Genomic DNA, 112,485 nt, shown 5'->3' on the forward strand with positions numbered 1-112,485 from the left:
CAGTCGGTTTTCTGGCCGCTCTTGGCGTGGCACTTGGCGCGGTATTCCTGCGCAAGTGGCTGGGCGGTGCCGAAGCTGCGGAAGACCATATGGCTGACGACAACGTCCTGCCGGCCATCCCCTCTTTCCATCAGGATGGCGACATCTCGCTTCAGCCTTTGCCGGCTATCGCGGTCGAGCCGGCGACGGCTGGCTCCGAAATTGGGAGTCGGCTCGACATTGCGGATGAGTGGGTCCGCATTCAACGGGAGCTTGCGTCCCTGCGTGCCAAGGTCGAAATCTACGCGGTGCGCAGGCATCAGGACCGCGGCTGACCGCCCCATCGTTTTCCCTTGCAATTACCGCTTTCAGACACCATAGGGCGTTAGCAGGCAATTATGCCGGGCCGATGGTCTGTAGATTGCCACCGAATTCATGATCGGGAGACGAGCGTGACGACAGTGATCGACGGGAGACAAGCGGCGGCTTCGGTGATCGAGGCTGTGAAGGCTGCGGCGGCGGGACTTGAAGCTGAGGCCGGCGTGAAGACCGGACTTGCGGTCGTCATCGTCGGCGACGATCCGGCCAGCCACGCCTATGTCGGCGCCAAGGGCCGCATGGCCAAGGAATGCGGCTTCAACTCCGTCCAGCACACGCTTCCGGCCGAGACGACGCAGGAGGCGCTCGCAGGCCTGGTCGCCTCGCTGAACGACGATCCCTCCATCCACGGCATTCTCGTGCAGCTGCCGCTGCCGAAGCATCTCAATTCCGATGCGATCATTCAGTCGATCCGGCCGGATAAGGATGTCGACGGCCTGCATGTCGTCAATGCCGGCAAGCTGGCAACCGGCGATCTCGAAACCGGGCTGATCTCCTGCACGCCGGCCGGCGCCATGCTTCTGGTGCGGCGCATCCATGGCGAGGACTTGTCGGGACTGAACGCCGTGGTCATCGGCCGCTCCAACCTGTTCGGCAAGCCGATGGCGCAATTGCTGCTCAATGCCAATGCGACGGTGACGACGGCGCATTCGAGGACGAAGGATCTCGCCTCCGTCGCACGCGGCGCCGATATTCTGGTGGCGGCCGTCGGCCGTCCGGAGATGGTCAAGGCCGACTGGGTGAAGCCGGGCGCGACGGTCATCGATGTCGGCATCAACCGGATCGCGGCCCCTGAGCGCGGCGCGGGCAAGAGCCGGCTGGTGGGCGATGTCGCCTATGCCGAAGCCTTGGATGTCGCCGGTGCGATCACGCCGGTTCCGGGCGGTGTCGGTCCGATGACGATCGCCATGCTGATGGCCAATACCGTCATCGCAGCCCATCGCGCCGCCGGTAAAAAGCCGCCGAAGTTCTGAAGCATTGTCGCGCAAAAGTGTGCAGCGGTTTTGCGATAACGACGCGCTTTAAGCCAAGTGTCAGTCGGCCGGCGCAACGCCGGTCGAGGCGCGAACGATCAATTCGGCCTTCCACAATTCCTGGGTCGGAAACGTCTCGGTATGCTTGATTTCGCCGATCAGCCGCTCGGCGATGCGCACGCCGGCCGCACGCAGCGACGAGCGGGTCGTCGTCAGCGGCACGGTGAAGCTTTCCGGTTTCAAAAGCGTCAGCACGTCGTCATGGGCGATGAGCGAGATATCCTCTCCCAATCTAAGCTTGGCCTGGTTGATGGCGCGAACGGCGCCGAGCGCCAGCACGGTACTGGAACAGAGTACCGCGGTCGGACGCTTCTCCTTCTCCATCTGCAGGATGCGCTCCATGACGAGCAGGCCCTGCTCGTCGGTCATCGGCGTATGGCTGGTGCAGGCCTCGTCGAGCGCAAGGCCGCGCTCAGCAAGGGCGGCTTCCATGCCGTTCTTCCGGCGAATGGCAAAATCAAGATAGATCGGGCCGTTCAAAAGGGCGAAGCGCCGGTGTCCGAGCTGCAGCAGCAGCTTCGTGGCGTCGTAGAAGGCGGCTTCATTATCGAGGTCGAGAAAGGGATAGTCCGGCTCGGAGCCGATCGAGCGCCCATGCACGAGGAAAGGCATGGACAGGGTCTTCAGCATGGCCAGGCGCGGATCGTGGCCACGCATATAGTTGACGAAGAGCGCGTCGACATTGCCGCTGGCCGCCAGGCGTTTTAACGCGCCGACTTCATCGTTCGGATCCGCAGGCGTCAGCACGAAATGGAAATCGTGCCGCAGCGCTTCTTCTCCCAGCCCCGTCAGGAATTCGCTGAAATGCACGTCCGAGGAATTGCCGGGTGATGTCGGCATGACCAACCCGATCGAGCCGGCCTTGCCGGTCGCGAGCCTTTGCGCCGCCTTATTGGGACGATAGCCGGTTTCCCGAACCGCTTTGAGAACGCGCTCGCGGGTCTCGCGATTAACCTCGGGATATCCGTTCAATGCCCGGCTGACTGTCGTCTGCGACAGCCCGAGCATTTGCGATAGCTGTTTCAGGTTCACGAATTTCGGCTCCTCCAATTCCCGACTGCTCTGGTGCCAGCACACCTCCCGAATATCGCTGACATCCAAAGCGCTTTTAATATGTAGCAGGCGATGCGCCCGAGACAAGACAAATAGCAAAATATCGCCGCCTATTTTATGCTGCAACGCGAGATATTCTATGAATATTAGCCAGAATTTGAAAAGCGCTTGACTTTTCCCCGCTCGCAATGGATGAGAGAGGTAGCCAAAGCGCTTTGAGGAATGGGGCGCACTGCACAGCACAAAACTGTGTTTGGGCTCATGGGTTTCGTTATTTGGGAGGACAACCGCATGAAAAAGATGTTTTTGATGACCGTCGCTGCCGCCGCCTTGGTGGCCGGTACGGCGATGGCGGCCGATCTGAAGTTCCAGCCCGGTCAGGACTCCAAGTTCAACTGGAAAAGCTACGATGACTTCAAGTCGGCGCATGCCGACCTGAAGGGCGAGACGCTGACCATCTTCGGCCCCTGGCGCGGCGAGGACGAAGCGCTCTTCACTAGCGTCCTCAAGTACTTCACCGAAGCGACCGGCGTGAACGCCAAATATTCATCCTCGGAAAACTACGAGCAGCAGATCGTCATCGACACGCAGGCCGGTTCGCCGCCGAACGTCGCCATCCTCCCGCAGCCGGGCCTTTTCGCCAATCTTGCCAGCAAGGGTTATCTGACGCCGCTCGGTGACGATCTCGCGAGCTGGGTCAAGACGAACTACGGCGCCGGCGACAGCTGGGTCGGCTACGGCACCTACAAGGGCAAGGACGGCAAGGATGCCTTCTATGCCTTCCCTTACAAGGCCGACTTGAAGTCGCTGGTCTGGTATGTGCCCGAGAATTTCGAGGAAGCGGGCTACAAGGTTCCGACAACGATGGAGGACCTGCTCAAGCTTTCAGACCAGATCGTCAAGGACGGCGGTACGCCCTGGTGCATCGGTCTCGGGTCTGGCGGTGCGACCGGCTGGCCGGCGACCGACTGGGTCGAAGATTTGATGCTGCGCATGAACGCACCGCAGGACTATGATCATTGGGTCGACAACACGTTGAAGTTCAACGATCCGAAGGTCGTCTCGGTTATCGAGGAATTCGGCAAGTTCTCCAAGAACGCGAAATATGTCGCCGGCGGTGTCGCCGCCGTTGCCTCGACGGACTTCCGCGACAGCCCTAAGGGCCTCTTCACGGTCCCGCCGAAGTGCTACATGCACAAGCAGGCATCCTTCATCCCGTCCTTCTTCCCGGAAGGCACCAAGCTCGGCCAGGATGCGGATTTCTTCTACTTCCCGCCCTCTGCCGCGCATCCTGAACTCGGCAAGCCGGTTCTCGGCGCCGGCACGCTGGCGGCCATCACCAAGGACTCGAAGGCTGCCCGCGCCTTCATCCAGTTCCTGCAGACGCCGATCGCCCAGGAAGTCTGGATGGCCCAGTCCGGCTTCCTGACGCCGTACAAGGCCGTCAATACCGCGGCTTATGCCAACGACACGCTGCGCAAGGAAGGCGAGACCCTGACCTCGGCGACCACCTTCCGTTTTGACGGCTCCGACCTGATGCCGGGCAAGATCGGCGCGGGCGCGTTCTGGACAGGCATGGTGGACTTCGTCGGCGGCAAGTCCGCTCAGGATGTTGCCGACGGGGTCCAGAAGTCCTGGGATGCCATCAAGTAAGACATCATAGTCCAGCGCCGCCGGTCAAAGCCGGCGGCGCTAAATAACATATAACGGCGCGCCCCTATGCGCGGCCGATGCCGGACTGATGGACTCAAGCAGGTAAATTCGGGGAGGGAATGGATGTTTTCGCAGATCGTATCGGCGATTGGCGCCATGATATTCGGCGTTGCCATTTGCGCCGCTTATTTCTGGTTCTCCAACAAGCTCTTGGACTTGATCTTCCCGGCAAGGGAGGGGGACGAGGTCCATCGGGCGGCCGTCAACCTTCGACGCCGCGGTCTCATCCGCCCCTGGCTGTTCCTGGGGCCGGCGCTGTTCCTGCTGGCCGTTTATCTCGTCTATCCCGTCGTCGCGACGTTCATCCTGTCCTTCTACGGGCCGGACGGCAATAAATTCGTCGGTGGCGCCAACTACCTCTGGGCGCTCAACGACACCGAATTCCGCCAGTCGATCTTCAACAACATCCTCTGGCTTGCCGTCGTGCCGGCGGCCTGCACCTTCTTCGGCCTCGTCATCGCCGTCATGACCGACCGCATCTGGTGGGGCAATATCGCCAAGGCGGTCATCTTCATGCCGATGGCGATCTCCTTCGTCGGCGCTTCGGTCATTTGGAAGTTCATCTACGAATATCGTGGCGGCACCGACACGCAGATCGGCCTCCTGAACGCGGTCGTCCAGCTTTTCGGCGGTACGCCGGAGGTCTGGATCACCATTCCGTTCTGGAACAATTTCTTCCTGATGGTGATGCTGATCTGGATTCAGACCGGCTTTGCCATGGTCATCCTCTCGGCTGCATTGCGCGGCATTCCGGAAGAAACCATCGAAGCCGCCGTCATCGACGGCGCCAATGGCTGGCAGATTTTCTGGAAGATCATGGTGCCGCAGGTCTGGGGCACGATTGCCACGGTCTGGACCACCATCACCATCCTCGTCCTAAAGGTTTTCGACATCGTTCTCACAATGACCAACGGCCAGTGGAACACGATGGTTCTCGCCAACCTGATGTTCAACTGGATGTTTAGAGGCGGTGGCGACAGCGGCAGAAGCGCCGTCATCGCGCTCGTCATCATGGTCGCGGTCACACCGATCATGATCTGGAACATCCGTCGTGCAAACGCAGAAACGAAGGGGCGCTGACATGATTGGAAATCTCGGCCGTATCGGTCCCGCCCGTATCTTCGTTCATGCCGCGGTGCTGCTCATCGTCCTTCTTTGGCTGCTGCCGACGCTCGGCATCTTCGTCACCGCGCTGCGCGACAGGGATCAGATCGTCGCTTCCGGTTGGTGGACGGCCTTTGCCGGTTCCTCCCGCACGACGGCCGCCCGTCTCGACGGGCCGGACAAGGCAAAGCCGGACGGCGCGAATTTCGTGATATCAGGCGCGCTCACCGTTGAAGGCGACGGCAAGATCCAGTCTTTCGGTCTGCGCGTGCAGGAGCCGGCAGCCTACAAGGCTGGCTCGCCTGCGCAACTCGAGAACGGCGAGACGCTGACCATCAATGCCGACGGCAGCTATCGCTATCAGAAGAACGGCCCGTTCGAGGCCGATGCGCGTGCCAAGCGTGTCTATTTGACCGTCGCCACGCCGCCGCAATTCACGATCGACAACTATCGCAACGTGCTGGGTGGCGAAGGTATCGGCCAATCCTTCATCAACTCGCTGACGGTGACGATCCCGGCAACCATCATTCCGATCCTGATTGCCGCCTTTGCCGCCTATGCGCTGGCCTGGATGGAGTTTCCCGGCCGCGCGATCCTGATCGCGCTCGTCGTTGGCCTCATCGTCGTGCCGCTGCAGATGTCGCTAATCCCGCTCCTGCGCATCTACAACGAGATCGGCCAGATCTTCGGCGTGCCGTCGAAGACCTATCCGGGCATCTGGATGGCGCATACGGCCTTCGGCCTGCCGCTCGCCATCTATCTGCTGCGCAACTACATTGCCGGCCTGCCGAAGGAGATCATCGAATCCGCTCGCGTCGACGGCGCCAGCGATTTCGATATCTTCGTCAAGATCATCCTGCCGCTGTCCTTCCCGGCGCTGGCCTCCTTCGCGATCTTTCAGTTCCTTTGGGTATGGAACGACCTCCTGATCGCGATGGTGTTCCTCGGCACCGACAAGGACCATCTGGTCCTGACGGCCGCTCTCAACGCGCTGCTCGGCTCGCGCGGCGGCAATTGGGAAATCCTGACGGCATCGGCCTTTGTCACCATCCTTATTCCGCTCCTCGTCTTCTTCGGTCTGCAGCGCTATCTCGTGCGCGGTCTGCTTGCCGGGTCGGTGAAGGGGGGCTGATCCAAAAACACATACTCACATAGGACCCATTCAGCATGAGCATTGCTCTTCAATCGGCTTCGGAAGTTGACAAGGACTGGTGGCGCGGCGCCGTGATCTATCAGATCTATCCGCGCTCCTATCAGGACTCCAACGGCGACGGCATCGGCGATCTCAAGGGCATTGCCGTCCGTTTGCCGCATGTCGCGGCTCTCGGTGTCGATGCGATCTGGATTTCGCCGTTCTTCACCTCGCCGATGCGCGATTTCGGCTATGACGTTTCCAACTACGAGGACGTCGACCCGATCTTCGGTTCGCTGGCCGATTTCGATGCGATGGTGACGGAAGCCCATCGTCTCGGCATCAAGGTGATGATCGATCTGGTGCTGTCGCATAGCTCGGATCGTCATCCCTGGTTCGTCGAAAGCCGTTCGAGCAAGAGCAATCCCAAGGCCGATTGGTATGTCTGGGCCGACGCCAAGCCGGATGGCACGCCGCCCAGCAACTGGCTGTCGATCTTCGGCGGCTCTGCCTGGGCGTGGGATCCGACCCGCATGCAATATTACCTGCACAACTTCCTGACCTCGCAGCCGGATATGAACCTGCATAATCCCGAAGTGCAGGAGCGCTTGCTTGACGTCGTGCGCTTCTGGCTCGACCGTGGCGTCGATGGTTTCCGCCTCGATACGATCAATTTCTACTTCCATGACAAGGAGCTGCGCGACAACCCGGCGCTGGAGCCTGCGCGCCGCAACGCGTCCACCGCGCCGGCCGTCAATCCCTATAATTTTCAGGAGCATCTCTACGACAAGAACCGTCCCGAGAACCTGGAATTCCTGAAGCGCTTTCGTGCCGTCCTCGACGAATATCCGGCCATTGCCGCCGTCGGCGAAGTCGGCGACAGCCAACGTGGCCTTGAGATCGTCGGCGAATATACCTCCGGCGGCGACAAGATGCATATGTGCTACGCCTTCGAATTCCTGTCGCCGGACGCGCTGTCGCCGGACCGCGTCGAGGAAGTCATGAAGGATTTTGCCGCCGCGGCTCCGGAGGGCTGGGCCTGCTGGGCGTTCTCCAATCATGACGTCGTGCGCCATGTCAGCCGCTGGGGCAATCTGGTCGCCGATCGCGATGCTTTCGCCAAGCTTTACGCGGCGCTGCTGCTGACGCTACGCGGCTCCGTCTGCCTCTATCAGGGCGAGGAACTGGCGTTGACGGAAGCAGATCTCGCCTATCAGGACCTGCAGGATCCTTACGGCATCCAGTTCTGGCCGGAGTTCAAGGGACGCGACGGCTGCCGCACGCCCATGGTCTGGGACAGCCAGGTTACGCAGGGCGGCTTTTCCACCGTCAAGCCCTGGCTGCCGGTGCCGGTCGAGCACATCCTGCGCGCCGTCAGCGTCCAGCAGGGCGATGAAAATTCCGTGTTGGAGCAGTATCGCCGTTTCCTCGCCTTCCGTAAGCAGCATCCGGCCTTCGCCAAGGGCGAGATCGCCTTCTGGGAGCCACAGGGCGACGTGCTCGTCTACAGCCGCGCTTACGCCGACGAGACCATTCTCTGCGCCTTCAACATGAGCCCCGTCGAAGCAATGGCGATGCTGCCGGAAGGCAATTGGCAGGCGTTGACGGGGCACGGGTTCACCAGCAACAACTACGGCAACAAGATCGATATTCCGGCCTGGGGCGCTTATTTCGCGCGTCTTGCCTGACCTTTGGGAGGAGGGAGCATAATGACGGGACTTGTTCTGAAGGATATCAAGAAATCCTACGGCAGCGTGCATGTGCTGCACGGCATCGATCTGGAGATCAACGAGGGCGAATTCATCGTCTTCGTCGGCCCGTCCGGCTGCGGCAAGTCCACCTTGCTGCGCATGATCGCCGGGCTCGAAAGCATCACCTCAGGCGATATGATGATTGCCGGGCAGAAAGTGAACGAGGTGCCGCCCTCCCGGCGCGGCATCGCCATGGTCTTCCAGTCCTACGCGCTCTATCCGCATATGACCGTCTACGACAACATGGCCTTCGGCATGCGCATCGCCGGCGAGAGCAAGCAGGAGATCGACCGCCGCGTGCGCGAGGCGGCGGCAAGCCTGCAGCTCACCCAATATCTGGAACGCCTGCCGAAGGCGCTTTCGGGTGGCCAGCGCCAGCGCGTCGCCATCGGCCGCGCCATCTGCCGCAATCCCAAGGTCTTCCTGTTCGACGAGCCGCTGTCGAACCTCGACGCCGCCCTGCGCGTCGCGACCCGAATCGAGATCGCCAAACTTAGCGACTCCATGCCCGAGACGACGATGATCTACGTCACGCACGACCAGGTGGAAGCCATGACGCTTGCCGACCGTATCGTCGTATTGTCGGCCGGCCGCGTCGAGCAGGTCGGCGCGCCCCTCGAACTCTATGAGCGCCCGGCCAACCTCTTCGTCGCCAAGTTCATCGGCTCACCGGCCATGAACATCATTACAGCCACGGTGACCGAAACCGGCGCGACGACGACCGTGACGCTGACCGGCGGCAAGTCGGTGACGCTCGACATGCCGACGGCAGCTTCCGAGAAGGGCAAGACGGCGAGCTTCGGCGTGCGTCCCGAAGACCTGCGTATCGCGGCCGGTGACGACTATCTCTTCGAAGGTGAGGTTTCCATCGTCGAGGCGCTCGGCGAAGTGACGCAGCTCTATATCGAAGGCCTGGTCGATGGCGAGCCGATCATCGTCAAGATCCCCGGTATCGCCGATATCCACCGTGGCCAGAAGATGCGGTTTGCTGCCGACCGGCAGAAGTTGCATCTCTTCGATGCCGAGGGACATTCCTATCGCAAGTAGGCGCTCATGGCACGACGCCGGCTCAAGCTGGAGCGTGATGCCGAAAAGTGTAGGCGGTTTTCGGACGACATCACGCTCTACTTATTTGATTCTAGAGCGGATTCAGACTTTAGGTCGAGCAGACCTAAAATCATCCGGCTCTAAGATGAACAAACAAAATTCAACTTGGGCTGGCGCGTTCAAACCTTCTGTTAAATACCCGCTGATAGTCTCCTCTTTGTAATATACCCTAGGGATTTACCAAGATGGCCGCTTTCGGCAGAGCTAATTCAGGTCAGCATTTCCTCAACAAAGAAGAATCCTTCATGTATGACCGCGAAGTGCGGTTCCGCATGGAAGATACGATGAACGCGGCGCGGCTCGAATACACCGAAAAGGGTGTGATGAACCTTGCGTCTCGCCGGTGCGATATTATCCGCATCTCGCAGAGCAGCGCAGTGCTTGCGATCCTGACCCAGTATAATCTGCCGAAGCAATTCTATCTGGATATTCCCGACGCCCGCATCACCAAGATCGGCTGCGTTCTGATGAAGGTATTCCCCAACAATACGGTGGAAGTCCGTTTCCTGCGGCTCCTCACGGAGAAGGAAATGAACAAGATCTTCGTCTACAGCACGCATCCGGCCCACAAAAACCGCGTGCTCGATATCAAGGGCTGATCAAGTCTCGCCGCCAGGAATAGTTGCTGGCAACAATCCATGCGGCCGGCGGATCAGATTTCCGTTCGCCATTTCCGAAGCGCATCCTCAAGATACTCAATCAGCGGCAGCCTGCCATTTTCCTGCAGCCATTTGTCGACCGACAGGCGAAGCGGGCTCACTGCGATCATCGAAACCAGCCGTAGACCGTCCTGATCCCTCGTCGGAAACAATTCGCACAGGGCTTGATAGGCGATTTGCTCGAGCTGCAAAGAGTTACCTCGCGAGCGGGCGTGCAGGGTTTCGCTTTGACGTAAAAGCCTGGCCGTCTCAAGAAGCTGCGGTGCTTTCGCCTCGAGGCGAGCCACAAGTCCCAGGGTGGCTTGATGAACGACCTCGATCGGTCGCCCGGCTGATGCATTCTCCATGATGCTCATCCGAAGCGCGTCCATGTATCCGCGCTGGTGCGCCAGAAGAATCTGGTCCTTGCTTTTGAAGTAATAGAAGAAAGTCCGGCGGGAAATACCGGCGGCCGCCGCAATCTCGTCGATCGTCGTCTCCTCATATCCCTTCGCAAGAAAGGATTTCAGTCCGGCTTCCGCTATGCGTTGAAATGTAAGGCGCCGCTTGCGCTCGCGCAGGCCTTCCGGCTTTGAGGTTGCATTATGCATCCGGCCATTCTGGCATGAGTCGCAGCGCCACTCAAATCATGGGCATGCTCTCGGGCTCCTTTCTCAGAGATCGCAATTCCCGGTAAAATAATTCTTTCGCCTCGCCTCCCGATTGCCGCAAAGTAGCCAACATTAATTTTTACACCAAGTGCGATATTTAATGTTGATGCTGAATGTTCATAACCGGGTGCAGGAGCACAAACATCAATGCCAGCCAATGCAATCCCAAATCACGATGGAAATAAGACCTCTGGTCCAAATGCCGCTGAAAGCCGTCTGAGGCGCGATATTTACTCGATGGCTGTTCTACTGAGCCTGTTGGGGGGCTGCGCCGCCGCGCCGCTGGATCGTGCGGGATCCTTGCGGTCCTACGACGGCCTGACCCGATCGGACGGGCTGGTCGCGCATTCACTTCTTCGGGTGAGCAGGGATGATGTTCTGACGGCGAAGACCGTGAAGATCGTTCCGGCAGCTTTTTCGATGCGGGCTGAAAGCGCCGCCTTCACACCCGAGCAACGCAACCTCGTCACCAATGCCGTCGATAGAGCGCTTTGCTCCGGATTGAGCGAGCGCTTCGTCGTTGTCGGCCTGTCCGAGTCGGCGGATCTGACCATCCGCGCCGTGGTGACACAGGTCAAGGCAACCAATGCTACGGCTGTCGGCGTTTCGAAAGTCGCATCCGTGGGCAAGAGCATATTGCTGCCGGGTGTACCCGTGCCCGTTCCCCGCATTCCGATCGGCATGGGCAGCCTCTCCCTCGAGGCGGAGGCTCTCGATCCCCAGGGCGTGCAGAAGGCGGTCATGATCTGGGGACGCGGCGCAAACGCACTTCTTGATTCGGGAACGGTTGCCAGGGAAGGGGATGCCTATAGCCTTGCCGCCAAATTCGGCGGTGATTTCAGCAAGATGCTGGTCAAGGGAAAAACGCCGTTCGGAGCGACGCCCTCTTTCCCATCCAGAGCAAAACTGGCGTCACTCGTCGGCAGGGCACCCAAGTATGAGGCCTGCAAGGTATTCGGGAAGTCCCCAGGCGTGAAAGGCTTCGTGGGAGCCCGCCTTGGCCTTCCGCCCGCGTGGACGGATAAGGCTCCGGCGGATGCGGAAAAAACGGCGTCGAAGGCTCTTTAAGCAGCCGTCGACGTCGTCTTACGGAATTCCGGCGGAAAACCTTAATGGTGGAACAGGACGCTCGCGCCCTGATCCGCCGGCCCTGCGGCGTGGCGGAAAGGGGCGAAGAGCTCGCGGCCCATGCCGTATTCGTTTTCCGAGAGATCGGCGGTAACAGGCTCGCGCTCGGCCATGTCGGCGGCATCGACCAGCACCTCAAGCGTGCCGGCGATCGCGTCGACGCGGATGATGTCGCCTTCCCGGATGCGGGAGATCGGGCCGCCGTCGATGGCTTCCGGCGTCACGTGGATGGCGGCGGGTACTTTGCCCGATGCGCCGGACATGCGTCCGTCGGTCAAAAGCGCCACGCGAAAACCGCGATCCTGCAGCACGCCGAGCGCCGGCGTCAGCTTGTGCAGCTCCGGCATGCCGTTTGCCTTCGGTCCCTGGAAGCGGACGACAGCGACGAAATCGCGGTTCAGCTTGCCGTCCTTGAAGGCTTGCTGCATCTCCAGCTGATCGTGGAAGATCACGGCCGGCGCTTCGACGATGTGGCGCTCCGGCTTGACCGCGGAAATCTTGATAACCGCCTTGCCGATATTGCCGCGCAGCATCTTCAGGCCGCCACTGGTCTGGAACGGAGTTTCGATGCTTGCCAGCACCTTCGGATCGGCGCTCTTTTCCGGTGCCGGCTCGCGCAGGACGTTGCCGTCGGCGCCGAGCTTGACGTCGATGGAGTAGCCGCTGAGGCCTTGGCCGTAGACGGTGCGCACGTCGTCATGCAGCAGCCCCTTCTTCAGGAGTTCCTTGATGAGGAAGCCCATGCCGCCGGCGGCATGGAAATGGTTCACGTCGGCAAGCCCGTTCGGATAGACGCGGGCAAGCAGCGGGATGATGTCGGACAGCTCGGAAATGTCCTGCCAGGTGAGCACGATGCCGGCCGCGCGCGCCATGGCGACGATGTGCATCGTGTGGTTCGTCGAGCCGCCGGTCGCATGCAGGCCGACAACGCCATTGACGATCGAGCGCTCGTCGATCATCTCGCCGGCTGGCGTGAACTCGTTGCCCATGGCGGTGATGGCGAGCGCGCGCTTGGTCGCCTCGCGCGTCAGGGCTTCGCGCAGCGGCGTGCCGGGATTGACGAAGGAGGCGCCCGGCATATGGAAGCCCATGATTTCCATCAGCATCTGGTTGGAATTGGCCGTGCCGTAGAAGGTGCAGGTGCCGGGGCCGTGATAGGACTTCGACTCCGCTTCCAACAGTTCGGCGCGGCCGACCTTGCCCTCGGCATAGAGTTGACGTACGCGCGACTTTTCGTCGTTCGCCAGGCCAGACGTCATCGGCCCGGCCGGAATGAAGACGGCGGGCAGATGGCCGAAGGAAAGGGCTGCGATGACGAGGCCCGGCACGATCTTGTCGCAGACGCCGAGGAAGACGGCCGCATCGAACATATTGTGCGACAGGCCGACGGCCGCCGACATGGCGATCAGATCGCGCGAGAAGAGCGAGAGCTCCATGCCCGGTTGTCCTTGCGTGACGCCGTCGCACATGGCGGGCACGCCGCCGGCAACCTGCGCGATGCCGCCGGCTTCTGCGGCTGCCTGGCGGATGATCGCCGGATAGGTCTCGAAGGGCTGATGCGCCGAGAGCATGTCGTTGTAGGAGGTGATGATCCCGAGATTGGGCACCTGTTCTCCCGCCAGTGCCTCTTTCTCGGAGGGGGAACAGATGGCGAAGCCATGCGCAAGATTGGCGCAGCCGAGCACGGAGCGTTGCGCTCCCTTCGTTGCGGCATTGCGCAGGCGGTCCAGATAGCGCTCGCGCGTCGGCTTCGAGCGCTCGACGATACGTGCGGTAATCGCTGAAATGCGGGCGTCAGCGGCCATGGTCGATCTGCCTCCGTCTGTTCTGCGCTGTGCCCGTAAGATCTGCTTCGATCTATCGTGGTAGAGGGCCTGGCGCGGGGTTTATAAGTCAATGCACTGCCGGCGCACCCTTGCGGGCGCATGGCGCAGCACATGTTGCTGTGTCTTCAGGGTTCGATGACGAAGCCTGCCGGCCGTATCACGGAGCCCAATAAATCTCGACCGGAGAAGCGGCCCGGCGCAGCATGGCGCGGATCGGCATCTCGGTTTCCTCGCCTGCTGCCTCCGCCTTGGCGAGGACATCCTTCTTGCCTTCTCCTTCGACATGGAGCACCAACAATCGGGCATCCTGAAGACTGGAGAAGGTAAATGTCAGGCGCGGCTCGCCGGCACCTTCCGCTTCCATCGTGATGATGCCGCGCGGAGTGTTCGGATCAAGTGCGGTTGCGAGATTGCTGCCGCCCGGAAAGAAGGAAGCCGTGTGGCCGTCATTGCCCATGCCGAGAATGGCGACATCGAAAGGACGGCCGACAGCCTTGGTCTTTTCGGTGGCGATGGCGGCGGCCTCTTCGACGGAAGCCGCAGCCTGGTAGAGTGGAAGGAAGTTGGCGGCTGCCGCCTTATCCTTCAGCAGGTTTTCCTGAACGAGCAGGTGGTTCGAGCGCGGATTGTCCGCCGGCACGAACCGTTCGTCGACCAGGGTGATCGTCACCTTGCCCCAGTCGATCGAGCGCGACGACAGCGTCTGGAAAAAGGCCTTCGGCGTCGAGCCGCCGGAGACCGCTATGCTTGCGGAGCCGCGCGCGTCGATGGCAGCCGAGAGGGTCTCGGCCACCTTGTCCGCGAGCTTGCCGGCGAGTTCGGCGCCATTGGCGAAAGCATGCATATTTGCTGTCATCGTTATCGTCCCGGATTAGATATCGTCGTGCCAAGTGCGGCCGTCACGCTCGATGAGCGCGATAGCCTGGCTCGGACCCCAGGTACCGGCGGTATAGCCCTGCACCTGCTGGCCTGCTTCTTCCCAACCCTTGAGGATCGGATCGACCCACTCCCACGCCGCCTCGACTTCGTCGCGGCGCATGAAGAGCGTCTGGTTGGAGCGGATGACGTCCATCAGCAGGCGCTCGTAGGCGTCCGGATTGCGGACGTTGAAGGCCGATGCGAAGCTCATGTCGAGCGAGACATTGCGCAGGCGCATGCCGCCCGGACCCGGATCCTTGATCATCAGCGACTGCTTGACGCCTTCGTCCGGCTGTAAGCGGATGATCAGCTGGTTGGCAACGGTGCGGCCGGCGGCCTGATCGAAGATATTGTGCGGGATCGGCTTGAAGGTGATGACGATCTCCGACATGCGTCCGGCAAGACGCTTGCCGGTGCGGATGTAAAAGGGAACGCCAGCCCAGCGCCAGTTGCCGATCTCGGCTTTGATGGCGACGAAGGTTTCCGTGTTGGAAACGCCGCCTTCGAGTTCATCAAGGTAGCCCTTGACCGGGCCGCCCGAGGATGCGCCGGCGCGATACTGGCCGCGAACCGTCGCCTGCTCGACGTTGGATGCATTGATCGGCTTCAGCGCGCGCAGCACTTTCAACTTCTCGTCGCGGACAGCTTCGGAATCCATCGAGGAGGGGATTTCCATCGCGGTCAGGCAAAGCAGCTGCAGGATATGGTTCTGCACCATGTCGCGCAGGGCGCCGGCTGTGTCGTAGTAGCCGGCGCGGCCTTCGAGACCGACCGATTCCGCAACCGTGATCTGTACGTGGTCGATGTGATTGGCATTCCACAGCGGCTCGTAGAGAGCGTTGGCGAAGCGCAGCGCCATCAGGTTCTGCACCGTCTCCTTGCCAAGGTAATGGTCGATGCGGAAGATCTGCTCTTCCTTGAAGACCTTGCCGATCGTGTCGTTCAGCTGCAGGGCCGATGCGAGGTCGCGGCCGATCGGCTTCTCGACGACGATGCGCGTCTGCTTGGTGATCAGCTTGTGATCATGGATCTTCTGCGAGATGTCGCCGAAGATGCCCGGAGCGACCGCGAGATAGAAGGCGCGCACGCGCTCCTTGCCTTCATCCAGGATCTTCTTCAGCTGATCCCAGCCGGCGTCGCTGCGTGCGTCGACGGGCACGTAGAACAAGCGAGCCAGGAACTTCTTGACCTCGGCGTCGTCATATTCGCCCTTCTTCAGGTGTTCCTTGAGGGCGGCGTCGGCGAATTTGCGATATTCTTCATTGGAAAGCGCGCTGCGCGATGCGCCGATGATGCGGGTCGGTTCGGAAAATTGGCCTTCGATCTGACGATGATAAAGAGCGGGCAGGAGCTTGCGCTCGGCAAGGTCGCCGCTGCCGCCGAAAACGACATAATCAAATGGTTCAACGGGAATGATTTGGCTGCTCATGAGCTATCTCTCAATCGGTCTTGGTTGAGGCCTCTTTTAATCTAATCGATTTAAAAAGGCCAGTGTGCATCGCAAAATTCAGGTCGGCTTTTTAGAGCGGATTGCCGGCGGAAGGAATCATCTTCCGGTTTTCAAAACCTGTCGCGCAACGCAAACCACGAGAGCGCCAGGAACAGCAGAGGCGCCCGCATGCGCGCACCGCCGGGGAAGGGCGGGATATTCAGCTCCCTGAAGAGGTGAAGTTCATCCGCATTCCCGAGTACCGTTTTCGCATAGAGTTTACCGCAATAATTTGACAGCATCACCCCATGGCCGGAATAGCCGCCGATCGAGGTGACGCCGGGCATGACTTCGCGCACGAAGGGCTGCCTCGGCATGGTGATGCCGACCGAGCCGCCCCAGGCATAGTCGATCTTGATATCGCCGAGCGCCGGATAGATTTCAGCGATCTGCCGGCGGATGTGCTGCGTTATGTCGCGGGGATTGTCCGATGTATAGGCTTCGCGCCCGCCGAACAGCAGGCGCCCATCCTTGGATTTGCGGAAATAGCGGACGACGAACCGCGAATCGGCCACCGCCTCATTGCCGGGCAGAACGCTCGGAAACTTATCGAGCGGCTCCGTGGCGCCGATGAAGGAGCGGATCGGCATGACATGGCTCGATGTCACGGGCTCGAGATTGCCGATATAGCCGTTGCAGGCAATCAGCACGCGGTCGGCGGTTATTTCGCCGCCATCCGTTTCGATTATGGTCTTGCCGCCCGATTGCCGGAAGCTCTTCGCCTTGGTCATTTCGAAAAGGGCTGCACCGGCTTCCGCCGCGACCCGGGCAAGGCCGATGAGCAGCTTCAGCGGATGGATATGGCCTGTGCCCATGTCCCGGACGCCGTAGAGATAGAATTGCGAACCCAGCCGCTCCTGGGTTTCGGCCTGATCCATGAACGTGATGTGCGGATAGCCGTAGCGCGTCGCCGCGATTTCCGCATTGTCCATGTAGTCGCGCTTGTAGCTGCGCTTGTGGGTGACATTCATCTGGCCGGGCAGGAAGTCGATGTCGATGCCCTGCTCGGATACGAAATCGAGCAGATGGCGCTTGGCATCCTCGGCAAGGTCGAAGAGCGCTTTTGAGCGCTCGTAGCCGATTTTCTCCTCCATCTCCTCCGGCCACCAGCGCTGGCCGGTGCCGAGCTGGCCGCCATTGCGGCCGGAGGCACCGTCGCCGAAGCGGTTGGCATCGATCAGGACGACGCCGGCGCCGCCCTTGGCGAGATTATAGGCGGCCTGGAGGCCGGTATAGCCGCCGCCGACGATCGCGACGTCGGTCCGGCGCGAGCCGTCGAGCCGCGGATAGCTCGCACGCGGGCCGACGGTCGCCTGGTAGAAGGAAAGGCCCGGCGCAATCGGGCTCTGCCATGTTTCCTGCAATGCCATGGACGGTCCCTCCTCACACGTTGAGCAGAAGGAATTCCCGCTCCCACGGGCTGATCACCTGCATGAAGGTTTCGAATTCGCCCCGCTTCACGCCGGCATAGATGTCGATGAAGTCCTTGCCGAGGACCTCTTCGAAGGCCGGCTCGTCCTCAAGCAGCGCAATGGCTTCCAGAAGGCCGCGCGGCAGGTCGATCGAGCCTTCATTGGCCGAATCCTCGGTGGGCGCCGTCGGCTCCACCTTTTTCATGATGCCGAGCAAGCCGGAGGCGAGTGAGGCGGCGAGTGCGAGATAGGGATTGGCGTCGGAGCTCGGCAGCCGGTTCTCGACGCGGCGGGCCTGCGGATCGGAAACGGGAACGCGGAACGCGGTGGTGCGGTTGTCGTAGCCCCAGGCATTGTTGACCGGGCACGACATGTTCGGCGCCAGCCGTCGATAGGAATTCACATAGGGCGCAAGCATGGCGAGCGCATTCGGCACGTAGCGCTGCATGCCGCCAATGAAATGGAAGAATTCCTGCGACGGACTGCCGTCCGGATTGGTGAAAACATTCTTGCCGGTCTCGATGTTCACGACCGACTGATGGATATGCATCGCCGAGCCGGCCTGGCTCTGCATCGGCTTCGCCATGAAGGTGGCGTAGATGCCGTGCTTCAGCGCCGCCTCGCGAATGGTGCGCTTGAACATGAACACCTGGTCGGCAAGCTCGATCGGGTCGCCGTGGCGCAGGTTGATTTCGAGCTGCGCCGGACCTTCTTCATGGATCAGCGTGTCGATCTCGAGACCCTGCTTCTCCGAGAAATGGTAGATGTCGTCGATCAGTTCGTCGAACTCGTTGATGCCGGCGATCGAATAACCCTGTCCGCCGAGGATCGAGCGGCCGGAGCGGCCCTTCGGCGGATGCAGCGGATAATCCGGATCGTCATTCTTGGCGACGAGGTAGAATTCGATCTCGGGTGCGACCACCGGCTTCCAGCCGCGATCGCGATAGAGCCCCATGATGCGCTTCAGCAGGTTGCGTGGCGTATAGGACACCGCATGCCCTTCGGAATTGACGATATCGCAGATGACCTGCGCCGTCGGATCGCTCTCCCAGGGCACGACCGAAAGCGTCGAAAGATCGGGCACCAGCTTCAAGTCGCTGTCTCGCGGCTCGTAACGGAAACTTTCGGTCTCCTCCGGATATTCGCCGGAAATCGTATGGCGATAGATCGCGGAGGGCAGTGCCAGCGAGGTGTTCGAGGTGAATTTCGAGGTCGGCATCATCTTGCCGCGCGGCACGCCGGCAAGGTCCGGCGTAATGCATTCTATGTCCTCGATCCCGCGTGCCCGCAGCCATTGGGCTGCCTCTTTCCAGTTTGCCACGCCGCGTGCCGATCTCAGGCTGGGAGGAACCGTTGGGATTTTTGAGACCGGCACGGAAGCTTTCAGCGGGGTCTTTCTCGCGGGCATAAAACACCGTATTTGCGTTGATCGGAGATTGCATCATAACCGCAGTTTGCCAATTGGCGAGGGGGAAACCGCTCGGACTTTCGCCGTATGATGGAAAAGGAAACGAGAGAGCGCGGCGAAGAATGAAGGGCTGAAGCGTGGTTGACAGATATGATGTAATCGTCCTCGGCGCGGGCGCGGCAGGCATGATGTGCGCCATCCGCGCCGGCCAGCGCGGCCGCTCCGTCGTCGTGCTCGATCAGGCCGCGGCGCCAGGCGAAAAGATCCGCATTTCGGGCGGCGGCCGCTGTAATTTCACCAATATCAATGCCGGTCCGAGGAACTTCCTGTCCGCCAATCCGCATTTCGCCAAATCGGCGCTGGCGCGCTTCACGCCCAGGGATTTCCTGGCCATGGTCGAGCGCCACGGCATTGCCTGGCACGAAAAGACGCTCGGCCAGCTCTTCTGCGATAACAGCGCCAAGGACATCATCCGCATGCTGACCGACGAAATGCGCGCTGCGGATGCGCAACTTCGGTTGCGAACGGAGATCAGCGGCATCGAGCAAGGTGCTGGCGGCTATCGCATCAGCACGTCCGAAGGCGTTTTCGAAGCATCTTCGCTGGTCGTCGCGACGGGCGGCAAGTCGATCCCCAAGATGGGAGCCACCGGCTTTGCCTACCGCATCGCCGAGCAATTCGGATTGCCTGTTGTCGAGACCCGGCCGGGCCTCGTGCCGATGACGCTCGATCCGCAATTGCTCCAGCGCCTCGCACCTCTGTCGGGCATTGCCGCGCCCGCCGAAATCCGCCACGGCAAGACGGCATTCCGCGAGGCCCTTCTCTTCACCCATCGCGGCCTCAGCGGTCCGGCCATTCTGCAGATTTCCTCTTACTGGCGGGAAGGTGAGGACATTACCGTCGCGATCGAACCCGATATCGACATGTTTGAGCTTCTCAAGAAGGCCAAGCAGATGAATGGCCGGCAATCCGCGCAGACGGCCCTTGCCGAGATCCTGCCGAAACGGCTGGCGCAGCATTTCGTCGAGAACGAAGGCATATCGGGCAATATGGCCGATCAGTCCGACAAGCGCCTGCAGCAGCTCGCATCAGCCATCCAATCCTGGTCGGTCAAGCCGTCGGGGTCCGAAGGCTATCGCACGGCGGAGGTGACGCTGGGCGGCATCGACACGGACTGTCTCGATTCGCGGACGATGCAGGTGAAAACCGTCCCTGGCCTCTTCTTCATCGGTGAGTGCGTCGATGTGACGGGTTGGCTGGGCGGTTATAATTTCCAATGGGCCTGGGCCTCCGGCCATGTCGCCGGCGAGGCCGCCTGAATTGACCTTGCCAACAGGCCGCGAAACGGGCAAAGAGCACCTCCAACGCGAAGATATTCGATGGAGACAATCATGACGTTCAAGGCCTTGATATTCCGCGGCGTAGTTCTTTCAGGCATCGTTACGGCCCTGACGATATCGCTTGGCATGCTTGCCGTCACGGCATCGGATGCCAGCGCTGCTTCCGCGCAATGCAAGAAGCTGGATCCGAACGGCCAGGATGCGGGCGGCGATACGAATTTCGCCCTTGCGATCCGCGACAAGAAGGGCGATGTCGTCAAGAAGATGCTGGCCTGCGGCGCCAAGCTGGACATGAAGACGACGGAGGGCTGGTATCCGCTGCACACCGCCGCCTATTACGGCCCCGCCACCATGATCGATCTTCTGGTTTCCAAGGGCGCCGACGTCAACGCGCGCGGCAATTACGATGGCTGGACGCCGTTGCACATGGCGACCCAGCAGGATGATCCGGCTCTCGTCCAGGCGTTGTTGAAGGATGGCGCCGACAAGACCATCAAGTCCGCCTCCGGCAAGACTGCCGCCGAAATGGCAACCAATCCCGCAATTGCGGCCTTGCTGAAGTAGCGCGCGCTCCGGTCGCGCGACCTCGGGCTGGTAACCGATGCGCGCGGCACCCGATGCTAACCTCTGGTTTTAGGGTTTTCTTTTCCTATATCTATATTGCCTGTTGCGGGAACGGCATTTTGCCGGTTATCGTGTCAGTGCGAAAATGGGAATATACTCATGAACAGAACAAAGCGTCGCGCTCGCGCCATTGCAATCGCTCAGACCCAAGACAATGCCAAGCTCTTGGCGGCAAGAATTTTGATGTTGGCGACCGGCGTGACAGCCGCCTGCATCGCTTACCTCGCGGTACGCGGCTTCTGATCTTTTAGCCGCTTCATTATTCTTGGCCGCCGCCGGAACGACGGCCTTTGCTCGCGCACGGATATAGGCTTTGCCATCCGCTTTTCAGCGTTTGATTGTACGTCGCGAGCTCACACAACGCCCTTATCTGAAAATTAATTAATCAGACCGACAATTCCCGACGATTTCATGGGGCGCTCTACTGCATGATAGAGCCGAAGCAATGATTGCTTCCCGACATTATACTCGGAAGCCCTGCCTGCGGATATTTCAAGAACGATGGTTATACATCCGGTCAGCGCCGAGGCGGCGTCGACGGGGGAGCGGCATGTGAGAGGTCTGAGCCACTATGTTCATTGATAAGATATTGTCGCGTTTCAAGATCAAGACGAAGGTCCTCATATTTGTCCTGCCGTTCGTCATCAGTATTTCCGCCGTTGGCCTTACGGGGCTTTATGCGTCGGGACTGCTCCAGGGCCGCATGGAGATCTCCAACAGCGTCTTGCAGTCGCTGACCGGCTTCAAGAACCTTTACGGCTCCATGGACGACTTCCTGCGCATCACCAATGCGCAGCAGCGCGACAAGCTCTACGAGGATATCAAGTCTCAGCAGGGCGTGCTGAATGCGACCCTTGGCCAGCTCGGTGTTGATGCGGATGGCCGTGACAATCTGACTGACGCCACCGCCAAGACCGCGGACATGGCAAATCTCGTCGGCCGGCTATGGACGCTGCACGAGCAGGAGGTCTCGCTCCGCAAGACAATCGACGACGCGCAGAGGGCGTTGATCAGTGCCCGCTTCAACGTCAATTTCAACAGCCAGCAGCTGGAAGACCGGATGCGCCAGGACCAGGCGGACGCGACCTCCACGCTGCGTTCCGCCGATCGCCTGCTGAAGGGCGGCGATATGCTGGCCTCTGTCGCCGAAGACTTCAACAAGGCGGCGACGCCGGCCGACAAGGTCAAGCTCCTGAAGGACCGGCTGCCGGACCTGAACAAGGCACAGCGTTCGATCGATCTTGCATTGCCGCAGAACCAGAAGAGCGTCGTTCAGTCGCTGGTGGGCACGATCAAGGATCTTGCCGCCTTCACGGAAAGCACCGATGTTCCGACCGACGATACTGTCGCCAATATCAGCCGGCTGCTCTCGCGCTTCCGTCAGACCTCGACCTATACACAGCTGGCGGCAACGCAGATGATGCGCCAGGCAACCACGACCTTCGTATCGCTCGATGCCCGCGTCGCGCAGACCAATTCGGTCCTGCAGGACACGCGCCGCCTTGAGGACTCGGTCTATTCGCTGCAGCTCGTTCTCGCGGATTTCAACGCCAACACGAACAAGGACAATCTCGTCCGCCTGCGACAGGAAATCTCCAAGCTCGGCGGCGATATCGATACGCTGAACCAGAGCGCCAAGAGCATGGATTTCGCCAGCGACATCGATGCTGCCATTCGCCCGGCGATCAAGTCGATGGACGAGGCCAGCGGCAAGCTGGTCGACACCATCACACGGCGCATCGGCGAATATGCGAGCGCCCGCCAGCAGCTTGATCAGGTCTGGGGCCAGCTTACCGCCTTCGCCGAAACACAGAAGCAGAGCGCGGGCACCGAGCGCAACCAGGCGAATTACATCTCCATCCTGGCAACCGCCCTTGGCATCATCCTCTCTGTTGCCGGCGGCATCGCGCTCGTGCTGACGCTGCAACGCCCGATCGGCCAGATCACCGCCGCCATGCGCCGCATCGCCGACGGCATGCTGGAGACCGCGATTTCCGGCGAGCAGCGCCGTGACGAAATCGGCGACATGGCTCGCGCCCTCGGAATCTTCAAGGACAACGCCATCTCGAAGATCCGCATCGAGGAGCAGAGCGACGAGGAGCGCGCCGCCGCGGAACACGAGCGTCAGCGCAACGATGCCGAAAAGCGCGAACTCGACCGCCAGATCGACTATGCCGTCAGCGAGCTCGCCGCCGGCCTCGAGCGCCTGGCTCAGGGCGATATTTCCGCGACCATCGAGACGCCTTTCATCGGCCGTCTCGAGCAGCTCCGTCAGGACTTCAACAGCTCGCTCTCGCGCCTGCAGCAGACGCTGAGCCAGGTCCGCAGCAATGTCGTGATGATCCAGAGCAACGGCAGCCAGATGGCCGCCTCCGCCGAGGACCTGTCGAAGCGCACCGAACAGCAGGCGGCATCGCTGGAACAGACCGCCGCCGCGGTCGACGAGATCACCGTCACCGTTCGTTCTTCCGCTGAGCGCGCCAAGGATGCGGATGCGATCGTACGCGAGGCCAAGCGCAGCGCCGATGACAGTTCCGTCGTCGTCGGCAACGCCATCGACGCGATGACGCGCATCGAGGATGCTTCGCGCAAGATCGAGCAGATCATCGGCGTGATCGACGAGATCGCCTTCCAGACCAACCTTCTGGCGCTCAATGCCGGTATCGAGGCTGCCCGCGCCGGCGACGCCGGCAAAGGTTTCGCGGTCGTCGCCATGGAGGTGCGAGAGCTCGCGCAGCGCTCCGCTGCCGCCGCAAAGGAAATCAAGGGGCTGATCAACAAGTCGACCGAGGAGGTCGCCTCCGGTTCGCAGTTCGTGCAGGAGGCCGGCTCGGTGCTCGCGCAGATCAGCAGCCAGATCGTGACGATCAGCCAGCATGTGGAAATGATCGCCCGCGCCAGCCACGATCAGGCAAGCGCGCTGCAGGAGGTCAACGCCTCGGTCAATCACATGGACCAGATGACACAGCAGAATGCCGGCATGGTGGAGGAAACCACGGCAGCAAGCCGCGAGTTGGCCTCCGAAGCCGACGCCTTGTTGCACCTGATCCAGCAGTTCAAGATCGAGGCCGGATACAGCGCGGGCTATATTCGCGAGCAAGCAGCCTGACCGCTGCAATTATTGCCATCATGGGCGGATCGGCCAATTTCAAGCCGGTCCGCCTTTTTCATTGGTTTGCGACGGGCGCTTAAAGCGGCGATCATCCGCCCGCTCCACAGGAAGAGGGGCGGTGTTTCATACCCGTAGTCAAGGTAGAAGAGATCCTCCTTCTGGCGCCATTGCTCTTCGCGCGCCCGGCTTTGTATTTCGATGGCTTTGGCCAACGCGATGCTGTCCATCATGAGATGTCTCCATGGTTTGAAGCATCCCTTTAACTACACATGAGAATTTGCTTTATAAACAGCCGTTTTCGCCTTATGTTTTTCAATTATGAAAAATACGACATGGGATTCCTACCAGCTTTTTCTCGATGTCGCCCGTGGTGGTGGACTGACCGGGGCGGTCGCTTCAAGCGGCCTGAGCCCGGCAACGATCGGCCGGCGGATGCTGGAACTGGAGGGGCGGATCGGCCGCTCGCTCTTCGAGCGCAGCCAGTCCGGTTACACGCTGACCGGCGATGGCCGGGCGCTGTTCGATCAGCTGCTGGAGATGGAAGCTGCCTCCCGCAAGGTTGACATCTGGCAGCGTGATGCCCAGGGCATGTCCGTCGTCCGCATCGCTGCCGGCACATGGCTCGGCTGGCTGCTTAGCCAAAACATGCCGACGATCTGTTCGGAGCGGGACGGATTCCGCATCGATCTTCATCTCGGCGAGCGTCGCGCCAGCCTTGCCCATCGCGAGAGCGACATAGGCATCCGTGCCTTCGAGCCGGAGGAGACCAATCTCGCGGCCATCAAGATCGGTGATGTCGCCTATGCCGCCTATCAGGCCCGCAATATGCGCTTTGCCGGTCCGCAGCGCTGGATCGCCGTGGCGGAGGAGGAGGCGGTGTCGGCCTATCTGCGTTGGCCCTATCAAAACAGGCAGGAGGAGATCGCCTTCACGGTCAGCCGCCCGCGCTCGCTTCATGATCTCGTACTTGCGGGTTCGGGCATTGCGGTTCTGCCATGCTTTGTCGGCGATCAGGAGCCGAGGCTGGAACGGGTCGGCGAGGAAATCCCGTCTCTCCGTCACCGGCAATGGATCGTCATGAATAATGCCGACCGCCATCGCATGGAAATCCGCACCGTGGTCGACCGCATGGCCAAGCTGTTGAAAAGCCATTCCGAGCTGTTTGCGGGCAAGCGCCCGACCTATGCGTGACGTATTGCCTGGAAGTCTGCTTTCTTGTGCGCGGATGTAGCTTGCGGACGATGGACGGCAAAATGCGAAAGAGTGCGACCCCACGCTTTTCCGCTTGTCGCCTTCTGATTTCCTTTCTAGTCTAACGGGAAAAACAGAGGGTTGGGTGTCGCCTGGATGCCCTTGAACAAAACAGGAGAGACTATGAAGTCCATGTTCGCACGGCTTGCAGCAACGGCTTTCGCGGTCGTTTCGCTGGCAACGGTCGCTCAGGCGGAAGACAAAGTCGTCAATATCTACAACTGGTCGGATTATATCGATAATTCGATCCTGTCGGATTTCACCAAGGAAACCGGCATCAAGGTCGTCTACGACACGTTCGATCAGAACGAGACCTTGGAAACCAAGCTGCTTGCGGGAAAGACTGGCTATGATGTCGTCGTCCCGACGGCGTACTTCCTGCAGCGCCAGATCAAGGCAGGCGTCTTCCAGAAGCTCGACAAGTCCAAGCTGCCGAACATCTCCAACATGTGGGATGCGGTTCAGCAGCGCATCGCCACATATGATCCCGGTAACAAGTACGCCATCGACTACATGTGGGGCACGAGCGGCGTCGGCTACAATGTTGACAAGGTGAAGCAGATTCTCGGCACCGACGACGCGCCTGATATTGACGTGATCTTCGATCCCAAGCTTGCCGCCAAGTTCAAGGATTGCGGCATCTACGTGCTGGATTCGCCGACCGACGTTATTCCGGCGGCCTTGCGCTATCTGGGTCTTGATCCGAATTCGACCAAGCAGGAAGACTTTAAGAAGGCCGAAGAGCTTTTGACGTCGATCCGGCCGTTCGTGCGCAAGTTCCACTCCTCCGAATACATCAACGCGCTCGCCAATGGCGATATCTGCCTCGCCTTCGGCTATTCCGGCGATGTGCTGCAGGCCCGCAACCGTGCGACCGAGGCCAAGAACGGTGTGAACATCAGCTATTCGATCCCCAAAAAGGGCGCGCAGATGTGGTTCGACGTCATGGCGATCCCCGCCGATGCGCCGCATGTCGAAGAAGCGCATATCTTCCTCAACTACATCATGAAGCCGGAAGTCATCGCCAAGGCCAGCAACTTTACCGCCTACGCCAACGGCAACAAGGCTTCGCAGCAGTTCGTGAGCAAGGACGTGCTGGAAGATCCAGCCGTCTATCCGACCGATGCGGTCCGCGAGAAGCTGTTTACCCTCACTCCATGGGACGCGAAAACGCAGCGCGTGGCGACGCGCTTGTGGACAAAGGTCACGACAGGCCAATAATTCGAAACGGCCCGGACGGCAACGTCCGGGCCTTTCCTTATAAGGCAAAAATCGCGAGCGTGCCGGGTGGGGAAGAGCCGGCTCGACGAAAGCCCGCCCGGCATTCATTTGGGGATAAATATGAAGTCACTCGGTAATATCCGGCGTTCCTTTGCTCCATGGACCGATCCTTCGGCAAAGCCATATATTTCCTTCAAGAACGTGACGAAGAAGTTCGGTGATTTCATCGCCGTCGATAATCTCTCCCTGAATATCTACAACCGCGAATTCTTTGCTCTTCTGGGCGCATCGGGCTGCGGCAAGTCCACGCTTCTGCGCATGCTCGCCGGCTTCGAGCAGCCGACGACCGGCGAGATCGTGCTCGATGGTCAGGACCTTGCCGGCACGCCGCCCTATCGCCGTCCCGTCAACATGATGTTCCAGTCATATGCGCTGTTTCCGCATATGTCGGTGGAGAAGAACATAGCCTTCGGCCTGCGGCAGGACGGCATGCCGAAGGCAGAGATCGACGATCGCGTCGCGCAGATGCTGAAGCTCGTCAAGCTGGAGCAATTCGCCAAACGCAAGCCCAACCAGCTTTCCGGCGGCCAGCGCCAGCGCGTGGCGCTGGCGCGCTCTTTGGCAAAGCGCCCAAAGGTACTGCTGCTCGACGAACCGCTCGGCGCCCTCGACAAGAAGCTGCGTGAGGAGACCCAGTTCGAGCTCATGGATCTGCAGCAAAGCCTGGGGCTGACCTTCGTTGTCGTCACCCACGATCAGGAGGAAGCGATGACCATGGCCGATCGCATCGCGGTCATGAGCCACGGCAAGGTGGTGCAGGTGGCAACTCCGGCTGAAATCTACGAGGCGCCCAATTGCCGCTTCGTCGCCGATTTCATCGGTGATGTGAACATTCTCGACGGCAACGTCACCTCGGCGCAATCGGGCATCGTCGAAATATCGGTCGATTCGGGCTTCGCGGTGCGCACCGCCACCGGCGATACGCCGTCGACGGGAAGCCGAGCCAGCCTCGCCATCCGCCCGGAAAAGCTGCGGGTGTCGCCGCGCCCGCCCGCCAATGCGTCCCTCAATGCCGCCGAAGGCGAGATATGGGACATCGCCTATCTCGGCGACATGACCGTTTTCCATGTGAAGCTGAAGAGCGGACAGGTGGTCAAGGCCTCGTCGCTGAACGCGGTCCGAGCCGTGGAGGAGCCCTTCGCCTACGACCAGAATGTCTGGGTATCCTTCGACGAAAATGCCGGCATCTTGTTGAAGGACTGATCATGAGAGCGCTCGGTTCCCTAATCTATCAGCGCCTCGTCATCATCGTTCCCTACACTTGGCTGCTGCTCTTTTTCCTCGCGCCGTTCCTCATCGTCTTCCGCATCTCGCTGTCGACGAAGGCGCTGTCGGTTCCGCCCTATGATCCGTCCTTCGCCTGGAACGACAGCTTCGGCGACTGGTGGGACAAGCTGCAGACCATGTCGTTCGACAACTACGTCTGGTTGACCGGCGATCCCCTTTATATGAATGCCTATATTCAGAGCCTTCAGATCGCCGGCATCTCGACACTGCTGACGCTGATCATCGCCTATCCCATCGCTTACGGCATGGCGCAGGCGCCGCGCACGCTTCGGCCGACCTTGTTGATGCTGGTCATCCTACCCTTCTGGACGAGCTTCCTGATCCGCGTCTATTCCTGGATGTCGATCCTCAGCACGACGGGTCTCTTGAACCAGTTGCTGATGGGGCTCGGCATCACCCACCAGCCGCTTGTCATTTTGAACACCAATACCGCCGTCTATATCGGCATGGTCTATTCCTACCTGCCTTTCATGGTGCTGCCGCTTTATTCCGCGCTGGAAAAGATGGATGGCACGCTGATCGAGGCGGCGCAGGATCTCGGCTGCACGCCGATCGGCGCTTTCTGGCGCGTCACCTTTCCGCTCTCGCTTCCCGGCGTTGTCGCCGGCTGCATGCTGGTCTTTATCCCGGCCGTCGGCGAGTTCGTCATTCCCGATCTGCTCGGCGGCTCCGAAACGCTGATGATCGGTAAGGTGCTCTGGACGGAGTTCTACAGCAATACCGACTGGCCGCTGGCTTCGGCGGTGGCGACCATCCTGCTTCTGGTGCTGGTCGTCCCCATCGTCTTCTTTCAGCATTTCCAGGCCAAGGCCGACGAGAAGGGGAGATAACTGATGACCCGCTGGTCCCGCTTCAACATCGTCTCCGTTACGCTCGGCCTTGCCTTCCTCTACCTGCCGATCCTGCTGCTGGTCATCTATTCCTTCAACAGCTCCAGGCTGGTCACCGTCTGGGGCGGTTTCTCGACGCAATGGTACGTGCACCTCTTTAGCAACGACACCATGCTGAATGCCGCCTGGCTGACGGTGCGCATCGCACTGCTCTCGGCAACCATTGCCACCGTGCTCGGCACCTTTGCGGCCATCACGCTGGTGCGCTACACGCGTTTCCGCGGGCGCATCCTGTTCTCGGGGATGATCTATGCGCCGCTTGTCATGCCAGACGTCATCACCGGCCTGTCGCTGCTGCTGCTCTTCGTCACCTCTGGCGTCGATCGCGGCTTCTGGACGATCGTTATGGCGCACACGACGTTGACCATGTGCTTCGTCGCCGTCGTCGTGCAGTCGCGCCTGCTGACTTTCGATCGATCGATCGAGGAGGCGGCGCTGGATCTGGGCGCGCCGCCGGTACGCACCTTTTTCGAAGTGACGCTGCCGATCATCGCGCCAGCCGTCTTTTCCGGCTGGGTACTGGCCCTGACGCTGTCGCTCGACGATCTGGTGATCGCGACCTTCGCATCCGGCGCCGGCGCCAAGACGCTGCCGATGTTGATCTACAGCCAGGTCAAGCTTGGGGTTACGCCCGAGATCAACGCCATCTGCACCATCCTGATCGGTGTCGTCGCCATCGGCGTCATCTGCGCCTCCATCGTCACCAAGCGCCGCGAAGTGCAGCGTCAGAGGGATGAGCAGGCGGCAGCCGCGGCCTGAGACGCGGCGATCGGAAAACCAAGCCCGGAGAGATTACTGCTGCTGTGGCTGTGCCGGCTTCTGCAGCAGCGTCGCGACCGGCGACACGACCGGATTTGGCCAGCTGCCCCCGATGAAGAAAGGCAGCATCGGTAACTCGTCCGCATCGGAGGGTGATGTCGCCTCGATCGCGCCCGAAAGCGCCAGGCCATTGGTACGGAAGGGAACGATACCGTTGAAGGTAATCGTTTCGTTGCGTCCGGCAATCGAGGCATTCTTCACTTCGGCGGATCCCTTCGCAAAGCTTGCGTCGATATTGATGCTGTCGAAGTCGAAGGATGCGTCGGCGATATCGCTCATCCGGAAAAAGGCTTTTTCCGTTGCAAGCGTCCGGAAGTCGGAGATGTCGAATTCGCGGAACGTGCCCGCCGTCGAACTGAAGTGCAGCGTGCCGGCCACATCGCTGAGCGTCGCGACCCAGATCGGCTTGGAGGTGCTGAGCGACAGATCCAGCGAGCCCGACGACGGCATCGGCAGCGGACCTATCAGCTTCAGGCGGGTGAAGAGACCGCCGAAATCCGCGTTTCGGATTGAAATCTGCAATTTGCCGCCGCCGTCGAAGTCTCCAGGGGCGACCTCCAGATGCGCGGTCAGCGAACCGTTCTCGAAGCCGCTGTCGCCGATATCGAACTTCGCCTTTCCGCCCGCCACCAGCAGGCTGGCGCCGATATTTTCGAACTGGAAGGGACCGAGTGCCGCCTTGTTCGACGACAGGCGCATGTCGAGGTCGAGCCGCTGCAGCGGATTACCGTTCAGGATCGCATCGATGGCGGTCTCGGCGGCAAGGCGCATGGAGAAGGCGGCCAGGAACGGATTGAGGTTCATCTGGTCGAAGGCGAGCGTGCCGGAGATCTTTGGCTTGCCTGCCGTCGTATAGTTCAGATCCATGATGCCGGACGCCGTGGAATCATTGACCTTGAAACTGAGATTGTTGAAGCGCAGGCCTTTTTCGACCGCCGCAATATCGGCGCTGAGCGAAACGTTCTTGAGGGCATCGGCCGCCGGCAGACGTTGCCCGCTCCAAGCTAGGAAAGAGGGCACGTTCGGGACGCTGAGCTCCAGATTGCCCGCAAAGGCTGAAAAGTCGGATAGGCTGGTGACGCCGGAATAAGTCCAGCTGATCGGCGCCGAGGTGAAGCTCGTCCTGGCATCGACATTCTTGCCGGCAAAGAACAGCAGCGGCTGCGCCGAATCGAAATTGAGCTTGATGTCCTGGCCGTTGAAGCGCGCGAGGATGACGGCGGCCATCGCCTGCGAGAGCCGCGGCCATGAAATATCGGCGTTGACGCCATTCAGCCGGTAGATGTTGCCACTGCGCTCATCGGTCATTTCGACGCTGCCGTCCTCGATGGTCAGCATGCCGATGGCTGCATCCTGGTCCTTCCGCATCGATATGCCTTGGCCGGAGGAGGCTCCGGCCTGCTCGATCGCCTTGGAAAGACGGCCTTCATTCGTCCAGTCGATCAGGCCGTTATCGTCGCGGCGGATATAGAGGATCGGGCGCAGGAAATGAAATTCATGAAAGCGCGCATGGCCGCGAATGGCCGACCAGAGCGAGAAATCCGCAGAAAGACTGTCGACATGACCCAGAACCTTGCCGTTCCGCGTCGGCTCGCGGATGGTCACGCCATTGAGCGTGACGCGCGCCGTCGGCCAGAATTCCAGTGTCGGATCTCCTTCGATCTGGGCGCGGTATCCCGTCCAATCCGACAGCGCCTTCTCGATGCCGGAGCGCACCAGACCGCTGGAAATCAGGAAAGGCGCGGTCGCTCTGAAGACAGCGAACACAATGAGAATCGTGAGAAGAATGATACCGGTCGTGCGGACGACGGCAGGCAGCCAGCGTGATGCCGATCGCATCGTCAACCACCATTTATTGTTTTTCGAAGCTCTCATGATCCCGTGGAGACTCGCGAACTGATAGGGATGATCTGCCTGCGTTTGCCGGATATAGGAAATGTTTGCCGGATGCAAACATCACACACTGGCAATACCCACAGCACCGTGATTTTATAATGCGCTGCAGCATCGCTATATAGAGCGAAAAGCGGGAGAGAGAAATATGCAGGATCAGCAGCCGCTCTGGACGCCGTCGGAGGAGTTTCGTCGCCAGAGCCCAATGTTTACCTTCATGGAACAATGCAACCGGCGTTTTGGCCTTTCGATGTCGGATTTTGCTGGGCTTCACGCCTGGTCCATTGCCGAGCGTGAGAGCTTCTGGACCGAGGTCTGGGATTTTTGCGGCTTGAAGGGCAAGCGCGGGGAGAGGGCGCTGATCAACGGCGACCTCATGCTCGAGGCGCGCTTCTTTCCCGATGCCGAGCTGAATTTCGCCGAAAACCTGCTGTCGAAGAGCGGCGAGGGCGATGCGCTGGTGTTCTGGGGAGAGGACAGGGTGCGCGATCGCTGGTCGTGGGATCGGCTGGCCGCGATGGTATCGCGCCTGCAGCAGGCCTATCGCGCCCATGGTATCGGCAAGGGGGATCGCGTCGCGGCCATGATGCCGAATATGCCGGAGACCATCGCCTGCATGCTGGCGGCCGCATCGATCGGCGCCATCTGGTCCTCCTGTTCTCCGGATTTCGGCGAGCAGGGCGTCATGGATCGTTTCGGCCAGATCGAGCCGAAGCTCTTCGTCGCCTGCAGCGGCTATTGGTATGGCGGCAAACTGCAGGACGTCACCGCGAAGGTGAGCGCGATCGCGCAGCGCCTGAATGCGCCCACCGTCATCGTGCCCTATGCCGGCAATGCCGCTGCGGTCGTCGCGGCCACCCCGAATGCGCAAACTCTTGATGATCTGGTCGCGCCCTTCGCGGCGAAATCAGTCGAGTTCGAGCCGGTATCCTTCTCCCATCCGCTGTTCATCCTGTTTTCCTCCGGCACGACGGGCGTTCCGAAATGCATCGTGCATTCCACCGGCGGCGCGCTGCTGCAGCTGATCAAGGAGCATCGCCTGCATTGCGGTGTCGTTCCGCGCGAAAAGGTTTTCTACTTCACCACCTGCGGCTGGATGATGTGGAACTGGCTGGTGACGGGCCTTGCCGCGGGCGCGACCCTGTGCCTCTACGACGGATCGCCCTTCGCGCCTGATGGCAACATTCTGTTCAATTATGCGCAGGAAGAGAAATTCGCGGTCTTCGGCACTTCGGCCAAATATATCGACGCCGTCCACAAGAGCGGCCTGACGCCGAAGACCTCGCACGACCTTTCGAGCCTGAGGCTGATGACCTCCACCGGCTCGCCGCTGTCACCCGAGGGTTTTTCCTTCGTCTATGAAGGGATCAAGGACGATATTCAGCTGGCCTCGATTTCCGGCGGCACCGATATCGTCTCGTGCTTCGTGCTCGGCAATCCGCTGCAGCCCGTCTGGCGCGGCGAGATCCAGGGAGCGGGTCTCGGCCTGGCCGTCGATGTCTGGAACGACGAAGGCAAGCCGGTGCGTGGCGAGAAGGGCGAACTCGTCTGCACCAAGGCCTTTCCCTCCATGCCCGTCATGTTCTGGAACGATCCGGAGCGCGCCAAATATCGTGCGGCCTATTTCGAGCGCTTCGACAATATCTGGTGTCACGGCGATTTCGCCGAATGGACCGTTCATGGCGGCCTCATCATCCACGGCCGCTCGGATGCGACGCTCAATCCCGGCGGCGTGCGCATCGGCACCGCCGAGATCTACAATCAGGTCGAGCAGATCCCCGAGGTTCTGGAAGCGCTCTGCATCGGTCAGGATTGGGACGACGATGTCCGCGTCGTGCTCTTCGTCCGTCTTGCCGCCGGCGTTTCCCTGACCGAGGATCTCGTCAAGGCGATGAAGACCCGCATCCGCACGGGCGCCTCGCCGCGTCACGTACCTGCCAAGATCATCGCCGTTGCGGATATTCCGCGCACGAAATCCGGCAAGATCGTCGAGCTTGCGGTGCGCGAAGTGGTGCATGGCCGGCCTGTCAAGAACAAGGAGGCGCTCGCCAATCCGGAGGCGCTGGATCTCTTTGCAGGGCTGGAAGAACTCAAAAGCTGAGGCGGTCCTTAAAACTGAGGGGCAAACGATGACCCTCCTTTGGTAACCTCGCGTTAAGAAAGCTTGGTCAAAGGTAAAGGCCAACTTGAGACCGTTCGCATGAGCTGGAGCGGATTGGAGCTGCCCTTGGCTCCCGAGACATGAAGTTCACCGACTCGAGCTTGCTTTAGACAGCATCAACTTCAAAGGCAGCGCGATTCGCTGCCTTTTTTTCGTTTCACCGCGCACGAAAGCGCGTCCGCTCTGTACATCGGCTTGCCGAAGAAGTATGTGCACGCCTGAAGAAGAGGTTCGCGACGTGCGAGCCACGATGATCGCCGCCTGATGGCGCGCGAAGAATTCCGAAAGACAGATGATGACTGAATTCGAAGGCATCGCTCCTGCGATTGCCCAGGCTTTGGCGAAGCGCGGGTATGAAACGCTGACGCCCGTGCAAAAGGCCATGCTCGATCCGGGCCTGGCCGGCAAGGATGCGCTTGTCTCGGCCCAGACCGGCTCGGGCAAGACGGTTGCCTTCGGCCTGGCGCTGGCGCCCGGCCTGCTTGATGGCGCGGAACGTTTCGGCCGCGCCGGCGCGCCGCTGGCGCTGGCGATTGCACCGACCCGCGAACTGGCACTGCAGGTGCAGCGCGAGCTGGAATGGCTCTATGGGCTGACGGGCGCCACGATCGCCTCCTGCGTCGGCGGCATGGACATGCGCACCGAAAGGCGGACGCTGGAGCGCGGTGCCCATATCGTCGTCGGCACCCCCGGTCGCCTCTGCGATCACATCCGCCGCAACTCACTCGACATATCCGAACTGCGCGCCGTCGTGCTCGACGAAGCCGACGAGATGCTCGATCTCGGTTTCCGCGAGGATCTGGAGTTCATTCTGGAAGCCGCGCCGTCCGAGCGCCGCACCCTGATGTTTTCCGCAACCGTGCCACGTTCGATCGCCAAGCTTGCCGAAAACTACCAGCGCGATGCCGTTCGCATCGCCACCGCCTCCGAAGCCAAGCAGCATGTCGATATCGACTATCGTGCGCTGACCGTGGTTCCGAGCGACAGGGAAAACGCCATCATCAACGTGCTGCGCTATTATGAAGCGCGCAACGCCATCGTCTTCTGCTCGACGCGCGCCGCCGTCAATCACCTGACGGCGCGGTTCAACAATCGCGGGTTTTCGGTCGTCGCGCTCTCGGGCGAACTCAGCCAGAACGAGCGCACGCACGCCCTGCAGGCCATGCGCGACGGCCGCGCCCGCGTCTGCATTGCCACCGACGTTGCCGCCCGCGGTATCGACCTGCCGGGCCTGGAGTTGGTCATTCACGCCGATCTGCCGACCAATCCGGACACGTTGCTGCATCGTAGCGGCCGTACGGGCCGCGCCGGCAACAAGGGCGTCAGCGCCCTCATCGTACCGCTGAGCGCCCGCCGTCGCACCGAACGCCTGCTGGAAGCCGCCCGCATCCGCGCCACCTGGGCAAAGCCGCCGTCGGCTGACGAAGTAAGCCAGCGTGACGATGAGCGTCTTCTCGCCGATCCGGTCTTTACCGCCGCGCTTGCCGAAGACGAGCAGTCGATCGTGCAGCAATTGCTGGAGCGCCATGGCGCCGAGCAGGTCGCCGCCGCATTCCTGCGGCAATATCGGGCCGGCCACTCCGCACCCGAGGACCTACAGGATGTGCCCGCCGAAGGCGAGGGCAGGAAGCCCCGCCGCGACGATTTCCCGGTCACGCCTCGCGATGACGGCCCTTCCGCGGGACGGAACGACTTTATTGATGGTCTCTGGGTATCGCTCTCCGTGGGACGCAAGCAGAATGCCGAGCCGCGCTGGCTGATCCCCATGCTTTGCCGCAACGGCAATCTGACCAAGCGCGATATCGGCGCGATCAAGATGCAGCCCGAGGAAACCTTCGTCGAGCTTTCGCTCGAAGGTGGGGAGCGCTTCCTCTCCGCCATCGGCCCGGACAAGACCCTCGAGCGCGGCATCCGCGTCAAGCAGCTCGCCAGCATGCCGGATTTCCAGGCCAAGCGCGAAGGCGGCTTTGCAAAGAAGAAACCCTTCGCCGACAAGGGCGGGCGTTCGAACGACGGCCCCAAGCCGAAGTGGAAGTCCGATCGCAAGCCCGAGCGGGCGCAGACGGGGGAGGGCAGTGTTTCCGAACGCTCCGACAAGAAGCCCTGGGCGAAAAAGCCCGGCAAGCCAGGTTTCGCTAAGAATGACGGCGGCCCGCCAGCAGGCAAACCGAATTCGAGGTCCAAGCGCAAGGCTGCGCGAACTCAGGGAGATTAATTTCTGTCACTGGGCTCAAGGGGGCGGCAGCCCCCTTGTCGCCATCTCCGCATCTTCCGGCAAGAGGAGACCGGTATTCCGGGCACCGCTACTCGAAGAAGATCAAGCTCGATGGCGATGGTGGTAATGGCTTTACCCTCACGTTTTGAAAACCGGCACGCCTAGCCATCTCGGCTAGATCCTTCTGCGTGTAGGCTTCACCTCTTGGCGTGCTGGCCAGCATTTCCCACGAGAAAGCGGCTGGGAAGGGTGGCGAGACGAGATCGTCGTTCGGCACGAAGTCCACAGCAACCACCTTGCCGCCCGCGCTCAGGCTTGCCCGGCTCTTCGCAAGCAATCCGGCGCAGGTTTCCAGGTCGAAGTGATGCAGGAAATTCGGCAGCAGGATAAGATCATAGTCCGTGCCCCAGTCGACTTCGAATGCGCTGCCGGGAATGACTTTGTAGCGTTCAGCGACGCCAAATTGCCGCGCATTATGTTCGGCCAATTCCAGAACGGAGCCCCAATCGACCGCAACGACCTCGGCCGAAGGAAAAGTCTTCGCCATCTCGATCCCGAAACGCCCATGGCCTGCGGCGATATCAAGTATCTTCCTTGGCTGCATGGGCAAGTTGGCCATTTCGGCGGCGAGGCTGATCGCACTGCCGCCCGTGAACGAGCCCATGCCGCGAGCAAATTTCACCCACACCGGATTGTCCGGAGACATGTTTGCCAATCCAATGGATCCGCCGTTGCGGACATAGGAAGTCGGATCATCCAGGATCTGCTTGAGGATTTCCGGTGCGGCCAGGAATTCGATGGCCGCACCCATATAGGCTGGCGAACGCCGGTCGAGGAAGGTTCGGCTGGATGGGGTCAGAGCATATTGATCGCCTGCTTTCGTGAGAAAGCCGTTCACAACGAGATAGTCGCACAGAATGCGCACGCCTCGTTCGGCTGCATTTGTTGCGGCTGCCAAGGATGCTGCATTGCTGCCGTCACCAATCAAGGTAAAAAGATCGAGTTCTATAGCGGCTACGATGGCGGCCGTCTTTCGGCACGCAAACATCGCATCGACCACTAGATTGGGCGAAACTTCGCCCACGCCTGCTTCTACCGCCGCCGATGACATTGGATCCCCCTTTATATGTCCGACGACCGACCGGAATAGTCGGTCGCATCGATGAATTATCTCACAAAAGGCGACCGAGTTTAAGTTTGTCATCGCTAATACTGACGCGATACATCGGATATTCCCGGCTGGCAGTGCGGGCGAAGTCATGCGTCAGCGGTGGCGGCGCTTGGTTGCCCCTGCCTGATGGCGCAAATGCAGAACAGCATCGAGGCCGTCAGGATATGGATGCAGAGACTTTCAAGCAGATGATTATCCATGGGGTTGCGATCACCCCACGAGGTTACGGCTGAAGAATCGCGTCCTGGAACCCGAGCCAACGAAGGACGCGCCATGCCGTCATTCGGCGCCATGTCAGCGATAACGGCGGCTGTGGTCGGCGTCGTTCTCAATCTCGCGATTTGGTTTGGGCTCCGTGGACGGTTGATGTGCCCGCTGCCCTCGCTTTCATTGCCCTCACTGGTGCTGACCTTGCTTGCCGCCATCGCCATCTTTCGCCTGAAGATGTCGGTGATATCGACCTTATTGGCATCTGCCGCTTTGGGCGTTGGCTGGACCGTCTTCGTTTCCTAACGGTAGAGGCATTCGCGGCGTCAGCCACGCGACGTTAGCAACACGCCCACCAGCGTCACCGCCAGTCCCACGAACATCGCCGTCGTCAAGGGTTCCGAAAACAAGGCCCAGGCCCAAAGCATGGTCACCGGCGGGCTGAGATAGATGGCCGCGCTGACCTGCGCCACCGGAAAGAGACGCAGACTGGTGTAATAGACCGAATAGGCGGTGAAGGTTGCAATCAGCACCAGCCATACCATGCCGATCGCGAAGCCGCGCGTCATCGGCGGTGCCATATCGCCCTGCATCATCGCGCAGATGCCGAACAGCACCGAGGCCGTCAGCGTATGGATGCAGAGGCTTTGGTGAACGGGCATATGCCCCATGCGCCGCCGCTTGTGCAGGACCGATGCGAAGGCGAAGACCAGCATCGACCCCACAGTCAACCCATAGGCCCAAATGGGAGCCGCGCCGAAGTTGAGGCTGTCCAGCGATACGATCAACACGCCCGCCACCGCGATCGCCGTCCCGAGCCATTGGCGTCCGCTCAGCCGCTCCCCGAGGACCGGTTGGGAGAGAGCCGCAATCGCCAGCGGCAGGAGGTCGGAGATCAGCGCCACCAGCCCCGTCGGCACCCGCTGTTCGATCGCGAGCGCAAAGCCGCCGAGATAGAGGAAGACCGACATCACGCCGAACAGCATCTGTTCCGCTATCCCACGCAGCCGCAGCCGCGGACCGATCGCCAGGGCAAAAGGCAGCAGGATCAAACCGGATAGAAGCGTGCGCCAGAACAGGACCAGCATGACGCTGGCCTCCTGACTGGCATAGCGAATGCCGACGAAGCCGGAACTCCAGCTGACGATCAGGAGTGCCGCCATTAACGGCCAAAGGAAACGGCGTTCGTTTGGCGCGGGGCGGGATAGGCTTTGGTCCGTCATGAAGATCTCGATCGAATGTCTTTCGCGGCCCCAGCCATAGGTGAGTGCTGGCTCAATGGCACATGACAAATATCGATCATGACATGACTTTTCAGTCTTAGAGATCATGGATATTTGCCAGATGTCGCCGAAGCATGCATTCTCTCCGCAAGATTATCTCCGGGCCACGTTCGCCATGACCGAATTAACCAGCCGACGTTTGGAAATCGATGCTCTGCGCGCGCTATGGGCGATCCGCCATCACGGCGGCATCACCCGCGCGGCAGAAGCTTTGGGCCTGTCGCAATCCGCCGTCAGCCACAAGATCAAGCGGCTTGAGACGAGCCTCGATTGCGATCTCTTGAGCCGTAAGCCCGGGGCGGCGATGTTCACCGCAGCCGGGGAGGACCTGCTCGATTATGCCGGGCGTATCCTCGGTCTGCATGACGAGGCGCTCTTGAGCCTGTCGAAGACATCGCTTGCCGGCCGCGTCGCTCTCGGCCTCACCGAGGATACGACCTGCACCGACCTTGCCCGCATCTTGGGTCGTTTCCGCCGCCTGCATCCGAATGTCTCCGTGCGCACCAAGGTTCGCATGAGCTTGGTTCTTCGGGGGATGCTGGAGCGGGGGGAGCTCGACGCCGCCATCATACAGGTTTTCGCCCATGAGGTCCGCCCGACCGACGTTGTTCTCTTTCGCGAGCAGCTGCATTGGGTCAAGCATCCGGACCTGTCCCTGCCGCCGGACGGCCCAATCCCCTTCCTCTCTTTCGATGATGAATGCTTCTATCGCCGATGGGCGCTCGATATCGGGCAGGATGGCGGTGTGGTCCTGGAAACCGCCTTCGAATGTGCGAGTGCTGTGGGGATCATCGCGGCCGTGAACTCGGGCTTGGGCGTGGCGCTTCTGAACGGCCGTCACCTGCAGCCCGATATGGAGATCCTCACCAAAGGCCTGCCGACGCCACCTGCCTTGGCCTATGTGGTGCGCCGTGGCCGCAAGGTGCGAAATCCCGCTCTCGATAGCCTCGTGGCGGAGATCGAGAGCGAGATCAGCCGTTACGGGGGGCTGGCTCTGGCGAGTTGATCGGTCGTTAACGCTCGACAGGCGCAAGTTCTCCAGATCGTGCTTGGAGTGAGGACCAGCGGCAGTTGCAATAGTGCCTGTTCCGCCGCAGACTGTTGATGCCGTGATCGTCCCTTCTGTCGGAACCTAGCATGGTCAATCTTGTCTTTTATAGTGACCAGATAATCCCTGAGAACAGAAGAGTAGACCTCAAGCTTCTGTCAATGATGGCAACTCTCAAATTGGGGAAACGGATCGGATACATTCCATCTGGCCTTGAACCTGACCGACGCTTTTTTAACGAGCGCAGGCAATATTATGATGCCCACGGTTTGGAGATGTCGCTGTTTTATGATCCTGAGGGAGCGAGCGCTGTTGAAGAGAGAGAAGCGCTTTTCGCGTGCGATGGCATTCATCTGACGGGCGGTCGTACTGCTGGATATCTGCAGCGACTGCGGCGAAGCGAGATGCTTCCGCTTCTAAGGGATTGGGCGCTCGGCGGCGGCGTTTTGATCGGCACCAGCGCCGGCGCCATTCTCATGACGCCGACGATTGCTACCGACGCTTTGTTCACAGGCGAAATGCCGGAAGCTCTGAGCAAGGAAACTGCACTCGACCTCGTGCCATTCGAATTCTTTCCCCACCTGAACGAAAAGCCAAGCTATCTCAACGAGCTCATCCGCTACAGCAAGTTCACGAGCCGACCAATTTTAGCGTGCAACGATGGGGATGGTATTGTCGTTTCGAACGGACGGGCGGATAGTATTGGGAAACCTGTTTGGATTGCAGACGGCGAAGTTAGGCACGCAAACGACATCACTCTCGAGGGGCTGGTTCTTTCGCACAACTCCTGACGCACTTTAGGTAAAGTAAGCCATGCTGACCGGCTCATGTCATTGCGGCAAGACGGGCTGGACGCTCGAGGGAGATCCAGGTTCGATCACCGCCTGCAACTGCACTCTCTGCCGGCGTTACGGCACGCTGTGGGCCTATGACTACGAAGGAGAGCGGGTCTCCGTCACTGGCCACACGGCCTCCTATACCCGCGCCGGCAAGGACAAACCTTCCCTTGAAATACTGTTCTGTCCATCCTGCGCCTGCGTCGTGAGCTGGCGCGGCCTACGGCTGCAAAAGGATGGCCGCCGGCGCATGGCCGTCAACGTTCGGCTGGCGCCGCCGGATCTTGTCGCTGACCTGCCTATCGATCATTTCGACGGCCTGGACACATTCGAAGACCTTCCTTCCGACGGCCGATGTGTGCGCGATCTCTGGTTTTGACGGCGAGCCGAAGTTTTTTCAGTTCGCCAGTACCCTCGGCGAGGGGAAGGTGATCTCGACCAGCGTGCCCTCGTTCGGGGCCGAGTTGATTGAGAAGGTTGCCCGGTTGGCGTCGACCATGGCCTTGGTCAGCGGCAGGCCGAGGCCGGTGCCGTCGCCGCGTTTGCGGGCATTGGTGGAGACCTGCCGGAACGGTTTCATCGCCTGCTCCAGCTCCGAACGCGTCATGCCGACACCGGTATCCCTGATCCGCATCACGACGCTGCCATTGCCCTCATAGGCGGTCGATACGACAATCTGGCCGCCCGACGGCGTGAAGCGGATGGCGTTGGAGAGGATATTGAGCGCGATCTGCTTGATCGAGCGCAGGTCGGCAACGACATTCGGCACGGCTTGCGACAGCGCCGTGCGGATGATGACGCGCTGGCTGTTGGCTTGCGGCTGCACCAGCGACACCGCTTCGGTGATCGCCTCGTTGAGACCGACGGAGGCGAAATCCAGGTCCATCTCGCCGGCCTCGATCTTGGAGATATCGAGGAGATCGTTGACGATGTCGAGCACATGGCGCCCGGAGCGGCCGATATCGGTCGCATATTCGACATAGCGCGAATGGCCGATCGGCCCGAAGCGCTCGCCGGCCATCATGTCGGAAAAGCCGATGATGGCATTGAGCGGCGTGCGGATTTCGTGGCTGACGCGAGCAAGGAAATCCGTCTTGTGGGCATTGGCGGTTTCGGCGGCACGTTTGGCGTTGCGCAGCTCCTCTTCGGTGCGCTTCCATTGCGTGATGTCTCGGATGACGGCGCAGTAGCCGTTCGAGGAGTTGAGGCGCCCCATGGTCATGAAGAGCGGCACGAAGCCGCCCGATGCCTCGCGGCCGATCACTTCGCGCCCATCATTGAGCACGCTGGCGACGCCATGGCCCGAAAGGCCGCTGAGATAATCGAGCACCGCCTTCTGGCTCTCATGGGCAAACAGCATGACGAAGGGTTTGCCGCGTGTTTCCTGGTCGTCGTAATTGAAGAGGGCGCTTGCCGAGCGGTTCATCGAGCGGATCTCACCCTCCTGGCCGATGATGATCACGCCATCCGTTGCCGTCTCCAGCGTCGAGCGCAGCTCCTCGATCTCCACCTGCAGCTTCGCAACCTTCTCGATGATGCGTTCCTGGCGTGCCTCTTCGGGAACAAGCTGCGGCGGCGGTGCCGACGGCTCGCTTCTTTCCACCGGCATCAACGCCAGCATCAATGCCGTGCCGTCCTCCCAGCGGATCGATTGCAGCCGCGCCGTGACCGGCACCAGCGCATCGTCGGCGCGCACGACCATCATCGTGCCGGGCTGTTCGGTCTTGCTTTCCAGATCGTTGCGCTGCAACAGCGCGTCCAGCCCGCCGATCTGCTCGAGATCCTCGAGGTTCTCATAGCCGGTCAGCCGCAGGAATTCCGGATTGCCGTGGATCAGGCGATCGCCGGCATGGATAAGGATGGCGAGCGGCAGCTGATCGACGATCTCGGAAGACAGGCCGGTGCGCATCTTCACGCGCGGCGGAATGGCGGTGTTCAGGACGTCAAGCGGATCGAAATCCTCCTCCGGCTCGGCGGAGGCGGCCGGATTTTCGGCATGAGCACCATCGTCCGTTCCAAGGCCGTCGCCATCCGTGGTCTCGACCAGCTTCACGACCGGTTTGGATGCATCCTCTGCAGCGCCTGGAACCGTTGTCTCTTCGTCCTGGGCATGGTCGTTTCCAACAGTCGGCTCCGCCATATCGGACAGGATCTCGTCGGCCGCATTCGGCTGCGGGGCGATATCGGCGTCATCTTCGTGCCGTTCGTCGTGCGGTTGCTCCGTGGGCGGTTCCGCGCGCTTGCCAAAGGGATCGAGCTGTCGCGCGATCTCCCGGAAGGCAGCCTGCTCGCTGAGCGAAAGACCGGCTTGCGTTAAGCTCCGGCGTTCGTGCAGGCGAACCACCTTGTCCGATTCACGCCGGTTCGGCGTTTCGGAGATCCGCAGGGCAGGCGGTTCATGGTGCTCGGCGGCAATATCTTCCGCCGCGTCTGGCGCCAAGCTCTCCACCTCTTCCATCGCCGCCTGAGCCTCGGGCTCGGAAGCCGGTGGTTCCTGCGAAACCGCCTCCGTTTCCGCTGACGGATCCGTCGCGGATGCCACGTCCTGGCCGTCCCGTTCGCCGAGATCCATACCGCGTTTCATCGGGTCGTCGATCGTGTCTGCCAGGCGCACGACGCCAAAGCCTCTGAAACCGTCGAATTCGCGGCTGCGGGTATAGGTCGGCAGAGCGGCGAGATCGACTGGCACCATCAGGCTTGTGCCTTCCACTGGCCAATAGATCGTCCGGCCCGACCATGTGTCGCGCCGCGCGAGCAATTCCGCGATCTTGCGGTCCGGATCGAGATTGAAGCGCTGGGCGACATCGGCGAAGGCCTCGCCCGCAATATGGGCCGCGTGGGGACCGACCGCATCGGCGAATTCGCGGGAAACCTCGCTGAAACGGCCGGCCGCATCGATCTTCCACACGAAGCGTGTGGCGCGTCCGTTGCGCTGGAAGGCGAAACCCTTCGCGGAATGATCTTCGGCAGCCGAACTTTCCGATGAAGCCTCCTCAACACGCGCTTCTACTGTGGCATCACCGGCAGCAGGCTCTTCGTCGTTGGTTGCGGCTTGTTCCTGCGGCTTCCCGTCATGAAGGGTGGTCTCGTCCGCCTCGCTTGCGCTATTCGTCAGCACCGGCGCGTGCGTATCCTCGCCCATGCTTTCTGCATGCGCCGCCGCTTCCTCCTGCTCGTCCGAGCGATATTCCGGCGGCTCGTCCAGTTCCTCGATATCCGCCACGGCCTCGATGACATCGCCGAAGGGCGCGTCCTCGGCGGGCTTTACGGTCTCATCCGCTGCCGCCTCGAGCTCCTCGCGCACCTCTTCTGTCTGCGGTTCAACCGTGGCAGATGCCGTCGAGCCTGTTTTTCCGGTGCGGTCCTCCGCCGGATCGAGGCGGCCCATTGCGGCCTCGACGACAAATAGCAGATGTAAGGCGGGAATTTCCGACAGTTTGCCGATGGCGGCAGGCAAATAGCCATGACCGGTCGAAATCGGCCGCTTGATCAGCCGGTCCGGCTGGGCGCCGGCCATGGTCGTCAGCATTCGCGCCGTCGGCGGCGTCACGCCGAGTGCGCTGAAACCGGCGGATGCGGCAATGATGTCACCGTCGCGGCCGATGACGGCCATGTGGGTATCGGGATCGTCGAAGCCGTCGATCATGCGCTTGGCGCATTCGGCCGGTGCGAGCGGCTTCGATGAGACCGGAGAAGAAAACAGGACCGCCTCTTCGCCGGCCTGGATACGGATGAGTTCGACGGCGGCATTGACGACCGCCCGCTGGAAGCCCGAGGCCATGCGGATCAGGAATGTCCGTTGATCGCCGACCGCGCCGAGGCCGCGCGCCGTTGCCTCGATCTGGCGAAACGAGACGTCGCCGGGCTTCGGACCCTGCTCGACGAAATCGTAAATGACCTCATAGCCGAAGAGGTTAGCACCGGCGCCATTGGCCCAGAGCACGCGACCCATGCCGGTCGAGAACATGACCATGGCTTCACCGCGCGCGAAACGCTCCCGAACGCGGGGATGCACGGCAATGTCAATGAACGGATATTGAATTGCGGGCATTTTCCAACCTGTTTTGCGGGCGTAACCGCCTCTCGTGATTTAACGGTTTATTAATAACGGCGCCCCGCTTTTCGGTCCAGCGAACGGCCCATTTTTCGGCCGGAAAGGTTAACGCCTTGTGCGGCGCACAAATATGTTGCACTGCACAATAATTTATATTATATAGTCCTCACACAGGTTCACGACGGGCGCCTCAGGGAGGGCCCTTTTAGGAGCGTAATCATGGCTACTGTAAAGAAAGACGACGTTTTTTCAACGGCTGCATTCGATCCGTCCAAGCTCTCCGAATCTTTCCGCGACTTCGCGGAAAAGGGCGCTGCCCAGTCCAAGGACGCCTTCGCAAAGCTGAAGGCTGCGACTGAGGAAGCCGGCAAGACGGTTGAAGCAACCGTGCAGACCGCCCAGGCTGGTTCGGTAGAAATCGGCCTTAAGGCAATCGACGTTCTGCGCACCAATGCCGAAAGCTCGCTTGCCCACATGGAAGCCCTGCTTCGCGTCAAGTCCGTCGCAGAACTCTTCGAACTTCAGACTGCTTTCATCCGCAAGCAGGCCGAAGTCACCGTCGAGCAGGCCAAGTCCATTCAGGACACCACCAAGAAGGTTGCCGAAAAGCTGGCAAAGCCCGCCAAGGACGCCGCCGAAAAAGCAATGGCTTCCTTCAAGGCCTAATCACTTCCGATAAGCCTCCCAAGGCACGAACGTCCCGTTCCCAGGTGAAAGCCTGGGGCGGGACTTTTCATTTCCGGCACGAACCGGTCTGGCCGGTATCCTGCCGCGCATCATCGTTTGGATATCTGCAAAGCTTTTTTATATTGCGGGGAGATAGGACTTGAAATAATTTCAAAGTCCTCGTATGTCACCCCCGTTCGCGGCGACGCGAGCATGTGCGGTTGTAGCTCAGTTGGTTAGAGCGCAGGTTTGTGGCACCTGAGGTCGGAGGTTCGAGACCCCCCAACCGTACCATTCTTCCCACGAGTCCATCTTATGTATGGCTGACCCGTCGGCCTTAGATGCCTATTTCTTGTCTTCAGGCTTCTTCGACACGTGGCCGGGCGATATCGGATCGCTGGCAGGAAAGGTCTCCTCCAGCGCTTCTTCCAGGTAATCGTCCTGTTCCTTGCGCTCTTTCTCGCTCAGTTTCCGCTGCTTTTTGTCGCTCATCGTCCTGGCTCCTCGACCTCTCCCCGAAATACTAGGCTTTGCGCCGTCTTTGTCCAGCATCAAGGGGGCGAGCAGCCGGGAGCCCAGGCGGCGAACGCTACAGTGTTTCGGCCGCATGCCGAAATTTATCTTGGAACCGTCCGTATCGCTCGTCGTTGTCTCCATATCGGCAACGAGACGAAAGGAGCGGGCATGTCTGTACCGAACGAGCCGATCCCCGAGTCGCCTCCGATACCGGAGCCTGGCTGGACGCCGAGACCACCGGTCGAGGAGCCGGAGCCGGACAGGCTGCCGGATGAGATTCCCGTTCCCAATCCCGACGAGAATGAGGAGCCGCCCAAGCATGCCCTGACACCCGCGTTGCCGCATGCGCCGTCATGGTGGAGTACCTTGATGCCGTGACCACAGCAGGGCACTGTGAGCCATGGGCGTGATCCCGGCCGCTGACGTTATAGGAACATCCGCCGCTCCTCGTTCACCAGCTCCTGCAGAAAATCCGCGACGGTGCGCACGCGCACGAGGTCGCGGGCACTTTCATGATAGGTCGTCCAGTAGGCCCGCTTGATGGAGACATCGGGCAGGATGCGGTGGAGTTCCGGAAATTGCCTGGCGATATAATCATGCAGGATGCCGATGCCGGCGCCGGAACGAACCGCTTCCGTCTGGCCGATGGAGGTGGAGATCTCGAACGACGCGTCCCAGCTGCGCATGATCTCGCCGGAAAAATTCAGCGACGCCGTGAAGATCAGGTCTTCGACATAGCCGATGCGCGGATGCAGCTTCAGCGCCTCGACGCTGTCGGGCAATCCGGCCTGCGTCAGATAGGCTTTCGAGGCGTATAGACCGAGCGTGTAGTCCGTCAGCTTGGATGAGACCAGCCGACCCTGCTCGGGGCGCTCCAGCGTGATCGCGATATCAGCCTCGCGCTGCGACAGCGAAAAGGAGCGGGGAACGGGCACGAGCTGGATGCGCAGCTCCGGATAGCGCGCGATCAGCCGCCCGAGTCGGGGCGCGAGGAAGGAAACCCCGAAGCCGTCGGGCGCACCGATCCGCACCGTGCCTGTTATGGCGCTGTCGAGATGGCCGACGCTCGCCTGCGCGCGCAGCATCTCGGTTTCCATGCGTTCCGCCGCATGAAGGAAAATCTCGCCCTCCGCCGTTAGGTCACAGCCATTGGTGCGACGCACCAGCAACCGCGTCTTCAGCCGCTCCTCCAGCGTCGTCACCCGCCGGGAGAGGGTGGCATGGTTGACACCCAGCCGCTTCGAGGCGGCCAGGATCTGCCCGGTTCGGGCGACGGCGAGAAACATTCGGACGTCATCCCAATCCATTCGCACATCCAATTGCACATCTAGGGCTTTAATTTTTGCACAACGGTTGCTTATAACAGCTCATTGATTTGTGCAAATTGAAGTGCGATCCTGTCACCATCGAAGAAAACGAGGAGGCACATCCATGCGTGAGATTGGTCATTTCATCGGCGGCAAGCACGTCGCCGGCACGAGCGGGCGCATCAGCAAGGTCTACAACCCGGCAACCGGCGAAATGCAGGCGACTGTCGCGCTCGCCAGCGTCGAGGAAATCCGCGCCGCGGTTGAAAATGCCAAGGCCGCGCAGCCGAAATGGGCGGCCACCAATCCGCAGCGCCGCGCACGCGTCTTCTTCAAGTTCGTTGAACTTCTGAACAAGAACATGGATGAGCTTGCCACTTTGCTCTCCAAGGAGCACGGCAAGACAGTCGAAGATTCCAAGGGCGACGTCATCCGCGGCCTGGAAGTCTGCGAATTCGTCTGCGGTATCCCGCACCTCCAGAAGGGTGAGTTCACCGAAGGCGCCGGCCCGGCGATCGACATGTACTCCATTCGCCAGCCGGTTGGCGTCGGCGCCGGCATCACGCCGTTCAACTTCCCGGCCATGATCCCGATGTGGATGTTCGCCCCTGCGATCGCTTGCGGTAACGCCTTCATCCTGAAGCCGTCCGAGCGCGATCCGTCCGTGCCGCTCCGTCTCGCCGAACTGATGATCGAAGCCGGCCTGCCCGCAGGCATCCTCAACGTCGTCAACGGCGACAAGGCCGCCGTCGACGCCATCCTGGCAGATCCGGACATCGCTGCCGTTTCCTTCGTCGGCTCCACGCCGATCGCCCGCTATGTCTATGGCACCGCTGCCATGAACGGCAAACGCGCCCAGTGCTTCGGTGGCGCCAAGAACCATATGATCATCATGCCCGATGCCGACATGGACCAGGCCGTCAACGCGCTGATGGGCGCCGGCTACGGTTCGGCCGGCGAACGCTGCATGGCGGTATCGGTCGCGGTCCCGGTCGGCGAAGAGACGGCCAACCGGCTTGTCGAGAAGCTGGTGCCGAAGATCGAGTCCCTGCGCATTGGCCCCTACACCGACGACAAGGCCGATCTCGGCCCGCTCGTGACGAAGGATGCCTATAACCGCGTTACCGGCCTGATCGATCGTGGCGTAGAAGAAGGCGCAAAGCTGGTCGTCGATGGCCGCGGCTTCAAGCTGCAGGGCTATGAAGACGGCTATTTCGTCGGCGGCACGCTGTTTGACCATGTCAAGCCGGACATGGACATCTACAAGACCGAGATCTTCGGGCCGGTTCTTTCGGTTGTCCGCGCCAAGAACTACGAGGAAGCGCTCGAGCTGCCGATGAAGCACGAATACGGCAACGGCGTCGCCATCTATACCCGTGATGGCGATGCGGCCCGCGATTTCGCCTCGCGCATCAATATCGGCATGATCGGCGTCAATGTTCCGATCCCGGTCCCGCTCGCCTATCACTCCTTCGGCGGCTGGAAGGCCTCCAGCTTCGGCGATCTCAACCAGCACGGCACGGATTCCATCAAGTTCTGGACGCGCACCAAGACGATCACCGCCCGCTGGCCGTCCGGCATCAAGGATGGTGCCGAATTCGTCATGCCGACGATGAAGTAAGCATCGCCACCATCGGTATTATCGACCGCCGCCCGGCACGTTTCGGGCGGCGGTTTTTTGTTGCGCCGATTTTCGATAGAGTGATCTTGTCTGCGTCATCGTTTTGGCTTAGAACAAAACGAGAACAATGGGAGGGCCGCAGCGTGCCTATGACCTATCAGATCGACTATCTCGAATTTCCGTCGAAAGACGGCCTGAAAACCCGGCGCTTTTTCGAGGAAGCCTTCGACTGGAGCTTTGTCAGCTATGGGCCGACATATCATGTCATCGAGGCGGCCGGGATAGATGCCGGCATAGACGGGGATGCGGGGGAGGCCGCCGGTACGCCCTTGCCCGTCGTGCGCACCACCGATCTGGAGGCAGCCCAGCGCGCCGTGGAGTTCGCCGGCGGCGTCATCACCCGGCCCGCCTTCGATTTTCCCGGCGGCCGCCGGTTCCATTTTCGCGAGCCGGGTGGCTGTGAAATGGCGGTATGGGTGTCTTCCTCCTAGACATGCCGCTATGGATCGCAGACTTCTCAGTCAAGCTATCCACCTCGAAGCACCGATCCGCCGTAACGGTCTGAAGCCGGTCGATACCTGATTGCGGCGGGACGGCGAGACAGAAGCGGACGAGACCGAAAGGCTGAGACTTTCGAAATAACGTGAATATGAATTTCATATTTTGGAATTGTTCAAAACTGAGAAAGCCACTATATACGGGTCCAGCCCCCAGGCAGCCTCGATTCCAGGAGATCGGCATGCGTTTGACGAAACAGACCAATTACGCGGTGCGCATGCTGATGTATTGCGCCGCCAATGATGGCCATCTGAGCCGCATCCCGGAGATCGCCAGGGCATACAGCGTTTCCGAGCTGTTTCTCTTCAAGATCCTGCAGCCGCTGACGAAGGCGGGTCTTGTCGAAACCGTGCGTGGCCGCAATGGCGGTGTGCGTCTTGGCAAGCCCGCAACCGATATCAGCCTTTTCGACGTCGTTCGCGTCACCGAAGACAGTTTCGCCATGGCGGAATGTTTCGAGGATGGCGTGGTGGAATGTCCGCTGGTTGATAGCTGCGGCCTCAATTCCGCACTGCGCAAGGCGCTGAACGCTTTCTTCGATGTTCTGGCCGAATATTCCATCGATGATCTGGTCAAGGCGCGGCCGCAGATCAACTTCCTCCTTGGCCTGACCGACGCGGACCATAAGGCGATCGCCAGGAAGCCCGCGATCTCAGCGCCGGCCGCCTGATCATTCGTCCCGACCTCGATCATCTTTGTCCGCGGCTGCCCCCGGTAGCTGCGGATTTTCGTTTATATTGCCTCCTATGCGGGCAATAAACGGTTAGCGGATTGCGAAAGCAAACCATCAAATCGTTCTGAATATGCTAAAACCGTGCAAAATTTTACCAGAATATTACCAATTCAAAGGCCTTTTCGTCCAAAAATTTCCAAACTCTACAAATTGGAAGAATTTTAGGCGGCGCTTGTTGCTTTCAAACTTAAAATAAAGTTCCATCGGCGCGATCCGGAAGGGAACCTCTGGTGGTGTCCACGGCTTCAAAAGAATAACAAACCTGGGAAACGATATCATGAAAAAGATTTCTGTCCTGCTGGCAGTGACAGCCTTGACTTCTGTCATGGCGACGTCCGCCTGGTCGAAAACGCTTGTCTATTGCTCGGAGGGTTCGCCGGAAGGGTTCGATCCCGGCATCTATACGGCCGGCACCACATTTGATGCCTCCTCGCGTGCGGTTTACAGCCGCCTGGTCGAATTCAAGCACGGCAGCACCGAGGTCGAACCCGGCCTCGCCGAGAGCTGGACCGTTTCCTCCGACGGCAAGGAATACACCTTCAAGCTTCGCAAGGGCGTGAAGTTCCAGACGACCGATTTCTTCACGCCGACGCGTGATCTCAATGCCGACGACGTCATCTTCTCGATCAGCCGCCAGCTCGGTACGGACAATCCGTGGGCCAAGTATGTTGCCGGCGGTTCCTATGAATATGCCGACGGCATGGGCTTCCCGAAGCTCATCAAGTCGATCGACAAGGTTGATGACCTTACCGTCAAGTTCGTTCTGAACCATCCGGAAGCTCCCTTCATCGCCGACCTGGCCATGGACTTCGCCTCGATCCTGTCGAAGGAATATGCAGACAAGCTGCAGGCCGACAAGAAGATGGAGCAGATGAACCAGCAGCCGCTCGGCACCGGTCCGTTCACCTTCGTCGCCTACCAGCCGGATGCCGTCATCCGCTACAAGTCGAACGAAACCTACTTCAAGGGCAAGGAAAAGATCGACGATCTCGTCTTCGCGATCACGCCGGATGCATCCGTCCGCGCGCAGAAGCTGAAGTCCGGCGAATGCAACATCATGCCCTATCCGAATGCGGCCGACATCAAGGATCTGAAGGCCGACAAGAACCTCAAGGTTCTGGAGCAGGCCGGCTTGAACGTTTCCTATCTCGCCTACAACACGCTTGTTGCTCCCTTCGACAAGGTCGAAGTACGCAAGGCGATCAACATGGCCGTCAACAAGCAGGCGATCGTTGATGCCGTCTTCCAGGGTTCCGGCAAGGTTGCGACCAACCCGATCCCGCCGACCATGTGGTCCTACAACAAGGACGTGAAGGACGACGCCTACAACCCGGACGAAGCCAAGAAGCTGCTTGAAAAGGCCGGCGTCAAGGATCTCAGCATGAAGATCTGGGCTATGCCGGTTTCGCGTCCGTACATGCTGAACGCGCGTCGCGCCGCCGAGCTGATGCAGGCAGATCTCGCCAAGATCGGCATCAAGGTCGAAATCGTCACCTATGACTGGGCTCAGTACCTGAAGCTCTCCTCCGCCAAGGACCGCGACGGCGCGGCCATCCTCGGCTGGACCGGCGACAATGGCGATCCGGACAACTTCCTTGACACGCTGCTCGGCTGCGATGCCGTCGGCGGCAACAACCGCGCGCAGTGGTGCAACAAGGAATTCGACACTCTCGTGAAGAAGGCCAAGCAGACCGCCGACGTCAAGGAGCGCACCAAGCTCTACGAAGAGGCTCAGCTCGTCTTCAAGCGTGAAGCTCCCTGGATGACCATCGACCATTCGGAAGAGTTCATCCCGATGACGAAGAATGTCTCCGGCTACTTCCAGGATCCGGTCGGCGTTCATCGCTTCGACGGCGTCGACATCGCCGAATAACGAAAAATCTATGAATATGTCCGGTTAGAACCGGGCGATCCGGCGGTCGGGCACTTTGCCTGACCGCCGGAAAAATTTGGATATCTGCCATGTTGCGATTTCTTTTCGGCCGCCTTGCTGTGCTGATCCCGACATTCCTCGGCGTCTCGATCGTCGCCTTCTCCTTCATCCGCCTGCTTCCCGGCGATCCTGTCATGCTGCTGTCGGGCGAACGCGTCATGTCGCCGGAACGCCATGCGCAGATCTCCCACGATCTCGGCTACGATCAGCCGATGGTCGTGCAGTACGGCCGATATATCTGGAGCGCCCTGCATGGCGACCTCGGCACCTCGATCACCACCAAGCGTGATGTGCTGACCGACTTCTTCACCTTCTTCCCGGCAACGCTCGAATTGTCGATCTGCGCCATGATCCTCGCGATCTGTCTTGGCATTCCGGCCGGCGTTTTCGCCGCCGTCAAGCGCGGCACATGGTTCGACCAGAGCGTCATGGGCGTGGCCCTCGTCGGCTATTCCATGCCGATCTTCTGGTGGGGTCTGCTGCTGATCATCGTCTTCAACGGCTATCTGCACTGGACGCCGGTTTCGGGCCGCATCGGCCTCATCTATTTCTTCAAGCCGATCACCGGCTTCATGCTGATCGACAGCCTGCTCTCCGGTCAGAAGGGCGCCTTCGCCTCCGCTCTCAATTCGCTGATCCTGCCGACCATCGTGCTCGGAACCATCCCGCTCGCCGTCATCGCGCGCCAGACGCGTTCCGCCATGCTGGAAGTGCTCGGCGAGGATTATGTGCGCACGGCCCGCTCCAAGGGGCTGTCTCCCTTGCGCGTCGTTTCCGTGCATGCGCTTCGCAACGCGATGATCCCCGTCGTCACCACGATCGGCCTGCAGGTCGGCGTGCTGCTCGGCGGCGCCATCCTGACCGAGAGCATCTTCTCCTGGCCGGGTATCGGCAAATGGATGATCGATGCCGTCTTCAAGCGTGATTATCCGGTGGTGCAGGGCGGCCTGTTGCTGATCGCCGGCATCGTCATGCTCGTCAATCTCGCTGTCGACTTGCTCTACGGCTTCGTCAATCCACGCATTCGTCACTAGGAGCGGCCCATGAGCACGGTTAGCGTCAAAACGGTTAACGTCAAATCCGACCGCCCCTCCGCTCTTGCGGAGTTCTGGTACTACTTCTCCCGCAACAAGGGCGCCGTCATCGGCCTTGCGATCTTCCTCTTCGTCCTGCTGCTGGCGATCTTCGCCGGCGTCGTGGCGCCTCATAATCCCGATGCCGCCTATGGCAGCGACATGCAGCGCCTGCCGCCAGCCTGGGCGGAGGGCAGCAACAGCAGCTTCCTGCTCGGCACCGATGCCAATGGTCGTGATCTTCTGTCGCGCCTCATCTATGGCACGCGGTTCTCGCTGTTCATCGGCCTCGTCGTCGCTTCGCTTTCGGCGATCGCCGGCATCCTGATCGGCCTTGTCGCCGGCTATGTCCGCGGCCGCACCGATACGATCATCATGCGCATCATGGACATCATCCTTGCCATCCCGTCATTGCTGCTGGCCCTGGTGCTGGTGGCCATCCTCGGCCCGGGCCTGACCAATGCGATGATCGCCATCTCCATCGTCAACCAGCCGCATTTCGTTCGCCTGACGCGCGCCTCGGTCATGACTGAGCGCGACAAGGAATATGTCATCGCCTCGCGTGTTGCGGGTGCCGGTCCGCTGCGGCTGATGTTCAAGACGATCCTGCCGAACTGTCTCGGTCCGCTGATCGTGCAGGGCACGCTTGCCTTCTCCGCCGCCATTCTCGATGCCGCGGCACTCGGCTTCCTCGGCCAGGGCGCCCAGCCGCCGACGCCGGAATGGGGTACGATGCTCGCGGATTCGCGTGAATTCTTCCAGAGCAACCCTTGGCTCGTCACTTTCCCCGGTCTGTGCATCCTGATTACGGTGCTCGCCATCAATCTGATGGGCGACGGCCTGCGCGATGCCTTCGACCCGAAGCTGAAGAGGTCGTAATGGCACTCCTCGATATTGAAAATCTATCCGTTGAATTCCAAACATCGTCCGGCCTCTTCCGGGCGGTCGATGGCGTCTCGCTCAGCTGCGACAAGGGAGAAATCCTGTCGATCGTCGGCGAATCCGGTTCCGGCAAGTCGGTCTCCATGCTCGCCATGATGGGGCTTCTGCCCTGGACGGCGAAGATCACCGCCGACCGCATGATGTTCGATGGCAAGGACCTGCGCGGCATCTCCTCGCGACAGCGCCGCAAGATCATCGGCAAGGACATGGCGATGATCTTCCAGGAGCCCATGTCGAGCCTCAATCCGTGCTTCACGGTCGGCTTCCAACTCGGCGAGACCCTGCGCATCCACATGGGCCTCGACCGCAAGGCGCGTCGCGAGCGCTCGATCGAGCTTCTGAATCTGGTCGGCATTCCCGCGCCCGAGGATAGGCTGTCGAACTTCCCGCATCAGATGTCGGGCGGCATGAGCCAGCGCGTCATGATCGCCATGGCGCTCGCCTGCAATCCGAAGCTCCTGATCGCCGATGAGCCGACCACCGCGCTCGACGTGACGATCCAGGCACAGATCCTCGATCTGCTCGTGCGCCTGCAAAGGGAGCAGGGCATGGCGCTCGTGCTCATCACCCACGACATGGGCGTCGTCGCCGAAACGGCCGAGCGCGTGCAGGTGCAATATGCCGGCCAGAAGGTGGAGGAGCAGCCGGTCAGGGAGCTGTTCCGCGATCCGCATCACCCCTACACGGCGGCGCTTCTATCGGCTTTGCCTGAACGTGCCGAAGTCGGCGAGCGCCTGCCGTCGATCGCCGGCGTCGTTCCCGGTCAGCACGATCGGCCGACGGGCTGTCTTTTTGCGCCGCGCTGCTCGTTCGCCACGCCGGAATGCGACAGGGGCGTCAAGCGCCAGGGCGTCGAACTCGGCCTGACCCTTTGCAACTATCCGCTGGAACATGGCAAGCCGCTCGGCCACCCCGGTATTGCCGCCACGCAAAAAGCAGGAGGTGCCGCATGACCGGCGCTGTTCTCGAAGGGCGCGATCTCGCCCGCTTCTACACCATCAAGCGCGGCAGCTTCAAACCGGAAGCGACCGTCAAGGCATTGAACGGCGTCAGCTTCAGCCTGCAGTCGGGCCGCACGCTTGCGGTTGTCGGCGAATCCGGCTGCGGCAAGTCGACGCTTGCCCGCCTTGTGACGATGATCGAAAACCCGACGGCTGGCGAATTGCTGATCGACGGCAAGCCCGCCAAGCTTGGCGACCGCAGCTTGCGCAGCGCCGTGCAGATCGTGTTTCAGAACCCCTATGGCTCGCTCAATCCACGCCAGAAGGTCGGCTCGATCCTGGAAGAGCCGCTGAAGATCAACACGGATGACGACGCCGCCACCCGCCGCCGCAAGGCGGAGGAGATGATGGCGCGCGTCGGCCTGCGCCCCGAACATTACGACCGCTATCCGCATATGTTCTCCGGCGGTCAGCGCCAGCGTATCGCCATTGCGCGTGCCCTGATGCTCCGGCCGAAGGTGCTGGTGCTCGACGAACCCGTCTCCGCGCTCGATCTCTCGATCCAGGCGCAGGTGCTGAACCTTTTGATGGACCTGCAGAAGGAGATGGGACTTGCCTATCTCTTCATCTCGCACGGCCTCTCCGTCGTCCGCCATATCGCTGATGATGTGATGGTGATGTATCTCGGCCGCCCGGTCGAAACCGGCACCGCCGACGAGGTCTTCAGCCGTCCGCGCCATCCCTATACGGCAGCCCTTCTGTCGGCAACGCCGATCGCCGATCCGGAGCGCGAGAAGAACCGCATTCGCCTGCAGGGCGAGCTGCCGTCACCGCTCAATCCGCCGAAGGGCTGTCACTTCAATCCGCGCTGCTGGCGCGCCCAGGACAAGTGCCGGCAGGTCGAACCGGAGCTGGCGGGCGACGGAACGCATAAATTTTCCTGTTTCTTTCCACTGGATTGATCCAAGTTGTGAATCGGGCAGATGTCGCTTTGTCGCGCCTTTCTGCCTGGCCCCTCACCCCAACCCTCTCCCCGCATGCGGGGAGAGGGGGCTGATCTAACGAGAGCCGGTTCTGTCCTGGTATTGCCGCCGATTGGCTTGCTCCGTCGTTCCCTCGCCCCGTTTACGGGGAGAGGGCTAGGGTGAGGGGCCAGGCAATCGGATGCTTCAACGGCGGACCCGCCCGACGATCATTGGCCCCCGTCATTCAAGGCAGAAAACGACATGAGTGAAACATCCCAAACGCCCCTTGCCATCATCGTCATGGGCGTGAGCGGCAGCGGCAAATCCTCGATCGGCGAAGGTGTCGCGGCCAAGCTTGGCATCCATTTCATCGAAGGCGACGCCCTGCATCCGGCCGCCAATGTCGAGAAGATGAGCAAGGGCATTCCGCTGACGGACGAAGATCGCTGGCCGTGGCTCGAAAAGATCGGTCAGGAAATTTCGGCAAGCCTAGCCAAGGGCGAGGGGGTCGCAGTTACCTGCTCGGCGCTGAAGCGCGTCTATCGCGAGCGCCTGCGGGCCGCCGCCGGCGGCCATCTCTATTTCATCTATCTCGAGGGCTCGAAGGAACTTCTGACGAAGCGCATGGGCGAGCGCAAGGGGCATTTCATGCCGGCGTCATTGCTCGAAAGCCAGCTGCAGACCTTGGAAGTACCGACCGGCGAACCCGGCGTCGTGACCGTGGATATCGACGATACGATCGAAGGCATTGTCGAAGCCTCCGTCAAAAGCCTGACGGCAATCCTCTAACGCAATTCCTGGAAGGGTGTGCAGCGGTTTTCCGCCCGGAATGCGTAGAATGAGACAGAGCAGCTCAGGGCGCGAACCGGTCCGGAGCATAGGCCGAAATATCGATGAAAGGCTTCTCGCCGGTGATGAGCTCGGCGAGCACGCGGCCGGTCACCGGCCCGAGCGTCAAACCATGATGAGCGTGCCCGAACGCGAACCACAAACCCTTATGACGCGGGGCCTTGCCGATGATCGGCATCATGTCGGGTGTGCAGGGGCGCGCGCCCATCCAGGGTTCGGGGTCGAGCCGTTCGCCGAGCGGGAAGGTGGCGCGGGCGACGGCCTCGGCGCGATCGAGCTGTACCGGTGTCTTCGGCGCGTCGCGCAGGGCGAATTCGGCGCCGGTCGTAAGCCTGATGCCGCGGCTCATCGGAGCCAGCAGATAGCCGCGCTCGGCGTCCAGCGTCCAGTTGTTGAGGACGGCATTGCCTTCCGCCGCATAATGCATGTGATAGCCGCGCTTGACGCCGAGGGGAAAGGCATAGCCGAAGCGCTTCGTCACGATGTCGGCCCACGGGCCGAGCGCGACGACCACATCCTCCGCCTCGATCGACCCGTCCGCCGTCACCATTCTCCAGGCCGACCCGGCCATGCCGAGCGAGACGGCATCCCCGGTCGTCACGCGGCCGCCGATGCTTTCGAAGTAGCGGCGATAGGCTGATGTCAGCCCATGTGGGTCCAGTACCGACCAGGGATCGCGCCAGCGCAGGGCACCGGCAAAGTCGCCCCGGAGATACGGCTCCGCGGCTGCGACCTCCGCACTGCTCAGAGCATCGTAGCCGATCCCGAATTCGCGGTTGAGGCGCTCGGCCTCGGCAAATTCCGCGTCGCGCTTCTCGTTCGAACGGAACAGTTCCACCCAGCCGTTCTTGCGAATGAGCTCCTCGGCATGCGAGGCTTCGATGAGGTCGTTGTGTTCGCTGACGGAATGTTCGATCAGCGGCGCGTAGGCGCGCGAAATCATCTCGTGGCGTTTCGTATTGGAGTTCCACCAATAGCGGGCGAGGAAGGCGATCTGCGCGGGAAGGGCGCGCAGATGGTAATGCGCGTCGATGCGATTGTTGAAGGCATAGCGCAGCAGCAGGCCGAATTGCTGCGGAAAGCCATAGGGCACGACACCCTCGCGCTGGATGAGGCCGGCATTGCCGAAAGACGTTCCCTGGCCCGGCGGCTGCCGGTCGACGAGGACGACTTGTCGTCCCCGCCGCTGCAGATGGATTGCCGTCGAAACCCCGACGATGCCCGCACCGAGAACGATTGCGTCCTTTGTCATCTTATCCTGCTATCCGCATGCTCATTGCATTGTCGCGCGGCCCTTCTTCATTGCCTGGGCCGCGCTGTAAGCATCGAAAATGCCTGCCAAATTTCAGCGGTGCAATTGAAAAATGCGGTTAGAGCGCGATGCCGAAAAGTGTAGGCGGTTTTCGGACGACATCACGCTCTACTTCTTTGTTTCTAGAGCGGATTCAGATTTTAGGTCGAACAGACCTAGAATCATCCGGCTCTAGGCCGCACTCTGTTTCAGGCAGATGTTTTCGGCGCGGATGCGGATTGCGAGAATGATACCGTTCAGCAGCGAAAAGATCGCGGCATAGAGCGGGAAGCCGAAGGCGAGCGGCAACACGGCGATCTCGCCGATGACGATCGCATAGTTCGGATGGCTGAGGAAGCGATAGGGTCCCTTGGCCACGAGAGCCGCGCCGGGCAATATGATGATGCGTGTCGTCCATCGTTCCCTCAGCGTCGCCAGCACCCAGAGACGCAATGCCTGCAGCAGCATGAAGAGCAGGAACCAGCCGGGATCGACCGGCCGGCCGATGGCGAGCAGCCATAATCCGATCAGCCACGCCGCATGCAGCGCCACCATGAAGGGATAGTGTTCCGAGGCATATTCCCGGGCGCCGCGGGCAAGCAGGGCGGCGGTGTTGTGCCGGGCATAAATGAGCTCCGCTAGCCGCTGCAGCGTCACGAAGGCAAGAAGCGCGATCGATGGCCACAGCATCAGGCGACCCTCCTCAAGGTGATGCAGCTTGCCGAGAAGCCCGGACCCATGGCGAGCAAGGCCGAACGAGAGGGCAATCCGCCCGCAATCATGCGCTCCAGCACGAAAAGCACGGTGGGGGAGGACATGTTGCCGTAGTCGCCGATCACTCCGCGCTCGATGTCGAGCGATCCCTCCTGGAGACCGAGCGCCTTTTCAAGTGCTACCAGCACCTTGGCCCCGCCGGGATGGCAGATGAAGCGGTCGACATCCGAGATCAAAAGCCCGGATTGCTCCAGAATGCCGGCAACAGCGCTTCTCAGATGAGTCTCCGCAAAGACCGGCAGCGATTGTTCCAGCACGATGCCGAAGCCCGTATCATCGATCCTCCAGCCCATGATGCCGAGGCTGTCGGGAAAGAGATGTTCGCCTGTCGATTCGATTTCCGCGATGCCGCTCTCGCCCGCCCGCAGCACGCAGGCGGCCGCGCCATCGCCGAACAGCGCCGTGGCAATGATGTTGGGTCGTGTCAGTTCGTCCAGACGGAAGGCGAGCGAGCAGAGTTCGATCGCGACGAAAAGCACGACGGCGCCCGGCCGGCTTCTTGCCATCTTCGTCGCGACGGCAAGACCAGATACGCCGGCTGCACAGCCGAGCCCGAAAATCGGTACGCGTTCGATATCACCGCGGAAGCCCATCTCGCCGGCGAGACGCGCCTCGAGGCTCGGCGTCGCAAGCCCGGTGGATGAGGCCGTGACGACGCAGTCCACTTGGCGCGCTTCGAGGCCGGCGCGTTGCAGAGCCGCAGTCGCTGTCCGGCGGAAAAGTTCGGATGCCACTTCCGCATAGGCGGCCATGCGGTCCTCCCAGCCATGCGGCTGTTCGAACCAGGAAAGCGGCCGCGCCAGATGGCGCTTGCAAATGCCGGTGCTCTCAAACACGCGGGCGAGATATTTGAAGTCCTGAAAACGATCCGAGAACAGGCGGCTCGCCGTCTCGGCGGCGTCCGTTTGGAGGATGATGTTATCGGGTGTTGCTACGGCGAGGCTGAGAAGTTTGATGCTATCGGTCACGGGTTTCTCCTGTGCCCTTGAGGGGCATGTGGAGGAAACACGCGATGGCGACGGTCTATTCGATGCCGGAGCAGTCACGAAAGAGTGACGGGTGTCCGGGTCCGGGATGCTCAGAAAAAAATTCTCGGGCCGTCCGAATAAAATGTCCGGACGGTGTGTTCTCTCCTCGCAACGTTCATTTTGCCAAGGAGACAGTTCATGACGACCAAAGCATTTCGCCTGGCTTCCATCGCTCTCGGTGCAGGCCTGACCCTCGGCGCTTTCGCCGTTCCCGTCTTTGCGGCCGGCGACGATTCGAGCACGACGCCGACCTGCAAGAAGGGCGAGATCTACGATCAGAAGGCGAAGAAATGCGTCAAGCAGCAAAGCGCCAACGTCACCGATGAAAACCGCGCCGACTACGCCTATTCGCTGGCCAAGAAGGATCATCGCTACGAAGAAGCCCTGGCGGTTCTGGACACGATGAAGAACCCGAATACGGCCGAGGCGCTGAACTACCGCGGCTATGCCACCCGCAAGCTCGGCCGCACGGACGAGGGCATTTCCTACTACCAGAAGTCCGTCGCCATGGACCCAAAATACACGCTGGTCCGTGAATATCTCGGCGAAGCCTACGTCATCAAGGGCCAGATGGATCTCGCCAAGGACCAGCTGAGCACGATCAAGACGCTCTGCGGTAATACGAGCTGCGAGGAATATCGCGATCTTCACGCCGCGATCCTGAATCCGACCAGCCTGTAACGGCGCCTGGGTCAACGATGAAGACTGTAAGCAGGGAGCTTTGCGAGAAATATGGGAGTGATGCCGGTCGCTCGTAGCGCAATTTCTGCTTATAGTCTGACAGCAATGAAGCCGCCGAAAAGGTCGGCGGCTTCCGGACATGCGAATGCGGCGGAGGATGTCATAGCGAGCGAAGAGGATATCAGGGCTGGCTTGTCCCAGCATCTGACGCGGTTGTGGCGCTATGGCGTCGTGCTGTCGCGCCAGCGGGACGTGGCCGACGATCTCGTTCAGGCGACTTGTGTCAGGGCTCTGGAGCGGGCGGCTCAATTTACATCGGGCACGCGGCTCGATCGCTGGCTGTTCGCCATCCTCCATTCGATATGGCTGAACGAGGTCCGCTCGCGCCGGGTGCGCATGGGGCAGGGCTTCGTCGATGCCGACGAGACACTGGTTTTCGACGGCGCGCGGGAAACCGAAACGCATATTTTGGCCGGGCAGGTATTGCAGCGCGTGCAGGCATTGCCGGAGGCGCAGCGCACCGCCGTATTTCTCGCCTATGTCGAGGGGCTTTCCTATCGCGAAGTGGCCGAGATTCTCGAGGTGCCGATCGGAACGATCATGAGCCGGCTGGCGGCGGCGCGGGCAAAACTTGCGGATGGCATGGGGATAGTGGCTGACGGAAAATCTTCCGGAGGTGAGCGACTGGGGAATGGAAATGAGTGAATTGGATAAAGGACAGATGCCCTCGGACGAACAGCTCACCGCCTTCATCGATGGCGAGCTGGATGCCGCCGAGCGCGAGCGGATCGAACGATTGATCGCCGACGACGAGCGTGTTGCCGAGCGTTTCGATTTCCTGTCCCGCAGCACGCTGCCCTTCAAGGCAGCGTTCGAGCCAATGCTTGTCGAGGCACCGGCTGCGAAGCTGGAGGCCATGCTTGCGGCCATTCCCGCAATTGAAAAGCCTAGGTCCCGTGCTGCCGACATCGGTCGCCGTGGTTTCCTTGCCGCGGTTGCCGCAAGCTTTGTCGCCGCCATTGCCGTCGACCGCTCCGTGATCGGCATCGGCCATCGGCTTTCGAAGCCGGATGAAGATACCGAATGGCGTGCCGTGGTTGCGGAATATCTTTCGCTCTATACGGCGGATACGCTGAGCGCTCCGGCCGGCGATCATGCGCAGCAGGTCGCGCAATTGAATGAGGTCGGTGCCAAACTGGGCCTGTCTTTGGCGCCGGAGGCCGTGGCAATGCCGGGCGTCGAATTCAAGCGCGCCCAGATTCTGAATTACGACAGCAAGCCGTTGGCCCAGATCGCCTATCTCGATCCGGAAAGCGGCCCTCTGGCGCTTTGCATCGTCCAATCCGCCAGGGGTGCGGCCGCGCCGGATATGGAAAATCGCAAGGGCATGAATGTCGTCTATTGGTCGAGCCCAACCCATGCCTTTATGCTGATCGGCCATGCGCCGATCGATCGCATGCAGCAACTTGCGGCTGATGTCCGGGGACGCCTGGTCGCCTGACGGCTGTTTCGCCGACGGCTAAATTGGCGCGATTCAAAAAGAATTTGGCGAAAACCCATCCTGCTGGTATTCTTTGCCCAACGAAAATCGAACGAGCGCCTGCAGCATGCCTTAGGGCCTTGCGCGGTGCGGTGGAAAAGATACGTGAGTGACCCCGACAGCGGCTCAGCGCCGCAAGCAGACGGGGCGTCGGAAGCAGAGCGCAGGAAGGGTAAATCCTCCCGGCGCGCGAAGCGTAAGCGCGGTCACGGCCGCCCGAATGCTCATTCTGCGGAGGCCAGCCAGGCAGGCAACAAGCCCAGCCAGGCGGCGCAACGCCCAGCAGAGGATGAGGCCGGCTCACCGGCCAGAAAGCGCAAGCGTCGACGCCGTGCACGCGGCGCAGCGCATGGTGGTGCGCAATCCGCTTCCCAAACGCAGCAGCAGCTTTCGCCTGCGCCGGAACACCGTGCGGCGGCGGATCACGGCCATGCCTCATCCCATAAGAGCGGCAAGAACCGGCGCAAGCATCGCAGCAAGCGCGGCCTGCAGGGCCGGCCCTTGGCGCATGAGAAGACGGCGCAGATCGTCGCTCCCGCGAGCATACCTGCGAAAGCGCACGCCCCGGCCCATGACGATCATCGCCCGAACCGGCAATCGCAGCCGCGACGCGAAGGCCAGGGGCAGCATCACTATGCCGAGGCTGATTCCCGCCCGCTCGACCTCTATGCCGCCCTCGATCTCGGCACCAACAATTGCCGCCTGCTGATCGCGCAGCCGACACGCCCCGGCCAGTTCCGGGTGGTCGATGCGTTTTCCCGCATCGTACGCCTGGGCGAAGGGCTCGGCGCCAGCGGACGCCTTTCGAGCGATGCCATGGATCGGGCCGTGGAGGCGCTGCGCATCTGCGCGGCCAAGCTGAAGACGCGCGAAATCCGCCGCATGCGGCTGATCGCGACCGAGGCCTGCCGCGCGGCTGACAATGGCGAGACGTTTCTTTCGCGCGTGACCGAAGAGACGGGATTGCAGCTCGAGATCATCGATCGCGAGACCGAGGCGCGGCTTGCCGTTTCCGGTTGCTCGTCGCTTGTGGGGCCGGAGGCGCGCTCGGTCGTGCTGTTCGATATCGGCGGCGGCTCTTCCGAGATTGCCGTCATCCGTATCGGCGAGAACCGCTCCAGCCGGCTTGCCAATCACATCACCCATTGGACCTCGCTGCCAGTCGGCGTCGTGACGCTCTCGGAGCGGCATGGCGGACGCGACGTGACGCCGGAGCTGTTTGAGACGATGGTGTGCGAAGTCCAGCGCATGCTCGAGCGTTTCGATTGCCCGCCGGTGCAGGGAGCCGCGCGAGACAGCGACGATTTCCATCTGATCGGGACTTCGGGCACGGTGACGACGCTCGCCGGCGTCCATCTTGATCTGCCGCGCTACGATCGGCGTCGGGTCGACGGTGTTTGGTTGTCGGACGACGAAGTGAGCGCGATGCAGGCCAAGCTCTTGTCCTGGGATTTTGCCGGCCGCGCCGCCAATCCCTGCATCGGGCCGGATCGCGCCGATCTGGTGCTGGCGGGCTGCGCCATTCTGGAGGCGATCCGCCGGCGCTGGCCAAGCCCGCGCATGCGGGTTGCCGATCGAGGCCTGCGCGAGGGGCTGCTGACTGACATGATGGCGGATGACGGTGTTTGGCGGCGTGGCCGCTCGCGCCGGGGTCATCGACCGAGGGATATGAAGGGGCCGCAGACGTGACCAAGCCAACCATCGCCGGCAACCGCACAGGCCGCAAGCTCGGCCAGCGCGTCAAAAAAAAGAAGCTGAAGGCCTCGTCGCGGCAGTGGCTGCATCGGCATATCAACGATCCCTATGTTCAGCGTGCCCAGCTCGAAGGCTATCGCGCCCGCGCCGCTTTCAAGCTGCTGGAGATCGACGAGAAGCATGAGATCCTGAAGGGTGCGCGCCGCATCATCGACCTGGGCGCTGCGCCCGGCAGCTGGTCGCAGATCGCCGCCAAGGTGACCGACTCGACCGAAGATGACATTCGCGTCGCCGCCATCGATTTTCTGGAAATGGCGCCTCTGCCGGGCGTTACCGTGCTCCAACTCGACTTCCTGGAGCCGGATGCGCCGCAACGGCTGCTCGATGCCGTCGGCGGCGCGCCCGATGTCGTGCTTTCGGATATGGCCGCGCCGACGACGGGCCATCACCGCACCGATCATCTGCGGACGATGCACCTCTGCGAAGTTGCAGCGCATTTCGCCGTCGAAGTGCTGGCCGAAGGAGGGCACTTCCTTGCCAAGACCTTCCAGGGCGGCACCGAGCGCGACCTTCTGGCATTCCTGAAGCAGAACTTCCGCCAGGTCGTCCATATGAAGCCGGGCGCATCCCGAGCCGAGTCGGTGGAAATGTTCCTGCTGGCGAAAGGCTTCAAGGGCCGGAAGCCGGACGGCGAGACGGAAGAAAAGCAATCCGCCGCCGGTCGTTAAATCCGGCGATCTCCAATCGATAAATCGACGAAACCCTCGTTACGCTGCGGCTTTGCCGAAGCGTAACGAGGATTGCATCATCATTTTGCAACCGGCTGCTGTATCTGCGGCTGCAGGGCGTCGACGCGCTTGAGACCGGCCTTGTGGCCGGAAACCATGGCGCCGGCGCTGCGATCCATCCGGATGAAGGGGATCGTCGCAAGCACGGTCAGCACCGAGATGCAGAAGAAGGCGATGTGGAAATCGCGGACCTGCAGTTGCGTGCCGCTGAAGAAGGTCGAGGCTTCCAGGATCATGGCGGCGACGGCGACGCCGAGCGCGAGGCTGATCTGCTGCATGACGGAGCTCATCGACGTTGCCTGGCTCGCCTGCTTGTCACTGATATCGGCGAAGGCGAGCGCATTGATGCCGGTGAAGAAGAACGAGCGTGAGAAGCCGCCGATCAGCAATATGCCGATGATGATGAGATGCGACGTCCAGGGCTGGAAAAAGCCGGTGCAGATGGTGGTGATGGTCGTGATGGCCGCGGCTGAAAGTAGCGCCGTCTTGAAGCCGACGGCGGTAAAGACCCGGCGGGCAATGAACTTGGTGGAGATGGCACCGATCGCCCCGGCAAAGGTGATGAGGCCTGACTGGAACGGGTTGAGGCCGAAGCCGAGCTGCAGCATCAACGGCGTCAGGAAGGGCATGGCGCCGATGCAGATGCGGAACAGCGTGCCGCCGGTCACCGAGGCGCGGAAGGTGGCATTCTTCAGCAGCGACAGGTCGAGGATCGGAGCCGGGTGACGGCGCGCGTGTCCGATATAGAGGAAACCGCAGACGAAACCGATAACGACGGCGGAGATGCCGATGTAGGGCGGCAATGCCGGCAGGCTGATGACGGACATGCCGAAGACCACGCCGGATGCCGCAAAGGATGTCAGCAGGAAGCCGATGAAATCGAGCTTCGGCGGCATGGTCGCTTCCACGTCGGGCAGGAAGATCGACGACAGGATGACGCCGAGAATGCCGACGGGAACATTGATCAGGAAGATCCAGTGCCAGGAGGCGTAGGTGGTGATGAAGCCGCCGAGCGGCGGGCCGGCGAGCGGGCCGACAAGCGCTGGAATGGACAGCAGCGCCATGGCGGAAACCAGATCGCTTTTCTGGGTGGTGCGCACCAGCACGAGGCGCCCGACCGGCGTCATCATCGAGCCGCCGACGCCCTGCAGGAAGCGGGCGAAGACGAACTCCAGCAGGCCGCCGGAAAAGGCGCACATGATGGAACCGATAACGAAAACGCAGATGGCGACGCGGAAGATGTTCTTCGCGCCGAAGCGATCCGCCATCCAGCCGCTGATCGGGATGAAAACCGCCAGCGACACCATGTAGGAGGTCAGCGCCAGCTTGAGCGTGATCGGCCCGACATGGAGATCGTTGGCGATGGCTGGCAGCGCCGTCGCGATGACGGTGGAATCCATCTGTTCCATGAAGAGAGCGACGGCGAGGATCAACGGAACGATGCGATTCATAGGCATCCGCCTTGATAGGTCTGTCTTCGGGAAGGCTGTCGCTGGGCGCGCGATAGCCGCTCTGTAGTCTTGTGCGAGGCTGCTGCCAATCCCGGATCTTGCACCATGAACGCTTGGGGATCACGTCTTCGTGATATCCGCCACCGCACGATGTGGACCGCAGGATTTGACATATGCTAAGAGCATGGAAATGCTAAACGCATAAAACGTCGCCCGGTGTATTAGCGGATTTGGATTGTCTTGTCATGACCAATTTTTCGGTCAAGCAGCACGTCTTTCCTGGCCGCTGCTGCCGGCGATGTCGATAGGCGCAGCTTACGTTGCGCATCAGCACAAGGAGTGAGATCATGACCGCTGTCCCGCCCCCAGACACGCACCAGTTCAAATTGGGATCCTGCACCATCACCGTCGTCAAGGACGGCGCCAACATCATGGACAATCCCTGGGAGACCTTCGGCTCCAACCAGGCGCCCGATACCGTGCGCAAGCTGCTGGAGCAGAATTTCCTGCCGACGGAAAAGCTTGTTAACAGCTATGCGCCTGCCATCATCGATACCGGCTTCGATGTGATCGTCGTCGACACCGGCTTTGGCGCTGCCGGCCGCGCGCGGGGCCTCGGCCGGTTTCGCGAGGGGCTGAAGGCAGTCGGCTACACGCCGGAGCAGGTCACCGTCGTCGCCCTGACGCATCTGCATGGCGATCATATCAGCGGACTGATGGAGGAGGGCGGCCCGGCCTTTCCGAATGCTCGCTACGTCAGCGGCGAGATCGAATATGGGTTCTGGACCGATAAGGCGCGCGAGGGAACGTCGGCGGAAGGCGGCCACAAGGCCGTGCTTGCCAATGTCGTGCCCTTTGCCGAGAAGATGACCTTTCTGAAGGACGGCGACCGGATCGTCAGCGGCATGACCGCCATGCTGGCTCCGGGCCATACGCCCGGCCATCTCGTTTTTCATCTGGAATCCGACGGCAGGCAGCTTGTTATGACCGGCGACACCGCTAACCATTATATCCTGTCGCTCGGCCGGCCGGATTGGGAAGTCCGTTTCGATGCCGACAAAGCACAGGCCGCCAAGACCCGCCGGCGCATCTTCGACATGATCGCCGCCGACCGCATTCCCTTCCTCGGCTTCCACATGCCTTTCCCCGCCGTCGGCTTCGTCGAAAAGCAGCCGGAAGGCTTCCGCTACATTCCGAAAACCTATCAGCTGGACGTTTGAGATAAGCAAACCAAAGTAAACGGGATCGCACCTGCCGGACGTGCGATCCCGTTTCAGTTCTGGACGATGGCACTTTGCCCGAGGCGAGGCTCAGTGCCTGCCATCAGCCGTCGTATGTTGGCCCGATGGCGTATGATCACGTAAAGGCCGCCCGCGATCACCAGCAGCCGATAGGATAACGGTTGTTCCAGGCCGCAGATGAGGGCAATCGCGGTCAGGGCCGCCAGGATCGAACCAAGCGAGACAATCCGAAAAACAGCCAACACCAGACCAAAAATCGCCAGAGCCCCTAGACCCGTTGGCGAGGATATCGCCAGCAGCAGGCCAAGTCCGGTCGCGACGGATTTGCCGCCCTTAAAATTCAACCAAACCGGACGGCTATGCCCCAGCAGCACGGCAAATCCTGCCAGGCAAACAGCCCAGGGCACCCAGATTTGCGGATTAAGCGCGGTCGGCGGTGTCACAGACGCCAATGTAGAGAGCCAAGGATAAAACCAACGGGCGAAGACGATCGCCGCGGCACCTTTCAACACATCGACCAGGAGCACTGCCAAGGTGGGCCATTTCCCAAGCGTCCGCAATACGTTCGTTGCGCCGGTGGATTGGGAACCAAGCTCCCGAATATCAACGCCCTTGAGCAGTCTCCCCGCCAGATAGCCCGTGGGCGCGGAGCCGAAGAGGTAAGCGATCGCCAATCCAATTGCGCTCGCTATCCAGAAAGTCATAAATGCCACCTCGTCTATGTCTTTGCCGTCGTGGATCCCGGCCGGAATTGCGATGTCGCAAAGCTCATGACTGAACGACAGTTTTGCATTCAGTATCATTGCGAACGAAGGGTAGTCCCAGCAATCGCGTTTCGCTGCACCTCGCACGAAAATATTCTCAACGTTCCAATACTGACAACGAGATGCACCAAACGGCCTCAATCGTGCGGCCGCGGTCGAATTCGGTGTTGAAGCCGGGATTGGCATATCTGCCCCGCGCTTTTTGCTATTCACTTCCTGTCATAGACGTGTTACCAGCCCTCGCCAACTTCCAAGCAACACTTGCAAGATCGCCCGGTAGACGATTCGTTCCGGGCTTTCCTGTTTTTCACAGACGAAGGAATTGGCCATGGCACGCATTATTGAAACGTCTACCGGGTTGGATGCCCTCACATTCGATGACGTGCTCCTGCAGCCGGGACACTCCGAGGTCATGCCGGGCCAGACGAATATCGCCACCCGCATCGCCCAGGATATCGAGCTCAACCTGCCGATTCTCTCCGCTGCCATGGACACGGTGACGGAAAGCCGCCTCGCGATCGCCATGGCTCAGGCCGGTGGCATGGGCGTTATCCACCGCAACCTGACGCCGGTGCAGCAGGCCGAAGAGGTTCGCCAGGTCAAGAAGTTCGAAAGCGGCATGGTGGTCAACCCGGTCACCATCGGTCCGGATGCGACGCTTGCCGAGGCGCTCGGCCTGATGAAGGCGCACGGCATTTCCGGCATCCCGGTCGTCGAAAAGTCGCATCGCCTCGTCGGCATCCTCACCAACCGCGATGTCCGTTTCGCCTCGGATCCCCAGCAGAAGATCTACGAGCTGATGACCCGCGAAAATCTGATCACGGTCACGGAAAGTGTCCAACAGCAGGAAGCCAAGCGCCTGCTGCACAAGCATCGCATCGAAAAGCTGCTCGTCATCGATGGCGATAGCCGTCTGGTCGGCCTGATCACGGTCAAGGATATCGAGAAGTCGCAGCTGAACCCGAATGCTTCGAAGGATGCGCAGGGCCGCCTGCGCGCCGCTGCCGCCATCAGCGTCGGCGATGACGGCTTCGAACGCGCCGAGCGCCTGATCGACGCCGGCGTCGACCTCCTGGTCGTCGATACCGCTCACGGTCATTCGCAGCGCGTTCTGGACGCCGTCACCCGCGTCAAGAAGCTCTCCAACTCGGTCCGCATCATGGCCGGCAACGTCGCTACCTATGACGGCACGCGGGCGCTGATCGATGCCGGCGCCGACGCCGTCAAGGTCGGTATCGGTCCCGGCTCCATCTGCACGACCCGTATCGTTGCCGGTGTCGGCGTGCCGCAGCTGGCCGCCATCATGTCGGCGGTGCAGGCGGCGCAGGATCAGAACATCCCTGTTATCGCCGACGGCGGCATCAAGTTCTCCGGCGACCTGGCAAAGGCGATCGCCGCCGGCGCATCCGCCGCCATGATCGGCTCGCTGCTCGCCGGCACGGATGAAAGCCCGGGCGAGGTCTATCTCTACCAGGGTCGCTCCTTCAAGGCCTATCGCGGCATGGGCTCCGTCGGGGCCATGGCGCGCGGTTCGGCGGACCGTTACTTCCAAGCCGAGGTCCGCGACACGCTGAAGCTTGTGCCGGAAGGTATCGAAGGCCAGGTTCCCTACAAGGGGCCTGTCTCCGGCGTGCTGCATCAGCTCGCAGGCGGCCTCAAGGCTGCTATGGGCTATGTCGGCGGCGCCGATCTCAAGGACTTCCAGGAGCGCGCGACCTTCGTTCGCATCTCCGGTGCGGGTCTGCGCGAAAGCCACGCCCATGACGTTACGATCACCCGTGAAAGCCCGAACTATCCGGGTGCAGGCGGCTGATTGATGGCGGATCGCGCTCAGGACAGCGCCAGGTCCTTGCAGGGCCTGGCGGCGATCCTCGCGGCTCTCTCGCTGGCGCTCTTCGCCTGGATCTACGCCGGCTTCGTCAGAGCGTTCAGCGAAGCCGCAACCGGCCAGCAGATGCTCGATGCGCGCATCGGCGGCTATGAGCGCGACGACGTCATCGCCATGCTGGGCTACCTCAAGGATCATCCCGATCCTGCCGAGATCCTGCATTCCATGTATCTCGGGCCGGAGCTGATCTTTCCGCTGGTGCTGGGTGGGTTGCTGTTCTGCCTGATGCGGCTGATCGGGCCGGGCGGCTTTTTCTTCGGCCGACCGATCCCTCCCGGCGCGACCGCAGTCATTTTCTGCTTGCCGATCTTCTATACGGTTGTCGATTATGCCGAGAATATCGCCGGTCTCATGCTTTATCCGCCGGCGACGCCATCGGACTCGACCGTGGCGCTTCTTGCAAGCGTACTGCCTGTTATCGTCAGGCTGAAATTCCTGACGCTGGTGGTGACGGTTATTCTACTGGCCCGGTTCGCGATTTTTCGCTACCTGTCGCGCGACGGCGCGCGGCCGTCCTGATTGATCCTATCGACTTTCGGAGATTCCAAAGGAGTTGGCGGCGTGACCGGCTATGAAATGTTTTGGCCCATGGTGGCGCATGCGGTGCTTGTCTTCATTCTCTATGCGCTCCTGGGATGGCGCCGCCGCGTACTGGTGAAGGCCGGCCGCATCCAGCCCGAGCAATTTCGCGAGAACCATCCCGCCAACGAGCCGGCCGAAAGCCTGGTGGTGCGAAACAGCCTTGCCAATCAGTTCGAGCTTCCCTTGCTCTTTTACGCCTGCTGCATCGTGCTTTATACCAGTCAGGCGGATAATCTGCCGGCCGTGATCCTCGCCTGGGTCTTTGTCGCCACGCGCTACGCTCATGCTTTCGTGCATGTGACCAGCAACAACCTACGCTATCGCAGCCCACTCTTTACGCTCGGCTTTATGGCACTCGTCGGCATGTGGGTCTGGCTCGGCATCTGGCTTGCCTTCTCCTGACACCACGTATGTTATCGCGATGACAACCTGCGGTAACGTATTTGTGTTTTACCTTTACCGTTACCCCGCCGCCCACTGATCTATCTTGTCAGCGGGTGGCGGTCGCTTTGCGTCTGCTGCCGGGGAAAATGGGAGAACAGGACCATGAGCACGGAAAAGCCCGTTGTGACGCAGGCGATGATCAACGCCTATGACGAATACACGCATCTGACGCTCGATCGTCGGGGTTTCATGGAAAAGCTGACCAAGCTTGCGGGCTCCGCCGGCGCTGCTGCCGCGATCGCGCCGCTGCTCGCCGCCAACAAGGCAAGCGCCGAGGTCATCGCCGCCGATGACAGCAGGCTGGAAGCAAAGGATGTGACCTATGCCGGCGGCAAGGGCGAGATGAAAGGCTATCTCGTTCGCCCGAAAGACGCGGCCGGCACGCTCGGCGGCGTCATCGTCATCCACGAGAACCGTGGTCTCAATCCGCATATCCGCGATGTCGCCCGCCGCATGGCGCTGGAAGGTTTCGTGGTACTGGCGCCGGATTTTCTCTCTCCGTCCGGCGGCACGCCTGACGATGAGGACAAGGCACGCGATATGTTCACCGGTCTCGATCCAGCATTGACGGCCGCCAATGCCGAAGCGAGCCTGACCTATCTTGCCAAGGCCGATGGCGCCAACGGCAAGGTCGGCGCGGTCGGCTTCTGCTGGGGCGGCGGTCTCGTCAATCGTTTCGCGACGATCTCGCCTGAGCTGAAGGCAGGCGTTGCCTATTACGGCGCACAGCCGCAGGCAAGCGATGTGCCCAATATCAAGGCGGCTCTGCTCTTGCATTATGCCGGCCTCGACGATCGCATCAACGCCGGTATCGATGCCTATCGCAAGGAGCTGCAGGCGGGTGGCAAGACATTCGAGATCTTCGTCTATGACGGGGTCAACCACGCTTTCAACAATGACACTTCGGCTGCCCGCTACGATAAGCGGGCGGCCGATCTCGCCTGGGGCAGGACGGTCGATTTTCTGAAGAAATATGTATCGTAACGACACAAGCCGTTAATAGCGGCGTGTCAGCCATCCGTTGATTACCGAGGTCGAAACCATGTTCCGGCCTCGATTTTCATAACGGCAACGGCACCTAAGTAATGATTAAAATTGGACTTTTCCCGTTTACGCGCATTGAACGCGTCTGGTGTCATAGCGTCTGCCGTGTCCAGCGTCGTTCAGTATGAAAATGAAACGGAGAAAGAATGAATCCGGATAGGCCCGACCGCGTCACGTTCCGCAAAAGGCCGCAGCAGGAGCGAAGCATTCAGCGCGTCGACGTCATCCTATCGGTCGCTGCCAGGCTGATCGCCGAAAAGGGCGTCAGCGCGATGAAGATGACGGAGCTCGCCGCTGTCGCGGGGATTCCGATCGGTTCCGTCTATCAATATTTCCCGGACAAGGCCGCAATCGTCGGAGCCCTGCTTGACCGGCACTCCCGTCTCATTCAGCAAAAGGTCGGGGAAGCTTTTTCGACCGTAACATCGCTCGATCACGCCATCGACTTGGTCTGCGGCATGATCGATTGGTACTACCACGAGTTTCGCAGCGATCCCGCCTATCTTGGCGTCTGGCTCGGTACGGATATCGACAGGGATATCCTGCAGCTCAACATACAGCACAGCAATCGCGTCGCCGACATATTCCTGACAAGCATTCGGCCATTCCTGCCGGCTGAAAGCCGCATCGACCTGACGGCGCGCACCCAGCTTTTCAGCCATCTGATCGGCGCATCCGTTCGCTTTGCCATCATGAGCGACAATGAGATGGCCGTGCGCATGCTGCATGAATGGAAGCAGGTGATCCGCACAACTTTGCTGGCGGAACCGGCCCCGTAACTTTGACGAAAGGTAATTGGTTGGTGAGCCCCGAGGTCACCAACCCGGCAGAATATGCCCGGCGCGCAGCCGCGGATAGAAGCGCGTTAAGGTCTTCACCTCGCCATCGAGGTCATCGTCGACCGCAGCCGGCGTGATGTTGTCCAGGCAGGCCGAGATATGCGCCGTGATCGCGTTCATCAATGAAACGGAAAGCCCAGGCCGCTTCATGATGCCGATCTGCACCGGCGGTAGCGGCGGGAAGCCGTCCGCCTGGGTCAGCACCTTCATGCCGGTCCTGAGCGCGGATTCCGGCATGACCGATACCGCCATGCCGGCAAGCACGGCCGCGGCAACGACGGTGCAGGACCAGCTGGTGAACAGGATCTGATAGTCGCGGCCACCGGCATCGAGCGCCGAGCAGGCGAGCTGGCGCCACTGGCAGTCGCGCCGCCCGACCGCGAGCGGAATGGGCGCATCGTCGCGCAGCGGATGGTTGGCCGAGCCGACCCAGCAGAGCGGTTCCGTCCTGACCACATCCGACATCCGCTCGCGCGGATTATGGGTGACCAGCGCGATGTCGAGTTCGCCGCGATGCATGCGCTCGGCAAGATCCACCGAGGGCTCACAGACGATATAGAGCTCGACATTCGGATGCGTCTTGGCGAAGCGGCCGATGATCTCGGGCATATAGCGGTCGGCATAATCGTCCGGCGTGCCGATGCGCAGCGTGCCTTCGAGCCTGTTGTCGTCGAAAGCCGCCATCGCCTCGTTGTTCAGGCGAATGATGCGACGGGCGTAGTTCAGCAGTTTTTCGCCTTCGGCCGTCAGGCGGTTGCCGCGCCCGTCCTTGATGAAAAGCTGCTTGCCGACGCGCTCTTCCAGCCGGCGCATCTGCATGGATACGGCCGATTGCGTCTTGAACACCCGGTCGGCCGCCTTGGTGAAGCTGCCGGAATCCACGATGGCGATGAAGGTCTGCAACTGATCGATATCAAGCGGCGCGGACATGAGTTCACCTATAAAGGAGTTTGATAGTTATCATTAGAAACATTCGTTGGACTGATCAATAGGGCTTTGGCATCTTCCTAATGCAATTCAGCATACCAATCGAACAGACACTCTTGTCGAACTCCTCCCGGCCTCCGCCCTTTTTCCGGATCATCGGAAAGGGGCTTGGCTGGCGTGTGCCGCAAAGGAAGGACTACGGAAATGCGCACGACAGATCGGACCCTTGACCTCGGCCTTGCAACGCCATCGCTGTCGCTGACGGCACGCATGATGCTTGCTTTGGGCAATGTCGCATCGACCTGGCGCGCAATCCGAAATCGTAAGGAAATCGAATATCTGAATGAGCTGAACGATAATCAGTTGCGCGATATCGGCCTCACCCGGCAGGATTTGAACGCTGCGCTGACCACCTCGACCTTTTTCGGGGATCCGTCCGGCCATCTCACCAATTCCGCGCGTCGCTGCTCGCGCATCTCCGGCTTCAGCAGCGTTAGAGGCTGATGGCGGACAATAGTTTCCCCGCAGGGTGATAGCCAATAAGCCCTGCCTCTTTCCCGGTGTTCGGCCTAAGGGCCAACACCGGGTTTTTTCTTTCTGGAGACCGTGTTTTCGCAATGGATCATACGCGGACAAGTTGCCTCCGGCAGCAATTGTCTTATCTTCATGTGATCAGATAGCAGGGATTCGACGATGGCAACGGTGATCTTCTTCCACTCCGTCTACGGCTTGCGCTCGCTCGAGCATGAGGCGGTCGAGCGCGTTCAGGCCGCGGGGCACAAGGCTTTCGCGCCGGATCTCTATGATGGGCTGATTGCCCGATCGATCGAAGAGGGCTTCGAATTCAAGGATGAGATTGGCTGGCCGACGATTTGCGAGCGGGCGGAATGGGCATTGGCCGGCCTGCCGGCATCGACCGTGCTTGCCGGGTTTTCGATGGGTGCCGGCGTCGCATCCAGCCTCTGGCCCAAACGGGAAAAGACGGCCGGTGTCCTCTTGCTGCATGGCCTTGCCACCATTGCCGACAATGCCCGCAAGAACCTGCCGCTGCAGCTTCATCTGGCCGACCCCGATCCGTTCGAACCGGCGGAGGAGGTTGCTGCCTGGCGGCAGGCGGCGGACCGATCCGGCATATCGGCGGAAGTCTTCACCTATCCGGGCGGCGGCCACCTCTATACCGATACCAGCCTGCCCGATTACGACGCCAAGGCGGCCGATCTTACCTGGAAGCGCGTCATCGACTTCCTGGATGCCATCGACGCCAAGGGTTGAACTTGCCTCTGACTTTGCGCGCCGGACTTGAACTGAAGCCGCTCGCCGCTTAGTTTATGGGCATCAGCAATACCAACAGGATGTGTGCAGCAATGGATTCCACCTCGACCGCAATGCCGTTCAGCCTTGCCATCAGGGAAATTCTTGCTCATGCCCATATCCATCGTTCTATCCAATCTTTCGTGGTCCACGCCTGACGGCCGGCCGCTCTTTTCCCATCTCGATCTGAGCTTCGGCGCCGAGCGCACCGGCCTTGTCGGCCGCAATGGCGTCGGCAAGACGACGCTGGTAAAGCTCATCGCCGGAGACTTGCTGCCGCAATCCGGCAGCATCTCCTTCAACGGCAGATTGGGCATCCTGCGTCAGAGCGTGCAGGTGAGGGCGGACGAAACCGTTGCCGATCTCTTCGATGCGAGCGAAGCCCTTGCCGTCCTGAAGCGCGCGGAAGCTGGCGAAGCGACGAATGAAGAGCTCGCCTCGGCGGACTGGACGCTCGAGGCGCGCATCGCCGCGGCACTTGACCGCGTCGGGCTTGACGTCACGCCGGAAACGCCCCTCGTGACGCTATCCGGCGGACAGCGCACGCGCTGCGGCCTTGCAGCCCTTATCGTCGACGATCCCGATTTCCTGATTCTCGATGAACCCACCAACAATCTGGACCGCGATGGTCGCGCCGCGGTGATCGATCTGCTCTCCGGCTGGAGGGCGGGCGCCATCGTCATCAGCCACGACAGGGAGCTGCTCGATACCATGGATGCGATCGTCGAGCTGACATCGCTCGGTGCCTCGCGCTATGGCGGCAATTGGAGCCAGTATCGTGAACGCAAGGCGCTGGAGCTTTCCGCCGCCGAGCATGATTTCGCCGAGGCGGAGAAGCGAGTCGCTGAAGTGGAGAGGAGCGCGCAGGCGGCCGTCGAGCGACAGGCCCGGCGGGACAAGGCGGGCCGGAAGATGGCGGCCAAGGGCGGCATTCCGCGCATCCTGCTCGGCGGGATGAAGGAGCGAAGCGAGATGACGAGCGGCGAAAATACGCGGCTCGCCGAACGACGCCGCGCTCAGGTCCTGCAGGATGCCGCCGCCGCCCGCGAAAAGATCGAGATTCTGCAGCCGCTGACCGTCAAGCTGCCGACATCGGGATTGCCGGCAAACAGGATCGTCTTGCGGATGGAGGGCGTCACAGCCGGTTACGAACCTGAACGGCCGATCCTGCGCGATTTTGATTTTGTCATCACCGGACCGGAGCGCGTCGCCATCACCGGGCCGAATGGCTCGGGCAAGACGACGCTGCTGGCGCTGATATCAGGTGCGCTGGAACCCTGGAGCGGAACGGTGCGGGTCGTCCGTTCCGCTCTACTGGACCAGAGGGTCAGTCTCCTCGGCCCATCGCTGTCGATCCGCGACAATTTCCGCAAGCTCAATCCGAATGCCGATGAGAATGCCTGCCGTGCCGCCCTGGCGCGCTTCATGTTCAGGGCCGATGCCGCGCTGCAGGTCGTTTCCAGCCTCAGTGGCGGCCAGCTTCTGCGTGCCGGGCTCGCCTGCGTGCTTGGCGGCTCAGTGCCGCCCTCGCTATTGATTCTCGACGAACCCACCAACCATCTGGATATCGATTCCATTGCGGCGGTCGAAGCCGGGCTGCGCGCCTATGACGGCGCGCTTCTCGTCGTCAGCCATGATGAGGTGTTTCTCGATAACATCGGAATCGAGAGACGGCTCGAGCTGCCTGCCCGAACTGTCTCCAATAGCTGAAGATCGCGTCAGGCGTGGCCAGCGCCGGCGATGCGATCGAGTTCCGCGACCGCATCCTCCGGCAGCTTCAGCTCGGCGGCTGCGATATTCTGCTTGAGGTGGGCAAGCGACGATGTGCCCGGAATGAGCAGGATGTTCGGTGCGCGCTGCAAGAGCCAGGCGAGCGCCACCTGCATCGACGTCGCGTTCAGCCGGGTAGCCACATCGGACAGGGCCGAGGACTGAAGCGGCGAAAATCCGCCGAGCGGGAAGAAGGGCACATAAGCGGTGCCGTCGCGGGCAAGCGTGTCGATCAGGGCGTCGTCTGCGCGATGGGCAAGATTATATTGGTTCTGTACGCAGACGATCTCCGTAATCCGGCGGCCCTCGGCGATCTGGCTGGCTGTGACGTTGCTGAGCCCGATGTGACGTACCAAACCTTGCCGCTGGAGATCGGCCAGGATTGTCAGGGGTGCTTCGATCGACCCTTCGGCCGGACCATGCACGTCGAACATGATGCGGATATTGACGACATCGAGCACATCCAGTCCCAGGTTGCGCAGATTGTCATGCACCGCCTGTGTCAGCTCTTCCCGGGAAAAGGCCGGCAGCCAGGATGCATCCGCGCCGCGTCGCGCGCCGATCTTGGTGACGATGACGAGATCGTCGCGATAGGGGTGGAGCGCTTCCCGGATCAGCCGGTTGGTCACATGCGGACCGTAGAAATCGCTTGTATCGATATGGTTGACGCCGGAGGCGATCGCTTCGCGCAGAACCGCCAGTGCAGTGTCATGGTCCTTCGGCGGGCCGAACACGCCGGGGCCCGCGAGCTGCATGGCGCCGTAGCCAAGCCGTTTGACCTTACGGTCCCCAAGTGTAAAGCCGCCGGATTGATCGATGCTGGACATGGCTATCTCCTTTCAAGATGAAAGCAGAAATAGGCTCAGTCTCAGTGTATGATAAGCGGGCGCAATGCGCACGGGCTGTGCGGAATTGCGAACAATCGACAGGCGTCGAAAGTGACGATCCCCGCCGTCACTCTTGTTTGGGTGCCGGCTTGTCCTGCGTCTTCAAATAGCTGTCGAAGATCGCCTCCATGTTCTTCTGATAGCTCTTCTGCACTTCCAGGCCGCTATCGAACATGGCGTTGAACATCTCGGTGTAGGCGGCCATGTCGACGCCGGCGGCGGGCTTGGCCTTCGGTTCTTCCTTCGGCGGCTCTGATGGCATCGGGAAGTTCTTCATCATGTCCTGAAAAGCTCTGGCAAAGGGATTGTCGAGGAACGGATTGGTCTGCGCCGGCTTTTCGCGCTTGGCCGAATCGGCGCCGAACATCAGCTCCATCGCCTGGGTGAAGGGATTGTCGAAGATGCTCGCCTGCGGCGTCGGCTGCTGCTTCGGCGCGAAGCCGATGCTCCGCAGCCAGCTTTGCATCATCTCGCCCATATCGGTATTGAGGAAGGGATTGGCCATCTGTGAGATCTGGCCGCTGGTTTCCTTGAAGAGACCGCCCATCAGCGTATCGGCCATGGCGGGCAGCATGCGCTTGTAGATCTCCTGGCCGATGCCGGTAATCTGCGCAGCCTGCGCCGCAATCGCGCGGGAAACCTCCTTGGAGCCGAACAGCCTTCCGAGCACGGCATTACCGTCGGCAATGCCTTCGGGCGTGAAGGCCTTCGTCATATCCTCGAAGTATTTGGCGTAGTTGCCTGACGTTATGTCCTGCATGACGCCGACGAAGTTGTAAGGATCGGTCGCGCTGCGCTTGAAGCCGGAAGAAAATGCCGGCATCAGCGCGGCCATCGCCTTCGTCGCCTGCTCCTGCGCAAGATTGAACTGCTTGGCCATGGCCTCCGTGGCGGCGCCGTTCTGAGCCTGCATCATCATGTCGAAGAGTGGCAGCATCGAAGTCCCTTTCCCCGCTATGAGGCCGCTTCGGAATCAGGCGGCGCTTTATGACGATACTATAGCGGAAAAAAGAGAGCGCATACCGGTTTCTGCCGTCATCTCATCGAGGCGATGACGGCGGCCGACCGGATATCAATACTGATATTCCTCGAAGATCGGCTCGACGGACTGGTTCCAGCGGCCGTTGTAGAGCATCAGCAGGTCGTCGGCGAGCGTGCCCTTCTTGGCGAGCACTTCGTCGAGCGGCGAAAGGAAGACGGTTTCGTCCTGCCCGTCGCCGTTCAGGCGCGCGCGGTTCTTCAGACCAAGGCGGGAAATGCCGACCACTTCGCGCGCCACGTCAAGCAGGCCATGGCCCTTGATCGCGGCCTTCAGGCCCTGCGCCGGCACGACGTCACGCAACGCGTTGACCTCGTCGAAGCTCCAGTCCTTGGTCAGCTCGTCGGCGGCCGTCAGCGCCTCGTCGTCATAGAGCAGGCCGACCCAGAAGGCCGGCAGCGCACAGATGCGGCGCCAGGGGCCGCCGTCCGCGCCGCGCATTTCGAGGAAGCGCTTGAGGCGTACGTCGGGAAACAGCGTCGAGAGATGGTTCGTCCAGTCGCCCATCGTCGGTTCCCAATCGGCGATTTCGCCCTTCAGCGCGCCGTCCATGAACTGGCGGAAGGTGACATGCGTACAGTCGTGATAGCGGCCGTCGCGAACGACGAAATACATGGGAACGTCGAGCGCCCACTTCACATAGTCTTCAAAGCCGAAATCGTCACGGAAGGTGAAATCGAGCAGGCCGCTGCGACGGTTGTCGGTATCGCGCCAGATGTCGCCGCGCCAGGAGGAAAGCCCGTTCGGCTTACCTTCCGTGAAGGGCGAGGAGGCGAAGAGCGCCGTTGCCAGCGACTGCAGTTTCATCGACACGCGCATCTTGCGGCGCATATCGGCTTCCGAGGAGAAATCGAGGTTCACCTGGATCGTGCAGGTACGGTACATCATGTCGAGGCCCTTGGTGCCGACCTTCGGCATGTAGCGGCTCATGATCTCGTAGCGCGATTTCGGCATGCGCGGCGTTTCGGCGAGCGTCCATTTCGGGCTGCCGCCGACGCCGAGGAAGCGAATGCCCATCGGCTCGGCGATCTCGCGCACCGTCGCCAGATGGTTGTTCGATTCCTTGCAGGTCTGGTGGATGGTTTCGAGCGGCGCGCCCGACAGTTCGAACTGGCCGCCCGGCTCGATCGAGATCGCACCCATGCCGGTGGGCTCGCCGAGCCCGATGATGTTGTCGCCATCCATGATCGGATCCCAGCCGCTTTTCTTCTGCAGCCCTTCGAGGAGCGCGGAAATGCTGGCCTCGCCGAAATAGGGCACGGGGCTGTTGTCGGCGCGGAAGAACACGAATTTCTCGTGCTCGGTGCCGATGCGGAATTTCTCTTTCGGCTTGTTGCCGGCAGCCAGATAGGCCGTCATTTCCGAGACCGAGGAGAGCGGAGTCTGGTCGGTGGTATCGCGCGCCATGGTATTACCTTAGATCTCGGAGAAGCACCCGCGCAAGCCGCAGGTCAATAGGAGGGTGATTGACGCGGATTGAGGTACGGTGCAAGTGAATTTCTTTCAAGGGTCGTTCAAAAAAATAGGATTTTGTGTCTCGCCAGTGCATCACAGCCGTGCCGGCCGCCGGTATATTTGCACAAGCGTTCAAGACGTCTCGCCGTGAGCACGGATAGTTTTGCTTCGATTGACGTCAAGCGGAGCATATCAATGAACGGCACGAACGCCCTTTACTATCCTATACTGACGCTGCTTCTGGCCTCGCTGGTCATCATGGGAAGCCCTGGCCCCTCGACGATCAGCGCGACGGCGATGGGGGCGGCCTATGGCTTCCGGCGGTCGCTCGGTTACGTCTCCGGCCTTATCGCGGGCACTGTCATGGTCCTGCTCGCCGTTGCAGCCGGTGTCGTTGCGATCCTGCTGTCGGTGCCGCACGGTGCCTTCCTGCTGACGGCGATCTCAGCCGTTTATATCCTTTATCTCGCCTTCAAGATCGCCACGGCGCCGCCGCTGTCGCGCCGCGACGATCGGGCCGCGGTTCCGGCCTTCTCCGGCGGCTTCCTGCTGGCCGTCGCCAACCCCAAGGCCTACCTGGCGATTGCTGCCGTCTTTGCCGGGGTCAGCCTGTTTCAGGACCGAAGGCTGCTGGACGCAGCCCTCAAGGTCGTGCTGCTGACGGGAATGATCGTCGCCATCCATATGGTATGGCTTCTTGTCGGCGCTTCCCTGTCCCGCTTCCTTCAAAATCCGAAAGTCTCGCGGATCGTCAACATATCGCTGGCGATCCTGCTGATCGTTGCAACCGTCGTTGCGGTCCTGGAGTGAACGCTCAGTTCCAGTCGCCGATCGCCGCTTGGATCACTGCCATGGCCGCGACGGCCGCCGTGTCGGCACGCAGGATGCGCGGCCCGAGCGGAATGGCGCTGACGAAATCGAGGCTGCGCAGCAGCGCGCGCTCCTCTTCGGAAAAACCGCCCTCGGGGCCGACCAGCAGCGCCAGATGCTTCTCCTTGACCCGCGTCAGCAGCGGCAGCGGATTCTGCCCGGCATCGCCTTCGTCGCAATAGATGATGCGACGCTCGCGCGGCCAGCGGGCGAGCAGGTCGGCGAGCTTTACCGGCTCGGCGACATCGGGAATGCTAAGAATGCCGCATTGCTCCGCCGCCTCGATGACATTGGCCCTGACCTTGTCCAGATTGGTGATCTTGCCTTGGACGTGCTGCGTCATGACCGGCTGCAGCAGACCCGCACCCATTTCCACGGCCTTCTGCACGAGGTAATCAAGCCGCCCGACCTTCAGCGGCGCAAAGAGATAATGCAGGTCGGATGGGGCCGGCTGCGGTCGTGTTTCTTCGATCGGCGTCAGCAGGATGCGTTTGCGCGAGGGAAAGGAGACGCTTACCTTCCACTCGCCGTCGCGGCCGTTGAAGATGAGCAGCTCGGCGCCATCCTCCAGGCGCAGAACATTGGCAAGATAGTTGAACTGATCCTGGTCGGCCTCGATGGCGACGCCTGCCTTGATGTCTGCAGTCACGAACAGCCGCTGCATGCGGAAGTTGGCGCGCATGGATTACCCCCGGAATTGCTTAGAGCAGTGAGATGGAGCGGCTCGAAGACCCGGTGAGAAGCCGAACCGCCCTAAATGAAGAGTGCGACCATAACCCAATATACGGCGGCGGCAAGCATGGCCGCGACCGGCACGGTGATCGCCCACGCCGCGATGATGGTCATGAAATGCGAGCGGCGCACCAGCCGCCGGCGATGAACTTCATCGGGATTGCGCTCGTCCGCGGATTCCGGCTCAAGCCAGGGAATGCCCGCGGCTTCCGCCTTTTTGCGCATATAGGCAAATCGCCGCTTGGAACGGACGGTATACCATTCGCGAAAGAAGCCGACCCCGAAAACCGCGCCGACCGTAATGTGGGTCGAGCTCACCGGGAAACCGAACCAGGCCGCGACGATGACGGTGAGCGCCGCGGATACGGCAACGCAGTAGGCCCGCATCGGATTGAGCTTGGTGATTTGCTCGCCGAGCAGGCGAATGAGTCGCGGGCCGTAAAGCAGCACACCCACGGAAATGCCGCAGCCGCCAATCATGACGACCCAGAAGGGCGCCTTCTGGGTGGTTGTCTCTGCGACCACGCCGAGCGAGCCGCCAAGGCCGATGTCGCGCACGATCGCCGACAGCGGTCCGATGGCATTGGCGACATCGTTGGCGCCGTGCGCAAAGGACATCAGCGCCGCCGAGCAGATCAGCGGCAGGCGGAAAAGCTTGCGCAGCGAACTGTTCTTGTTTTCGAGCCCGACCGATTGCGCCGCCACCAGCGGTCGCGCCGCCAGCCAGGCGATCATGCCGACGATAATGCCGATCGCGAGGTTCAGCAGGTTCGGGATGGCATTCTTGGGCTCGAGCTGGACAATGAGATAGGCCGAAAACGAGCCGGCCATCAACCCGATCAGAATAGGGATCCAGTATCTGGCGGCGGCGATCTTGTCGTCGCGATAGACGATGAAGCTCTCGATGAAGAACAGGATGCCGGCCGCGATAGCGCCGCCAAGGAAGGGCGTCACGACCCAGCCTGCAGAGATCGCCGCGAGAACGTTCCAATTTACCAGCTCGGGACCGACGGCTGCGGCTCCCGCGCCGACGACAGCCCCGACGATCGTATGCGTGGTCGAAACGGGCGCTTTCAACCAGGTTGCGAAGTTGATCCAGAGTGCTGCGGCGAGCAATGCCGCCATCATCAGCCAGGCAAGCTTGCCGATGCTGACGATGCGATTGGTGTCGACGATATGCGCCGAGATGGTATTGATGACCGGGCCGCCGGCAATCGTCGCGCCGAGGATCTCGAAAATGGCCGCCATGACCAGCGCCTGGGTCATGGTGATCGCGCGCGCGCCGACTGCCGCGCCGACATTGTTGGCGACGTCCTTCGCGCCGATGTTCATGGCCATGTAGCCGGCAAGGCCAACGGCGGCAAAGATCAATGTCGCGCGCGGCTGATCGAACACGTAAATGCCGGCGAAGACCATGGCGAGGCCGAGAAAGATCAAGCCGATACCCGGCGCCACAAGGCGTCTTGCGACGTGATGGGTCGCGTCCTCGACATAGGTGAATTTGTCGAGGTCCTTGTCGAGGGTCCTTTTTATCGGTGTGGCCGGTCGGTCGGGCATGCAATTCTCTGAATTAAAACTCTCGTATCGCGCTGACCGATGAGGCGCGCAATATCCGTCACGCACACTGACACAGTTTTTTGTGGCTAATATGGCTTACTTCGCCTGGATTGCGGCGGGAGTCGCCGTCATCCGCTGTGCGAAAGCGAGAATGATCTCGCGCAGTTCCGGTTCGCGAACGCGTTCGGCCGCCGTCTCGTAGGAGACCCACTCCAGGGAACGTTCGCCCTTTTCCTTGAAGTTCTTGGCGAGCTCGCTGACTTCGAGTGCATAGACCTGCACGCGGCACGGCACCTGAATGCCGTCCCTCAGCACCTTGTCGTAACCGAACGAACCGAGCGGCTCCGTCTCCACCGTGCCGCGCACGCCGGCCTCTTCATAGGCCTCGCGGGCGGCGACCTCATGGGAAAGCTTGCCCGGCATCGGCCAGCCCTTGGGAATGACCCAGCGGCCGGTATCGCGGCTGGTCAGCAGCAACACTTCGAGATCGCCCGTTTTCTTCTTCAATCGATAGCAGAGCGCAGCATATTGCTGTCGCGGCGGGCGCCGAAACATAAGTTGCACATCATTCGCTATGCGATTGAGAAAGGCCAATTGTCGGATCACCTTTGGGTGTTGGAGTGACGCTTGAGTTGCATAATAACATTGTGTGGAAAAAATTTGCGCCATATATGACGCTATATGGTATTTCCCCACAAATTTATTCAGTGCTTCGTAGTTAAAAAACGAAAGTTTTGTTTTCTGATATTCGCCAGCCATTGTGCTGAAAACGACATTGAACAGCATTTTTATGCCGCAGATGGTGCAGTTGCTTGAATGGTGCCGCTATCATACTGGGAAAAAAGATAAATTCTTGTCATGTCCGAACGAGCATCCCGACGTCTGCCACCTCTGAATGCATTGCGCGCTTTCGATGCGGTGGCGCGGCGCGGCAGCATTTTGAAGGCCGCCGATGAACTCGGGGTCGTGCGCGGCGCCGTCAGGCAGCAGTTGAACTTGCTGGAAGCCCATTTCGGTATCGCCCTGTTCGATCGGGAGAATGGCAGGCTGGTGCTGACGGCGAAGGGCAAGGCATTCGCCGATTCGGTCGGTGTCGCCCTCGGCATCCTGGCACGGGCTTCGGCGGAACTTTCGATCGAAGGCAGGCGGTCCATCCGGCTCGGCGTGCCCTCGGCTTTCGCGATCTGGTGGCTGATGCCGCGCGCCGCCGGCCTGCAGGCAGCGCTTCAGGACATCGATATGGATATCGTGCCGATGGCAACGGTGGAGCCTCTGGCCAAGCGCCCGGATCTCGAGGCCGTCATCATGGGCGGTGAATACCGGCCGACGCGTGATATCACCGCGATCCGCTTCATGGAGGATGAATTCGGGCCGGTCGCGACGCCGGAACTCGCCGATCGCCTTGGCCTCTCGGCCGATGTCTCGGCACTTGCCGATGCTGTGGCGCTTGCAAGCCGCTCTGCTCCAAGTCTCTGGAGCGACTGGTTCGTGGAAAGCGGCCGCGTACCCATTCGCTTCGCCGGCAATCGCGAATTCGAGGATCTGCTGCTTGCGATCGGAGCCGCTCGCTCAGGGCTCGGTATTGCCATCGCGCCGCGCACGGCCGTCGGTGACGATATCGATCGCGGCACATTGGTGGCACCTTACGGCTTCATTCGAAGACCGGCCGGCTACAGCCTCAGTATCCGCAGCGGCGATGTGAAGGATCCGGCTCTCGTCCGGCTGGCCGATTGGCTGAGCAAGGCAGGGGCCGAACAGGCTTAGCAGGCCATCTGTCCGATCGGATCTCTATGGCAGATTTTCTGCCATGTGAGGCATTGCAATGTCCATCGACAGCCAACCTCCCGCCATGCCAGATCGCCATATGGAACCAGCCGGCAGGAGCGCGTCATGGATCAGTCTTCTTCTCTTTCCCGCATCGATTGGGTTGCCCAGGGCTGCCGGTTGCTGGCGGCCACGGCGGCGGAATTCCGCGACACCAGACCCTTTGCCGGCCTGACCATCGGCACGGGCATCCATCTCGAGCCGAAAACGGTCGCGTTGCTGATGACGCTGCGCGCCGGCGGCGCCGGCCTCGTCTGCACCGGCAATCTCAACAGCACGCAGCCCGAAACGGTCGACTACCTGCGGGCGAAGGGCATAAAGGTCTTTGCGACGCAGACCCGCGACGCCGAGGAGCATGGCGCGAGCCTCGATGCGATCCTGGCGGAAAAGCCGGATTTGCTCCTCGACAATGGCGGCGATCTCTTCGCCCGCGCGGCCGATAAGCCCTATGACAATCTGCTCGGCGGCACCGAGGAAACCACATCCGGCCGGGCCCGGCTCATACCGATGCGCAGCAGGCTCGACATGCCGATCCTGGTCATCAACGACAGCCCGATCAAGCAATTCGCCGAAAACCGACATGCGGTGGGGCAGAGCCTGTTCGAGAGCTATCTGCGCTTTACCAATCGATCCACCAATGGCAAACGCGTCACCGTCTTCGGTTATGGTGCTTGCGGCAAGGGTACCGCGGCATGCTTCCGCAATGCGTTTTCCGCAGTCAGCGTCGTCGATATCGATCCGGTTACAACGCTTGAAGCCCATCTCGACGGCTTCTCGACGCCGCTGCGCGAAGCGGCAATCCGCTCCGCCGATATCCTGATCACCGTTACCGGCTTCCGCGATATCGTCACGACGGCGGATTTGCCGCTGATCAAGGACGGTGCGATCCTGATGAATGGCGGCCACTTCCCGCATGAGATCGATGTCGAAGGCTTCCGCAACAGTCCCGAGGTCGCCGGCATCGACTGCTACGAAGCCGAGCAGATCGAGACGATCCGCATGCGCGACGGCCGCACCTTCCATATTCTCGGCGGCGGTCACATGGCCAATCTGGCCGGTCCGCGTCCGCTCGGCAATACCATCGAATCCATGGATCTCGGCTTTACGCTGCAGTCCCGTTGCCTGGAGCGGGTCGCCAAGGGCGGCCTCGGTGGCGAAGCTTGCGTCATCCCCGTTCCGGCCGATATCGACGCCTTGGTCGCCTCCGCCTATCTCGACCTGGCGCGGTAAGCCTCAGGTTCCGGCCAGCTCCCGCGGCAGCAATCGGTCGTAGAGCGCCGCCATGTCGTCGCCGAAACAGCAGAAGATGATCGCCTCGAAGGCGCCATCCTTGCTTTCGTCAAGGCTGGTGCGGATTGCGATCCCGGCCGCCTGCTCGGCGGGAAAGCGATAGACGCCCGTGGAGATGGCGGGGAAGGCAATGGTTCTGACCCCGCGTTCCCGGGCGAGAGCGAGACTGCTGCGATAACAGCTGGCGAGCAGTTCTTCCTCGCCACGATCGCCACCATTCCAGACGGGACCGACGGTGTGGATCACATGCTTTGCCGGCAGGCGATATCCCGCGGTAATCTTCGCTTGTCCGGTTTTGCAGCCGTTCAGAGTCCTGCATTCGGTGAGGAGATCCGGCCCGGCGGCGCGATGGATCGCGCCATCGACACCGCCGCCGCCGAGCAGGCTGCTGTTGGCCGCATTGACGATGGCGTCGACCGGAAGGCTGGCGATATCTCCGAGGGCCACGGTGAAGCGCGTCTTCGAGGTGGAGGTAACATCAGAACGAATGATCTCGGGCGCGGACATGTTGATCTCCTCCATCCTCAAGCGTGCTTCTATCGCTCCCAATAGGGAACAGGGCCATAAAGTTCCGCGAGAAAATCGATGAAGACGCGCACTTTCGCCGGCAGGAACTGCCGGCTGGGGTAAACGGCTGAAAGCGTGACATTGTGCGAGCCTTCATAGGCCGGCAGGACCTGAACGAGACGGCCGTTGCGCAGCTCCGGCCCGACATCCCAGGTCGAGCGCAGGGCAATGCCGAGACCGGCGATGACGGCTTCGCGGACGACCTCGCTGGAATTAGTGATCAGTCTGCCCTCCGGCCGAAAAGTGAGGCTGCCTTGCGGGCCGTCGAGCCGCCAGGGGTCGTGATTGTGCGCGGGAAGACAAGTATGGCGACGCAGGTCCTCGATATCCTCCGGCATCCCATGGGCATCGATATAGGCTGGTGAAGCGCAGAGCACGCGGCGCACCGGCGCAAGCCTGCGGGCGACGAGACTGGAATCGGTGAGCTCCGCGATGCGGATGGCAAGGTCGAAGCCGCCGCCGACGATATCGACGAATTCGTCGCTCAGCACCAGATTGATCGCTAGGTCTGGATGGGCCTGCATGAAGGATTGCAGATGCGGCGCGATATGCAGCCGGCCGAAGGATGTCGGAGCGGAAATCTTTAGCGTGCCGTGCATCTGGGAGGAACGTCCCGCAATATAGGCTTCCGCCTCTTCCAGCCCGGCGAGAATGGCAAGCACGCGGTCGTAGAAGCCCTGGCCTGCCTCCGTCAGCGAAATCTGCCGCGTGGTGCGCTGCAGAAGCCGGGTGCCGAGCCTGTCTTCGAGGCGCTTGATGCGCTTGGAAATCACGGCCGGCGAAAAACCGAGCGCGCGGCCGGTCAGCGACATGCTGCCCGTTGCGACGACGCTGGCGAAGATTTCCAGGTCTCCTAAATTGGTCATGCACGATTATTTCCTGTTTTGGAATAAATGCTTATCATTTGCTCCAAACTTGGGAAAGCGCTAAGCCTGTAATGCACCTAGAGCTGGATGATTTAAGGTCTGTTCGACCTAAAATCTGAATCCGCTCTAGGATCAAAGAAGTAGAGCATGATGTCGTCCGAAAACCGATCACACTTTTCGGCATCATGCTCTAAAAGGAGGGCTGCGTCCGACATCGGATGCAGGAGGAGGACGGCATGGCCGAGGCCATTTCATTTCTGGAGCCGCGTGCGGATGTTCTGGCTCGCCGCAGCGCCATCGTCGCCGATCTCGCCGATCTTTTGGCGCCGGAATGTCTGATCCACGAGCCGCGCGAACTCGTACCCTTCGAAACCGATGCCTTCATTTCCTATCGCCGCTTGCCGCTGGCCGTAGCCTTGCCGCGCTCGACGGCGGAAGTGGCGGCCGTCATGAAATATTGCCATCGCTACGGCATTCCCGTCGTTCCGCGCGGCGCCGGCACCTCGCTTTCCGGCGGCGCCATCCCGCAGGAGGATGCCGTCGTTCTCGGCCTCTCCAAGATGAACCGCATCCTTGATATAGATTACGCCAATCGCGCCGCGACCGTGCAGGCTGGGGTGACGAACCTGCATGTCTCCGAAAGCGTCTCGGCCGATGGCTTCTTCTATGCGCCCGACCCGAGCTCTCAGCTTGCCTGCACCATCGGTGGCAATGTCGGCATGAATTCCGGCGGCGCGCACTGCCTGAAATATGGCGTCACGACCAACAATCTCCTCGGCGTCAAGCTGGTGCTGACCGACGGCACCGTCATCGATCTCGGCGGCAAGGCGCTGGATGCGGCGGGTTACGATCTGCTCGGCCTCGTCTGCGGCTCGGAAGGCCAGCTCGGCATCGTCACCGAGGCAACGGTGCGGCTCATCGCCAAGCCGGAGGGCGCCCGGCCGGTGCTCTTCGGCTTCGATACGTCGGAAGAGGCGGGTGCCTGTGTGGCCGATGTGATCGCCGCCGGCATCATTCCCGTTGCCATCGAATTCATGGACAAGCCGGCAATCGAAATCTGCGAGGCCTTTGCGCATGCCGGCTATCCGCTTGATGTCGGCGCGCTTCTGATCGTCGAGGTCGAGGGTTCGGAAGCGGAAATGGACGACATGCTCGCCAGCATCGTCGCCATCGCCCGCACCCACAAGGTCAAGACGGTACGCGAATGCCAGTCGGCGACAGAGGCGGCCCTGATATGGAAGGGCCGCAAATCAGCCTTCGGCGCCACCGGCCGCATTGCCGACTATATCTGCATGGACGGCACCGTGCCGCTCAGCCAGCTCTCCTTCGTGCTGAAGAGGACGGCCGAGATCATTGATGGCTATGGCCTGCGGGTCGCCAATGTCTTCCATGCCGGCGATGGCAACATGCATCCGCTGATCCTCTTCAATGCCAACGATCCCGAGGATGCCGCCAAGGCGGAAGCCGCCGGCAACGATATCCTGCGGCTCTGCGTCGATGCCGGCGGCTGTCTCACCGGCGAGCATGGCGTCGGCATCGAGAAGCGCGACCTGATGCGCCACCAATACGCCGATGTCGATCTTGCCCAGATGATGTCGGTTCGCGCCGCCTTCGATCCCGGCTGGATCCTCAATCCTTCCAAGGTCTTCCCGCTCGACGGACGCAACGCCGCATGACCGAGTTTCACCCGAAGACTGAGGAGGAAGCAGCCTCCATCATCAGCGGTCATGCGGCGCGCGGCGCGGCTCTCGCGATCGTCGGCGGTAACTCGCGATCCGGCTTCGGCAATGCGGTCGTCTCCGAAGCGGTTCTGTCGTCGCGCGATCTTGCCGGCATCGTCGCCTATAATCCGGGGGAAATGGTGATGACCGCGCGAGCCGGCACGCCGGTCGCCGAGATCGAAGCCGCCCTTGCCGAGGGCGGCCAGATGATGGCGTTCGAGCCCATGGATCACCGGCCGCTGATGGGGACGCAAGGCGAGCCGACCATCGGCGGCATTTTCGCGGCCAATGTTTCCGGCCCGCGCCGCTTCGTCAGCGGTGCCGCGCGCGACAGCCTGCTCGGCGTCCGTTTCGTCAATGGCAGGGGTGAGATCGTCAAGGCCGGCGGGCGGGTGATGAAGAACGTCACCGGCCTCGATCTGGTCAAACTGATGGCCGGCTCGCACGGAACGCTCGGCCTGTTGACCGAGGTGACCTTCCGCGTGCCGCCGAAGGCCAAGACGGAGCAGACGATCATCGTCTCCGGCCTCAACGATGCGGACGCGGCCAATGCGATGGGTGCTGCCATGGCCCTGCCGGTGGACGTATCGGGTGCAGCCCATTTGCCCCTGACGGTCGCGTGGTCCTTCATCGGCGGCACCATGCCGCAAGGGGAGGCGACGGTGCTGCGCCTCGAGGGCCTCCCTGGCTCCGTCTCGGCCAGGAGCGAAAAGCTGGCCGCCGCGATGGGCCGGCTCGGCTCGGTCAAACGCCTCGAAGAAGATGACAGCCGCAGGCTCTGGCGAGAGGTCCGCGATGTGAAACCCTATGCCGATGGCACGATGCGCCCGATCTGGCGTGTATCCGTCGCCCCCAGCATCGGCCATCAGCTCGTTGCGGCCCTTCGCCTGGAGGAGGGGGTCGATGCCTATTACGATTGGCAGGGCGGGCTTGTCTGGATGCGTATGGAAGCCGAGCCGGAGGGCGAGATGCTGCGACGCTACATTCATGCCTTGGGCGGCGGACACGCGACCCTGATGCGCGCCACCTCAGCCCACTGCGCGATGACGCCGGCCTTCCAGCCGCAGCCCGAGGCCGTGGCGCTGCTTTCGGCGCGCGTGAAGGCAAAGTTCGATCCGGCGGGGATTTTCAATCCGGGGAAGATGGCGTGATGAAATCTGGTTCCGGTCGGCGATGGCCCCTCACCCTAACCCTCTCCCCGCAGGCGGGGAGAGGGGACGACCTTTTTTGCCTTGCAGCCTCGGATGTAACTAAGCTGAGGGAAGACGGAGGGTGCATCCATCCCCTTCTCCCCGTTAATACGGGGAGAAGGTGGCCTATAGGCCGGATGAGGGGCAAGGTCTTGCTCGAACGGGGGTATGCGTAGATGCAAACCAATTTCACGCCCGAACAGCTTGCCGATCCCCATGTGGCCGAATCCGAGGCGATCCTGCGCAAATGCGTGCATTGCGGTTTCTGCACCGCCACCTGTCCCACCTATGTGACGCTCGGCAACGAGCTCGACAGCCCGCGCGGCCGCATCTACCTCATCAAGGACATGCTGGAAAACGGCCGGGCCGCCGATGCGGAAGTGGTGACGCACATCGATCGCTGTCTGTCCTGCCTCGCCTGCACGACGACCTGTCCTTCCGGTGTCGACTACATGCAGCTGGTCGATCACGCCCGCGCCCATATCGAAAATACCTACAGGCGCCCGCTGATGGACCGGCTGACCCGCAATGTGCTGGCGGCCGTGCTGCCCTATCCCGGCCGTTTCCGGCTGGCCCTGCGGCTTGCGAACCTCGGCCGGCCGTTCAAGGGCCTGTTGAAGCGTGTGCCGGCGTTGAAGGCTTTCGCCGCCATGCTCGATCTTGCGCCGCGCCGCGTCCCGGCGCCCTCGTCTTTTTCCAGGCCCGCCAGATATGAGCCGCAGGCAGAGCGTCGCGGCCGCGTCGCGATCCTGACGGGCTGCGCCCAGCCGGTGCTCGATCCGGCGATCAACGAGGCGACCATCCGCCTGCTGACGCGCCTCGGCGTCGAGGTCGTCGCGCCGGAAGGCGAGGTCTGCTGCGGTTCGCTGGTCCACCACATGGGGCGCGAGGAACAGGCGCTCGCCGCTGCCCGCGCCAATGTCGATGTGTGGATGCGGGAGATCGAGGCCGGTGGACTCGATGCCATCATCATCACCGCGTCAGGCTGCGGCACGACGATCAAGGATTACGGACATATGCTGCGCCTCGATCCGGCCTATGCGGAAAAGGCGGCAAGGGTGTCAGCGCTCGCTCGGGACATTACCGAATATCTCGCCGGTCTCGACCTGCCATCGCACATGCCGCGCGGCATCACGGTCGCCTATCACTCCGCCTGCTCCATGCAGCACGGGCAGAAGATCACCATGGCGCCGAAGCTCCTGCTGAAGGCGGCGGGCTTCACGGTGCGCGACCCGGCGGAAGGGCACCTCTGTTGCGGCTCGGCCGGCACCTACAACATCATGCAGCCGGAAATTTCGGCCGAGCTGAAGGCGCGCAAGGTCAGAAACATCGAGGCGACGAGGGCCGATATCATCGCGACGGGCAATATCGGCTGCATCACGCAGATCGCCACGGCAACGGCGATCCCGATCCTGCACACGGTGGAATTGCTGGATTGGGCCTATGGCGGCGATATGCCTGCCAAGTTGAAGGGGCTACGGCCGGCTGCGGCCTAGAGCTATTCCAGGAAAAGTGCGCAGCGGTTTTCCGTCAGGAATGCGTGGAATGAGAAGATAGAGCGCTTTCGCAATTCGTGGAAAAGCGAAAATTCTCTAATGCAGCCTATCGGGCGGCGGCGGGCGGTAAGCCTGCCATTCGATTTCGAACCGATCGGCGGCGATCCGCGTCATGCTGATGCGATCCTGCCCTTCCTCGAAGAAAATGCCATCCATCAGGCCGGCGATGCCATCGTAAAACGAGCCTTCGACCAGGCTGGTGATCCTCCGCATTTCACGCCCCAATGCGGTGAAATCGGCGACCGACATGCATTGTCGATGGCCATCGGCAAACACGTCGATAAGCCGGGGAACATCGCCGGTGATGTCGACCTCGTAATAAACGATGACCGGCTCCTCGTTTTCCGGATGGATCCAGTCGCATCTGTAATAGGAAAAGCTCATGTGTTGGAACATACCACATAATCCCCCAGCCCTGAACCGGGTTGGGGGATCGATCTCGAATTTCAACCAAACGGGCTTCAGAAGTTGAACGAGATGCCGACGTTGAGGGCGTGGGTGAAAACCTTGGTCTTCAGCGTATCGCCGCTGTCGATCGAGACGTTATTCACGAAGTTGTAGTTGCCCTTGTATTCGACGAAGGTCGACCAGTGCTTGGCGAACTGGTAGCTGACACCCGCCTGTGCCTGCAGCGAGGCGCCGCCGAATTCGTAATCGAAGGTGCGCCCGGAAGACCGGGTGACTTCGACGTGCGGGACGTTGATACCTGCACCGAGGCCGACATAGGGTGTCCAGTTGCGGGCAGGATCCTGGAATCGGTAGAGCGCGTTCAGCGTCAGCATGTTCAAGCCGTCGGTGAACTCGAAATGCGACCAGCCCGGCGTATTGCCGAGATCGCCATAGACCTTCGCATGCGAGTAATCCAGCGACACGCCCCAGTTTGGCTTGTCGAACTGATCAAGCCACCAGATGCCGCGAAACCCAAAATAGGGCGGCATCTTGAAGGATTTTCCCGACCAATTGGGGTCGAAATCGGCGCCGTCCGACGTGGTCACGTTGCTGCCGGTTGCGCCCTGCACGCCGCCATACGCGGAAAATTGCATCTCTGCCGAAGCAGAATTGGCGGCAAAGACGAATGCTGAAATAGCAAGCGCGGCAAGGGCCGGCTGCTTGATGAGAAATGCGCGATGCATATGAAATCCCCGGATGCCAAAGTGCTGCCATCTAAGCGCGCTTCCGTGACACTTCTATTGCAGTCATAGGTGCGCATGCCCGGCTTAGGCGGGAAAACTGACGGTAAACTGAAAGGAATGAGCCGGTTTGCGGCGGGTCGGCGCGATAAGTTTCAGGCTGTAACACTGATGCAACACTGGCATCAGCAGAGCCTGGTGCAGAATGGCGCATCATACGAGAAACGGGCGTCCTCGACCTGCATGACCGATGCCATGCCATGGTCCGGAACGCCCGTGAGCTGATATTCGAAAGAGAGGTGAGGAGATACTGCTCCGCTTAGAGCGTGATGCCGAAAAGTGTAGGCGGTTTTCGGACGACATCACGGTCTACTTCTTTGCTTCTAGAGCGGATTCAGATTTTAGGTCGAACAGACCTAAAATCATCCGGCTCTAGCCTCCGAACAGAGTTCTCAGAACATCGACTCCGCGATCCTGATAGCTCACTTCGCCCTGCTTGTTGCCGGGGCCGACGACGATGACCTTGGTGCCGACGGGGACCCGTTCATAGAGATCGACCACGTCCTTGTTCATCATGCGGATGCAGCCGGAAGACATATTGAGACCAATGCTCCACGGCTGGTTGGTACCATGGATGCGGAAGGCCGTGTCGTTACCGTTGCGATAGAGATACATGGCGCGCGCGCCGAGCGGATTGTCCTCGCCGCCCTCCTGGAAGGCCGGCAGCTTGCGGCCTTTCTTGGCTTCGCGAACGATCATTTCCGGCGGCGGCGTCCAGCCCGGCCACTCCGCCTTGCGGCCGACCTTGACGACGCCGGACCAGCCGAAACCGTCGCGTCCGACACCGATGCCGTAGCGTCTTGCGCGATTGCTGCCCTCGACGAGATAGAGATACTTGTTGTTGGTATCGACGATGACGGTGCCCGGCGCCTCGTTCGTCGCAAGCCGCACCATGCGCCGCTGGAACTGTGGCTTCACCTGGCCTTGCGGTTCCATCGCGACCCGGATCACGTCGCCGCCCGTGGCCGGCGCCGTATAGGGCGCGGGCGCGGAAGCGGTAAAGGCCGCTGCATTCGACGCTGCAAGAAGACACGCCGCAACGACGCCTGTCGCCACGACCGATAATGCTGCTCTCATATGGCATTCCCCTCGTTGAATTCGGTAGGAAACTACCGGAACCGACGAAGGGATCAAGATCAAAATGCCCGATGCGAAGCACGGCCTTGAAGAACGGCTCTCTTTTCTATGTCAGATCAGACTATAGTCTGAATTATAGTCGAGGGCATTTAGGGGCCGGCGGCTGGCGACCTTTCGATAAGGGCAAGATCGCTGCGCGGGCTTACACGTGTTGCTCGATCACATCACAATGACGCGGGTGCCGACCTTTACGCGGTTGTAGAGATCGGTGACATCTTCGTTGCGCAGGCGGATGCAGCCGGAGGAAACGGCGTTGCCGATGGTCCAGGGCGCATTGGTGCCGTGGATGCGATAGAGCGTGGAGCCGAGATACATGGCGCGCGCACCGAGCGGATTGGCTTCGCCACCTTCCATGTGAGCGGGAAGATAGTGCCCCTTGGCCGCTTCGCGTGCGATCATTTCCGATGGCGGCGTCCAGTCCGGCCATTCCTGCTTGCGGGTAACGGTGTGGGCGCCGGCCCATTCGAAGCCGGGCTTGCCGACGCCGACGCCATAGCGGCGCGCCTTGCCGCCGTCCATCACCAGATAGAGAAAACGGTTATTGGTGTCGATGACGATGCTGCCGGGTCTTTCCTTCGTCTGGTAGTCGACGATCTGCGGCAGGAATTGCGGGTCGATCTGGCCACGGATTGCCGGATACTGCGGACGGGCCATGGCAACCTGCTGCACGGCAGGGCGCGCAAACAAACCGCGCGGCTGCACGACCCGGCGTACCTGCGGATTGACCTGCTGCTCCATTCTGGGATCGGCCGCGCGGCGCGCCATCGGGCGGGGATAGACGACCGGTTGAACATTGCCGCCGCCAAGCTGCATCACCCAGGGCGCGGTCAGATCGGGACTGACGATGACGGGCGGGCGCGACTGGTAACGGTCGTTGGCAAAGGCGGTGGAGGCAAGCAGGCTCAGGGCGCCGGCGGCACACAGAACGGCATGTTTCATCATCGGACAAACTCTCTACACATGGGCCGAGGATGGGCGCGAAGGCACCCGGTCGAAACCATGGTGCCACTTGCACGCGAGCGAATGGTAAACATCTATTCATCAAAATGCCGCGAAGCCGATAAAGCTTTATCAGGGTTACCGCCTGGTTTGGAAAGATGGTTTGCAAGTGGTAAATCTGGAATCGGAATGCGCGATCGTCGAAATGTGCTTACGATTTTAAGCGTTTGATTGATCTGGTTTTATCCGATATTTGCATACCGGTTTCCGGTAGCGCGCGCTGAAATAGGGACGAATCGCGAAAATGGCCGATACGGGCATCATCACCGGTGAAGACGGCAGAGACCGATGCTTCTGGCACGGCAATTTGCCGGAATACCAGCGCTATCACGACGCGGAATGGGGTCGCCCGGTTGTCGACGACATCAGGCTCTTCGAGAAGATCTGCCTGGAAGGCTTCCAATCGGGCCTCTCCTGGCTGACGATCCTGCGCAAGCGCGAGAATTTCCGCGCCGCTTTTGCCGGTTTCGATTTCGAGAAGGTCGCCAGATTTGGCGATGCCGATATCGAGCGCTGCCTCGGCGATGCCGGCATCATCCGCCATCGCGGCAAGATCGTCTCCACCATCAACAATGCCAACCGCGCCATTGAGCTGCGCGGCGAATTCGGATCGCTGGCCCGCTATTTCTGGAGCCACGAGCCGACCGCCGCCGAACGCCCGGAGGTCTTCGATCTTGCGCATCTTCGCGCCAATCCGACGACGCCGGCTTCCGTGCGGATTTCGAAGGATCTGAAGAAGCGCGGCTGGACCTTCGTCGGCCCGACCACAGTTTATGCCTTCATGCAGGCCATGGGCCTCGTCAACGATCACATCGAAGGCTGCTATTGCCGGAAAGAGGTGGAGGCGATGCGCTGCGCATTGGTTCGGCCATGAGAGGCGTGTTTTTCGGCCTTCCCATGGCAATGCTCGCGCTGTTCGGCGGTGTCGCCGCCCAGGCGCAAAGCGACACCCAGCAACAGCAGCTGCCGCAGCTCGACCGCGGCGAAAAAGTCGAGAAGCTCGGCTTTCCCGCCGTCCTCGAAAAGCTGACGGGCTGGACGAAATTCGGCAAGGGCAAGGTTTATACGCTGCCGCTCAAGAAGGGTCAGCATGTGCGGATCACCTTCAGCTCGAAGAGCAAATACGCCTATATGGCGATCTTCGACCTGTCGTCGAGCGAGGACGAATCCTTCTTCGGCACGGACGAGGACGGCAATACCGCCGACGTGACCGTCAACGAGGATACGACCTGGCTGATCAAGCCCTATTATTCGCGCGTCACGCGTCGTCGTGGTCTCGGCGCGCCTTACGAGATCCTCATCGATCCCAATCCGCCGGCCGCGCAGACACCGGCCGATCAGCAGAAGGATCAGGGGCCGATGCTCTTCCCGCCGCGCTCCAAGCAGGGACAGTAGAGCCGTTCCAGGAAAAGCGCGTCGCGTCTTTCCGCTCGGAACTGCGAAACAACTGAGAGCTTACGACAGCGCGTCGAGCACGCCGCGCAGCTCGCCGAGATGGCCGATCTTGCGGAAACGCGGCGCTTCGGTCGGCTCCTCCACATGTTCGAAGGACCATGTGAGCTCGTGCGGCACGAAGACGCCGTAGCTTCCGGCGGCGAGCGCCGGCACGATATCCGATTTCAGCGAGTTGCCGATCATCATCGCCCGTTCCGGCCCGTCGCCCACCTTGGAAAAAATGCGGCGATAGGTGGAGGCGTTCTTGTCCGAGACGATTTCGACCGCATCGAAGAGGTCGCCGAGTCCAGACTGGGCGAGCTTGCGTTCCTGATCGAAGAGATCGCCCTTGGTGATCAGCACCAGCAGGTATTTTCCGGACAGGGTTTCCAGTGTCTGGCGCACATGCGGCAGCGTTTCGACGGGATGGGCGAGAAGGTCGCGGCCGATATCGAGGATCTGGGCGATGACGGTCGAGGGCACTTCACCTTCCGTAATCTCGATCGCCGTCTCGATCATCGAGAGGGTGAAGCCTTTGATGCCGAAGCCGTAGTGCCTGAGGTTGCGTTTTTCCGCCTCCAGCAGCCGCGCGGCAATGACGTCGCCTGCGGCGTGATCGGCGAGAAGTTCGGTAAATTGCAGCTCCGTCAGCCGGTAGAACTGTTCGTTCTGCCAGAGCGTGTCGTCGGCATCGAAGCCGATCGTGGTTAGGGGACGTTGCGTCATCAGTATGTCCGTTCTGCGCATGGTATGACAGTATGAGTCTATCCCGCGGCGGACCGGAAGCAAGAGCGCGCGCCGGTAACCGCATCGTGATCGACGGGAGGTCTCGCGTTGAAAACGGTTTCCGGTGCATTATGTGCTTGTTGTCTCGATTGCCGCGGAGCCAGAGCCGGGCCTTGACGACTCTCTCGTGACCTCTCCAGGGCGCCGCCGCTAGCGACTGCCATGCCGAGGCCAATCCATAGCCAAAAGATAAGCGTTCACGGCCGGAAGCGTCTTCCGGCTGATCACAAGGGAATTTCTCCTATGCGTTACAATCAACTCGGCAATACCGGGCTGTTCGTTTCCGAACTTTGCCTGGGCACGATGACCTTTGGCGAAGCCAATCCCAATAGTCCCTGGGGATCGATCGCGGACGTCGACCAGGTGCTGGCGGACAAGATCGTCGAAAATTCGCTCGCGGCCGGCATCAATTTCATCGACACCGCCGACGTCTATTCCTTCGGCAATTCCGAAAAGCTGCTCGGCCAGGCCCTGAAGAACCTCGGCGTTCCCCGCAAGGATGTCGTCATCGCCACCAAGGTCTATGGCGTCATGGGCGACAAGCCGAACGACCGCGGCGCCTCGCGCGGCCATATCATGGATTCGGTGCAGGCAAGCCTCGACCGCCTGCAGACCGATCACATCGATCTCTATCAGATCCACGGCACGGACACGGTAACCCCGATTGATGAGACCCTGCGGGCGCTGGACGATCTCGTTTCGCGCGGTCTGGTACGCTATGTCGGCGTTTCCAACTGGCAGGCCTGGCGCATCGCCAAGGCACTCGGCATTTCCGAACGTCGCGGCTTCGTCCGCTTCGAGACGGTGCAGGCCTATTATTCCATCGCCGGCCGCGATCTGGAGCGTGAAATCGTGCCACTGATGGCTGAAGAAAAGCTCGGGCTCATGGTCTGGTCGCCACTGGCGGGCGGTCTGCTCTCGGGCAAGTACGGTCCGGGCGCTCCCGGCAATGGCGAGGGTCGGCGTGCGAGCTTCGATTTCCCGCCCGTCGACAAGGATCGCGCCTGGGCCTGCGTCGCCGCCATGCGCGAAGTGGCGGAGAAACATGGCTCCAGCGTTGCCACCGTGGCGCTTGCCTGGATCCTCGCGAAACCCTTCGTCACCAGCATCATCATCGGCGCCAAGCGCCTCGACCAGCTCGACCAGAACTTGGCCGCCGTCAAGCTGAAGCTCGATGCCGGTGACATTGCAAAGCTAGATGACGTCAGCGCGCTTCCGGCCGAATATCCCGGCTGGATGCTGGCCCGCCAGGGCGCACAGCGCGTACCGCAGCCGTTCGAGCCGAAGGCCTGATTCATGAAAGGCCGGGCCGCCGCTTTTCGCAGCGGCCCGGCTTCGGTCAAAGCTCGATGACGATCTTGCCGAAGGGGCCGCGATCGAGATGATCGAAGGCGGCCGGAACCTCGCCGAGCGCATAGCGGTGGTCGATGACCGGCTTTAGGCCGATGCTGTCGACCGCGCGTACGAAATCTTCGAGCGAGCGGCGATGGCCGACGCTGATGCCTTGCACGACGGGTGATTTCAGCAACATCGGCGCCGCCGGACCGGAAATATCGAAGCCCTCGAGGACACCGATGACGGAGATCCGGCCGTGAGGCGTCACCGCCTTCAGCGATTGGCCAAAGTTCGGCCCGCCGGCGATTTCCACGATGTGGTCGATGCCGCGATCGTTGGTAAGGCGATAGACCTCTTCCACCCAGTCGTTCTTATTGCGATCGATGCCGTGATGAGCTCCAAGCGCCTTGGCCCGTGCGAGCTTCTCCTGCCCCGACGAGGTTACGAAAACCTCGGCGCCCTGTGCAACGGCAATCTGCAGACCGAACAGCGCCACGCCGCCCGTTCCCTGCACCAGCACGCTGTCGCCGGGCTTGATCTTGCCGCGCTCCACCAGCGCGAACCATGCGGTCAGGCCGGCACAGGGCAGCGTGCTTGCCTCGGCATAGTCGAGGGTCGTCGGCGCCGATACGAGCCAATCCTGCGGCATGGCGATATATTCGCAAAGCACGCCGGGATAAAAGCCTCCCAGCGTCTTGTAGGGTGGGTTGCGGGCATCGCCGAGCGGCTTGTCGTCGATCCAGCCGGGATGGAAGGTTGAAATCACTCGATCGCCGACAGCAAATCTGGTCACGTCGTCTCCCACTGCTTCGATCACGCCAGCCATATCGGAAGCCGGTACGAACGGAAATTGGAGCGGCAGCCCCATGCCGGTCTCCCGAACGAGCTTGTCGCGATAGTTCAGCGAAACGGCCTTGACCCGCACGAGCACTTCGCCGCGCGCAGGCGCGGGAACGACCGTTTCCGTGAGGGCCAAGGGAGCGCCGACGCCGACCGCCTCGAGGGTCCAGCGCTTCATGGTTTTCGTCATCATGATCTCCTGAAAGGAATTGAAAGCGATAGACGCACTATATCGTTGCTTTCAGGTCGCCAGTGACGATATTATTTCCGCTAACTGGTTCCCTTTAGGAAACAATCGTTATGAACGACATGCTCAACGGCATTCCGGAATTTGTGGAGGCGGTCGAAGCCGGTGGCTTTTCAGCGGCGGCGGTGCGCATGAATCTCTCGCGCTCTGCGATCGGCAAGACCATCGCCAAATTGGAGCGGCGCCTGAACGTGCGCCTGTTTCACCGCACCACCCGGATGCAGAGCCTGACGGACGAGGGGCAAGCCTTTTACGAACGCTGCCGGCGGGCACTGGACGAGATACAATCGGGCGAGGCCATGCTGGAATCGGGCAAGCGCGAGGTCACGGGACGCCTGCGCATTTCCATGCCCGTGCTCTTCGGCCGTCGTTGTGCAGCACCGCTGCTACTGGAACTGGCCCGCATGCATCCCAAGCTGGAGCTGGATCTCTCCTTCAGCGATCGGGTGGTCGATCTCTTCGACGAGGGGTTCGATCTGGCCGTTCGCAACGGCGTTCTGCGCGACGAGGCGGGCCTGGCCGCCCGCAGGATTGCAGCGCATCGCATGACGCTGTGTGCCTCGCCGGAGTATCTGGCCGCGAGAGGCGCGCCGCAGACCATTGCCGACCTCGATGGCCACGACCTGATCGTCTATGCGCGGTCCGGCGAGACGAAAAAGTGGACCTTCCTGCAGGATGACGGCACGGCGATCGATTATTTTCCCGAAACGCGGCTGCGACTTGATGATCTCGAAGTCATGGCGGACGCCGCCGCGTCGGGAATGGGGATCACCTGGCTGCCTTGCTGGCTGGTGCGCGATTACGTTTATGCCGGCACACTCGCCCAGGCGTTGAAGAATGTTTCCAGCCGGGCGGTCAACGTCTATGCGGTCTGGCCGCAGGTGCCGCAGCTCTCGCTGAAGATGCGTGCGGTCATCGATCTACTGGCCGCGCGCCTGCCTGACATCATGAATTGAGCCTATCAGTCTTCCCCGCGGGTGAAAGGAGGACGCCGTCGGCGAAGACCTGATCCCATTGGAACACCTGCACGGATTTGCGCAGTCCGGCCGCCCAGAATGGGTCTTCCTTCACCAGCCGGTCGACGTCACGTGTGGTCTCCGCTTCGACAAGCCATAGGCCACCGGCAAAGGTTTCGTCCTCCCGGCCGAGCGGGCCTGCCGTTCTGATCGAAACGGCGTTCACCTGAAGGAAGGCGAAGTGGCGTTGCAGATAGTCCTTGCGGATCGCGGCGGCGTTTTGCCGGTCGTCCTCAAACAGAACCGCGAATAGGGTCATCGTCACCTCCTTGCTGTATATTTCCACTCTATGGCCGCAATAATGCGGATACACGCAGTAAGTTTGCCGTTAGGAGCTGCAAAATTGCACGATATTGATTGGAACGATCTGCGCCATCTTCTGGCGCTTGCGCGTGGCGGATCCTTCGCAGCCGCCGGCAGGGCGCTAGGCACGGATGCGACGACAGTCGGCCGCCGTCTGCGCATTTTGGAGAAACGCCTTGGCACTCCGCTATTCTCGCGCGCCGCAAGCGGTGTCCTGTCACCGACGCCGACAGGTGAGATCGCGGTGGCGAAAGCCGAGGCGATCGAGGCCGAGGTAATGGCACTCTCAGGTGCGTTGGACGCGGCCGATCCGATGGCGCTCGGCAAGGTACGTCTTACGGCAGCGCCATCCTTCATCAGCAGGCTGCTGATCCCCTCGCTGCCCAGCCTGCTGGCCCAGCATTCCAGCCTGCAACTGGAGCTCATCGGCGATCCCAGAAATTTTAACCTGACCCGGCGCGAGGCGGATATGGCTTTGCGCCTCGCAAGGCCAGCCGACATGACGAATGGCAGGGTGGTCGCGAGACGGATCGCGACACTGGACTATGCCGTCTACGTCGCCGCCGGGCAGGAGAGCCACGCGGAAGACTTGCCCTGGATCGTCTATGAGGAGGCGATGGTGCATTTGCCGCATGCCCGTTGGATTGCGGCACAGGCGGAGAAATCAGGCCGTTCCAGCCCGCTTGCGGTCAACGATGCCGAAGCTCTGCTTCAGGCAGCGGTTGCGGGATTGGGGCGCGCGCTCCTGCCGAAAATCCTCGCAGAGAATGCCAGCGGGCTCCGCCGCGTCGATAGCGGCGAGAGAAATCCGCCGGTGCGCGAGATGTGGCTGCTCATGCATGCCGAGCTTCGTCAGCTCGTCCGTATCCGCGCCGTTTCCGATTGGCTGGATGGAGTCTTCCACAATCGGCATACGGAGCGATGAAAGAGGCGGGCACAATGCCGCCTCCCATTTATCGGATGAATTACTTGCTGTGCTTCTTCAGCCAGGCTTTCATTTCCTTGATCTCGGCTTCCTGTGCGGTGATGACGCCTTGCGCCAGCTTGCGCAGCTCGGGATCTTTGCCGTATTTCAGCTCGATCTTCGCCATGTCGATCGCGCCCTGATGATGCGGGATCATGCCGCGGACGAAATCCGCATCCGCGTCGCCGCTGTAGTTGATCATCATGTCCTTGTGCATCTTGCCCATGGCATCGTTGAAGGCCTTGCTGGAGGCGCCTTGGTCGCCCATTGGCTTGCTCATGTCCATGCCCTTCATGTCGTCGGCAAAGGCGGGAAGGGCGAGGGCAAAGGCGAATGCGCCGGCGAGCATCAGCGATTTTGAAGTAGACATAGATATTCTCTCCGTTTCCTAACGGTATCTGGATTTGAGCGGAAAGCCGCTCGTGAAATGAAAGAAGATGATCGTCAGGCGAAACGGGGCGGCGGTGGCGTCGGCTGCGGCCGGGAGTCGGCAAGACGCTGGCCCGGCGCAGGTGCCGGATACGAGAATGCGTTCGTGGCGTCTTCGATCGCAAGTGTCGGCGTCAGTGCAAGACAGGCGGCGCAAGACGCCACATGGGCCATGCCGCCGGCGCAAGGGTTCTCCGGCTTCTTCTCCTGATGCTGCGCCATGTCGCCATGGCTCGCCATGCCAGGCATATCGGCCATGCCATGCATGCTCATGGGCGATGCCGCCGGCATTGCTGTGATGGAATCGCAGATGGGACAATTCGCCAGCGCCGGCATGGCACCGTAGAACATCCAGGCAATTACCATCGTCAGGATCGCAAGCGAGCGCATGCCGCTAACATAGGATGAAGTGTGGCCATCGCCAACCCGCTGTTGGCGATCATTATCGCAAAATCGAAGCCTGCATTTAACGATAGATATCGCGGCGGTTCCCGATTTCGATAACCAGCACAACCAGACGACTGTCCTGCAGGTCGCAGATAATGCGGTAATCGCCGATCCGATAACGCCAATAATTTCCCAATCGCGCGCCCTGCAGGGCATCGCCTACTTGACGAGGATCATGCAAGCTTGGAAGACGCTCTTCAAGAAAGCCTCTTATTCTGTTGCGTGTCTTTGGATCGAGTTTTTCGACGAACTTGCGAGCGGATCGCGCATATTCAACCGTCCAGGCCTCGCCAGAATTCCTCGGAGCTTACGACCTCGTCTTCACCATTCTTGATCCGCTCCATGGCTCGTTCTGCAAGGTAAAGGTCTTCCAGGTCATCCAGATGTGCCTCGATGGCCTGACGAATATAGAAAGTTGCGGTGCGGCCCGTTCGCTCGGCCAGAACTTGCAGGCGTTCGTAGGTTTCATCCGGCAAACGGATGGCTGTTTGTTTGCTCATCGAGGTGGCTCTGAGAGAGACGGGATACGTGTATCCCAAATATAGATCTTCTTTGCCCATCTGTCATCCGCGGTTTGTCAGTTTTGTCAAATGACAATCATACAATCCTTGCCGCATTCCGCCCAATCCGCTAGTTAACCGCGACTGTTCCCGTACTGGATTACCCTACAGATGAGCGACAAACAAAAGAAACCGCAGAAGCTCAAGGCCCGCCTGCCGCGCGGCTTTGTCGATCGTTCGGCCAGCGACATCCGCGCCGTTAACGAAATGACCGCAAAGATCCGGGCCGTGTTTGAGCATTATGGTTTCGATCCTATCGAAACTCCGCTGTTCGAATATACCGATGCGCTCGGCAAGTTTCTGCCCGACAGCGACCGGCCGAACGAAGGCGTGTTCTCGCTTCAGGATGACGACGAGCAGTGGATGTCGCTGCGCTACGACCTGACGGCGCCGCTCGCCCGTCATGTCGCCGAGAATTTCAACGAGATTCAGCTTCCCTACCGCACCTATCGCGCCGGCTATGTCTTCCGCAACGAGAAGCCAGGCCCGGGCCGCTTCCGCCAGTTCATGCAGTTCGACGCCGATACCGTCGGCGCGCCCGGCGTGCAGGCGGATGCCGAAATGTGCATGATGATGGCCGATACGCTGGAGGCTTTGGGCATCAAGCGCGGCGACTATGTGGTCCGCGTCAACAACCGCAAGGTTCTCGACGGTGTGTTGGAGGCGATCGGCCTTGGCGGCGATGACAAGGCCGCTCAGCGGCTGAACGTGCTCCGCGCCATCGATAAGCTCGACAAGTTCGGTCCGGAAGGCGTAGCGCTGCTGCTCGGTCCCGGCCGCAAGGACGAGTCCGGCGACTTCACCAAGGGTGCCGGCCTCAACGCCGATCAGATCGAGAAGGTGCTCTTCTTCGTCGGCATCAAGGACTACGCCGAAAGTGCCGCCCAGCTTGCCGAGCTTGTCGCCGGTACGTCCAAAGGTGGCGAAGGCGTCGAGGAACTGAATTTCATCGGCAGCCTCGTCACCAGCGCCGGCTACGAAGCAGATCGCATCAAAATCGACCCGTCCGTCGTGCGTGGTCTCGAATATTACACCGGCCCGGTCTACGAAGCCGAGCTGCTGTTCGACGTCACCAACGAGAAGGGCGAGAAGGTCGTCTTCGGTTCGGTCGGTGGCGGCGGCCGTTATGACGGGCTCGTCTCGCGCTTCATGGGCCAGCCGGTGCCGGCCACCGGCTTTTCCATCGGCGTGTCGCGCCTGATGACGGCGCTGAAGAATCTGGGCAAGCTCGGCATGGACGAAGTGATCGAGCCCGTGCTGGTCACAGTTATGGATGGCGATGTCGACGCCATGGGGCGCTACCAGCGTTTCACGCAGCAGCTGCGCGCTGCCGGCATTCGCGCCGAGATGTACCAGGGCAACTGGAAGAAATTCGGCAACCAGCTGAAATATGCCGATCGCCGTGGTTGCCCGATCGCCATCATCCAGGGCGGCGACGAGCGCGCTGAGGGCGTCGTCCAGATCAAGGACCTGATCGAGGGCAAGCGCCTCTCCGGCGAGATCGAGGACAATGCCAGCTGGCGGGAAGCCCGGGTAGCGCAGGAAACCGTGCTGGAAGCGGAATTGATCGAGAAGGTCAAAGCTATCTTGGCGGCGCAGGCGGAAGACCGGAAGAGGGCGGGCTGATGCCCCTGATCAATCTTCCGGATTTTGCCGGCGATCTGCTGGACGAGTTCACGGGGCGCCGGACGGAGAGGGTGGATATGCCCATCATCCAGCCGGCCGAGCCCTTTCTCGATATGGCCGGCGAGGATCTTCGCCGCCGCATCTTCATGACAGAGAGCGAAACCGGCGCCAGCCTCTGCCTGCGTCCGGAGTTCACGATCCCGGTCTGTCTGCGCCATATCGAAACCGCGACCGGTACGCCGAAGCGCTATTCCTATCTCGGCGAGATCTTTCGCCAGCGCCGCGAAGGCGGCCATGAGTTCTACCAGGCCGGTATCGAGGATCTCGGCGATGGCGATACGGCAAGCGCCGACGCCCGCGCCATCGGCGACGCCATCGGTATCCTGAACCGGCTGGTCCCCGGCAAACCGCTTTCCGTCACGCTGGGCGATCAGGCCGTGTTCGAAGCCGTGGTACAGGCGCTCGGGCTGCCGTCTGGCTGGCAGAAGCGCCTGATCCACGCCTTCGGCAACATGATGCAGCTCGAAACCATGCTGGCGCATCTCGCAAGCCCGCAGCCGGTCACCGGGCTCGATGCGCATGTGCTCGATTTCCTGAGCCGCGGCGACGAGCAGGGGCTGGTCAAGCATATCGATGCCACCATGCAAGTTACCGGCTATTCCACCAATGCCAGCCGCTCGCCGCAGGAAATCGCCCGCCGCCTTCGTGAGAAGCTGGTCCTGTCGGAAACCCGGCTCGATGACGCTGCCTATGGTGTGCTGGAGGAGTTTCTCTCTCTGAGCGTGCCGCTGGCGGACGCCTCCGCCGCATTGGCCGGCTTTGCCGACGCGGCAGGCTTAAAGCTCGGCAAGGCTTTGGAAAGCTTCGATGCGCGCGTCAAAGCGCTGGCCAAGGCTGGCGTCGATGCCTCGAAGATAGACTATCGCGCCGCTTTCGGCCGTCCGCTTGATTACTATACCGGCCTCGTCTTTGAAGTGACGATGGAAGGATCGAGCGCGGTGCTAGCCGGTGGCGGCCGCTTCGATAGGCTGATGACCCTGCTCGGCGCCAAGAACCATATTCCGGCCGTCGGCTTCGCGCTCTGGCTCGACCGCATCGAAACCGCGAGGGCTGGCTGATGACCATCACCATTGCGCTTCCCTCGAAGGGCCGGATGAAGGACGATTGTTCGGCTGTTTTCGAGCGTGCCGGCATGCCGATCGTCGCCGTCGGCAATGACCGCTCCTATCGCGGCCGTGTCGAAGGCTTGGAAGGCATCGAGATTGCCTTCCTGTCGGCCTCGGAAATTTCGCGAGAGATCGGCAATGGCAGCGTCGATTTCGGCATTACCGGCGAAGATCTCGTGCGCGAGGGTATGGCGGAGGCCGACCGCCGTGTCGAATTCTGCGCAAGGCTTGGCTTCGGCAATGCCGATGTCGTCGTCGCGGTGCCGGACATCTGGCTTGACGTCGACACCATGGCCGATCTCGGCGATGTCGCCGCCGATTTCCGCGCCCGTCATGGCCGCAGGCTGACGGTCGCGACGAAATACTGGCGGCTGACGCAGCAGTTCTTTTCGAGCCAGCACGGCATCCAGCTCTATCGTATCGTCGAAAGCCTCGGCGCCACGGAAGGTGCACCTGCAGCCGGTTCTGCCGATATCATCGTCGACATCACCTCCACCGGCTCGACCCTGCGGGCGAACCATCTGAAAGTCCTGTCGGATGGGATCATCCTGCGTTCGGAGGCTTGCCTGGTGCGCGCCCGCAAGGAAAGCCACGAGGGCGATCCAATGGTTGAGCGCATCATTTCGGCGGTGCGCAGCGCGCTCTGACCTTTCAGTTTCCCATTCACGCAAAGAGGCCCGCCGGAAACCCGGCGGGCCTTTTGTCTTGGGGTATGCTTTGATCAGGCGGCGGCGTAGGCACCGCGGCGTGCATCAACCGAGTAGACGCCTGCGCCGTTGGTGGCGAGCATGATGTAGGCGCCGGCAAGCGTGACGTTCTTCAGGAAGTTGACGAAGTTCAGGCCGTTGATCCAGCCGTTGGCCGCAGCCGGGAAGTCCGGAACGTTGACCGTCGGCAGATGGAAGACGATGCCGGTGAAGACGCAGAATGCGGCGAGCAGCCAGCCGACGATGCGGACCTGGAAGCCGATGAGAACGCAGACGCCGGTGATGAATTCAAAGGCGCCGGCGAGATAGGTGAGAAGCGTCGAGGCGGGCATGCCGGCACCGGCGATCATGCCGGCGGTGCCGGACGGATCGGTCAGCTTGCCGAAGCCGGCGAAGATGAACATGAAAGCGAGCAGAATGCGCGCCACGAGAATGATGATGTTGTTGGTATTGGACATGAGGATCTCCAGTAAATTCAGTTCGGATCGGGTGGCGGCAATTTCTGGAGGCAGATATCCTTGATTTTCCCTAGATTGAAAAGATAAACAACTGCGCACAATTAGTTCACAATCATTGAACAATGACGCCGCTCGAACGCTCTTCCCATCGGCTCCATATCGGCTATGGTGGCGCGAATTTATCCACAAAATCATGATCTTTGGAAGGAAATCCCATGGCCGATCTCTCCTCGTTTCCGATCACGAAGCGCTGGCCAGCCAGCAATCCCGATATCATCCAGCTCTATTCGCTGCCGACGCCGAACGGCGTCAAGGTTTCGATCGCGCTCGAGGAACTTGGCCTGCCCTATGAGCCGCATCTGGTTTCCTTCGGCACCAATGATCAGAAGTCGCCGGAATTCGTTTCGCTGAATCCGAACGGCCGCATTCCCGCGATCATCGATCCCAATGGTCCCGATGGCAAACCGATCGGCCTGTTCGAATCGGGCGCGATCCTGGTCTATCTCGCGGAAAAGACCGGCAAGCTCATTCCGAGCGATGCGGCCGGGCGCTACGAGACGCTGGAATGGGTCTTCTTCCAGATGGCCGGTGTCGGACCGATGTTCGGTCAGTTCGGCCATTTCTTCAAATTCGCGGCCGAAAAGGTTGCCAACAACTCCTATCCGGTCGAGCGTTACCGCGATGAGGCCAAGCGCCTGCTGAGTGTGCTGGAAGGTCGCCTGCAGGGACGTCAGTGGATCATGGGCGATGAATATACCATTGCCGACATCACCACCTTCCCGTGGGTCCGCGGCGTCGATGTCTTTTATGGCGGCCGTGAAGTCCTTGAACTCGAGAGCTTCCCCTCGGTCATGAGCTGGCTTGATCGCGCTCTCGCGCGTCCAGCAAGCCAGCGCGGCCTTAATATTCCGAAGCGGGATTGATTGGTCCTTCCCGGCTCGACAAGTCAGGTAAGTCCTTTTCGCTAGCGCCTACGTACGTGGCCCCTCACCCCAGCCCTCTCCCCGTAAACGGGGTGAGGGGGCGGGTTCGCTTTCAGCGGCGTAGGCATCGATTTTGGAAAAGGAGACTCCCTCTCTCCGCTTGCGGAGAGAGGGCTGGGGTGAGGGGCCAGGTACAAAAGTGCGGCGATAATGGACTCGCCTGACCATCGTCTGCAGTCGTTTTTACTGCCGGCTCGCCAACTGGCTGCCCGGCTCCGGCTTGAAGCGTGGAAACAGAAAGACGCCGATCATGCTGCCGGTGTGTTGACCATCCGCGGCAACGGATTCGCCGACGCAAAAGATCGGCTGGCGGTGGCCGCCGGCGGCAAGCGTCGTGGTGGAATAGCAGAAAGAGGAATTGGTGGTTGCCGCCTGTTCGAACAGATCGAGGATGCGCGCGCGATCATGCGTGTCATAGCAATGCATCAGGCTCAGGAGGCCGCATTCCGAAGAACTCAGGCCATGCAGCATCGTGCTCCATTGCCCGAGCTTGATGATGCCGCTCGACAGATCACCCGTCCAGCCCTCGGAACGCAGAACTGCGCGAGCAGGTCAGGATTGTGACCGTCAAACTCCAGCGAGCCCGGCGCAAACGGCGCGGCAAAATTGGCCTTGGCAATCTTGAACAAGATGATCCCCACTTGAGTGCATGGTCCTCCCGCGCTTCATCCAAATTCCCATGCATCTTCCGGATGGAATGTCTTCCCGCATGCCGTGCTTCATGAAAAAACAGGGTATTCGGCTCCACTCATTCCGTTTTCCGCCATGCTTCTTCCGGACCGTCGACTCCACCCATGAAGTCATTTCAAGTAAAAAATCCGGACGCCCGTCAATTCTCAAGGTCATGACCACGCGCGGGCGCTGGTTAACCGTGCCGAAAATAAGTAAAATTTGCGTGCATTGCAGCTAACCCTCTAAAATCGCTGCGCTGGGATTTATAGGAGCTTTTTCAAAAACGGCAATGGGGCAATTTGCATAAATTTGCGCTCCGCGAAACTTGTTAGTCCCATGCCGAAACCATAGGCGCCCAATAAAAAGGGCGACCCGAGGGCCGCCCTTCGTCAATTCCGGATATCGGAATGAAGACTAGTAATAAGGCAGAGGCCTTATCACATCATGTCCATGCCGCCACTTCAGGCCGCTTGGCGGCCTGAAGCATCAAAGATGCATGGGCGAAGCTTTATGGACATTCCTGTGATCAGGCTGTTAGCCTATCACATCATGTCCATGCCGCCCATGCCGCCCATGCCGCCCGGCATGCCGCCAGGAGCATCCTTCTTCGGCAGTTCGGCGATCATGGCTTCGGTGGTGATCAGCAGCGAGGCAACCGAAGCTGCGTCCTGCAGAGCCGTGCGAACGACCTTCACCGGGTCGACGATGCCCATGGCGATCATGTCGCCGTAGACGCCCGTCTGAGCGTTGTAGCCCCAGTTGTCTTCGTTCTTGTCGAGGATCTTGCCGACAACGATGGAGGCTTCGTCACCAGCGTTTTCAGCGATCTGGCGGCAAGGAGCCTGCAGAGCGCGGCGAACGATGTTGACGCCGGCTTCCTGGTCGTCGTTTTCACCCTTGACGGTGATCTTGACGGAGGAGCGCAGCAGAGCCGTGCCGCCGCCCGGTACGATGCCTTCCTGAACAGCAGCGCGCGTCGCGTTGAGAGCGTCGTCGATACGGTCCTTCTTTTCCTTGACTTCAACTTCCGTCGAGCCGCCGACGCGGATAACGGCAACACCGCCAGCGAGCTTGGCAAGGCGTTCCTGCAGCTTTTCGCGGTCGTAGTCGGAGGTGGTTTCTTCGATCTGAGCCTTGATCTGAGCTACGCGGCCTTCGATGTCGGACTTGGCGCCGGCGCCGTCGACGATCGTGGTGTTTTCCTTGGAGATCGAAACCTTCTTGGAACGGCCGAGCATGTCGAGGGTAACGGACTCGAGCTTGATGCCGAGGTCTTCGGAGATGACAGTGCCGCCCGTCAGGATGGCGATGTCTTCCAGCATGGCCTTGCGGCGATCGCCGAAGCCAGGAGCCTTGACGGCAGCGATCTTCAGGCCACCGCGCAGCTTGTTGACGACGAGGGTCGCAAGAGCTTCGCCTTCGACGTCTTCAGCGATGATCAGGAGCGGCTTGCCGGTCTGAACGACGGCTTCGAGAACCGGGAGCATCGCCTGCAGGTTCGAGAGCTTCTTCTCGTGCAGGAGGATGAACACGTCTTCGAGGTCGGCGATCATCTTTTCCGGGTTGGTCACGAAGTAGGGGCTGAGGTAGCCACGGTCGAACTGCATGCCTTCGACGACTTCGAGTTCGGTTTCGGCGGTCTTGGCTTCTTCAACCGTGATGACGCCTTCGTTGCCGACCTTCTGCATGGCTTCGGCAATATCGAGACCGATCTGCTTTTCGCCGTTTGCGGAGATCGTGCCGACCTGTGCGACTTCTTCCGACGTGTTGATCTTCTTGGCCTTGGCCTGGAGATCCTTGACGACTTCAGCAACGGCGAGATCGATGCCGCGCTTCAGGTCCATCGGGTTCATGCCGGCTGCAACGGCCTTGGCGCCTTCGCGAACGATGGCCTGGGCGAGAACGGTTGCGGTCGTGGTGCCGTCGCCGGCGATGTCGTTGGTCTTCGAAGCAACTTCGCGGACCATCTGGGCGCCCATGTTTTCGAACTTGTCTTCGAGTTCGATTTCCTTGGCGACGGTGACGCCGTCCTTGGTGATGCGCGGAGCGCCGAAGGACTTGTCGATGACGACATTACGACCCTTCGGGCCGAGCGTGACCTTCACTGCGTCAGCGAGGATGTCGACGCCACGAAGCATCTTTTCGCGGGCGCTGCGGCCGAATTTTACTTCTTTAGCTGCCATTGTTTGAACTCCTGAATTCGCGTTTTCCGGGCTTTAAGGCCCGTCAGCTGTATCGGAAAGGGAACCGGCTGGATTAGCCGATGATGCCCATGATGTCGGCTTCCTTCATGATCAGAAGGTCTTCGCCGTTGAGCTTGACTTCGGTGCCGGACCACTTGCCGAACAGAACGCGATCGCCAACCTTGACGTCGAGTGCTACGACCTTGCCGGATTCATCACGAGCGCCGGAGCCGATGGCGACGATTTCGCCTTCCTGCGGCTTTTCCTTAGCGGTATCGGGAATGATGATGCCACCCTTGGTCTTTTCTTCCGACTCGACGCGACGAACGACGACACGGTCATGAAGGGGGCGGAAATTGGTGCTTGCCATTGTCTAATCCCTCGATCAAATGACATTCACGGATCAGCGGGGGATCCGTATGGGCTTTGTTAGCACTCATCATCTGAGAGTGCTAGCGAGGGTGATTTAGGGGTGGCTACCAAACGAGTCAAGAACAGCACTGTGAATTTTTTGCGGCGCCTATCGGCTTGTTTCGGGGATGATTAACGCCCATGGCGATGCCGCGTAACATGTTGTTGCAAAGATTCCCTTATTTTGATCTTGTGCAGAAGGGCATGGTAACGCCTTTTCTGGAGCATCGTGCCGCTACCCTCGCTACGTCATTCTGCCGCTCGCCGACCTTGTCCATGCCCGCTCTTCGGGCCTTGTGCGACGCAAAAACCTTGTGCGCCGCTCTTGTAATTTGCCGGCTGGTTTGCGATGTCAGCCCGTGATTTATTTGGCGCGAGGACGGCATGGGCAAACGGATCGAAAGCTTTCGCGACATCGGCGAACTTTATGATGTGGCGCTCTGCGACGTCTGGGGCGTGCTCCACAATGGTGTCGCCGCTTATAGGGAAGCTTCGGTTGCGCTCGAAGCGGCGCGCGCCTCTGGACTGACGGTCGTCCTCATCACCAATTCTCCGCGCGTCGCTCTTAAAGTTGTCGAGCAGCTGCGCGCGATCGGTGTTCCCGACAGCGTTTATGATCGCATTATAACCTCAGGCGATGTCACTCGCAGGCTGATTGCCGAG

105 protein-coding genes, 1 tRNA gene and 3 pseudogenes (2 of these 109 running past the window's edge) are annotated in these 112,485 nt (G+C 60.9%); 66 read left to right on the plus strand and 43 right to left on the minus strand.

What is annotated here, in order from left to right; all coding sequences use genetic code 11:
- Together HGP12_RS19890 and HGP12_RS19895 are read left to right on the plus strand one after the other, a co-directional pair.
- A protein-coding gene (locus tag HGP12_RS19890) for a succinoglycan biosynthesis transport protein (protein ID WP_168840996.1) crosses the window boundary here: on the plus strand, positions 1–314 show its 3' portion. It extends 1,615 nt beyond the left edge of the window; 314 of the gene's 1,929 nt are visible here — the last part of the coding sequence; the start codon falls outside the window, past its left edge; the stop codon is at positions 312–314.
- Positions 315–431: 117 nt separating this feature from the next.
- A complete protein-coding gene (locus tag HGP12_RS19895; protein ID WP_168840995.1) occupies positions 432–1,331 on the plus strand; it encodes a bifunctional methylenetetrahydrofolate dehydrogenase/methenyltetrahydrofolate cyclohydrolase in 900 nt (299 codons plus the stop codon).
- 60 nt (positions 1,332–1,391) lie between these two features.
- Here the strand turns inward: HGP12_RS19895 and HGP12_RS19900 are convergent, their stop codons facing one another.
- Positions 1,392–2,423: a substrate-binding domain-containing protein gene (locus tag HGP12_RS19900; protein ID WP_168840994.1), complete on the minus strand. Its 1,032-nt coding sequence runs from the start codon at positions 2,421–2,423 to the stop codon at positions 1,392–1,394.
- Between the two features lie 312 nt (positions 2,424–2,735).
- Between HGP12_RS19900 and HGP12_RS19905 the strand changes: the two genes are divergently transcribed.
- From HGP12_RS19905 to HGP12_RS19930, 6 genes are all read left to right on the plus strand, one after another.
- A complete protein-coding gene (locus HGP12_RS19905; protein WP_168840993.1) occupies positions 2,736–4,097 on the plus strand; it encodes an ABC transporter substrate-binding protein in 1,362 nt (453 codons plus the stop codon).
- Between the two features lie 123 nt (positions 4,098–4,220).
- Positions 4,221–5,237, plus strand: coding sequence for a carbohydrate ABC transporter permease (locus HGP12_RS19910; protein ID WP_168840992.1), 1,017 nt, complete (start codon positions 4,221–4,223; stop codon positions 5,235–5,237).
- 1 nt (position 5,238) lies between these two features.
- Positions 5,239–6,393 (plus strand): carbohydrate ABC transporter permease, encoded by a 1,155-nt coding sequence (locus HGP12_RS19915; protein WP_168840991.1) that lies wholly within the window; start codon positions 5,239–5,241, stop codon positions 6,391–6,393.
- A 35-nt stretch (positions 6,394–6,428) separates the two neighbouring features.
- Entirely contained in the window at positions 6,429–8,081 is a 1,653-nt protein-coding gene (locus HGP12_RS19920) for an alpha-glucosidase (RefSeq protein WP_168840990.1), read from the plus strand.
- A 21-nt stretch (positions 8,082–8,102) separates the two neighbouring features.
- A complete protein-coding gene (locus HGP12_RS19925) occupies positions 8,103–9,191 on the plus strand; it encodes an ABC transporter ATP-binding protein (RefSeq protein WP_168840989.1) in 1,089 nt (362 codons plus the stop codon).
- A gap of 305 nt (positions 9,192–9,496) precedes the next feature.
- On the plus strand, positions 9,497–9,850 hold the full coding sequence (locus tag HGP12_RS19930; RefSeq protein ID WP_168840988.1) for a hypothetical protein: 354 nt from the start codon (positions 9,497–9,499) through the stop codon (positions 9,848–9,850).
- A gap of 53 nt (positions 9,851–9,903) precedes the next feature.
- On the opposite strand, the gene HGP12_RS19935 is transcribed toward HGP12_RS19930, so the two are convergent.
- Positions 9,904–10,500, minus strand: a complete 597-nt coding sequence (locus HGP12_RS19935) for a TetR/AcrR family transcriptional regulator (protein WP_168840987.1) — start codon at positions 10,498–10,500, stop codon at positions 9,904–9,906.
- Between the two features lie 297 nt (positions 10,501–10,797).
- On the opposite strand from HGP12_RS19935, the gene HGP12_RS19940 reads away from it, so the two are divergent.
- Complete coding sequence (locus tag HGP12_RS19940) at positions 10,798–11,628, plus strand: DUF3313 domain-containing protein (protein WP_246703488.1); 831 nt, start codon at positions 10,798–10,800, stop codon at positions 11,626–11,628.
- 41 nt (positions 11,629–11,669) lie between these two features.
- Here the strand turns inward: HGP12_RS19940 and edd are convergent, their stop codons facing one another.
- The 5 genes from edd to HGP12_RS19965 form a co-directional block, all read right to left on the minus strand.
- Positions 11,670–13,493: a phosphogluconate dehydratase gene (gene edd, locus HGP12_RS19945; protein ID WP_168840985.1), complete on the minus strand. Its 1,824-nt coding sequence runs from the start codon at positions 13,491–13,493 to the stop codon at positions 11,670–11,672.
- A gap of 178 nt (positions 13,494–13,671) precedes the next feature.
- Positions 13,672–14,370, minus strand: a complete 699-nt coding sequence (gene pgl / locus HGP12_RS19950) for a 6-phosphogluconolactonase (RefSeq protein WP_168840984.1) — start codon at positions 14,368–14,370, stop codon at positions 13,672–13,674.
- Positions 14,371–14,385: 15 nt separating this feature from the next.
- Positions 14,386–15,861 carry a glucose-6-phosphate dehydrogenase gene (zwf, locus tag HGP12_RS19955; RefSeq protein WP_168840983.1) on the minus strand — a complete coding sequence of 492 codons (1,476 nt, stop codon included), beginning with the start codon at positions 15,859–15,861 and terminating at the stop codon, positions 14,386–14,388.
- A 131-nt stretch (positions 15,862–15,992) separates the two neighbouring features.
- Positions 15,993–17,291: an FAD-binding oxidoreductase gene (locus HGP12_RS19960; RefSeq protein ID WP_168840982.1), complete on the minus strand. Its 1,299-nt coding sequence runs from the start codon at positions 17,289–17,291 to the stop codon at positions 15,993–15,995.
- Between the two features lie 13 nt (positions 17,292–17,304).
- A complete protein-coding gene (locus HGP12_RS19965; protein WP_168840981.1) occupies positions 17,305–18,741 on the minus strand; it encodes a glutamine synthetase family protein in 1,437 nt (478 codons plus the stop codon).
- A 137-nt stretch (positions 18,742–18,878) separates the two neighbouring features.
- Here HGP12_RS19965 and HGP12_RS19970 point away from each other — a divergent pair, with 137 nt between their 5' ends.
- The 4 genes from HGP12_RS19970 (at position 18,879) to HGP12_RS19985 (ending at position 23,814) form a co-directional block, all read left to right on the plus strand.
- Positions 18,879–20,060, plus strand: a complete 1,182-nt coding sequence (locus HGP12_RS19970) for an NAD(P)/FAD-dependent oxidoreductase (RefSeq protein WP_168840980.1) — start codon at positions 18,879–18,881, stop codon at positions 20,058–20,060.
- Between the two features lie 72 nt (positions 20,061–20,132).
- Entirely contained in the window at positions 20,133–20,645 is a 513-nt protein-coding gene (locus HGP12_RS19975; RefSeq protein ID WP_168840979.1) for an ankyrin repeat domain-containing protein, read from the plus strand.
- Positions 20,646–20,804: 159 nt separating this feature from the next.
- Positions 20,805–20,948, plus strand: a complete 144-nt coding sequence (locus tag HGP12_RS19980; protein WP_168840978.1) for a hypothetical protein — start codon at positions 20,805–20,807, stop codon at positions 20,946–20,948.
- Positions 20,949–21,276: 328 nt separating this feature from the next.
- The gene (locus HGP12_RS19985; RefSeq protein ID WP_168840977.1) at positions 21,277–23,814 is read left to right on the plus strand and encodes a methyl-accepting chemotaxis protein; all 2,538 of its coding nucleotides are present in this window, start codon (positions 21,277–21,279) and stop codon (positions 23,812–23,814) included.
- On the opposite strand, the gene HGP12_RS19990 is transcribed toward HGP12_RS19985, so the two are convergent.
- Positions 23,790–24,047 carry a hypothetical protein gene (locus HGP12_RS19990; protein WP_168840976.1) on the minus strand — a complete coding sequence of 86 codons (258 nt, stop codon included), beginning with the start codon at positions 24,045–24,047 and terminating at the stop codon, positions 23,790–23,792. The genes HGP12_RS19985 and HGP12_RS19990 overlap by 25 nt on opposite strands.
- Before the next feature lie 88 nt (positions 24,048–24,135).
- On the opposite strand from HGP12_RS19990, the gene HGP12_RS19995 reads away from it, so the two are divergent.
- The 5 genes from HGP12_RS19995 to HGP12_RS20015 all read left to right on the plus strand — a co-directional run bounded on the left by HGP12_RS19995 (position 24,136) and on the right by HGP12_RS20015 (position 29,285).
- Complete coding sequence (locus HGP12_RS19995) at positions 24,136–25,008, plus strand: LysR family transcriptional regulator (RefSeq protein WP_168840975.1); 873 nt, start codon at positions 24,136–24,138, stop codon at positions 25,006–25,008.
- Between the two features lie 192 nt (positions 25,009–25,200).
- Positions 25,201–26,289 carry a polyamine ABC transporter substrate-binding protein gene (locus HGP12_RS20000; protein ID WP_246703496.1) on the plus strand — a complete coding sequence of 363 codons (1,089 nt, stop codon included), beginning with the start codon at positions 25,201–25,203 and terminating at the stop codon, positions 26,287–26,289.
- Positions 26,290–26,409: 120 nt separating this feature from the next.
- The gene (locus tag HGP12_RS20005; RefSeq protein WP_168840973.1) at positions 26,410–27,552 is read left to right on the plus strand and encodes an ABC transporter ATP-binding protein; all 1,143 of its coding nucleotides are present in this window, start codon (positions 26,410–26,412) and stop codon (positions 27,550–27,552) included.
- Positions 27,553–27,554: 2 nt separating this feature from the next.
- Complete coding sequence (locus HGP12_RS20010) at positions 27,555–28,466, plus strand: ABC transporter permease subunit (RefSeq protein ID WP_168840972.1); 912 nt, start codon at positions 27,555–27,557, stop codon at positions 28,464–28,466.
- A gap of 3 nt (positions 28,467–28,469) precedes the next feature.
- A complete protein-coding gene (locus HGP12_RS20015) occupies positions 28,470–29,285 on the plus strand; it encodes an ABC transporter permease subunit (protein WP_168840971.1) in 816 nt (271 codons plus the stop codon).
- Positions 29,286–29,318: 33 nt separating this feature from the next.
- Here the strand turns inward: HGP12_RS20015 and HGP12_RS20020 are convergent, their stop codons facing one another.
- Positions 29,319–31,220, minus strand: coding sequence for an AsmA-like C-terminal region-containing protein (locus HGP12_RS20020; protein ID WP_168840970.1), 1,902 nt, complete (start codon positions 31,218–31,220; stop codon positions 29,319–29,321).
- 166 nt (positions 31,221–31,386) lie between these two features.
- Between HGP12_RS20020 and HGP12_RS20025 the strand changes: the two genes are divergently transcribed.
- Positions 31,387–33,339 carry an acetoacetate--CoA ligase gene (locus tag HGP12_RS20025; RefSeq protein WP_168840969.1) on the plus strand — a complete coding sequence of 651 codons (1,953 nt, stop codon included), beginning with the start codon at positions 31,387–31,389 and terminating at the stop codon, positions 33,337–33,339.
- A 355-nt stretch (positions 33,340–33,694) separates the two neighbouring features.
- On the plus strand, positions 33,695–35,614 hold the full coding sequence (locus HGP12_RS20030; protein ID WP_168841111.1) for a DEAD/DEAH box helicase: 1,920 nt from the start codon (positions 33,695–33,697) through the stop codon (positions 35,612–35,614).
- An 88-nt stretch (positions 35,615–35,702) separates the two neighbouring features.
- Here HGP12_RS20030 and HGP12_RS20035 read toward each other — a convergent pair whose 3' ends face one another.
- On the minus strand, positions 35,703–36,725 hold the full coding sequence (locus tag HGP12_RS20035) for an SAM-dependent methyltransferase (protein ID WP_168841110.1): 1,023 nt from the start codon (positions 36,723–36,725) through the stop codon (positions 35,703–35,705).
- 345 nt (positions 36,726–37,070) lie between these two features.
- Between HGP12_RS20035 and HGP12_RS20040 the strand changes: the two are divergent.
- Positions 37,071–37,298, plus strand: a pseudogene (locus HGP12_RS20040) (chromate transporter); the annotation flags it as partial.
- A 20-nt stretch (positions 37,299–37,318) separates the two neighbouring features.
- On the opposite strand, the gene HGP12_RS20045 reads toward HGP12_RS20040, so the two are convergent.
- Positions 37,319–38,215 carry a DMT family transporter gene (locus HGP12_RS20045; protein ID WP_168840968.1) on the minus strand — a complete coding sequence of 299 codons (897 nt, stop codon included), beginning with the start codon at positions 38,213–38,215 and terminating at the stop codon, positions 37,319–37,321.
- Between the two features lie 175 nt (positions 38,216–38,390).
- On the opposite strand from HGP12_RS20045, the gene HGP12_RS20050 reads away from it, so the two are divergent.
- The 3 genes from HGP12_RS20050 (at position 38,391) to HGP12_RS20060 (ending at position 40,538) form a co-directional block, all read left to right on the plus strand.
- Positions 38,391–39,281, plus strand: a complete 891-nt coding sequence (locus HGP12_RS20050) for a LysR family transcriptional regulator (protein ID WP_168840967.1) — start codon at positions 38,391–38,393, stop codon at positions 39,279–39,281.
- A gap of 131 nt (positions 39,282–39,412) precedes the next feature.
- Complete coding sequence (locus tag HGP12_RS20055; RefSeq protein WP_168840966.1) at positions 39,413–40,114, plus strand: Type 1 glutamine amidotransferase-like domain-containing protein; 702 nt, start codon at positions 39,413–39,415, stop codon at positions 40,112–40,114.
- A 22-nt stretch (positions 40,115–40,136) separates the two neighbouring features.
- A complete protein-coding gene (locus tag HGP12_RS20060) occupies positions 40,137–40,538 on the plus strand; it encodes a GFA family protein (protein WP_168840965.1) in 402 nt (133 codons plus the stop codon).
- Positions 40,539–40,556: 18 nt separating this feature from the next.
- Here HGP12_RS20060 and HGP12_RS20065 read toward each other — a convergent pair whose 3' ends face one another.
- A complete protein-coding gene (locus HGP12_RS20065; RefSeq protein ID WP_168840964.1) occupies positions 40,557–44,210 on the minus strand; it encodes an ATP-binding protein in 3,654 nt (1,217 codons plus the stop codon).
- A gap of 222 nt (positions 44,211–44,432) precedes the next feature.
- On the opposite strand from HGP12_RS20065, the gene HGP12_RS20070 reads away from it, so the two are divergent.
- The gene (locus tag HGP12_RS20070) at positions 44,433–44,879 is read left to right on the plus strand and encodes a phasin (protein WP_168840963.1); all 447 of its coding nucleotides are present in this window, start codon (positions 44,433–44,435) and stop codon (positions 44,877–44,879) included.
- A 217-nt stretch (positions 44,880–45,096) separates the two neighbouring features.
- Positions 45,097–45,173 (plus strand) — tRNA-His (locus HGP12_RS20075).
- A 51-nt stretch (positions 45,174–45,224) separates the two neighbouring features.
- Here HGP12_RS20075 and HGP12_RS20080 read toward each other — a convergent pair.
- A complete protein-coding gene (locus HGP12_RS20080) occupies positions 45,225–45,371 on the minus strand; it encodes a hypothetical protein (protein ID WP_168840962.1) in 147 nt (48 codons plus the stop codon).
- 192 nt (positions 45,372–45,563) lie between these two features.
- Between HGP12_RS20080 and HGP12_RS20085 the strand changes: the two genes are divergently transcribed.
- On the plus strand, positions 45,564–45,773 hold the full coding sequence (locus HGP12_RS20085) for a hypothetical protein (protein WP_168840961.1): 210 nt from the start codon (positions 45,564–45,566) through the stop codon (positions 45,771–45,773).
- A 47-nt stretch (positions 45,774–45,820) separates the two neighbouring features.
- Here HGP12_RS20085 and HGP12_RS20090 read toward each other — a convergent pair whose 3' ends face one another.
- Positions 45,821–46,702, minus strand: a complete 882-nt coding sequence (locus HGP12_RS20090) for a LysR family transcriptional regulator (protein WP_168840960.1) — start codon at positions 46,700–46,702, stop codon at positions 45,821–45,823.
- A 124-nt stretch (positions 46,703–46,826) separates the two neighbouring features.
- Here HGP12_RS20090 and HGP12_RS20095 point away from each other — a divergent pair, with 124 nt between their 5' ends.
- The 9 genes from HGP12_RS20095 to HGP12_RS20135 all read left to right on the plus strand — a co-directional run bounded on the left by HGP12_RS20095 (position 46,827) and on the right by HGP12_RS20135 (position 56,257).
- Positions 46,827–48,323: a CoA-acylating methylmalonate-semialdehyde dehydrogenase gene (locus HGP12_RS20095; protein ID WP_168840959.1), complete on the plus strand. Its 1,497-nt coding sequence runs from the start codon at positions 46,827–46,829 to the stop codon at positions 48,321–48,323.
- Positions 48,324–48,466: 143 nt separating this feature from the next.
- Positions 48,467–48,814 (plus strand): VOC family protein, encoded by a 348-nt coding sequence (locus HGP12_RS20100; RefSeq protein ID WP_168840958.1) that lies wholly within the window; start codon positions 48,467–48,469, stop codon positions 48,812–48,814.
- A gap of 248 nt (positions 48,815–49,062) precedes the next feature.
- On the plus strand, positions 49,063–49,551 hold the full coding sequence (gene rirA, locus HGP12_RS20105; RefSeq protein WP_168840957.1) for an iron-responsive transcriptional regulator RirA: 489 nt from the start codon (positions 49,063–49,065) through the stop codon (positions 49,549–49,551).
- 340 nt (positions 49,552–49,891) lie between these two features.
- Positions 49,892–51,487, plus strand: a complete 1,596-nt coding sequence (locus HGP12_RS20110; protein WP_168840956.1) for an ABC transporter substrate-binding protein — start codon at positions 49,892–49,894, stop codon at positions 51,485–51,487.
- An 89-nt stretch (positions 51,488–51,576) separates the two neighbouring features.
- On the plus strand, positions 51,577–52,581 hold the full coding sequence (locus HGP12_RS20115; RefSeq protein ID WP_168840955.1) for an ABC transporter permease subunit: 1,005 nt from the start codon (positions 51,577–51,579) through the stop codon (positions 52,579–52,581).
- A 9-nt stretch (positions 52,582–52,590) separates the two neighbouring features.
- Positions 52,591–53,499: an ABC transporter permease subunit gene (locus HGP12_RS20120; protein ID WP_168840954.1), complete on the plus strand. Its 909-nt coding sequence runs from the start codon at positions 52,591–52,593 to the stop codon at positions 53,497–53,499.
- On the plus strand, positions 53,499–54,515 hold the full coding sequence (locus HGP12_RS20125; protein WP_168840953.1) for an ABC transporter ATP-binding protein: 1,017 nt from the start codon (positions 53,499–53,501) through the stop codon (positions 54,513–54,515). Before HGP12_RS20120 ends, HGP12_RS20125 begins: the two co-directional genes overlap by 1 nt.
- Complete coding sequence (locus HGP12_RS20130) at positions 54,512–55,465, plus strand: peptide ABC transporter ATP-binding protein (RefSeq protein ID WP_168840952.1); 954 nt, start codon at positions 54,512–54,514, stop codon at positions 55,463–55,465. The genes HGP12_RS20125 and HGP12_RS20130 overlap by 4 nt, the downstream gene beginning before the upstream one ends.
- A 264-nt stretch (positions 55,466–55,729) precedes the next feature.
- Positions 55,730–56,257, plus strand: coding sequence for a gluconokinase (locus HGP12_RS20135; protein ID WP_168840951.1), 528 nt, complete (start codon positions 55,730–55,732; stop codon positions 56,255–56,257).
- Between the two features lie 64 nt (positions 56,258–56,321).
- On the opposite strand, the gene HGP12_RS20140 is transcribed toward HGP12_RS20135, so the two are convergent.
- From HGP12_RS20140 to HGP12_RS20150, 3 genes are all read right to left on the minus strand, one after another.
- Complete coding sequence (locus tag HGP12_RS20140; RefSeq protein ID WP_168840950.1) at positions 56,322–57,569, minus strand: FAD-binding oxidoreductase; 1,248 nt, start codon at positions 57,567–57,569, stop codon at positions 56,322–56,324.
- A 231-nt stretch (positions 57,570–57,800) separates the two neighbouring features.
- Entirely contained in the window at positions 57,801–58,298 is a 498-nt protein-coding gene (locus HGP12_RS20145; RefSeq protein ID WP_168840949.1) for an isoprenylcysteine carboxyl methyltransferase family protein, read from the minus strand.
- Positions 58,298–59,350 (minus strand): type III polyketide synthase, encoded by a 1,053-nt coding sequence (locus tag HGP12_RS20150; RefSeq protein ID WP_168840948.1) that lies wholly within the window; start codon positions 59,348–59,350, stop codon positions 58,298–58,300. Before HGP12_RS20150 ends, HGP12_RS20145 begins: the two co-directional genes overlap by 1 nt.
- 198 nt (positions 59,351–59,548) lie before the next feature.
- On the opposite strand from HGP12_RS20150, the gene HGP12_RS20155 reads away from it, so the two are divergent.
- The 5 genes from HGP12_RS20155 to HGP12_RS20175 all read left to right on the plus strand — a co-directional run bounded on the left by HGP12_RS20155 (position 59,549) and on the right by HGP12_RS20175 (position 64,054).
- Positions 59,549–60,091 (plus strand): tetratricopeptide repeat protein, encoded by a 543-nt coding sequence (locus HGP12_RS20155; protein ID WP_168840947.1) that lies wholly within the window; start codon positions 59,549–59,551, stop codon positions 60,089–60,091.
- A 60-nt stretch (positions 60,092–60,151) separates the two neighbouring features.
- A complete protein-coding gene (locus tag HGP12_RS20160; RefSeq protein WP_168841108.1) occupies positions 60,152–60,796 on the plus strand; it encodes an RNA polymerase sigma factor in 645 nt (214 codons plus the stop codon).
- Entirely contained in the window at positions 60,789–61,592 is an 804-nt protein-coding gene (locus HGP12_RS20165) for an anti-sigma factor family protein (RefSeq protein ID WP_246703489.1), read from the plus strand. Before HGP12_RS20160 ends, HGP12_RS20165 begins: the two co-directional genes overlap by 8 nt.
- Positions 61,593–61,736: 144 nt before the next feature.
- Positions 61,737–63,320 (plus strand): Ppx/GppA phosphatase family protein, encoded by a 1,584-nt coding sequence (locus tag HGP12_RS20170; RefSeq protein WP_168840946.1) that lies wholly within the window; start codon positions 61,737–61,739, stop codon positions 63,318–63,320.
- Positions 63,317–64,054, plus strand: a complete 738-nt coding sequence (locus HGP12_RS20175) for an RlmE family RNA methyltransferase (RefSeq protein WP_168840945.1) — start codon at positions 63,317–63,319, stop codon at positions 64,052–64,054. The genes HGP12_RS20170 and HGP12_RS20175 overlap by 4 nt, the downstream gene beginning before the upstream one ends.
- Before the next feature lie 80 nt (positions 64,055–64,134).
- On the opposite strand, the gene HGP12_RS20180 is transcribed toward HGP12_RS20175, so the two are convergent.
- Positions 64,135–65,565 carry an MFS transporter gene (locus tag HGP12_RS20180; RefSeq protein ID WP_168840944.1) on the minus strand — a complete coding sequence of 477 codons (1,431 nt, stop codon included), beginning with the start codon at positions 65,563–65,565 and terminating at the stop codon, positions 64,135–64,137.
- A 347-nt stretch (positions 65,566–65,912) separates the two neighbouring features.
- On the opposite strand from HGP12_RS20180, the gene HGP12_RS20185 reads away from it, so the two are divergent.
- The gene (locus tag HGP12_RS20185) at positions 65,913–66,785 is read left to right on the plus strand and encodes an MBL fold metallo-hydrolase (protein WP_168840943.1); all 873 of its coding nucleotides are present in this window, start codon (positions 65,913–65,915) and stop codon (positions 66,783–66,785) included.
- 53 nt (positions 66,786–66,838) lie between these two features.
- Here HGP12_RS20185 and plsY read toward each other — a convergent pair whose 3' ends face one another.
- A complete protein-coding gene (gene plsY / locus HGP12_RS20190) occupies positions 66,839–67,510 on the minus strand; it encodes a glycerol-3-phosphate 1-O-acyltransferase PlsY (RefSeq protein WP_168841107.1) in 672 nt (223 codons plus the stop codon).
- A 388-nt stretch (positions 67,511–67,898) separates the two neighbouring features.
- On the opposite strand from plsY, the gene guaB reads away from it, so the two are divergent.
- The 5 genes from guaB (at position 67,899) to HGP12_RS20215 (ending at position 72,307) form a co-directional block, all read left to right on the plus strand.
- Positions 67,899–69,383: an IMP dehydrogenase gene (gene guaB / locus HGP12_RS20195; protein ID WP_168840942.1), complete on the plus strand. Its 1,485-nt coding sequence runs from the start codon at positions 67,899–67,901 to the stop codon at positions 69,381–69,383.
- Positions 69,384–69,386: 3 nt separating this feature from the next.
- Positions 69,387–69,977: a hypothetical protein gene (locus HGP12_RS20200; protein WP_168840941.1), complete on the plus strand. Its 591-nt coding sequence runs from the start codon at positions 69,387–69,389 to the stop codon at positions 69,975–69,977.
- A 42-nt stretch (positions 69,978–70,019) separates the two neighbouring features.
- Entirely contained in the window at positions 70,020–70,442 is a 423-nt protein-coding gene (locus HGP12_RS20205) for an MAPEG family protein (RefSeq protein ID WP_168840940.1), read from the plus strand.
- 144 nt (positions 70,443–70,586) lie between these two features.
- Positions 70,587–71,468 carry a dienelactone hydrolase family protein gene (locus HGP12_RS20210; protein WP_168840939.1) on the plus strand — a complete coding sequence of 294 codons (882 nt, stop codon included), beginning with the start codon at positions 70,587–70,589 and terminating at the stop codon, positions 71,466–71,468.
- A gap of 206 nt (positions 71,469–71,674) precedes the next feature.
- Positions 71,675–72,307, plus strand: a complete 633-nt coding sequence (locus HGP12_RS20215; protein ID WP_168840938.1) for a TetR/AcrR family transcriptional regulator — start codon at positions 71,675–71,677, stop codon at positions 72,305–72,307.
- 36 nt (positions 72,308–72,343) lie between these two features.
- Here HGP12_RS20215 and HGP12_RS20220 read toward each other — a convergent pair whose 3' ends face one another.
- Entirely contained in the window at positions 72,344–73,297 is a 954-nt protein-coding gene (locus tag HGP12_RS20220; protein ID WP_168840937.1) for a LysR substrate-binding domain-containing protein, read from the minus strand.
- A 201-nt stretch (positions 73,298–73,498) separates the two neighbouring features.
- On the opposite strand from HGP12_RS20220, the gene HGP12_RS20225 reads away from it, so the two are divergent.
- The 3 genes from HGP12_RS20225 (at position 73,499) to HGP12_RS20235 (ending at position 76,315) form a co-directional block, all read left to right on the plus strand.
- Positions 73,499–73,798, plus strand: coding sequence for a DUF1127 domain-containing protein (locus HGP12_RS20225; protein WP_168840936.1), 300 nt, complete (start codon positions 73,499–73,501; stop codon positions 73,796–73,798).
- 189 nt (positions 73,799–73,987) lie between these two features.
- Complete coding sequence (locus tag HGP12_RS20230; protein ID WP_168840935.1) at positions 73,988–74,566, plus strand: dienelactone hydrolase family protein; 579 nt, start codon at positions 73,988–73,990, stop codon at positions 74,564–74,566.
- Positions 74,567–74,716: 150 nt separating this feature from the next.
- On the plus strand, positions 74,717–76,315 hold the full coding sequence (locus tag HGP12_RS20235) for an ABC-F family ATP-binding cassette domain-containing protein (protein ID WP_168840934.1): 1,599 nt from the start codon (positions 74,717–74,719) through the stop codon (positions 76,313–76,315).
- 8 nt (positions 76,316–76,323) lie between these two features.
- On the opposite strand, the gene HGP12_RS20240 is transcribed toward HGP12_RS20235, so the two are convergent.
- The 3 genes from HGP12_RS20240 to HGP12_RS20250 all read right to left on the minus strand — a co-directional run bounded on the left by HGP12_RS20240 (position 76,324) and on the right by HGP12_RS20250 (position 79,708).
- A complete protein-coding gene (locus tag HGP12_RS20240; protein ID WP_168840933.1) occupies positions 76,324–77,202 on the minus strand; it encodes an aldo/keto reductase family oxidoreductase in 879 nt (292 codons plus the stop codon).
- A 127-nt stretch (positions 77,203–77,329) separates the two neighbouring features.
- Positions 77,330–78,199: a DUF937 domain-containing protein gene (locus HGP12_RS20245; RefSeq protein ID WP_168840932.1), complete on the minus strand. Its 870-nt coding sequence runs from the start codon at positions 78,197–78,199 to the stop codon at positions 77,330–77,332.
- Between the two features lie 135 nt (positions 78,200–78,334).
- Positions 78,335–79,708: a glutamate--cysteine ligase gene (locus HGP12_RS20250; protein ID WP_168840931.1), complete on the minus strand. Its 1,374-nt coding sequence runs from the start codon at positions 79,706–79,708 to the stop codon at positions 78,335–78,337.
- A 243-nt stretch (positions 79,709–79,951) separates the two neighbouring features.
- Between HGP12_RS20250 and HGP12_RS20255 the strand changes: the two genes are divergently transcribed.
- Positions 79,952–80,566, plus strand: coding sequence for a LysE family translocator (locus HGP12_RS20255; RefSeq protein ID WP_168840930.1), 615 nt, complete (start codon positions 79,952–79,954; stop codon positions 80,564–80,566).
- Between the two features lie 4 nt (positions 80,567–80,570).
- Here HGP12_RS20255 and HGP12_RS20260 read toward each other — a convergent pair whose 3' ends face one another.
- The 3 genes from HGP12_RS20260 to HGP12_RS20270 form a co-directional block, all read right to left on the minus strand.
- On the minus strand, positions 80,571–81,308 hold the full coding sequence (locus HGP12_RS20260) for a 16S rRNA (uracil(1498)-N(3))-methyltransferase (protein WP_168840929.1): 738 nt from the start codon (positions 81,306–81,308) through the stop codon (positions 80,571–80,573).
- Positions 81,309–81,379: 71 nt separating this feature from the next.
- Positions 81,380–82,915: an inorganic phosphate transporter gene (locus HGP12_RS20265; RefSeq protein WP_168840928.1), complete on the minus strand. Its 1,536-nt coding sequence runs from the start codon at positions 82,913–82,915 to the stop codon at positions 81,380–81,382.
- A 96-nt stretch (positions 82,916–83,011) separates the two neighbouring features.
- Positions 83,012–83,509, minus strand: a complete 498-nt coding sequence (locus tag HGP12_RS20270; RefSeq protein ID WP_205926568.1) for an NUDIX hydrolase — start codon at positions 83,507–83,509, stop codon at positions 83,012–83,014.
- Between the two features lie 264 nt (positions 83,510–83,773).
- On the opposite strand from HGP12_RS20270, the gene HGP12_RS20275 reads away from it, so the two are divergent.
- Positions 83,774–84,679, plus strand: a complete 906-nt coding sequence (locus tag HGP12_RS20275) for a LysR substrate-binding domain-containing protein (protein ID WP_168840927.1) — start codon at positions 83,774–83,776, stop codon at positions 84,677–84,679.
- 126 nt (positions 84,680–84,805) lie between these two features.
- Positions 84,806–85,969 carry an adenosylhomocysteinase gene (locus HGP12_RS20280; protein ID WP_168840926.1) on the plus strand — a complete coding sequence of 388 codons (1,164 nt, stop codon included), beginning with the start codon at positions 84,806–84,808 and terminating at the stop codon, positions 85,967–85,969.
- A 3-nt stretch (positions 85,970–85,972) separates the two neighbouring features.
- Here the strand turns inward: HGP12_RS20280 and HGP12_RS20285 are convergent, their stop codons facing one another.
- Both HGP12_RS20285 and HGP12_RS20290 read right to left on the minus strand, forming a co-directional pair.
- On the minus strand, positions 85,973–86,536 hold the full coding sequence (locus tag HGP12_RS20285) for an O-acetyl-ADP-ribose deacetylase (protein ID WP_168840925.1): 564 nt from the start codon (positions 86,534–86,536) through the stop codon (positions 85,973–85,975).
- A gap of 29 nt (positions 86,537–86,565) precedes the next feature.
- Positions 86,566–87,462: a LysR family transcriptional regulator gene (locus HGP12_RS20290; protein WP_168840924.1), complete on the minus strand. Its 897-nt coding sequence runs from the start codon at positions 87,460–87,462 to the stop codon at positions 86,566–86,568.
- A gap of 236 nt (positions 87,463–87,698) precedes the next feature.
- Here HGP12_RS20290 and HGP12_RS20295 point away from each other — a divergent pair, with 236 nt between their 5' ends.
- The 3 genes from HGP12_RS20295 to glcF all read left to right on the plus strand — a co-directional run bounded on the left by HGP12_RS20295 (position 87,699) and on the right by glcF (position 91,869).
- Positions 87,699–89,138, plus strand: coding sequence for an FAD-binding oxidoreductase (locus tag HGP12_RS20295; RefSeq protein ID WP_168840923.1), 1,440 nt, complete (start codon positions 87,699–87,701; stop codon positions 89,136–89,138).
- Positions 89,135–90,334 (plus strand): FAD-binding protein, encoded by a 1,200-nt coding sequence (locus tag HGP12_RS20300; protein WP_168840922.1) that lies wholly within the window; start codon positions 89,135–89,137, stop codon positions 90,332–90,334. Before HGP12_RS20295 ends, HGP12_RS20300 begins: the two co-directional genes overlap by 4 nt.
- 215 nt (positions 90,335–90,549) lie before the next feature.
- A complete protein-coding gene (gene glcF, locus HGP12_RS20305) occupies positions 90,550–91,869 on the plus strand; it encodes a glycolate oxidase subunit GlcF (RefSeq protein ID WP_168840921.1) in 1,320 nt (439 codons plus the stop codon).
- Positions 91,870–91,965: 96 nt separating this feature from the next.
- Here glcF and HGP12_RS20310 read toward each other — a convergent pair whose 3' ends face one another.
- From HGP12_RS20310 to HGP12_RS20325, 4 genes are all read right to left on the minus strand, one after another.
- Positions 91,966–92,325 (minus strand): DUF6881 domain-containing protein, encoded by a 360-nt coding sequence (locus HGP12_RS20310; protein ID WP_246703490.1) that lies wholly within the window; start codon positions 92,323–92,325, stop codon positions 91,966–91,968.
- Positions 92,326–92,390: 65 nt separating this feature from the next.
- Positions 92,391–93,062, minus strand: a complete 672-nt coding sequence (locus HGP12_RS20315) for an outer membrane protein (protein ID WP_168840920.1) — start codon at positions 93,060–93,062, stop codon at positions 92,391–92,393.
- A 429-nt stretch (positions 93,063–93,491) separates the two neighbouring features.
- A complete protein-coding gene (locus HGP12_RS20320; RefSeq protein ID WP_168840919.1) occupies positions 93,492–94,196 on the minus strand; it encodes a L,D-transpeptidase in 705 nt (234 codons plus the stop codon).
- Positions 94,197–94,415: 219 nt separating this feature from the next.
- Positions 94,416–95,198 carry a L,D-transpeptidase gene (locus HGP12_RS20325; RefSeq protein WP_168840918.1) on the minus strand — a complete coding sequence of 261 codons (783 nt, stop codon included), beginning with the start codon at positions 95,196–95,198 and terminating at the stop codon, positions 94,416–94,418.
- A 301-nt stretch (positions 95,199–95,499) separates the two neighbouring features.
- Here HGP12_RS20325 and HGP12_RS20330 point away from each other — a divergent pair, with 301 nt between their 5' ends.
- Complete coding sequence (locus tag HGP12_RS20330) at positions 95,500–96,129, plus strand: DNA-3-methyladenine glycosylase I (RefSeq protein WP_168840917.1); 630 nt, start codon at positions 95,500–95,502, stop codon at positions 96,127–96,129.
- A 29-nt stretch (positions 96,130–96,158) separates the two neighbouring features.
- Entirely contained in the window at positions 96,159–96,650 is a 492-nt protein-coding gene (locus tag HGP12_RS20335) for a hypothetical protein (protein ID WP_246703497.1), read from the plus strand.
- 60 nt (positions 96,651–96,710) lie between these two features.
- Here HGP12_RS20335 and HGP12_RS20340 read toward each other — a convergent pair whose 3' ends face one another.
- A complete protein-coding gene (locus tag HGP12_RS20340; protein WP_168840915.1) occupies positions 96,711–97,415 on the minus strand; it encodes an HAD family hydrolase in 705 nt (234 codons plus the stop codon).
- 303 nt (positions 97,416–97,718) lie between these two features.
- Between HGP12_RS20340 and HGP12_RS20345 the strand changes: the two genes are divergently transcribed.
- A complete protein-coding gene (locus HGP12_RS20345) occupies positions 97,719–98,768 on the plus strand; it encodes an aldo/keto reductase (RefSeq protein WP_168840914.1) in 1,050 nt (349 codons plus the stop codon).
- Between the two features lie 46 nt (positions 98,769–98,814).
- Here the strand turns inward: HGP12_RS20345 and HGP12_RS20350 are convergent, their stop codons facing one another.
- Positions 98,815–99,840 carry an NAD(P)-dependent alcohol dehydrogenase gene (locus HGP12_RS20350; protein ID WP_168841104.1) on the minus strand — a complete coding sequence of 342 codons (1,026 nt, stop codon included), beginning with the start codon at positions 99,838–99,840 and terminating at the stop codon, positions 98,815–98,817.
- A gap of 110 nt (positions 99,841–99,950) precedes the next feature.
- Between HGP12_RS20350 and HGP12_RS20355 the strand changes: the two genes are divergently transcribed.
- Positions 99,951–100,853 (plus strand): LysR family transcriptional regulator, encoded by a 903-nt coding sequence (locus HGP12_RS20355; RefSeq protein ID WP_168840913.1) that lies wholly within the window; start codon positions 99,951–99,953, stop codon positions 100,851–100,853.
- Here HGP12_RS20355 and HGP12_RS20360 read toward each other — a convergent pair.
- Complete coding sequence (locus HGP12_RS20360; RefSeq protein ID WP_168840912.1) at positions 100,843–101,172, minus strand: YciI family protein; 330 nt, start codon at positions 101,170–101,172, stop codon at positions 100,843–100,845. The genes HGP12_RS20355 and HGP12_RS20360 overlap by 11 nt on opposite strands.
- Before the next feature lie 84 nt (positions 101,173–101,256).
- On the opposite strand from HGP12_RS20360, the gene HGP12_RS20365 reads away from it, so the two are divergent.
- Complete coding sequence (locus HGP12_RS20365; protein ID WP_246703491.1) at positions 101,257–102,141, plus strand: LysR family transcriptional regulator; 885 nt, start codon at positions 101,257–101,259, stop codon at positions 102,139–102,141.
- 40 nt (positions 102,142–102,181) lie between these two features.
- Here the strand turns inward: HGP12_RS20365 and HGP12_RS20370 are convergent, their stop codons facing one another.
- The 4 genes and pseudogenes from HGP12_RS20370 to HGP12_RS20385 form a co-directional block, all read right to left on the minus strand.
- The gene (locus HGP12_RS20370; protein WP_168840910.1) at positions 102,182–102,550 is read right to left on the minus strand and encodes a DUF305 domain-containing protein; all 369 of its coding nucleotides are present in this window, start codon (positions 102,548–102,550) and stop codon (positions 102,182–102,184) included.
- A gap of 74 nt (positions 102,551–102,624) precedes the next feature.
- Positions 102,625–102,999, minus strand: coding sequence for a hypothetical protein (locus HGP12_RS20375; RefSeq protein ID WP_168840909.1), 375 nt, complete (start codon positions 102,997–102,999; stop codon positions 102,625–102,627).
- Positions 103,000–103,075: 76 nt separating this feature from the next.
- A pseudogene (locus tag HGP12_RS20380) lies at positions 103,076–103,339 on the minus strand (type II toxin-antitoxin system RelE family toxin); the annotation flags it as partial.
- Positions 103,329–103,556: a DUF6290 family protein gene (locus tag HGP12_RS20385; RefSeq protein WP_168841103.1), complete on the minus strand. Its 228-nt coding sequence runs from the start codon at positions 103,554–103,556 to the stop codon at positions 103,329–103,331. The pseudogene HGP12_RS20380 and the gene HGP12_RS20385, both read right to left, overlap by 11 nt.
- A 171-nt stretch (positions 103,557–103,727) precedes the next feature.
- Between HGP12_RS20385 and hisS the strand changes: the two genes are divergently transcribed.
- Genes hisS through hisG form a run of 3 tightly spaced genes read left to right on the plus strand, consistent with a single transcriptional unit; the run spans position 103,728 to position 107,055 of the window.
- Entirely contained in the window at positions 103,728–105,242 is a 1,515-nt protein-coding gene (hisS, locus tag HGP12_RS20390) for a histidine--tRNA ligase (protein ID WP_168840908.1), read from the plus strand.
- Complete coding sequence (locus tag HGP12_RS20395; protein WP_168840907.1) at positions 105,242–106,360, plus strand: ATP phosphoribosyltransferase regulatory subunit; 1,119 nt, start codon at positions 105,242–105,244, stop codon at positions 106,358–106,360. Before hisS ends, HGP12_RS20395 begins: the two co-directional genes overlap by 1 nt.
- Positions 106,360–107,055: an ATP phosphoribosyltransferase gene (gene hisG / locus HGP12_RS20400; RefSeq protein ID WP_168840906.1), complete on the plus strand. Its 696-nt coding sequence runs from the start codon at positions 106,360–106,362 to the stop codon at positions 107,053–107,055. The genes HGP12_RS20395 and hisG overlap by 1 nt, the downstream gene beginning before the upstream one ends.
- 74 nt (positions 107,056–107,129) lie before the next feature.
- Here the strand turns inward: hisG and HGP12_RS20405 are convergent, their stop codons facing one another.
- A complete protein-coding gene (locus HGP12_RS20405; RefSeq protein ID WP_168840905.1) occupies positions 107,130–107,573 on the minus strand; it encodes a DoxX family protein in 444 nt (147 codons plus the stop codon).
- Positions 107,574–107,788: 215 nt separating this feature from the next.
- Here HGP12_RS20405 and HGP12_RS20410 point away from each other — a divergent pair, with 215 nt between their 5' ends.
- Positions 107,789–108,496, plus strand: coding sequence for a glutathione binding-like protein (locus HGP12_RS20410; RefSeq protein ID WP_168840904.1), 708 nt, complete (start codon positions 107,789–107,791; stop codon positions 108,494–108,496).
- A gap of 243 nt (positions 108,497–108,739) precedes the next feature.
- Here HGP12_RS20410 and HGP12_RS20415 read toward each other — a convergent pair.
- The 3 genes and pseudogenes from HGP12_RS20415 to groES form a co-directional block, all read right to left on the minus strand.
- Positions 108,740–109,185 (minus strand): annotated as a pseudogene (locus HGP12_RS20415) (hypothetical protein).
- A 585-nt stretch (positions 109,186–109,770) separates the two neighbouring features.
- Positions 109,771–111,411: a chaperonin GroEL gene (gene groL / locus HGP12_RS20420; RefSeq protein WP_168840903.1), complete on the minus strand. Its 1,641-nt coding sequence runs from the start codon at positions 111,409–111,411 to the stop codon at positions 109,771–109,773.
- Positions 111,412–111,484: 73 nt separating this feature from the next.
- Positions 111,485–111,781 (minus strand): co-chaperone GroES, encoded by a 297-nt coding sequence (gene groES / locus HGP12_RS20425; protein ID WP_069612395.1) that lies wholly within the window; start codon positions 111,779–111,781, stop codon positions 111,485–111,487.
- A gap of 425 nt (positions 111,782–112,206) precedes the next feature.
- Here groES and HGP12_RS20430 point away from each other — a divergent pair, with 425 nt between their 5' ends.
- On the plus strand, positions 112,207–112,485 hold the start of the coding sequence (locus tag HGP12_RS20430) for a TIGR01459 family HAD-type hydrolase (RefSeq protein ID WP_168840902.1). 570 nt of this gene lie beyond the right edge of the window; only the first 279 of its 849 coding nucleotides appear in the window; the start codon lies at positions 112,207–112,209; the stop codon falls past the right edge of the window.

The organism is Rhizobium sp. P28RR-XV (assembly GCF_012641385.1).
In the GTDB taxonomy this organism is placed as follows: domain Bacteria; phylum Pseudomonadota; class Alphaproteobacteria; order Rhizobiales; family Rhizobiaceae; genus Rhizobium.

Excerpts from the sequence above, each read along its gene's own strand:
- HGP12_RS20385 (WP_168841103.1), bottom strand. The coding sequence starts at position 103,556 with ATGAGCAAACAAACAGCCATCCGTTTGCCGGATGAAACCTACGAACGC.
- HGP12_RS20160 (WP_168841108.1), top strand. The coding sequence starts at position 60,152 with ATGCCGGTCGCTCGTAGCGCAATTTCTGCTTATAGTCTGACAGCAATG.
- HGP12_RS20045 (WP_168840968.1), bottom strand. The coding sequence starts at position 38,215 with ATGACGGACCAAAGCCTATCCCGCCCCGCGCCAAACGAACGCCGTTTC.
- HGP12_RS19930 (WP_168840988.1), top strand. The coding sequence starts at position 9,497 with ATGTATGACCGCGAAGTGCGGTTCCGCATGGAAGATACGATGAACGCG.
- HGP12_RS20360 (WP_168840912.1), bottom strand. The coding sequence starts at position 101,172 with ATGACCCTATTCGCGGTTCTGTTTGAGGACGACCGGCAAAACGCCGCC.
- groL (WP_168840903.1), bottom strand. The coding sequence starts at position 111,411 with ATGGCAGCTAAAGAAGTAAAATTCGGCCGCAGCGCCCGCGAAAAGATG.
- HGP12_RS20025 (WP_168840969.1), top strand. The coding sequence starts at position 31,387 with ATGCAGGATCAGCAGCCGCTCTGGACGCCGTCGGAGGAGTTTCGTCGC.
- HGP12_RS20085 (WP_168840961.1), top strand. The coding sequence starts at position 45,564 with ATGTCTGTACCGAACGAGCCGATCCCCGAGTCGCCTCCGATACCGGAG.
- HGP12_RS20255 (WP_168840930.1), top strand. The coding sequence starts at position 79,952 with ATGAACGGCACGAACGCCCTTTACTATCCTATACTGACGCTGCTTCTG.
- hisS (WP_168840908.1), top strand. The coding sequence starts at position 103,728 with ATGAGCGACAAACAAAAGAAACCGCAGAAGCTCAAGGCCCGCCTGCCG.
- HGP12_RS20260 (WP_168840929.1), bottom strand. The coding sequence starts at position 81,308 with ATGCGCGCCAACTTCCGCATGCAGCGGCTGTTCGTGACTGCAGACATC.
- HGP12_RS20010 (WP_168840972.1), top strand. The coding sequence starts at position 27,555 with ATGAGAGCGCTCGGTTCCCTAATCTATCAGCGCCTCGTCATCATCGTT.
- pgl (WP_168840984.1), bottom strand. The coding sequence starts at position 14,370 with ATGACAGCAAATATGCATGCTTTCGCCAATGGCGCCGAACTCGCCGGC.
- HGP12_RS19965 (WP_168840981.1), bottom strand. The coding sequence starts at position 18,741 with ATGCCCGCGAGAAAGACCCCGCTGAAAGCTTCCGTGCCGGTCTCAAAA.
- HGP12_RS19995 (WP_168840975.1), top strand. The coding sequence starts at position 24,136 with ATGAAAAATACGACATGGGATTCCTACCAGCTTTTTCTCGATGTCGCC.
- HGP12_RS20320 (WP_168840919.1), bottom strand. The coding sequence starts at position 94,196 with ATGAGAGCAGCATTATCGGTCGTGGCGACAGGCGTCGTTGCGGCGTGT.
- HGP12_RS20210 (WP_168840939.1), top strand. The coding sequence starts at position 70,587 with ATGAGCACGGAAAAGCCCGTTGTGACGCAGGCGATGATCAACGCCTAT.
- HGP12_RS20355 (WP_168840913.1), top strand. The coding sequence starts at position 99,951 with ATGAACGACATGCTCAACGGCATTCCGGAATTTGTGGAGGCGGTCGAA.
- HGP12_RS20410 (WP_168840904.1), top strand. The coding sequence starts at position 107,789 with ATGGCCGATCTCTCCTCGTTTCCGATCACGAAGCGCTGGCCAGCCAGC.
- HGP12_RS19980 (WP_168840978.1), top strand. The coding sequence starts at position 20,805 with ATGAACAGAACAAAGCGTCGCGCTCGCGCCATTGCAATCGCTCAGACC.
- HGP12_RS19960 (WP_168840982.1), bottom strand. The coding sequence starts at position 17,291 with ATGGCATTGCAGGAAACATGGCAGAGCCCGATTGCGCCGGGCCTTTCC.
- HGP12_RS20155 (WP_168840947.1), top strand. The coding sequence starts at position 59,549 with ATGACGACCAAAGCATTTCGCCTGGCTTCCATCGCTCTCGGTGCAGGC.
- HGP12_RS19915 (WP_168840991.1), top strand. The coding sequence starts at position 5,239 with ATGATTGGAAATCTCGGCCGTATCGGTCCCGCCCGTATCTTCGTTCAT.
- HGP12_RS20405 (WP_168840905.1), bottom strand. The coding sequence starts at position 107,573 with ATGTCCAATACCAACAACATCATCATTCTCGTGGCGCGCATTCTGCTC.
- HGP12_RS20265 (WP_168840928.1), bottom strand. The coding sequence starts at position 82,915 with ATGCCCGACCGACCGGCCACACCGATAAAAAGGACCCTCGACAAGGAC.
- HGP12_RS20020 (WP_168840970.1), bottom strand. The coding sequence starts at position 31,220 with ATGAGAGCTTCGAAAAACAATAAATGGTGGTTGACGATGCGATCGGCA.
- HGP12_RS19940 (WP_246703488.1), top strand. The coding sequence starts at position 10,798 with ATGGCTGTTCTACTGAGCCTGTTGGGGGGCTGCGCCGCCGCGCCGCTG.
- HGP12_RS20185 (WP_168840943.1), top strand. The coding sequence starts at position 65,913 with ATGACCGCTGTCCCGCCCCCAGACACGCACCAGTTCAAATTGGGATCC.
- HGP12_RS20065 (WP_168840964.1), bottom strand. The coding sequence starts at position 44,210 with ATGCCCGCAATTCAATATCCGTTCATTGACATTGCCGTGCATCCCCGC.
- HGP12_RS20000 (WP_246703496.1), top strand. The coding sequence starts at position 25,201 with ATGTTCGCACGGCTTGCAGCAACGGCTTTCGCGGTCGTTTCGCTGGCA.
- HGP12_RS19905 (WP_168840993.1), top strand. The coding sequence starts at position 2,736 with ATGAAAAAGATGTTTTTGATGACCGTCGCTGCCGCCGCCTTGGTGGCC.
- HGP12_RS19990 (WP_168840976.1), bottom strand. The coding sequence starts at position 24,047 with ATGATGGACAGCATCGCGTTGGCCAAAGCCATCGAAATACAAAGCCGG.
- HGP12_RS20275 (WP_168840927.1), top strand. The coding sequence starts at position 83,774 with ATGTCCGAACGAGCATCCCGACGTCTGCCACCTCTGAATGCATTGCGC.
- HGP12_RS20130 (WP_168840952.1), top strand. The coding sequence starts at position 54,512 with ATGACCGGCGCTGTTCTCGAAGGGCGCGATCTCGCCCGCTTCTACACC.
- HGP12_RS20030 (WP_168841111.1), top strand. The coding sequence starts at position 33,695 with ATGACTGAATTCGAAGGCATCGCTCCTGCGATTGCCCAGGCTTTGGCG.
- edd (WP_168840985.1), bottom strand. The coding sequence starts at position 13,493 with ATGGCCGCTGACGCCCGCATTTCAGCGATTACCGCACGTATCGTCGAG.
- HGP12_RS20110 (WP_168840956.1), top strand. The coding sequence starts at position 49,892 with ATGAAAAAGATTTCTGTCCTGCTGGCAGTGACAGCCTTGACTTCTGTC.
- HGP12_RS20115 (WP_168840955.1), top strand. The coding sequence starts at position 51,577 with ATGTTGCGATTTCTTTTCGGCCGCCTTGCTGTGCTGATCCCGACATTC.
- HGP12_RS20090 (WP_168840960.1), bottom strand. The coding sequence starts at position 46,702 with ATGGATTGGGATGACGTCCGAATGTTTCTCGCCGTCGCCCGAACCGGG.
- groES (WP_069612395.1), bottom strand. The coding sequence starts at position 111,781 with ATGGCAAGCACCAATTTCCGCCCCCTTCATGACCGTGTCGTCGTTCGT.
- HGP12_RS19925 (WP_168840989.1), top strand. The coding sequence starts at position 8,103 with ATGACGGGACTTGTTCTGAAGGATATCAAGAAATCCTACGGCAGCGTG.
- HGP12_RS20015 (WP_168840971.1), top strand. The coding sequence starts at position 28,470 with ATGACCCGCTGGTCCCGCTTCAACATCGTCTCCGTTACGCTCGGCCTT.
- HGP12_RS20055 (WP_168840966.1), top strand. The coding sequence starts at position 39,413 with ATGGTCAATCTTGTCTTTTATAGTGACCAGATAATCCCTGAGAACAGA.
- rirA (WP_168840957.1), top strand. The coding sequence starts at position 49,063 with ATGCGTTTGACGAAACAGACCAATTACGCGGTGCGCATGCTGATGTAT.
- plsY (WP_168841107.1), bottom strand. The coding sequence starts at position 67,510 with ATGACTTTCTGGATAGCGAGCGCAATTGGATTGGCGATCGCTTACCTC.
- hisG (WP_168840906.1), top strand. The coding sequence starts at position 106,360 with ATGACCATCACCATTGCGCTTCCCTCGAAGGGCCGGATGAAGGACGAT.
- HGP12_RS19975 (WP_168840979.1), top strand. The coding sequence starts at position 20,133 with ATGACGTTCAAGGCCTTGATATTCCGCGGCGTAGTTCTTTCAGGCATC.
- HGP12_RS20370 (WP_168840910.1), bottom strand. The coding sequence starts at position 102,550 with ATGTCTACTTCAAAATCGCTGATGCTCGCCGGCGCATTCGCCTTTGCC.
- HGP12_RS20350 (WP_168841104.1), bottom strand. The coding sequence starts at position 99,840 with ATGACGAAAACCATGAAGCGCTGGACCCTCGAGGCGGTCGGCGTCGGC.
- HGP12_RS20250 (WP_168840931.1), bottom strand. The coding sequence starts at position 79,708 with ATGGCGCGCGATACCACCGACCAGACTCCGCTCTCCTCGGTCTCGGAA.
- HGP12_RS20165 (WP_246703489.1), top strand. The coding sequence starts at position 60,789 with ATGAGTGAATTGGATAAAGGACAGATGCCCTCGGACGAACAGCTCACC.
- HGP12_RS20345 (WP_168840914.1), top strand. The coding sequence starts at position 97,719 with ATGCGTTACAATCAACTCGGCAATACCGGGCTGTTCGTTTCCGAACTT.
- HGP12_RS20245 (WP_168840932.1), bottom strand. The coding sequence starts at position 78,199 with ATGCTGCCACTCTTCGACATGATGATGCAGGCTCAGAACGGCGCCGCC.
- HGP12_RS20140 (WP_168840950.1), bottom strand. The coding sequence starts at position 57,569 with ATGACAAAGGACGCAATCGTTCTCGGTGCGGGCATCGTCGGGGTTTCG.
- HGP12_RS20080 (WP_168840962.1), bottom strand. The coding sequence starts at position 45,371 with ATGAGCGACAAAAAGCAGCGGAAACTGAGCGAGAAAGAGCGCAAGGAA.
- HGP12_RS20220 (WP_168840937.1), bottom strand. The coding sequence starts at position 73,297 with ATGTCCGCGCCGCTTGATATCGATCAGTTGCAGACCTTCATCGCCATC.
- HGP12_RS20295 (WP_168840923.1), top strand. The coding sequence starts at position 87,699 with ATGGCCGAGGCCATTTCATTTCTGGAGCCGCGTGCGGATGTTCTGGCT.
- glcF (WP_168840921.1), top strand. The coding sequence starts at position 90,550 with ATGCAAACCAATTTCACGCCCGAACAGCTTGCCGATCCCCATGTGGCC.
- HGP12_RS20285 (WP_168840925.1), bottom strand. The coding sequence starts at position 86,536 with ATGTCCGCGCCCGAGATCATTCGTTCTGATGTTACCTCCACCTCGAAG.
- HGP12_RS19935 (WP_168840987.1), bottom strand. The coding sequence starts at position 10,500 with ATGCATAATGCAACCTCAAAGCCGGAAGGCCTGCGCGAGCGCAAGCGG.
- HGP12_RS20235 (WP_168840934.1), top strand. The coding sequence starts at position 74,717 with ATGCCCATATCCATCGTTCTATCCAATCTTTCGTGGTCCACGCCTGAC.
- HGP12_RS20145 (WP_168840949.1), bottom strand. The coding sequence starts at position 58,298 with ATGCTGTGGCCATCGATCGCGCTTCTTGCCTTCGTGACGCTGCAGCGG.
- HGP12_RS20330 (WP_168840917.1), top strand. The coding sequence starts at position 95,500 with ATGGCCGATACGGGCATCATCACCGGTGAAGACGGCAGAGACCGATGC.
- HGP12_RS20200 (WP_168840941.1), top strand. The coding sequence starts at position 69,387 with ATGGCGGATCGCGCTCAGGACAGCGCCAGGTCCTTGCAGGGCCTGGCG.
- HGP12_RS20095 (WP_168840959.1), top strand. The coding sequence starts at position 46,827 with ATGCGTGAGATTGGTCATTTCATCGGCGGCAAGCACGTCGCCGGCACG.
- HGP12_RS19920 (WP_168840990.1), top strand. The coding sequence starts at position 6,429 with ATGAGCATTGCTCTTCAATCGGCTTCGGAAGTTGACAAGGACTGGTGG.
- HGP12_RS20325 (WP_168840918.1), bottom strand. The coding sequence starts at position 95,198 with ATGATGAAACATGCCGTTCTGTGTGCCGCCGGCGCCCTGAGCCTGCTT.
- HGP12_RS20050 (WP_168840967.1), top strand. The coding sequence starts at position 38,391 with ATGACCGAATTAACCAGCCGACGTTTGGAAATCGATGCTCTGCGCGCG.
- HGP12_RS20240 (WP_168840933.1), bottom strand. The coding sequence starts at position 77,202 with ATGTCCAGCATCGATCAATCCGGCGGCTTTACACTTGGGGACCGTAAG.
- guaB (WP_168840942.1), top strand. The coding sequence starts at position 67,899 with ATGGCACGCATTATTGAAACGTCTACCGGGTTGGATGCCCTCACATTC.
- HGP12_RS20300 (WP_168840922.1), top strand. The coding sequence starts at position 89,135 with ATGACCGAGTTTCACCCGAAGACTGAGGAGGAAGCAGCCTCCATCATC.
- HGP12_RS20395 (WP_168840907.1), top strand. The coding sequence starts at position 105,242 with ATGCCCCTGATCAATCTTCCGGATTTTGCCGGCGATCTGCTGGACGAG.
- HGP12_RS20120 (WP_168840954.1), top strand. The coding sequence starts at position 52,591 with ATGAGCACGGTTAGCGTCAAAACGGTTAACGTCAAATCCGACCGCCCC.
- HGP12_RS20340 (WP_168840915.1), bottom strand. The coding sequence starts at position 97,415 with ATGACGCAACGTCCCCTAACCACGATCGGCTTCGATGCCGACGACACG.
- HGP12_RS20125 (WP_168840953.1), top strand. The coding sequence starts at position 53,499 with ATGGCACTCCTCGATATTGAAAATCTATCCGTTGAATTCCAAACATCG.
- HGP12_RS20230 (WP_168840935.1), top strand. The coding sequence starts at position 73,988 with ATGGCAACGGTGATCTTCTTCCACTCCGTCTACGGCTTGCGCTCGCTC.
- zwf (WP_168840983.1), bottom strand. The coding sequence starts at position 15,861 with ATGAGCAGCCAAATCATTCCCGTTGAACCATTTGATTATGTCGTTTTC.
- HGP12_RS20035 (WP_168841110.1), bottom strand. The coding sequence starts at position 36,725 with ATGTCATCGGCGGCGGTAGAAGCAGGCGTGGGCGAAGTTTCGCCCAAT.
- HGP12_RS20290 (WP_168840924.1), bottom strand. The coding sequence starts at position 87,462 with ATGACCAATTTAGGAGACCTGGAAATCTTCGCCAGCGTCGTCGCAACG.
- HGP12_RS19910 (WP_168840992.1), top strand. The coding sequence starts at position 4,221 with ATGTTTTCGCAGATCGTATCGGCGATTGGCGCCATGATATTCGGCGTT.
- HGP12_RS20315 (WP_168840920.1), bottom strand. The coding sequence starts at position 93,062 with ATGCATCGCGCATTTCTCATCAAGCAGCCGGCCCTTGCCGCGCTTGCT.
- HGP12_RS19985 (WP_168840977.1), top strand. The coding sequence starts at position 21,277 with ATGTTCATTGATAAGATATTGTCGCGTTTCAAGATCAAGACGAAGGTC.
- HGP12_RS20310 (WP_246703490.1), bottom strand. The coding sequence starts at position 92,325 with ATGTTCCAACACATGAGCTTTTCCTATTACAGATGCGACTGGATCCAT.
- HGP12_RS20225 (WP_168840936.1), top strand. The coding sequence starts at position 73,499 with ATGCGCACGACAGATCGGACCCTTGACCTCGGCCTTGCAACGCCATCG.
- HGP12_RS20135 (WP_168840951.1), top strand. The coding sequence starts at position 55,730 with ATGAGTGAAACATCCCAAACGCCCCTTGCCATCATCGTCATGGGCGTG.
- HGP12_RS20335 (WP_246703497.1), top strand. The coding sequence starts at position 96,159 with ATGCTCGCGCTGTTCGGCGGTGTCGCCGCCCAGGCGCAAAGCGACACC.
- HGP12_RS20060 (WP_168840965.1), top strand. The coding sequence starts at position 40,137 with ATGCTGACCGGCTCATGTCATTGCGGCAAGACGGGCTGGACGCTCGAG.
- HGP12_RS20215 (WP_168840938.1), top strand. The coding sequence starts at position 71,675 with ATGAATCCGGATAGGCCCGACCGCGTCACGTTCCGCAAAAGGCCGCAG.
- HGP12_RS20375 (WP_168840909.1), bottom strand. The coding sequence starts at position 102,999 with ATGCGCTCGCTTGCGATCCTGACGATGGTAATTGCCTGGATGTTCTAC.
- HGP12_RS20005 (WP_168840973.1), top strand. The coding sequence starts at position 26,410 with ATGAAGTCACTCGGTAATATCCGGCGTTCCTTTGCTCCATGGACCGAT.
- HGP12_RS20280 (WP_168840926.1), top strand. The coding sequence starts at position 84,806 with ATGGATCAGTCTTCTTCTCTTTCCCGCATCGATTGGGTTGCCCAGGGC.
- HGP12_RS20070 (WP_168840963.1), top strand. The coding sequence starts at position 44,433 with ATGGCTACTGTAAAGAAAGACGACGTTTTTTCAACGGCTGCATTCGAT.
- HGP12_RS20180 (WP_168840944.1), bottom strand. The coding sequence starts at position 65,565 with ATGAATCGCATCGTTCCGTTGATCCTCGCCGTCGCTCTCTTCATGGAA.